Raw genomic sequence first — 114,056 nt, forward strand, 5'->3', positions numbered from 1 at the left:
GCGTGCAGGAGCTCAAGGCCCAGGAAGCGGACATGACGCCAGACTTTCTGAATCCGCACCAATACCATGGTCATTTTCACTATGCCGAGAAAAAAGGCTATTCCGGCGTTGGCGTGTATAGCAAAAAAGAACCAGATGCCGTCGTCATCGGTTTTGGTAGCCCGGAGTTCGATGCTGAAGGCCGCTATGTGCGCTGTGATTTTGGCAAGCTGTCGGTGATATCCCTGTATTGCCCCTCCGGCTCATCCTCGCCTGAACGGCAGGAAGCCAAGTTCCGTTTCATGGAATTATTTTACCCTCACCTGGAGCAACTGATTGCCGAAGGCAGGGAAATCGTCATCTGTGGTGACTGGAACATCGCCCACAAAGAGATCGATTTAAAAAACTGGAAGAGCAATCAAAAAAATTCCGGCTTCTTGCCTGAGGAACGTGCCTGGATGACGCGGCTGTTTGAAGAGCAGGGCTGGCTCGACGTTTACCGTCACCTGCATCCAGAGACAACGGCTGAAGCTTATACCTGGTGGAGTAACCGCGGCCAGGCCTGGGCAAACAATGTGGGTTGGCGCATTGATTACCATGTCGCCACCAGTGGTATAGGTAAAAAGGCGCACAAGGCGTCAATTTACAAGGAAGCACGTTTCTCTGATCACGCGCCGCTGATCATAGAATACAAATAAGCGCTGAGCCCATCATGAGAAATGCCCGTCAATTCACTTGACGGGCATTTTTTACTTCTGGAATATCGATAGCTTAACCAGGCAAACGCTTGACGCGGTCACGCTTGACCTCATTCAATTTGCTGCCCTGCTCCCGCACATAAGACTCAAAAGCTTCGAGGTCGCGGCCTATCAGCTCTTTGTCTTTGGCTTGCTTGAGAACGGCAAAACCATCACCACCATCGGCCATGAAGCTGTTGACCACCACGCTGTATTGCTGGTTCAGGTCCAGCGGTTTGCCCTTGATCCTGACATCTTTGACGCGCTCACTGATCCCGGCACGCGGGTCGTAGCTGTAACTCAAGGTGTGCGATACAAACAGTTTTTTTGGATCATTGACTTCCCGGCCCGACCATTGCTGCTGTAGTAGCGTCAGGATTTGTGCGCCTGTCAGCTTTATGCGTACCAGGTTATTGCCAAATGGCTGTACCGCATATAAGTCACCATACGACACCGCCACCGGACCGGTCGCCTTGCCAGAAGGCAGATCACTGCGTATGCCACCGGCATTCATGAAAGCGGCATCGGCACCACCCGCATGTTGCCCATGATGAAGCTGGGAATCAGCAATGATATTGCCCAGGCTGCTGTCAAAAAATCCAGCCTCGCTATTGCGTGACAAGGGTGCACTCAGATTGACAATGGGACGCTGACGCAGGCGCGCAGTTTGGGTCGCCACCTGATCGACCAGTTGCTTTGCGACGGGGTCAGCCTGCAAGACTTGCTGGTCAATCAGGTGATTGACAGCGACCGCATTGATGACCTGATTGGTCTTGCTGTCTATCGTCAGGGTTGATTCTGTCAGGAAGGAGCCATAGCTGCGCCCTTGTACCACCAGCTTGCCATCGATCTTGCAGGTATAACCCTGATGTGAATGGCCTGAGACCACCAGGCTGATGGCCTTGTCGAGTTTTTTACTGATCTCGATGATCGGGCCTTGCAAGCCTTCACAGCGATAGCTGGGATCATTCTCTGACCCCTTGTAAGTTGCGCCTTCATGTATCAGCACCACGATGGCAGCGACGCCCTGCTTTTGCAGTTCTGGCACATAACGGTTAATCGCCGTTGCTTCATCTTCAAAACTCAAATGCTTCACCGCATCGCCAGCTACCAGGTTGGGTACATCCGCTGTTACCGCACCGATAAAGCCAACCTTGAAGTCACCAACCTGGCGTATCACATACGGCGTCAGCCATGGCTTGTTATTACCAAGTTCATGGATATTGGCTCCGAGGTAGGAAAAGCGGGCCCCCTTGAAGTCAGCATAAGCACAACCTGTAGCCGGGCATTCACCTTTGATTTTGCGCATCAGGTCAGCGGTGCCATTATCAAATTCATGGTTGCCAACGGCTGTCACTGACAAATCCAGACGGTTCAGGGCTTCGATGACGGGCTCATCTTTCATCAGCGCGGAACCCATGGGTGAAGCACCGATCAGGTCACCGGCACCAACAAAGATACTGCTGCCAACGGCCTGGCGGCGTTCTTTGAGCTTGGTAGTCAGATAGGCATAACCGCCTGCAGGCACCGAGATTTTTTCGGCGGGGCGTGCCGGGTCAGTTTTAGTGGCGACATAGGGCACAGGCTGGTCAGCCTGCAAATTGCCATGGAAATCATTGATACTGAAGATCGTGATATCCGTCGTTGCTGCCTGGTTCGCCGTAAGCATTTTGTCAGTGCTGGCACAGGAGGCCAGCATTGCGGCAGCGATGGCTATGCTGATTAATTTCAACTTTTGCATAAGAAGTGTTCTTGAATTAAAAAACAAGGCCTGCAACAAGTGTTCTTGTTGCAGGCCTGTATCAAGTCTGTGTGGTGAGATTTTGCTTCACCACCTCATCCCTCCAGATTAGAAATCTGCCTGGAAAGTGACCGAACTAAAGCGTGGTGCACCCAGGTAGTAGAACACACCTTTTGCAGCGGCGCCTGGATAGGCAACTGCATTGGTGATGTTGAAGCTGGATGGGTTACGATATTTTTCGTTGGTCAGGTTGCTGATGCTCAGACGGATAGTTGGTTTTTTGAACCAGCTGGTATTCGGGAACTGATAACCTGCATCAAAGCCCAGCAGTGTGTAACCAGGTACGAATTCATCATTCGTCATGGTGGCAAACTGACCGCCTGTGTATTTCATTTTCAGACGTGTGTACCAGACTGCTGTTTCATACTGCGCGCTCAGACCGGCTTTCCATTCAGGCGTCAAAGTCATCGCCTTGCCAGCTGTTGGAATATAAACGCCTTTGGCTACTTGCAGATCGTCCTGGATTTCGCTCTTCGCGTAACCTACGGAACCATAGAAAGACCAGCCATTGACTGGTGTATTACCCAGTTCAACTTCGAAGCCCTTGGTTTTTACTTTACCAACGTTGACGACAGAGCTCAACGCTGTGATCGGGTCATAGGCAGTCGCCTGACGATCAGTAAAGTTGACAGTGTAGACGGTTGCCTGCGCTGTCAGCTTGTCGCTTTGCAGACGATAGCCCAAATCGAAGTTGTAAGATGTTTCTGGTGGTACTTCTGCAAATATCAGGGAACCGTCTGCATTCACTTTGACGTTGTTCGTCGCAGAGTAAACAAAATTCGGAGGTACTTTCATGTTGCGTGCCAGGCTGGCGAAGATCTGATTATTGTTATCGATCTGGTAGCGGGCACCCAATTGTGGCAATGCCTTGGTATAGGTGCGCTCTATCTTGTAGGTAGTACCGGAATTCGAGCCCTCATTTGCAAAGTTTGTGAAGTCACGCTTCATGGTTGGTACACGCAAACCCAGATTGATCGACAGTTTGTCATTCAACAGACTGATCGTATCTTGCAAAGAGAACTGGTAAGCAGTACTGATAGTCCTCCAGTCACGGCTTTGGAAAGGCGTGCCGTCCGGACGGGAAATACGGCCTTCTTTCAACCAGATGTCAGCAGCATTGCCGTTAGCATCAACTGCAACCATAGGGCCGAACTGTTCATGCGTTGCGCGCTCATACCAGACACCAGCTAGGATTTGGTGGTTGTCGATAGTGTGAACGACAGAAGCAGTTACACCAGGACGGTTGGTACGTGTCACACTACTGTTGGCAACAATCACTTTATCCAGCGTATCGCCGTCACCGTTCAGATCAACAGCGGCAGTTGTTTTGCCTGTCGTTGGATTCAAGAATGCGGATTCAGTTTGCAGACGTTGTTGTACGCCGCCTGTACCGTAACCATACCAGTAGTAAGGCACAACTTTGACATCAGTATTTTCATTGATACGGAATTTGCCAGTGACAGAGAAAATCGCGTTTTCAAATGGATTTTTTGTCAATTGGTAAAAAGTGTCAGCGTTCGCTACGCTAGGATCATTGTCAGCCTTGCCCTTGGTCGGTGTGACGTGACCAACGAACTTGGTTGCATAATCATAGTAGTAACCATTTTTTGCCAGATCAGCCAGATTGAATGTGCTGATGTTCTGGTTGATGGCGCGGTTATACAACAATACCGCATTAATGGAATTGAACTTGTCGAAGTCGATGCGGTAACCAGCATCTACGTGGTTACGGTCTGCGCCGCCTTCGCCTTTCCATTTGTCAGCTTGCGCATGAGAAGCGGAGATGAAGAAACGGGAACGGCCATCAGCCCACAAGCCAGTGTCGTAACGCAGGAAAGTCTTGGACAGCTTCAGGCCACCCAGAGTCTGCATGACGCGGAAACGTTTTTCCTTGGTTGGATCGCAAGTTGTAATACCGAAGTTACCACCAGTTGCACCAATCTGTGGGGAATCAACGTCAGTCGAACCTTGAGTCACAAACTGTGTGCAGGTATTTTCCTGATCCACGAATTCTTGCGGGAACACAGAGAAGCTACCAGAGTCATTGACTGGTACGCCATTGATGGTCGCACCGATCTGGTCACTGTTAAAGCCACGCAATGTCAGACCACCACCAAACAAACCGGTTGCATCGTAGTTGTAGCTGTTAACTGCTGGCATCAGTTCCAGCGCTTCATAGGCATTGCCTGTAGGACGCTGTTTGGCCAGTTCTTCCGCAGTAATAGTACTACGTGCTTTTGGCGCATTCTCTTGTACCATCAAGCCCATACCGACTTTTTTGCCGGTGATGGTGACGCGGTTTGCATCAGGCTGCTCATTGGATTCTGTCTGCTGCGCATAGGCAGAGGACATGCTCAGGCATACCAGTTGGCATGCGACTGCAACCATCGACAAACGCGATGGAAATGCGGACGATTTGTTTGATTGTTTCATTGAAGCTCCCGAATCATTTTACAAATGGAAATAAAAATTAGTGCAAAACCCCGTTTATCATCTCAAGCCACCGCAACTGCCTGATGACATCCCCTTCACCGCTCGTTTTTTCGCCAAATTTTTTGGCTTTTTTTTGTAACTGGTTGTAATTCCACAACAAACACCTGCGATGACATGTCACATTAGAAATACTTCCGGCTATCCATGCCGCGCAAACGATTGCTTTTTTTGAAAACTGAAAATTTTCAACTGCGCAAACGATTGCTATTTCTAAACAAAAAACAGACGGACCTTTTTACAGTGCGTCTATCTCCTAGTGACATCTTTAAACTTGAGCAATTTGCCGGGGCAAATGTCTGTCGATCAGATATTTTGATATGTGAAAATAGTCTATCACATAAAATTTTGAACTTGCAGAGTGTCCCATCCAATTATGAAAGGATGATGACAAAGTGGTCTTAGGGGCAAGATTTTGTCACAATTGCGCGACAAATTACTTTTTTGACACTATTTTTTATTTGAAAAGCACTTAATTCCCCGAATATACAACGGGAGCAATGCCTTTGACATTGGTTTGATAAGGCGGCAAGGCACTGATACTGACACCTTTGGCGCGCGCATACAAGGGCATGACTTCAGGGAAGTGGTTGCGGATTTCTGCAATACGGGTAGTACCGGCGGGGTGGGTAGATAGCCATTGTGGCGGCGCGCCCTTGCTGACCATACCCATTTTTTGCCAGAGTGCGACACCGGCACGTGGGTCATAACCGGCCCTGGCAGCAATATCGAGGCCGACGATGTCGGCTTCAGTCTCGTCACCACGCGAAAATGCCAGCATGCTGAACTTGGCCACACCACCAGCTACGCCACCCGCGATATTGGGGTCGTAACCCTTGGCACCAGCCCACAGTTCAGCCAGTTTGATACCCACATTCGCAACGGTTGCCTTGCCTGCACGTTCAGCGCCATGTTCGCGCAAGGCATGGGCAATTTCATGACCCATGACTATCGCGACTTCATCATCAGTCAGTTTCAGGGTATCGAGGATGCCGGAGTAAAAAGCAATCTTGCCGCCTGGCATGCAGTACGCATTAACCTGTTTGGAGCCTATCAGATTGACTTCCCATTTCCATTGCTTCGCCCTTTCATTCCATTTCAGCGCATGCGGTATCAATTTATCGGCAATTGCCCGCAGACGGATAACCTGGGGATGGTTGGCCGGCCCCAAAGCACGCTTTTGCTCTGCCACCTGCATGGTCTGTGCATACTGCGCCGCAGCCTGGCTTTCCAACGCACCGGTCGGAGCCAGTTTACGCAAGACCGACATTTCACCGACCTTGACGCCATCCTGCTGCCCGCTATTTTGCGCATGAGCGGCAGCGCCCAAGGCAAACAGGCTGGAAAATATGAGTGCAGCGTGGTTCAGTTTCATGGCGAATACAGGGCAAGAAGATACGCAGAATGATAAGCGCAAATGGGAGCCATCTGGCTTTTTTTAAAGACCCTGCCGCTTTAAAAATTAAATACTGATCACCTCGTAGCATCTGCTCATCTTGCCCCCAGAAGCTCAAGAGGCATTGCCGGGCCTCTCCAGATCACTCACGCAAATAGCCTGATTACATTTTTATGACAAAAAAATAAATATTTCCGGAACATAATAGTTTCATATATGTCTATTTCTTATCTGTTCGCCCTCTAGGTTGCTTTCAGGGCACAGGAAGTATATTGCAAATAATATAAGAAACTTTATGAACACCCCTCCCATCAAGCGCTCAAGCGGGCGCTATCAATATATTGATTTCCTGCGCGGTTTTGCAGCCCTGCTCGTGATTTACCAGCATACGATAGATTTCGGGACGATGGCTCAGCCAGATATCAGCCTGAATGCCGTAGAAGTCGCCATCGCTCATTTCTTTTCCAAACAGATAGGCATAGGTGAGATAGGTGTCTGCATTTTTCTCATGGTAAGCGGCTTTGTCGTGCCTTTCAGCTTGTCCACTTATCCTGTAGAACCGATAAAAACGTTTGTGATACACCGCTTCTTCCGGCTGTATCCGGTCTACTGGCTATCAGTTGTCCTTGGTCTGGTGTTTGTATGGTGGCGTTTTGGTGTCAACCAGGGCGGCAATAACATAGACTGGCTCATGTTCATCGCGAACCTGACCATGTTCCAGGCTTTTGTCGGTATTGACAACATCATCGGCTCTTACTGGACCCTGGCACTGGAACTCTTGTTTTATTTTTTCTGCATCTATCTGTTTTCGCGCAGAAAAATGACGTCTTTAAAAAGTATAGTGCTCTTGATGCTGGCAGTCTTGCTGCTACCTAAATTGTTCCATCGCGTGATGAATGTATCGGCCTATTCCGCCAATGTCCTGTTTTACCTGCGCTACATAGGCTATATGTTCTTCGGGCTTTTATACCGCGACTGGTTACTGAACAAGAACAACGCGTCTGGAAAGAAAGCCTTGTTTGTCCTCGTATGGACATTTTTAATCTTTACTGGCCGGGACATCCTGCATTTCTGGACTCTGGATACCGCTCAATTAAGATCCCCGGCTGCGCAACTGATTGCGATCACTATTTTCATTTTGACGACAACGGTATTCAAGGTACAGGGAAAGCTGGGTAGTTTTTTAGGAAAAATCAGTTATTCCATGTACTTGTACCATCCCGTGATCTTTTATCCTTTATATACCTACGTCTGGAGAAACTTGCCGACTGACTGGCAATCGCACCCTAACCTGTTCTTTGTGATGTCTGCCTTGTTGACGATTGCCTTTTCGTACTGCACCTACCGCTGGCTGGAAGAACCCTCCATCGCCCTGGGTAAAAAGCTCACCCGGCAACGACAGGCAAGTTTGCTACCAACTATAAGCAATATGAAGGTTCACGTGTGATGTTTAAGAACAGCTGATGGAAAGGCAGCCTATTTTTTCCGCAAACGGAAAACCGCCAGGCTGCCACGCAAATTGGGCAGCCAGGTCACGGGCCGTCCCTCATGCAGAGCGACACATTCCATCACCTCCAGGCCAACTTCTGCTGCCAGGTCAGAAAAATCGAGTATGGTTGCGCAGCGCACATTGGGTGTGTCATACCATTCATACGGCAGGGATTTTGATACCGGCATCTTGCCGCGCAATAAGGCGGTACGGTGTGGCCAGTAACCAAAATTGGGGAAAGAGACAATGGCCTCGCGCCCTACCCTGGCGATGTCACGCAACAGTGGCTCTACATGTTTCATCATCTGCAGTGAAGACAGGCACATGACGGTATCAAAGGTATTGTCTTCAAACATGCCCAGGCCATTTTCCATATCCTGCTGTATGACATTCACACCGCGCGTCGCGCAGGCAAGCACCTTGTCATCAGCGATTTCTATGCCATAGCCATTGCATCGCTTGTCGCTTTGCAGATAATCGAGCATGACGCCATCGCCGCAACCGACGTCGAGCACTTGCGCCTGCGGTTTGATCCAGTGAGCGATGAAAGCCAGGTCAGGTCGCAGGACATTCAATTCTGAAAAATTCATGCTGCTACTCCCAACAGGTCGGTTTTTGGTTCAGCTTGTAATTCAGCTCGCAATTCTGCATCTATACGCTGGTAATACGCAGCAATCAGGTTCAGGTAACGCGGGTCGTCGAGCAGGAAGGCGTCATGCCCATGCGGTGCATCGATTTCTGCATAACTGACGGTGCGCTTGTTGCTGACCAGGGCCTTGACGATTTCGCGGCTGCGCTCAGGTGAAAACCGCCAGTCAGTGGTAAACGAAGCGAGCAGGAACTTGGCCCTGGTCTGCGCCAGTGCCTTGGCGAGATCGCCGCCGGTATGACGGGCGGGATCAAAATAATCGAGCGCCTTGGTGATCAGCAGATAGGTATTCGCATCGAAATAATCCGAGAATTTGTCGCCCTGATAGCGCAGGTAAGATTCAATTTCAAAGTCCACGCCATAGCCAAACTGGTAGTCGCCGCCTTTGAGGTCGCGACCAAATTTCTCGGCCATATCGTCATCGGACAGATAGGTGATATGACCTATCATGCGCGCCACCCGCAGACCACGGCGTGGCACAACATTGTGGGCATAGAAATCACCGCCATGGAAATCCGGGTCGGTCAGAATTGCCTGGCGCGCCACATCATTGAAGGCAATATTCTGGGCTGAGAGTTTTGGAGTAGAAGCCACAACTACGCAATGACGCAGGCGGTCCGGGTACAGAATACTCCAGGCCAGGGCCTGCATGCCACCGAGTGAACCACCCATGACGGCAGCGAATTGCGCGATACCCATGCGCTCTGCCAGCCTTGCCTGCGCATTGACCCAGTCTTCGACGGTCACCACCGGGAAATCTGCACCATACGGTTTGCCTGTCGCAGGATTGGTATGCATGGGGCCGGTAGAACCAAAGCAGGAACCCAGGTTATTGACGCCGATGACAAAAAACTTGTTGGTATCGACTGGTTTGCCGGGTCCGACCATATTGTCCCACCAGCCTACATTCTTGGGCTGGTCTGCATACACGCCAGCCACATGATGCGAAGCATTCAGGGCATGGCAGATCAGGACTGCATTGGATTTGTCAGCATTGAGCTGACCATAGGTTTCCACCATCAGGGTATAGCCTGCAATCGAGGTGCCATTTTGCAGGGCCAAAGCTTCGTCGAACTGAAACGCTTGTGGCGTGACGATTCCAACTGATCCAGGTGAGGATGACATACACTCTTCCATCGGGACTTAACCCGTTATCAAAAAACTCAGGAAGGCTAAAAGGTGGGCTGAATGTGGGAAGGGGAAAGCTGCATTCAAGCTCGCTTTAGCCGTATTTATCATTCGGGATGTTTTCCGAACCGCGCCCGCAAGCTGATTTTCAAATCGGCGCAATAGGTGAAGGATAAACCAAATCTGGCACCTGGGTCAAACCCCGGTGCCAGTGCCATGACAATTTCTATGCAAGTCTTTAATGCAAAGTCGGCAATTGTGCGCCCATAGCCGCCAGGGTTTCCCTGATGGTTGCCGAATCATAGCTGCGCAGGATTTTTTTGACATGGCCCTGCAGGGCATCGAGCCGGGTATTCAGGATCTCTTGCTTGATCTCTGGCAGCAATGCTGCCGGCATCGACAATTCACGGAAACCCATGCCTGCCAGCAAGCGTGTCAGGCGGATATCGCCCGCCATGCCACCGCAGATGGAGACCGGGATACCTGCCCTTTCACCCGCTGTGATAATCATTTGCAAGAGTTGCAAAATAGCCGGGTGCAAATCATCATACAAGTGGGCAACCTCATGATCTGCCCTGTCTATCGCCAGCGTGTACTGGATCAGGTCATTGGTACCGACTGACAGGAAATCGAGTTTCTTGACAAACATGGGCAGCGACAGAGCCGCCGCCGGGATTTCTATCATGGCACCGATGGCGATCTCTGCATCAAAATCCTTGCCCTCCTTGCGCAGTTCAGTCTTGGCCTGTTCTATCATGGCCAGGGTCTGGTCTATCTCAAAGCCATGCGCCATCATCGGTATCAGTATCTTGACCTTGCCAAAAGCCGAGGCACGCAAGATGGCACGCAATTGCGTCAAAAATAATTGTGGCTCTGCCAGGCAATAACGTATGGCCCGCAAACCCAGGGCAGGATTGAGGATATTGTGCTCAGTAGTATCCAGTGGCTTGTCCGCCCCGACGTCAAGTGTGCGTATCGTCACCGGCCTGCCTTTCATGGCTTGCACTGCCGTGCGGTAGGCTTCGAATTGCTCTTCCTCCGTTGGCAGCTTGTGTTGCTGGCCACTGCTTTCCATGAACAGGAATTCTGAACGGAACAGGCCTACTCCACTGGCACCAGCTTCCAGTGCATGGGCAGCATCCTGCGGCAGTTCTATATTTGCCAGCAAGGTAATCTCGACACCATCCTGGGTAATCGCTGGCGTCTTTTTGAGTTTATGCAGTTTTTTCCTGGCCTTGGCCAGTACTGCCTGGCGTTCGCGGTATTGTTCCAGCACCAGGGAACTTGGTGCAACGATGACGACACCGGCATCGCTGTCGATGATGAGCCAGTCATCCTGTTCTATCAGGCGAGATGCATTGCCCATGCCGACTACGGCGGGTATGCCAAGGCTGCGCGAGACAATGGCAGTATGGGAATTATGCCCGCCTTCATCCGTGACAAAACCGGTGAAAGCAACATCGCGGAACTGCATCATGTCAGCCGGTGAAATATCTCTGGCAACGACGATCATATTGGCACTGCGCTCATCAATGCCATCGGAGCGTATGGCGCTGCCAGCAGTGCCGGTCAATACCTTGAGTACCCGCTCTGCGACTTGCTGGATATCGGCCTTGCGTTCGCGCAGGTAATCATCTTCGATTTCATCGAACTGGGCAGATAATTCATCAATCTGGCTGACCAGTGCCCATTCGGCATTGTAGTGGCGGGTGCGGATGATATCGAGCGGCGCTTCCGAGATCATGGGGTCGGACAGAATCAGGACATGTACGTCGATGAAAGCACCAAGTTCAGTGGGTGCATCTACTGGCAAGTCTGACCAGATGGCCTGTAATTCCTTGTGTACCTGGGCGATAGCCAATTGCAGCCTTTGCACTTCTGCTTCGACCTGTTCCTGTCCTACCAGATAATGTTGTACATCCAGTGCTGCCGGACGCAACAAATGCGCGCGCCCGATTGCTATACCGCGTGAAACGGGGATGCCTTGCAGTGTAAAAGATGCCATGCTGTGTCCCCCAAAATACTTAATCTCCGGGCCTTGTGATCTTGCCGCCCTGTCTTATTTCCAGCGTAACGATCCAGTGTACCGATGCAGCGTTAAACCTAAGACCATCAGCAAACCTGATGCCGGTTTTTGCTGATTCAATCAAAGAAGGACAAGGTAAACGAATAGAGTCAAAACAACAATGAGAAAGATGTTGCGATATGTTGCCAATTGTATTATCAGTTGTTTTACGCAAAAATTCCGCTTACAAAATCAGCATCCTTCATCGCGGACAATGCCTGCTCATACCTGATAATTCTCATTGATCCTTGTTTGTTTTCTGTTTATTCGCCTTCACCAAACTTGTCATTAATCAGCGCGTGGATAGCGTCAAAACAGGCTTGTTCATCTGCACCATCAGTCTCCAATAAAACTTTACTGCCCTTGCCCGCTGCCAGCATCATGACACCCATGATGGACTTGCCATTGACGCGGCGGCTGTTGCGGGTCAGCCATACTTCCGCCTTGAATTTGCTGGCAGTCTGGGTAAATTTTGCCGATGCGCGCGCATGCAAACCCAGCTTGTTGATGATCTCGATTTCCTGTTGAATCATGCTTTACTTTCTCTCTCAATTAGTTCGGTGACAAACGCACACGATTGTCCAGTCTGATCGCGCCATTCTGGCCACCAGCCAGCGCCATTTCCACTACGACATCGAGTACATCACTACGATAAGTTATCGCCCGCAACAACATGGGCAGGCTGATACCGGCGATGATCGCCACCCGGTCAGGATCACCTAATTGCCTGCAGCAATTCGAGGGTGTCCCCCCATGACATCGGTGATGACCAGCACGCCAGAACCATCATCAAGACGCTGCACGGCTTCACGTGCGAGGCGGTTGACTTCATCAATATTCTGGTCGGCAATCACGTCTATCGCTTCAAAGCGCTCTGGCATGCCACGGAATACATGGGCCGCAGCCTGCATGAAGGCCGTACCCAGGGGCGCATGCGTCATTAAAAGTATGCCAACCATCGTTCTTTAACTCTCTTGTGACAACCGGTTTGGGCCAGCGTCTTCCATTTATGTAAACTACAAATTCAAGCTGCAACTGCCGTTTCAAGGGCATCAATGAACATGCCAGCAACATTAAAGCCTTTTTGCTGGGTAATTTCCTGGAAACAGGTGGGGCTGGTGACATTAACCTCAGTCAAATTAGCACCAATTACATCTAATCCTACCAGCAACAGGCCTCTTTGATAAAGTTCGGGTGCCAAAGTCTGCGCAATCTCAAGATCACGGGCAGACAATTCCTGTGCCACACCCAGGCCGCCTGCCGCCAGGTTACCCCTGACTTCACCATTTTGTGGAATACGCGCGAGGGCAAACGGCACGACCTTGCCACCGATCAGCAATATCCTTTTGTCACCATGGACAATCTCTGGAATATAGCGCTGCACCATGATGGTAGAGCTGCCATTCACCGTCAACGTCTCAATGACAGAACCAAGGTTCATGCCATCTTCACGGATACGGAAGATACCGGTGCCACCCATGCCATCGAGTGGTTTGAGGATGATGTCCTGATGCTCTTTGTGGAAAGCTCGGATACGTTGCTCATCGCGCGTCACCAGCGTAGGTGCAGTGAACTGGCTGAACTGGGCAATACTGAGCTTTTCATTATGATTGCGGATCGCTGCCGGTTTATTGAATACACGCGCGCCCTGTTGCTCTGCCAGCTCCAGCAAATAAGTCGCGTAGATATATTCCATATCAAATGGCGGGTCTTTGCGCTGCAGGACGGCATCAAAAGCACTCAGGGGTAGTGACTCAGGCTCAGACAGGCGGAACCAGTCCTTGCTATCGCCGGTCAGGGTGATACGGCTGATATTCGCGATGACCTTGCCACTTTCCAGCGCCATATCTTCCGGGCCAAAGGCATAGATGGCATAACCACGTTTGTCCGCCTCTACCATCATGGCGTAGGTGGAATCCTTATACGTCTTGAAGTGAGACAGCGGGTCGGTCAGGAAAGCGATTTTCATGAATGTGCTCAATATTCTTGGCTGGATAATAATCAGATTGGTGATTTAATAATCAATAAACCTCTGGATTTGGATCAGTCTTTTCCAGCTCCAGTGACGCCGCCAGCAAAGCCAGGCGCGCTACGACACCATACATGTAAAATCGATTTGGTGCTGCCGTGCCCGGTTTTGCCTTCATGTCCGGTACTGCGTGTTGCTGGGCAAAGGCCAGCGGTACGAAGTGCATGCCGGGCGCATTGAGGTTTTCATCAACGCCCCGGTCTTCATGCACGCGGTAAAAGCCGCCAACGACATAGCGGTCTATCATATACACCACAGGCTCAGCCACGGATTCATTGATTTGCTCAAAGGTATACACGCCTTCCTGGACGATGACATCGCGCACTTCCATGCCATCCTTGACGACCGACATCTTGTTACGCTGTTTGCGGTTCAGGTCGCGCACTTCGCTGGAATCATGCACGGTCATGATGCCCATGCCATAGGTACCCGCATCGGCCTTGACGATGACGAAGGGTTTTTCCTTGATGCCGTATTCCTTGTATTTCTTGCGTATCTTGGCAAGTATGGTATCGACAGCGGCCACCAGCGTATCTTCACCGCTGCGGTCGTGGAAATTCACATCCTTGCATTTGATAAAAAACGGGTTCAGCATCCACGGGTCGATATCCACCATCTTGGCGAATTTCTTGACGACTTCATCATAGGCATGGAAGTGATTGCTCTTACGGCGCAAGGCCCAGCCTGCATGCAGTGGCGGCAGCAGGGTCTGTTCATTGAGTTCTTCGAGTATCGCCGGTATGCCTGCCGACAAATCATTGTTCAGCAGGATCGTGCAGGGGTCAAAATTCTTCAGGCCCAGGCGGCGGCCATTGGCGGAGCGCTCCAGCGGCTCCAGTATCAACTGGCTGCCATCTGGCAAGTCTATGGGCGTTGGTTCGGTGATATCGGCCGACAAGGAACCCAGACGCACATTCAAACCAGTCTGACGGAAAATCTGCATCATGCGGGCAATGTTTTGCAGATAAAACACATTGCGGGTATGGCTCTCAGGGATGACCAGGAGATTTTTGGCATCCGGGCAATATTTCTCTATCGCCGCCATCGCCGCCTGCACGGCCAGTGGCAACATTTCTGATGCCAGGTTATTAAAACCACCGGGGAACAAATTGGTATCGACAGGTGCCAGCTTGAAACCTGCATTGCGCAGATCGACAGAGCAATAAAATGGCGGGGTGTGTTCCTGCCATTCAAGGCGGAACCAGCGTTCTATCGCTGGTGTCGCTTCTAATATCTTTTTTTCAAGATCGAGCAGGGGGCCGTTGAGAGCGGTGACGAGATGCGGAACCATAATGACCTTTTGGAGAGCAAGCTGTTGCCAAAAATGAACGCCGACCTCAGCGCCACAGGCAAATCATGACTTGATAAGCTTGGGATGAAATCCCGGTAATCAAGTCGGAATTATCCCAGGCTACGCAAAAAAATCACTCAGACTTGGCTAAAAGATCAAAATGTTCGACCACAGGGGCGCTGGCAAAATAAGGGCCGACAATCGCTCGCCATTCTGCAAATGCTGCAGACTCACGAAAATCAACGGTATGGTTTTCCAGCGTTGCCCAATAAATCATGAGCAGGTATCGTTCTGGCGACTCTATCCCTTTTTGCACCTTGAAACCCAAAAACCCCTGGGCATGACGTATCACTTCATCAAGACCGCGCTGTATGGCGACATCAAACTCGGCTTGCTTGCCAGCTTGTATGCGTATATCTGCTAACTCCAGTATCATTTTTAAGCCTTTTATGTTGAAAAATTCACTACTGTGTTTCATTAAACCAGGCCGCGGTCACTCAGCTCTTTCTTGATATAAGCATAAAACACCGGGGCCGCAACCACACCTGGAACACCAAACAGGGTTTCCATGACAAGAATAGCGGTCAGCAATTCCCAGGCCCGGGCATTCACCTGTGCCCCGATGATGCGTGCATTCAAAAAGTATTCTGCCTTATGAATGACGATCATGAATACCAGCGATGCTATCGCCACATTCAGGGATTGTGACAAAGCCACAATTACGATGACGGTATTGGAAATGATATTGCCTGCAACCGGTATCAAACCCGCCAGGAAGGTAATGGCAATCATGGTCTTGGTCAGAGGCAAATGCACGCCTGCCATAGGCAGGATGGCAGCCAGGTAAATTGCGGTAAATACGGTGTTGATCAGGGAAATCTGCACCTGGGCAAACACGATTTTGTGGAAAATCTGGCCGAGATTGTTGATTCTGCTCAGCATGGCAGCGGCGAAAGGTTTGTGGTTGCTGTCGCCTGTGACATCACGCAGGGCAACCATGCTGCCTATGATCATGCCCAGCAACAGGTGGACGATCAGGTGACCGGCTTCAGGCACGATCTGCTTGGCTTCGCCGGCATGCTCACGCAGCCAGTGGGTCATCATCTCCCTTAAGGCTTCGACATCTTCCGGCAAGTTAGTGCTCACCCACTCTGGCAATTGATGGCGTGAAGTCTCGATAATATCTGCCAGCCTTTGCAACAGGTTTTGCAGGTTACCGGCATCACTGCGTAAAAAAGCATGGATGGCCCAACCTGCGAGTATCAGGCCCGTAATCAGGACGAAGGATAAAAATACCACAGCAATCATGCGCGGCTGCTTGTGCCTGAAACGCAGGGCAATCGCAGGTGCCAGCACATGAATAATCGAAAACACCAGTAAGCCAGAAAACAGGGCGACCAACAAGCCTGCCTTTAATACCAGCAGCAGAGCGATACCCATCAATATGTACGAGGCATACACGGATGGCGACAATGGGGGAACGCTCAAACTGGCCGGACGGGCCGAACGTGGAAGAGTTTTATCTTTCATTTCAGCACTCCAATCAAACCAGCCACCGTACCCAGGGACAGGGCAACCGCAGCCAGGCTAGAAATCAGGAAACCCATGGAACGCTTGCCAGCCTCTTGCAAATAAGCCAGTGCGTACATGATGCGCCCAAGCAACCACACCAGGCCAAGAGATGCTGCCAGTATGTCACTAGCCCACATCGCACACAGCCACAATGCCGGGAAGAAAAAAACCATCTGCTCTACTGTATTGGTCTGCACCCTTACTGCGCGCAGGAATTCTGGCGGACCATCCATGGAGGGTGCCTTGACCCCCAACTTCATGCGCAGCCGCCCTACGGTCATCACATTCCAGACATACATGCAGAGTACCGCAAGGCTTAACCAGGATGTCCATTGCAAGTGCATAAATTCTCCAGTAGAGGGTATAGATGGTGTGAATGCGAGCGGCATAGATGAGGCCAATGGTGTAAAGTACAAGAATACAATACCAAAAGTACATTGAAACAGACACTTACATTTTCATGTCTTCTAATTTCATGGTCAGGGCGTTATATACACACTAGCAAGAGACTATCACAGGACATATACAGAATTACCAGAACCCAGCTGCCCGTTTTTGCCAGTTTGACAAATTCAGAGGCCAAGGCAATGTTGATCACATGATCCAAATCGAAAGAGGTAAAAAAATGACATTCACAAAATTCTCCATGGCTGCATCCGTACTGGCATTTTCTGCCAGCGCCCTGGTTCCTGCTGCACAGGCTGCCGACTTTGATGATTATGCCCGCGTCGTTAGCGTCACTCCACAAGTGGAGCAAGTCAATGTGCCGCGTCAGGAATGCCGTACCGAATATGAAACCAGCCAGCGCAACTATCCTCGTCAGCAACAGGCAGAGCGCAGCAATGGCGGCGCCATCATAGGCGGCCTGGCCGGTGGTTTGCTGGGTAGCCAGGTTGGCGGCGGCAATGGCCGTATTGCTGCGGCTGCCGTCGGTGCCGTAACCGGTGCCATCGTTGGTGACCGTGTGGATAATAATGGCAATAACGGCAACAATTACAATAACCAGCCTGTTTATGAAAGCCGCCCTGTACGCCAGTGCCGCAATATTGATAGCTGGGAAACCCGTACCAATGGCTATGCCGTGACCTATGAGTACCATAACCGCACTTATACTTCTGTTATGCCTTATGACCCGGGTTCACGCCTGCGTATCCATGTGTCTTTGACGCCACGTCCTTGATCCTGCTTAATAGCCCTTAGCCTCACAAATGCCGCTGACAGCGGCATTTTTTATTTTCCCCCTCAAAAACAGCCTGCATTTCTCTCAAAATCCTGCCACTCTCCTTCTACTCCGTCCAAACCCGGCTCACATATCAGCCTTTTGCATCCTGACGTGGCCTAAACCCGCTCAAGACTGTGAATTGCTGCCAAATTGGGCGGAATTTGCATAGGTTTATAGTATTATCTTGCGGCAAACCTCACGCTCATGCTCCGTCTATCATTCATGCAAAAAATGTTAAAAAAATACGGTCTGCTGGTCTGGCTATCCCTGATCCTGATTGCAGGTTTTGTTTCCACGACCGTAGCATCTTTTGTTGTTTCCCGCGATGCCATACAACAAGGCATCTCCGAGCAAACCCTGCCCATCACTGGTGACAATGTTTATTCTGAAATCCAGAAAGATATCTTGCGCCCGGTATTTGTCTCCTCGCAAATGGCGCATGACACTTTCTTGCGGGACTGGATCATCAATGGTGAAGAAGACAAGGACCAGATCGTCAAATACCTGAAAGAAATCAAGCAAAAGAACCATGCGATTTCCAGCTTCCTGGTATCAGACCAGAGCCACAATTACTATCATCCCGACGGTGTACTGAAGACCATCAGCGATACCGAGCCGCGTGACCAATGGTTTTTCCGGGTCCGAGGCCTGAAAAGCGATTATGAAACCAATGTCGACGCCGACATGGCAAATCGCGACACCATGACCATTTTCATCAATTACCGCATCCTCGATTATTCCGGCAAATTCATCGGTGCCACCGGTATAGGCATGACACTGGACACCATGAAAACCCTGATAGACAGCTATCAGACCCGTTTCCGCAGGAATATTTTCTTTGTCGATCAGAAGGGTAATATCGCCCTGGCTGGCAATAATATGAAAAAGGTGCGCAATAACCTCAGCAATATGCCCGGCCTGGGCAGTTTGGCACCGCAAATCCTGGCGAATCGCAAGAGTGAATCGCAACACCTTGAATACAAGAACGAGAATGAAACCATACTCGTCAACGCACGCTTCATCCCTGAGCTGGGCTGGCATTTGCTGGTAGAACAGGAAATGGGGGCAGAAATCAAACCCCTGCAAAATGTCTTCCTGATCAACATCGCCATCAGCGCTGGCATCACTCTGGTGATATTGGTGATCTTGCTGCTGACAGTCAGGCGTTATCAAAAGCGTCTGGAAAAATCTGCATCGACCGACACCCTGACCAATTTGCTGAACCGCCAGGCCTTTGATTTCGTCTTCCAGCAAGCCTTGCTCGATAGCGAACGCTCGCGCCAGCCCATGTGCGTGGTCTTGCTGGATATTGATTTCTTCAAGAAAGTGAATGACAAGCAGGGCCATCTGGTAGGTGACCATGTGCTCAAGGAAATCGCGCTGATCTCCAAGCGCTCGCTACGCGAAAGCGACATCATCTGTCGTTGGGGTGGTGAAGAATTTTTGATCTTGCTGAAAAACTGCACGCTGGAAAAAGCCACTTCAATCGCCGAGAACCTGCGCAATACCATTGCCAATAACGATTTCTCGCGCACCACGGACCTGACCCGCACCCGTTTGTCGATTACCGTCAGCATGGGTGTTGCCGAATGCAAGGACAAGGAGAGCGAAACCAGCGTATTTGAAAGGGCAGACCTGGCACTGTACCAAGCCAAGGAAAATGGCCGTAACAGCGTTTATTTTTCTGAGTGAGGATTGCGTGCAGCCGCCAAATCCATGGTCGGCTGCGTGAACGCCTGATACAAATCCCCAGCTTGCTGATCCCAATCGCTGAGCCTGCTTTGCTGTAGAGTGACAGTCTGCATATCACCCCGCGCAATAGGGCCAGTCAGTGCCGCCCTGGTGCCCATGGCGAATACATTTTCCAGTGTCTGCCTTGCCAGCGGTGCCGCCATCTTTTGCGCGATATCTGCCGGTATGCCTGCGGCCTGATACGTGCGCAAGGCGACTTCCATCAGGGTCACCAGATAATTGCTGGCAAATACAGAACCGGCGTGATAGAGCAATTTATTGTCGGCCTTGATGATGACGGTTTCTGCGCCTATGGCTTGCAAGGCAGGCGCCAATACAGCCAGCGCAGCCTCATCACCCTCCAGACTGCATATCGTGCCGGCAAATTGTTCAGCCAACAGATCGACATTGGCAAAACTGCGCACAGGATGCACACTGGCAACAGCCACACCTGCCTGTTGTGCCAACTGCAACTCTGTCGATGCCTTGGCACCACTGCAATGGAAAATAACACTACCTGCCTTCAACAAACCGGCATCCACCAGTTGCTGGCAGACACTGGCAATCTGGTCATCACTGACACTTAACATGGTGACATCGGCTGGCTGCAATTGCGAGATACTATCGACTGCCCGCCCTACCCCCAGCCAGGCCACAGCATCGCTGGCACTTGCCAGTGAACGGTTCAAGACTTGTTGTGTGACAAACACCTGCTGACGCTGGAAATTCCTGGCGAGTACCTTGCCGACCTTACCGGCACCGATGATATTCAGGGACTTCATGCCTTATTCTTCCGGGAAACGGCGCAGGCCTTCAAGATTGAGAATGGTGATGCCACCATAATCCACGCTCAGCAGGTTTTTCTTTTCCAGCAATTGCAAGGCCTGGTTCGCACGCTGGCGCGAAACACTGGAGATATAGCCTATCTCTTCCTGCGATATCTGGATTTGCATGCTGCTGCCATCCCTCAAACCAGGGTTCAGGTAAGGGTGGAACATCGCGGCCAGGCAACGGGCGACACGGGTATCAGGATCAAGCATGCGGTCGTATTCAACCAGCGAGATAAAAAACCCCAGACGCTCGTTCAACTGATGCAGGAGAAAGCGGTTAAACGGAATGCTGTTATCCAGCAAATAAGTGAAAGTAGCACGTGGCATATGTGCGACACGGGTATCACGCAAGGCCACCACATCATAGCGACGCAGTTCAGTCTTCAGTAGCGAACCCTCACCAAACCAGCCACCTGCCAGCATGCAACTGAAAGTCACGGTCTTGCCGTCAGGCGAGATACTGCTCATTTTCAGGAAGCCATCAATGACACCCATCCAGTGCTCTACCGGATCGCCTTTGCGGCAAACATAAGCACCGGCAGGAATAAAGCGCTCGACGACTTCGTCTTCCACTTTTTGCATGTGTTCTGGCGACAGCATGCTGGCCCACAGGGACTTGGCAAACCGCTCTTTAGGGTCGCTGATTTTTTTTGTCATATTTGTGCAACGCACCACAGATAATTGCTTCAATTTTTCAGATTGTCAGTCGAATGACAACCACCGGCCCTTGAAGGGACTACTATCACTTCAACAAAAAGAATTACGGAGACATTGTAAGCGACTTGACCATTGCAGCGAAGACTGCGGGCGATCGCAAGGGCAATTCACTACATCTTGCCACTACAATACCTACCGTAAAAGTCCCTCTGCACATAAGAAATCAATAAATAGTAAGCGAGCAGTAAGGGCACATCAGGACACTCACAAGTAGCAGGCCCTAAAAAATAGGCTGGTGGAGACATGAAACAAAAAGAAGCAGCGAATTCGACTTTCCCGCGGCTGTTATTGCAGCATGGGAAAACACGGCCGCAACATCCGGCCTTCCGGGAAAAAGACCTGGGCATCTGGCAAACCTGGAACTGGCAACAGGTCAATGCTGAAGTTCGTGCCCTCGCCTGCGGCCTGGCGGCACAGGGTTTCAAACGCGGCATGAACCTCGCCATCATCGGTGACAATCGCCCCCGCCTGTATTGGGCCATGGCTGCGGCACAATGCCTGGGCGGCATCCCTGTTCCCCTGTATCAGGATGCCCCGGCTGCCGACATGGCCTATGTGCTGGAAAATGCCGAAATTGTCTTTGCGGTTGTCGAAGACCAGGAACAGGTTGATAAGCTGCTAGAAATCAAACAGCAGTATGCAGGCATACAACACATTGCTTTTGATGATGACCGCGGCATGCGTCATTATCACCAGCCTGAGCTGACTTCCTATGCTGCCTTGCAGGAACTGGGGCGTGCTTACGATATCACCCATCCTGACTTTTTCATCAAAGAAGTGGAAATGGGCCAGCCTGATGATACAGCTGTCATGCTGTATACCTCGGGCACGACAGGTAAGCCCAAGGGTGTCTGTCAGTCACACCGTTCTTTCATGACTGCGGCAATGGGAGGCATGGAATTTGACGAACTCACAGCAGACGAAGATATCCTGTCTTATCTGCCGATGGCATGGGTAGGTGACCATCTGTTTTCTTTCGCCCAGGCCATGGCTGCTGGCTTTACCGTGAACTGCCCTGAGTCCAGCGAAACTGTACTGACGGATTTGCGTGAAGTCGGCCCCACTTATTATTTCGCCCCGCCGCGCGTGTTTGAAAACATGCTGACCACGGTCATGATACGCATGGAAGATGCAGGCACAATCAAGCGCAAGCTATTTGCCCATTTCATGGACCTGGCACGCCGCGTTGGTTCTGACATACTCGACGGCAAAGCTGTCAGCGGCATGGACCGCCTGCAATATGCACTCGGCAATCTGCTCATTTATGGTCCGCTGAAAAACGTGCTCGGTCTGTCACGCGTGCGCGTGGCCTATACCGCCGGTGCCGCTATTGGCCCTGACCTGTTCCGCTTTTATCGTTCCATCGGTGTCAATCTCAAGCAGTTATATGGCTCCACTGAAACCTGCGCCTATGTCTGCCTGCAACCTGACGGCAAGATCAAGTTCGACAGCGTGGGAGCAGCAGCACCTGGTGTCGAGGTCAAACTCGCAGCAAACGGTGAAGTGCTGGTCAGGTCAGATGCAATGCTGACGGGCTACTACAAGCGCCCCGATGCCACGGCAGAAGTCATGGATGAGCAAGGTTATTTCCACACCGGTGATGCCGGTATCTTTGACCAGGATGGTCATCTGAAAATCATAGACCGTGCAGCCGATGTAGGTAAAATGAACCAGGGTGACATCTTCGCGCCCAACTACATAGAAAACAAACTCAAGTTCTTCCCCTTCATCAAGGAAGCCGTGGCCTTTGGTCATGAGCGCGACATGGTCTGTGCCTTTATCAATATTGACATGGAAGCCGTCGGTAACTGGTCAGAAAGACGCGGCATTGCCTATTCAGGTTATACCGATCTGGCGGCCAAGGCCGAGACATATCAACTGATCTTGTCTTGCGTAGAAAAAGTGAACGCTGATCTCGCCAGCGAAGACTTGATGGCGGGCACACAGATACACCGCTTCCTGGTGCTGCACAAGGAACTCGACCCCGACGATGATGAACTGACACGCACCCGTAAAGTCAGGCGCAAATTCATTGCCGAAAAATATGCCGTGCTGATAGAAGCACTGTACTCAGGTAAACGCTCGCAATTCATAGAAACCCTGGTCAAGTTCGAGGATGGCCGCCAGGGCAAGGTCAGTGCCGATTTGCATATCAGCGATGTCAAAACATTTTCTGCCCAAAAGCTGGCTGCATAAGGAATATATACATGGCAGACAACAGAAAAATCGGTGAAGTCATCCTGGACTTGCAAGGCATCTCCCTGGCCTTTGGCGGCGTCAAGGCTTTGACGAATATTTCCTTCAACGTCAGGGAACATGAAATACGCGCCATCATAGGCCCGAATGGTGCAGGCAAAAGCTCCATGCTGAATGTCATCAATGGTGTATACCGTCCGCAGCAAGGTGACATCACCTACCGCGGCCAGCACCGCAAGGACATGAATACGTATTCTGCGGCAAAGAGTGGCATCGCCAGGACTTTCCAGAACATCGCCCTGTTCAAGGGCATGAGCGTGCTCGACAACATCATGACGGGCCGCAACCTGAAAATGAAAAGCAATTTCCTCATGCAGGCCTTGTACTGGGGCCCTGCCCAAAAAGAAGAAATTGCCCACCGTGAAAAAGTCGAAGAAATTATCGACTTCCTGGAAATCCAGCACATACGCAAGATACCGGTAGGCCGTCTTTCTTACGGTTTGCAAAAACGCGTGGAACTGGGTAGGGCACTGGCAGCCGAGCCTGAGATTTTATTGCTCGATGAACCCATGGCAGGCATGAACGTAGAAGAAAAACAGGACATGAGCCGTTTCATTCTTGATGTCAATGACCAGTTGGGCACCACCATCGTTTTGATTGAACATGATATGGGCGTGGTCATGGATATCTCGGACCGCGTGGTCGTACTCGATTACGGCAAGAAAATCGGTGATGGGACACCTGCGGAAGTACTGGCTAATCAAGAGGTAATTAATGCTTACCTTGGTGTGGCGCATTAATGGAAAACCTTAAGACCATTAACCACAGAGACACGGAGACACAGAGGAGAAACATGAGAAAAGCTTCTCAAATTCAGTCTTTGATTTTCTCAGTGCTTTCCTCTGTGTCTCTGTGCCTCTGTGTTGAGAGGTCTTCTTTGATCACCCCAGTCATTCGCGCAAGTTGATGTGAACAAGAGGTTGAAATGAATATCAGTTTTTTCTTTGAAGTATTTATCGGTGGCTTGTTGTCCGGTGTCATGTATGCACTGGTGGCGCTGGGTTTTGTGTTGATTTACAAAGCCTCAGGCGTCTTCAATTTTGCCCAGGGGGCGATGGTATTTTTTGCGGCCCTGACCTGCGTGGGCCTGACCGAGAAATTTGAATTATCGCTGTGGCTGGCGATACCGCTGACCATGCTGGTGATGGTAGCGCTCGGTCTGGCCATTGAGAGGGTAGTATTGCGCCCGCTGGTCAATCAGCCTGAGATTACCCTGTTCATGGCCACCATAGGCCTGACCTTTTTCATCGAAGGCCTGGCACAATTGTTATGGGGTTCTCAGCCACACAAGCTGACATTGCCTATTGAAGACGTACCCATAGAATATTTCATGGAGAAATTCAATATCTTGGTATCGCAATTCGATGTGATTGCCGCTTTGATCTGTGCTCTGCTGGTAACTGGTCTGGCCCTGCTGTTTTCAAAAACCAAGATAGGCCGCGCCTTGCGGGCGGTGGCAGATGATCACCAGGCAGCGCTGGCAGTTGGTATTCCACTGCAACAAATCTGGGGCATAGTCTGGGCGGTTGCCGGTTTTGTCGCCCTGGTTGCAGGCTTGTTGTGGGGTGCACGTAATGGTGTGCAGTTTGCATTGACCTTTGTCGCCTTGAAAGCCTTGCCGGTATTGATTTTGGGCGGCTTTACTTCCGTCCCCGGTGCGATTGTTGGTGGCCTCATCATTGGTGCATCTGAAAAACTCGCCGAAGTATATATAGGCCCATTGGTCGGTGGTGGCATAGAGGGCTGGTTCCCGTATGTGCTGGCATTATTGTTCCTGCTGGTAAGGCCCGAAGGTTTGTTTGGTGAAAAAATCATACGCAGGATTTAATGTCTTGCAGTTCAACATAATCAAGCATCATTAGCAGCGTAGAGGAACAACATGTTCTACCGTGAAGCAGGTCAGTTTAAAACAAGCTATCAGGCAGATAACCAGATATTCCCGATACGGCAAGACCGTATCGGTATTGCCGTCGTCCTTATTGCAGCATTTGTTGCCGTACCCGGGCTGGCAACCGATTATGCATTTTCAGCGATCTTCATCCCCTTCCTGATTTTCTCGCTGGCAGCACTGGGCTTGAATATCCTGACTGGTTATGCAGGTCAATTGTCGCTGGGTTCGGCAGCCTTCATGGCGGTGGGTGCTTTTGCCTCTTATAACTTTGTCTTGCGCATACCCGGCATCCCGGTCTTGCTGGCTTTTGTGCTGGGTGGTTTGTCGGCAGCCATGGTGGGTATTGCCTTTGGTTTGCCCTCATTGCGCATACGCGGTTTTTACCTGGCAGCGGCGACGCTGGCAACACAATTCTTTGTGGTCTGGTGTCTGACCAAGATACAGTGGTTTACCAATTACAGCTCTTCTGGCGTCATCACGGCGCAAGAGATGGTGATACTCGGCATGGCCATCAATACACCGGTTAAAAAGTATTTGCTTACGCTGACCGTCGTCTGTGTCATGGCCATGCTGGCCAAGAATATGGTGAGATCGAACGTGGGCCGCTCATGGATGGCAGTGCGTGACATGGACGTGGCGGCAGAAGTCATCGGTTTCCGCCTCATGCGTACCAAATTGCTGGCCTTTGCGGTGTCTTCATTTTACTGTGGCATTGCCGGTGCCCTGTATGCCTATGCTTATCTCGGTACGGTGGAACCTGAGGCCTATAACCTTGACCTGTCTTTCCGTATCCTGTTCATGATCATCATCGGTGGTGTTGGTTCCATACTCGGTTCTTTCCTGGGTTCTGCTTTTATCATCCTGCTGCCCATCGTGCTGAACCTGATTGCCCATGGTCTGTCTTTGCCGACCAATGTGGCATCGAACCTGGAACTGATGGTATTTGGCGCATTGATTATTTTCTTCCTGATTGTAGAACCACATGGTCTGGCGAGGTTGTGGCAAATCACCAAAGAAAAATTGCGACTCTGGCCTTTCCCACATTGAGTGCCAGCAACAAGATTAGTACCAACAGTAAAAGAGAGTTCATAATAAAGATGCTTCGCCTTTGCAATAAGAGGTAGAAAAGCATCAGGCAATATCCATCCAAAACCATAAGGAGACAATATGAAACTGCTTAAATCCCTGCTGATGGCCTCGGCAATCCTGGGTGCTGTCAATGCGGCCCAGGCGAATGATCAATTCATTCCCATCCTGTCATATCGTGTAGGCCCGTATGCGGCTGGCGGCTCAGGCTTTTACGGCGGTGCCATTGATTATTTCAATCTGGTCAATGCCAAGGGTGGCTTGAATGGCGTCAAAATTTCCTGGGAAGAATGCGAGACTGAATACAATGCCTCGCGCGGTGTCGAATGCTATGAGCGTTTGAAAAAAACCCAGGGCGGTGCCTCACTGGTAGAACCACTGTCTACCGGTATTGCCTACGGTATTCTTGACCGTGTTGCGGAAGATAAAATTCCTTTGACGACACTGGGTTATGGCCGTTCAGATGCTGCCAATGGCAAAGTCTTCCCTTATGTATTCCCACTCATCACCAGTTACTGGAACCAGGCTGCGGCCATGACCAAATACCTCGGCGATAAATCTGGTGGCATGGACAAACTCAAGGGCAAGAAAATCGTCCATCTCTACCATGATTCTGCCTTTGGTAAAGAGCCTATCCCGGTACTGGATGCACAGGCCAAACAATATGGTTTCGAGCTCATCAAGATCCCGGTTGCCCATCCCGGTAATGAACAGCAATCGCAATGGCTGCAAATCCGTCAGGCCAATCCTGATTATGTGATCCTGTGGGGCTGGGGAGTCATGAATGCAGTGGCGATCAAGACCGCACAACGCAATGGTTATTCACGCGAAAAAATGCTGGGTGTCTGGTGGGCAGGTTCAGAAGAAGATGCAATTCCAGCTGGCGATGCAGCAAAAGGCTATACCGCGATGACTTTCAATACACCGGGTAATTATCCTGTGCTCGATGAAATCCGCAGCAAGGTGTATGCGGCTGGCAAAGGTAACCTCGGTGACAAGACCCGTGTCGGTTCTGTGTATCACATGCGTGGTGTAACGGCCGCTATTCTGTGGACTGAAGCCATTTTGAAAGCGCAGGAAAAATTCGGCAAGGGCAAGCTCATGACTTCCGAGCAAATCCGCTGGGGCTTTGAAAACCTGAACGTCGATGAAGCACGTCAAAAAGCGCTGGGTGCAATGGGCATGTTCCCGCCTGTGAAAACTTCTTGCGAAGATCATGAAGGTTCCGGCGCTGTCAAAGTACAGCAATGGACAGGTGATAAATGGAAGGCCATCACACCTAACTGGGTTACTGGTGACAAGGCTTTGACACGCGCCATGCTGGAAGAGTCTTCCAACAAATATGCGGCTGAGAAAAAAATCACGCCTGCCTGTTTGAAGTAAGCGGTAAGCAGTAACCAGCGGAGGCCAGACTGTGCCTCCGCCCCCTTTGTACAAATCATTGCAGATCACGATCATGAGCGTTCATAGCATCACGGCAGAAGCGGCAACGGCGGCAACGGCAGCAGCGACCGACATCGCCTATCTCAGCGTCAACAATATCGAAGTCATCTACGATCATGTGATCCTGGTGTTGAAAGGTATTTCCCTGCAAGTACCACAAGGGAAAATTGTAGCCTTGCTGGGTGCCAATGGCGCAGGTAAATCAACCACGCTGAAAGCGATATCAACGCTGCTGCGTAACGAGCGCGGCGATATCACCAAGGGCGATATTACTTTCCGCGGGCAGCGGGTTGATCACCTGACGCCGAATGAACTGGTCAAGCGTGGCCTGTCACAGGTCATGGAAGGCCGCCACTGCTTTGGGCATTTGACGGTGGAAGAAAACCTGCTGACTGGTGCCTACACGCGCAGCCTGTCACGCAGCGAACTCAAGGCGGAACTGGAAAAGGTGTATCACTACTTCCCGCGTCTGCGCGAGCGCCGTAATTCGCAAGCTGGTTATACCTCGGGTGGTGAACAGCAGATGTGCGCGATAGGCCGGGCCTTGATGGCCAAGCCGTCGATGATCTTGCTTGATGAACCATCGATGGGTATAGCACCGCAACTGGTCGAAGAAATTTTTGAGATTGTCAAAAGTCTCAACGTGCAGGAAAAAGTGTCTTTCCTGCTGGCCGAACAAAATACCAATGTCGCCCTGCGTTATGCCGACTTTGGCTACATCCTGGAAAACGGCAGGGTCGTTATGGAAGGGGATGCCAAGGATCTCAGCAGCAATGAAGACGTCAAGGAATTTTATCTTGGTGTCTCAGGCGCAGGCCGCAAGAGTTTCAAGGATATGAAATTTTATCGCAGGCGCAAGCGCTGGCTGGCATAAGCCTTATGTACAGAGCCAACTATCCGATACCAAAGCAATACAAAATCTTGAAGAAGCAATCAACCCACTATAGAGCATGCTCATGAGTGACTATCTGGACGCCCTGGAAACCCGCAATCCACAAAGCCGCGAACAAGCGCTGATGAACAAGCTGCCGCAACTGATTGCCCACGCCCAGACCGCGGAAGGCTGGGGCAGGATATTGCAGGGAGTGGATGCGCATGACATCAAGAGCCGCAGCGCGCTGGCGCAATTGCCAGTGACACGCAAATCCGATCTCAAGGATTTGCAAAAAGCCTTGCCACCCTTTGGTGGCCTGAATACCACGCCTGCACGCCAGATGGGGCATATCTTCATGTCACCCGGCCCCATCTTTGACCCGGAAGGCCGTGGTCAGGACTGGTGGCGCTTTGCCCGCCCCATGCATGCCATAGGTTTGCGGGCAGGTCATCTCTTGCAAAACTGTTTTTCCTATCATTTCACGCCTGCCGCCTTCATGGTGGAAAGCGCTGCTGCCCGCATAGGTTGCGCCGTAATCCCGGCTGGCATAGGGCAGACGGAAATGCAAGTACAGGCCATGGCAGAACTGCGGCCTGACGCCTATATAGGCACGCCAAGTTTTTTGAAAATCATCCTGGAAAAAGCCCTGGACATGGGTGCCGATATTTCCAGCGTACAGCGCGCCATTGTCGGTGCCGAAGCCCTGCCACCTTCCCTGCGCAAATGGTTGCAGGAACATGGTGTGGCCCAGGTATTGCAAATCTATGCCTCTGCCGACATAGGTAATATTGCCTATGAAAGCGTGACCGGTGGCCAGGTCAATCCCGGCATGATACTGGATGAAGATTTGATACTCGAAATCGTCCGTCCCGGTACGGGCGACCTGGTGGCGGAAGGTGAAGTCGGCGAAGTGCTCATCACGTCCTTCAACCCCGATTACCCGCTGATACGTTTTGGTACTGGAGATATGTCAGCGATACTGCCGGGCATCTCGCCCTGTGGCCGCACCAACCAGCGCATCAAGGGCTGGATGGGGCGGGCAGACCAGACTACCAAGGTCAAGGGCATGTTTGTCCATCCTTCGCAAGTTGCAGAAGTGGTCAAACGCCATCCTGAAATCAGCAAGGCCAGGCTGGTCGTCACCGGTGAAATGGCGAACGATGTCATGAGTCTGCATTGTGAAACTGTAGTGGCCAACCCTGTGTTGCAAGCCGCGATTGTCGATAGTCTGCGCGATGTCACAAAATTGCGCGGTGATGTGCAGTTTGTTGCGCCCGGCAGCCTGGCGAATGATGGCAAGGTAATAGACGACGCCCGCAAATACGAATAAAGCCAGACACCTCTGATGCTGGAGCAACAAAAAACCACGGAAAAGACAGCTTTTTCGTGGTTTTTGTTCGTCTTGCACCCAAACGCCAAAAATATTCTATAGTAGTTAAGTAAACCAAATATGGGTGAGCCTGCCAACCAGACTTGCCCACTCTGTTTTCCCCGTTTTTTTCCTGTTCTGCCCTGCAACCAACTCACCAGATGGAGATTCGTTCCATGACTGCACTGAATATCAATAGCAAAGAACACCAGGTAGATGCCGATCCTTCCACGCCCGTGCTATGGGCGCTACGTGATTCCCTGGGCCTGACCGGCACCAAGTTTGGCTGCGGTGCAGCATTGTGTGGTGCCTGCACCGTGCATTTGAACGGCCAGGCGATACGCTCTTGCGTGACACCCATCTCTGCCGTTGCGGGCCAAAAAATCACCACCATCGAAGCCATGAGCCAGGACAAGGTCGGCAAGGCAGTGCAAGCCGCCTGGGTCAAGCATGACGTGGCCCAGTGCGGTTACTGCCAGAGCGGCCAGATCATGAGTGCCACTGCCCTGCTCAAAACCAACAGGAAACCCAGCGATGCCGACATCGACAGTGCCATGGCAGGCAATATCTGCCGATGTGGTACCTATGTGCGCATCCGCGCTGCCATCCATGATGCTGCATCCACTCTGGCCTGAGGAGAATAGCCATGCATTTTGAAGCCCGCCTCGATGAGATGCCACGCCATTTGCAAGCTCTATTGCAATCCACACCAGAAACAACCTCTACTGGCCTGAGCCGCCGCAGTTTCTTGAAGATGGCAACAGCCAGCGGCTTTGCCCTGGGTTGCTATCCCATGCTGGCAACAGCACAGGATACTGCTAAAGCACCCGCAGGCCTGAAGCCCACCGAACAACCTGGCGCATTCGTACAGATCGCCAAGGATGGCACAGTCACCGTCACCTTCAACCGCCTGGAATTTGGCCAGGGTGTGCAAACCAGCCTGCCGCTGATACTGGCAGAAGAACTCGATGCCGACTGGTCCAAGGTCAAAAGCGCGAATGGCAATAACCACCCAGCCTATGTCGACCCGGCATTTGGCATGCATTTGACGGGGGGCTCGAATTCCATCGCTCATTCCTATACCCAGTACCGCGAACTGGGTGCCCGCACCCGTGCCATGCTGGTACAGGCTGCAGCCAACCAGTGGCAAGTTGATCCTAGTAGCCTGCGTACCGAGAATGGCAATGTCATTGGCCCCGGTGGCAAAAAGCTGGGTTATGGCGAGCTGGCTGATGCCGCGATGAAATTGCCAGTGCCAGAAAAAGTTACGCTGAAAGATCCGAAAAATTTCCGCCTGATAGGCAAACCCACCGGCCGCCTCGATGCCAAAGCCAAATCCACAGGCACCCAGGATTTTGGTATTGATACCCATTTGCCCGGCATGCTGACTGCGGTAGTCGCACGGCCACCAGTATTCGGTGCCAAGGTCAAAACTATTGATGACACAGCGGCAAAAACCATCAAGGGTGTCAAAGCAGTGCTGCGCGTGCCGACAGACCGTGGTGGAGAGGGCGTGGCGATTATTGCGACCGGTTATTGGCCAGCCAAACAGGCCCGCGATGTACTGAAGCTGGAATGGGATACTGACGGCGTTGAAAAAGTCGATTCCACCAAAATGCTGGCGACCTATAAGGAACTGGCCAAGAAGCCGGGTGCGCTGAAGTTCAATGATGATGTTTCCAAGATAGCGGCAGCAGCGCATAAGCTGAATGCCGAATTTGCCTTCCCCTACCTTGCGCACACGCCTATGGAACCGCTGAACTGCACGGTTGCCATCAAAGGTGACAAGGCAGAATTATGGATGGGCACGCAAATGCCTGGCCTCGATGGTTTTGCAGCCGCCAAGACCCTGGGCCTGAAGCCGGAAAATATCGCCGTGCATACCCAGTATGCAGGCGGCGGCTTTGGCCGCCGGGCAATTGCCACCAGTGACTATGTGGTGGAAGCCTGCAATGTCGCCAAGGCAGCGCAAACAGCAGGACTGGATGCCCCGGTACGCACGCTGTGGAGCCGTGAGGATGATGTCAAAGGTGGTTACTACCGCCCCATGCATTTGCACAAGGCCGAAATCGGTTTTGATGCCCAGGGCAATATCCTGGGCTGGGACCATGTCATCGTCGGCCAGTCCATCGTTGGTGGCACACCGTTTGAATCCATGATGGTCAAGGATGGCGTGGATATCACCGCAGTCGAGGGCATGAAAGAACCGTATGAAATGCCTATGCGCCTGTCTGTTCATCATCCCAAGATCAATGTGCCGGTCTTATGGTGGCGCAGTGTGGGTTCCACCCACACCGCCTTTGTCATGGAAACCCTGATCGATGAAATTGCCCAGACTACCAAGCAAGACCCGGTGGCTTACCGCCTGAAACTGATGGGTGACAAACATCCACGACATAAAGCGGCATTGCAACTGGCGGTAGAAAAGTCTGGTTATGGCAAAAAGAAACTGCCAGCAGGCCGTTCCTATGGTGTGGCTGTGCATGAGTCATTCTCGTCTGTCGTTGCTTACGTGGTTGAAGCATCCATGAAGAATGGTCAGCCCAAACTGCACAAGGTCACTGCCGGTGTGCATTGCAATCTGGCGGTCAATCCCAAAAGCGTGGAAGCACAGGTACAGGGTGCGGCACTGATGGGCTTGTCGATGTGCCTGCCAGGTGCGGCGATCACACTCAAGGATGGTGTGGTCGAGCAAAGCAATTTTGGTGATTTTGTCGTGCCGCGCATTACCGACATGCCACAGGTTGCCGTGCACATCGTGCCCAGTGCGGATGCACCTACCGGTATGGGTGAGCCTGGCTTACCTGCGCTGGCACCCGCTTTTGCGAATGCCATCGCCAGGGTCAGTGGCAAGCGCTGGCGTGAGCTGCCTTATAAACCAGCATAAGCAAAGCTAATTATTGTTACTTGAGTGCAAGATAAGTAGTAATGAAGCACAGATAGTTGTATGTTGAGGGATATCAGATTCCTGGAGTTTGATGAACTACCGGAATTTGGTATCCCACAATAAAGGAGACTTATCATGCGTAGTTTCATTAAATTCCTGACACTGGCTTTGTTCAGTATTTTTGTCAGCCAAAGCGTCATGGCAGCAGACCACGGCACAGCGCAAGAAGCTGAAGCCATGGTCAAAAAAGCTATTGCCTATATCAAGGCCAAGGGAGCAGACGCAGCCTACCCTGAATTTAATAATCCTAAAGGCAGCTTCAGCGACCGCGACCTGTATATTTTTGTACTCGACCTGAGTGGCAAAACCCTGGCACATGGCGCAAACCCCAAGCTACTTGGAAAAAATATCAGTACCTTAAAAGATGTTGATAACAAGGCCTTCATAGAAGAAATGCTGGCAGCGGCGAAGAGCAAGGGCAAGGGCTGGATAGACTACAAATGGCCGAACCCGACCACCAAGGCAATAGAACTGAAATCCACTTATTTTGAGAAATCGGACGATGTTGTGGTTGGTTGTGGTATCTACAAGTAAATGCTGTTCAAGCTCACTTGATTGATGTAAAGCAGTATCTGAAAAGGTACTGCTTTTTAATTTTTTGTTTGCGATGAACCCGACATCCACTGGCTATTCAGATACACCACTGACGAAGAAACTGGGCATACAGGCTGGTAGCCATGTCTGTGCCAGACATGCACCGGATAATTATCATGATCTGCTGACAGCCTTGCCAGATGGCGTGGTGTTTGACAAAAAGCCTGCGTCAGCAACTGATATCGTCCATCTGTTCACCGACAAAAAAGCTGTCCTCGTCAAAGAATTACTGGCATACAAAAGCAGTTTAAGAAGCGATGCCGCGATATGGGTGTCCTGGCCCAAGAAAGCCTCGAAAGTGCCTACCGATATCACGGAAGACACGATAAGAGAAGTGGCGCTACCTATGGGCTATGTCGATATCAAAGTCTGTGCTGTCAGCGACATCTGGTCAGGTTTGAAACTGGTGGTGCGCAAAGAATTGAGGCCGGACTGGCCGGCCTCATAGAAACACCGCAGGCAATGCTTGTTGCTTAATTCGATTCCTTGATCAAACGACCAGAGTTCTTTTGTATGGGCCGTGCATTCATGGGATACAGGCGGCTGAATATGATCAACTGGTCAGGTGAAATTTCTACCGGCTCTTTCATGACCAGCCATAACACGCCCTCGCTGCAGGGTGGTGTCGTCAGCGAGCCCATATAGGTATAGTAGTCACGCTTGACGGGCAGGATGTCATTCATGTCCATGGTCGTCAACGCCTGCACGGGATCATTTTTTTCCAGCGGCAGGTTATTCCATACCTGCTGCACCAGGCTATGTGATTTGCCCCGCTCTATCAGCACGGCGACCACGGCCAGTTTGCCATCAGCATCCTTGTGCACCAGATGGGCAACCATTTCAAAGCTCTTGCCATTGACGCGCTCTTCAGACGGTTTATGGAAATGGAATTGCACCAGCTCATAATTGTGGCCCAGCACATTGATATAGTTACCTGCACCTATATTAACCTGTATGGTATGACCATTATCAAGCACAGAAAAACGGCTGGGTTTGTAATCAAAGGCGATAGGGTCAAGATTCACCTTGATGCCATCACGTATATCGATAGGGGATTGCCTGTCACCGCTGTCGCATTTGGCATTGGCAGTATTGAGCTTGCCCCAGTTCAAGGGGCCGCCCTCGCCCTGATAACTCCAGTGTATATCGGCATGGCTGGCGGCCAGCGCTCCTGCTGCTGCAGCGCTATTGGTGCCATGATCTGTTTTAGCCCTGGCGCTCTCTGGCCTGCGCACGGGTGGCGCGTAGGCTGGCCTTACGACCGGCCTTGGCTGGCTGCGCGCTGCGGCCTCATCCTTGTCTTTGCGAATAACACTCAGGCGCTCGGCTATGCGTGCCGCCAGTTCATCGGCAGCCAGGGCTTCCTTGGCACGGGCGGCAGCCTCTTTGGCAGACTCCTTGCTTTCTTTGCCTTCTTTGGAAGATGACTTGCGCTCTTCCTTGGCGGAAGCTGAGGCAGATGCTGAAGCCGAACTGGATGCTTCTTCTTTTGCTGAGGCCGGCTTGATGGGTTTGGATGGCGGCGGGTCGTTCGCCTGGGCAGACAGGGCCAACAACATGGGGAATAGCAAGGCGAGGGAGCGGCGCATAATGGGTAGCATTCAGGATTCGGTTTGCACAGAGATACCCTAGTTACGGCAAGTCTCTTTGCAAACTTGAATCCTGTGGGCAATTTGTGGTTTTTATGCCAAACCCGCTGCCACTCTCCCGGCTTATATGCCTTCAACGATGAACAGACGTCCTATGGAATTGGCATGGCGGATTTCCATGGCTTTCGCATATTCAACCGAGTCATACCAGAGTTGCGCCTGTTGCAGACTGGGGAATTCAACCAGTACCGAGCGCCAGCCTTCATTATGGGCATCGTCCCTGCCCTCTTTTTGCACCCGTGTACCACCGCGTACCAGGAATTGCCCGCCATACTGGGCTACGCTGGCAGTTGCCAGTGGCCGGTATTCGGCATAGGCATCGGCATTGGTGACCTGGATTTCTGCAACGACATAAGCTTTACTCATGATATTCCTGATAATTAATTGATCATAAAGATAATACGCGCGCTTTCGCCGCCGCATATTCCGATTTCAGACGTGCCACCACTTCTGCCACGGTCAGCACTTCATCCATCAAACCCACACCCTGACCAGCACCCCAGATGTCACGCCAGGCCTTGGCCTTGCTGCCGCCACCAGAACCAAAGTTCATCTGGCTCTTGTCCGCCACGGGCAGATTGTCCGGGTCCAAGCCGGCAGCGACGATGGATTTCTTGAGGTAATTGCCATGCACGCCAGTGAACAGATTGGTATAGACGATATCCGCCGCTGCTGAATCGAGAATGGCCTGGCGATAAGCTTCATCAACATTGGATTCCACAGTCGCCAGCCAGCGCGAGCCTATGTAGGCAAAGTCGGCCCCCATGGCCTGTGCTGCCAATACGGCATCACCTGTTGCAATAGAACCTGACAGTGCAATCGGGCCGTCGAAGAAACGCCTGACTTCACCGACCAGGGCAAATGGCGACAGCCCACCCGCATGACCACCCGCACCGGCTGCCACCAGTATCAAACCATCAACCCCGGCTTCCAGCGCTTTTTGCGCATGGCGTATCGAAATCACATCATGCATGACGATGCCACCATAGCTGTGTATCGCATCCAGCATCTCTGGCGGCGGTGCACGTAGCGATGAAATAATGATGGGTATCTGATGCTTGACGCAGACTTCAACATCATGCGCGAGCCTGTCATTGGATTGATGGACGATCTGGTTCACCGCAATCGGGCCTATCACCGCATCTGGATGGGCTTCCTGGTGTGCTGCCAGCTCGGCCTGCAATTCTGTCAGCCAGACATCGAGTAACTCTGCCGGTCTGGCATTCAGAGCCGGGAAAGAACCTACTATGCCTGCCTTGCATTGCGCCGCGACGAGCTTGGGGCCACTGGCAATGAACAGGGGGGAACCTATGACGGGCAGGCTCAGGTGCTGCAAAACGGAAGGTAAGCGTGAAGCGGGTGAATCATGAGTCATAGTCGATATCCTCTAAGCTGAAGCACAGACAACAGATATGTTGCATATATCCAGTATGATTTTACCGTGCAAATAAAAATTCTGTGGAGACACCATGACTTATCAATGTTTTGACTTCAGTATCAGCAACAAGATCGCCCACCTGCGCCTGAACCGCCCGGCCACGCTGAACACCATGCAGCCCGTGTTTTTCCGTGAACTGACAGAGATTTTGCAAAACCTGCAAAACCAGGCGAATGCCCGCGTACTCATCATTTCTTCTACCGGCAAACACTTTACCGCTGGCATGGCACTGGATGTCTTCGCCGGTGGTGGTATCACACTCGACGATGCCAGCGCCGTTGGCCGCGCCAATATCGCCCTGGCACTGAAAGACATGCATCATGCCTTCAATCTTATCGAATCCCTGCGCATGCCTGTCATCACCGCCATCCACGGTGGCTGCATAGGCGGCGGCGTCGATATGATCTGTGCCAGCGACATACGCCTGGCCAGCAGCGATGCTTTTTTCTGCATACAGGAAATCAACATAGGCATGACCGCCGACCTCGGCACTTTGCAACGCCTGCCCAAGCTCATTCCTGAAGGCATAGTCCACGAGATGGCCTACACCGGCCGCCGCCTGCCCGCACAACGCGCCCTCGCCGTCGGCCTGCTCAATGAGGTATTCGACACCCAGGAAGCCATGCTGGCAGCCGCCCAGCAAATGGCCACAGAAATCGCCGAAAAACCTCCGGTCGCCATCTGGGGCAGCAAACAAGCCATCCACTACGCCCGCGACCACAGCACCCACGACGCCCTCCAACAAATGGGCTGGTTGCAATCAGGTATCTGGCAAAGCAGTAACCTCATGGAGGCTTTCATGGCGAAGCAGCAAGGCAGGACTACGGAGTATGCGGATCTGGCTCCGGTGAGTTCGTTTTCTGAGGCGGATTATCGTTTGAAGTAGGTGGTAGCCATCTCAATCTTAACGTCGATTAAACCAATACCAAATACATGAGTGGCGGTCGTGTTGACGTTGTTTTTGAAGTTGCTGTTGCTGTTGCTTTTGAATTTTGCAGTTCCCATGTGTAGCCGCCGTTTGTGCAGTACAGAAAATGGAATAAGAAGAGCCGCTGTCTGAGCGAAGCGAGTTTCGGATCTTCCCATTTTTTGTACTGCATAAACGGGAACCCCTTTAGGGGCGGCTACGCCTGGGTCGCCTTCTTTTGCTTCCTTTTCTTGGCGACGACAAGAAATGGGAGTAGCTGCCGGGCTACCCCCGGCCTGCAGCCTTAAATTGCGTGCGCAGGTATTTGAAAATCTGATTCGTAAAATTTCACATCCCTAAAATTATTAGCCTTCAAGGGAATGCAACGAACGCCACTGGATTCCAGCTAAAAGCTTGCTGGAATGACGTAGCGAGGATAGTCCGTAAATCAAAGAATCGTTGGCTCGGCTGCGTGTCGCCGACAAGCCAGCAAGTCCTCACCCTACCCTGATCTCCCGTATCCCCTTCCCCAACCTCCGCCTCAACAAAGTCCGCAAAGTCACCCCATCCGCATACCCCACCAGCCCCGCAATCTGCTCCACACTTTGATTGGACGTCTTCAACAAATGCACCGCTTTTTCTATACGCAAATCCTGCACATATGACACTGGCGTCTTGCCCAATACTTCATGAATACGCCGCGCCAGCGTGCGCTTGCTGGTTGCCAGTGCATAGGCTGCCTCGTCCAGGTTAAAGCCCTGGTCAAGATGACTGCGCGCCCAGCGGTCGAAGCGTTCCACCATGGGGTCAGCGTGCGCGAGGTGATCAGAAATGATGTAGGCCGTTTGTGAAGGCCGGCTATCAACTACCAGATAACTTGCGACCAGATTTGCCAGCTCTGGATTGCTCTGGCGTATCAGCCACAGCATCATGTCCATGTGACTGAAGGCTGCACCCGCAGTCAGGAACTGGCCGGACTGGACTATCATGTGACTGGTGTTCAGGCGCACCGTTGGATAACGCTGGCGGAACAGGGGATTGAGCCACCAGGTAGTCGTCGCATCCCGTTCGTCAAGCACACCGCTTTCTGCCAGTACGAAGGTGCCTATGCAGGCAGCGGCGATACGCACACCATCATCGGCCCAGTCGCGCAAAGCCACACTCGCGTCTTGCACGTCAGGGCGTGCCAGTGCCTGCATCAGGGTATCCGGCATTTTGTAGCCCAGCGCAGGGACGATGACAAGATCAGGTGTAGGCACTTCATCCGCCCGCGCCACGGTCACACTCATACCTTGTGCAGTTTGCACACGCCGCCGCGTGCCGACCAAAGATACTTTAAAGGGTGGCGCCGGGTTGGCCTGCAAAGGCGATAATTCATTCGCCGTCGTCAGCGCATCAAGGACGATGGACAGGCCGGTATCGAAAACGCCATCAAGGGCGAGGATGTTGATGTTCATAGAAGGCTCATGGCAATATTCATACCAAAGATGTCAATCGCGCCAGTATCACGCAAGTCCTTTGATCTGTAAAGTCTCACTTCATCGCAATCCTGCGATGCAAACATAGATACAAGCACAAGGAGAAAAATCATGATCAAGCACGCCCTGTTCGCCCGCTTTGAAGCCAAACCTGGCAAAGCTGCCGATGTCGCCGCCTTTCTGGAAATGGGCCTGGCTCTGGCCAATCAGGAAAGCACGACGCCCATCTGGTTTGCCCTGCAATTGTCTGACAATGTTTTCGGTGTCTTTGATGCGTTTGAGACGGAAGCTGGTCGCCAGGTCCATCTGCAAGGGCCGATTGCGCAAGCCTTGATGGCAAAGGCTGAAGAATTATTTACCGGCCCGCCCAGTATAGAAAAAATCGAAGTATTGGGATTGAAAAATCAGGCACTATAATCAATCAACACCAGGCATGGCCGGGCAGGCCGCAGGTTTATTTTTATTCCTTGCCACCCTGTCCGGCTCCAGATGAGGAGAGAGAAATGAGCATACGCATAGTCCAGTTGGGAACTGCCCGCGCCGCCGGTGAAGGTTTGCGCATAGGTACGGTGAGACGACCACCACGCGGCGTGCCCAAGGCTGAATTTGCCAGCCGCGATTACTATGATGTCTGGTTTCCCAATCTGTCACCGAGTGCAGACTTGATGGCACAGGGAAAAGCTGCCAGTACATCAGTTGAATGGAAAAAATTTGAACGCAGCTTCAGGGCAGAAATGCAGGAAGCCGATGCCAGCAAGGTACTGGATTTGCTGGCGGCGATGTCGAAGACCACGAATTTTTCTGTGGGTTGCTATTGTGAAAATGAGAGCCACTGCCACAGATCCGTACTCAGGCAGTTACTGGATGAGCGTGGGGCAGATATTATTTAAGCGTTTTTAAATGCTTGCACAACACTCGATTTTCATGTGCCTCGCCATCCATCAGAAAACTTGTGCTGCCTATATCTACATAATTCTGCTTCGCATAAAACTGTAAGGCTCTGGCATTGTGTACCGTGGGCGTCATGCTCTATTCGGTGACCTTGGTCACAGCCTCTATGTGATGACCATCCGGGTCAATCAAAAACGCAGCGTAATAATACTCGCCATAATCAGGGCGCAAACCCGGTGCGCCATGATCATTGCCAGCGATGGCCAGTGCTGCCGCATGAAAATGATCAACTGCCTTGCGCGTGCTGGCAGTAAACGCCAGATGAAAACCCGGGCCCGGCGGGCTTGCATCCGGCCTCAATTTCAGGCACAGGATATCTTTATCGTCGTACAGGCCATAGCCTATTGCGGTGTCGTCTTCAAACACGCGACGATAACCGAGGGCAGCGAGGGCGGCATCGTAAAATGCGCCAGCCAGCGCCAGATCGCGGACACCCAGGGAGATGTGATGCAACATGGTATTTCCAGTTTGGATTTAATTGAATGGACAATAGACTATCGTGTGCTGATCAGCATATCGCCTTCCAGCCTTGCGGCCCCTGCCCTGACCAGTTCATCAGCCATTTGCGGTATCAGCGCATGCGGCTCTATGCCCAGCAGGCTGGCAGAAGAAGTGATGGTACGTGTGCCGCCGAGTTGTGTGATGGCGGTAGCGAGACTCATTTGCTGTGACTCCAGCAAGATGAAAGCCAGCATGACCTTGACGGCATTGCGGGCATTGCGGCGCGGGTCGGTACGCAGATAGTCGAGCCGTGATTCTGCCCTTTGCAAGGCTGCCGTCACATCGTCAAACGCCCGGCCATGGCCGGGGATGACGATGCGTGGATTGAGCTCACGTATGACTTGCAATATCGCCGCCTGTTCGGCAAAACCGGATTCACCTTCAAGCTCAGGGAAGATCACGCCAAAGCCGTTTTCCCACAGGGCGTCGGCAGAAATCAGTATGCCTTCCTGCGCGCAGTACAGGATCATGGAATGCGGGTTATGGCCAGGTGCAGACAGTACTTGCCAGTCCATACCGCCTAGTTGCAATTCATCGCCATGCTGTATCGCTGCATCAAAACTGAAGCGCTCGCAGCGCTGGCCTGTCGCAACATAAGTCAGTGCCGCTTCATCCCAGGCTGCCACTGCAGGCGTATCGGCAACCGGAATCAGGGTGCGGCAACCATATTGGCGCTGCAGGCTGGCATTACCACCGCAATGGTCGGAATGCAAATGGGTGTTGACCAGCAAATCCAGCTTGCGGCCATTCAGGGCATGTTGTATCAGTTCCAGAGTCTGTGCAACATGGCTGAAGTAGCCGCTATCGACGAGGGCAGTCTGCTGTTCATCAATGAACAGGATATTATTCGAGGACAACCAGCCCCGTTCAAACACTTGCATGCAGTCAGGCAGTTGCATCATGTTTTGCCTGCTATCTTGCGTTGCTGACCATAAGGCATGCTTTGCGCAGCTGCCAGTTCTGCCGATGTGAAGAAGGCGTCGCCTTGCAGATAAGCTTGCAACATGTCTGTACCATCAAGCCCCCAAAACAGCGTCCATCAACAACAGCAGTCGGCACGCCAAACACGCGGGCAGCAATGGCAAGTTCACCATTGCGTTTTAATGCCTCCTTGACGGCGGCATCATCGAGCATGGCTGGCGTCACTTGCAATTCATCCAGCAGAGCTTGCCAGTGTTCTGTCTGCGCCGGTATATGACCGTCGCGCCAGACAAAGCGGAATAGCCGCTGCACCACAGCTTGCGTGCTGCCCAGAGCCAGACACAGGCGCAATAAAGGCAGGGGGTTAAAGGGATGCTCAGGCAGCATGCGCAAAGGGATACCATGTTTGTGTGCCAGCCAGACGCAATGCTCAAAGGTCCACTGGCGTTTGGGTGCGATTTCTGCCGGGCCCTTGTTATCCCAGTGATTGAGCAGACCAGCAAATAAAACCGGGCGGTAAGTGATCTGCGACACGCCTTGCAGTTGATGCAGCATTTCACTCTGCAAATAAGCGAAAGGAGAAATAAAATCGAAATACCAGTCCAGTTGTTTCACTCATTATCCTTTCGTGATGGCATGTGCGCTACTTGGGCAATAACTTGAGGAATATTCAGGGCAGCATTCTTTGCTGCACCAGATCCCAGATTTCCAGCTTCTTGTGATTGTCTGCCTTGCTCCAGCAAATGATTTCATCGATGTTGCGATAGCAGCCTGTGCACAAGCCTGTCTTCTCATCCATGCGGCAGATATTCACGCAGGGTGAAGGCACGGTCGCACCTGGCTTCATGACAAACTGGGCCGGGTCAAATTCATACAGGATATTCATGCGCGTAAAGCCACATCAGCGACCGGTGCGCCTGTCATGTTTTTCAATTGCTCAGGTGTCAGTCTGAAGACGGCATGTGGGTGACCGGCAGCAGCCCAGACATGCGGGTATTGCAGCAAGTCTTCATCGATGAGCATGACGGTTTTTTCTACATGGCCGATAGGGCAGACGCCGCCTATGGCGTAGCCGATTTTTTCCTTGACGAAGCGGGCATCAGCCTTGCCCAGCGGGCCGACAATGGCTGCGACCTTGTGTTCATCGACGCGGTTAATGCCACTGGCAACGACCATGACAGCAGCGTCATCGGCCAGACGACGAAAGACGATGGATTTGGCGATTTCGGCAACCTGGCAACCCAGGCCTGCTGCGGCCTCCGCAGAAGTCTTGCCGGTTTCTGGCAACATGACCACAGTCTGGTCATGCCCGAGACTATGCAGTAATTGGGCAACGCGCTGGGCGGTTTCGGGTAAAACAGTATCTTTGGACATGATGCGCAGGCAAATAAATCAAAGCCTGTTTATATCATAAGCAAAGTTAGTCTGCTCATCATGCGGGTATGTCCTGGCCCTGGTCAAGTCTCAATCAGGACTCAATCAAGCCTCAGCCATGCCAGTGGGCCAGCAGGGCGGTATGCTGTTCAGGCACTTCAAAATATTTCATGGCGGCGCGATATTCATTGCCGCTCAAGATGGAATAAATGCAGGTGGCCTTGCACACCACCTGGGTGCGTTGCGAAGCGTCACCCGGCTTGGGGACTTCCATCATCATCTGGTATGTCTGCTTTTCTTTGAGGGCAGCACTGCACTGCATTTGTATGCTGGCAGAAGTAAAGCTGACTATCTTTGCTGGCACGATCTTGCCAGGAACTACCTGTATAGCACCGCGCCACGTAACGTTGGCGCGCGCAGCGTTATGGGAATCACTCATACGGACAAATACCTGAAATGCAAATTCATGAATAGAATCAAATGATGCAGCGCGGAAACTATTATTGTACCGATTTCTGCGCTTGCCAGCAGAAACTATTTCAGGTTATCAAGATCGTTTTCCAGCCAGTTGGCTGCGCCTGTTGCGGCTCGTCTGGCTGTCGCGAAACAGGCTGTCAGCAGGTAACCGCCGGTGGGTGCTTCCCAGTCCAGCATTTCACCGGCAAAAAACAGGCCGGGATGCTGTAGCGCCATGAGGTTTTCATCGAGGGCTTCAAAGCGCAGGCCACCGGCGCTGCTGATGGCTTCATCGATGGGGCGGGCAGCCTTGAGCACAACCGGTAAGGCCTTGATGGCCTGTGCCAATCGCTGTGCCTGGCTGAACGCTGTTTTATCCAGGCACTCATGCAGCAAGGCCATTTTTAATGCATCCAGACCCAGACGGCTTTTCAAATGACTGGAAAGCGAACGTGAACCACGCGGATGCTCAAGCTCAGTCAGCACTTTTTCCAGCGGCGTGTCTGGCAATAAATCCAGCTCCAGCACTACCTGACCCTGGCTGTACAATTGTTGACGCAGCGCAGCAGAAAGCGCATAAATCAGGCTACCCTCTACACCTGTAGAGGTGATGACGAATTGTCCCTTGCGCATGGGCTGAGTACTGTGTTTTACCCTGGCTGCTACTGTCAACAAAGGCTGACCAGCAAACTTGTCCTTGAAAAATGTGGTCCAGTCCAGATCAAAGCCACAGTTGGCGGGCTTCAAATCTGCGACATCCAAGCCACGCTGCCTGAGCAGGCTTACCCAGGCACCGTCCGACCCCAGCCTGGCCCAGCTGCCACCGCCGAGTGCAAATACTTGCGCCCTGGCAGGCAGACAGGTTTCACCATCCGGAGTCGCAAAGCGTAACTGGCCTTGCTCATCCCAGCCCAGCCAGCGATGCCGCATGTGAAAGCGCACACCTTGCTGGCGTAGCCGGTGCAGCCAGGTACGCAACAGGGGAGCCGCCTTCATATCAACCGGGAACACCCGGCCAGAACTGCCTACATAGGTTTCTATGCCCAGGTCCTTGACCCAGGCACGCAAGGCTGTTGCATCAAACTGGCTGATCATGGGGGCAAGCCGGGTTTCACGCTCGGCATACCGTGTCATGAAAGAGACAGAATTTTCAGAATGTGTGAGGTTCATGCCCCCTTTGCCTGCCATTAAAAACTTACGTCCAGCCGAAGGCATGGCATCATAGACATCGACAGCCAAGCCCCGCAGGGCCAGGGTTTCGGCGGCCATCAGGCCTGCTGGCCCGGCACCGATAACGGCAACGCTGCTGGCTTGTGGAGGATGATAATTACTCGCTTTTGTTTGCATAAGTTTGCGTCATAATATGGTTTTGCAGGTACTGCTTCCCGGCACCAGTCCCTGTAAGCAAAGCTGATGTGTATCTGCCTGAATTCACCAGAAGTTACAACCAGGTACCCCTATGGTCAATCTGGATCGTGCTACGCTAGATTTAGTGGTTGCTTGTATCAGCGTGATTTCCATGCTGGTCATGCTGGCGGTTTGGCATATCAACCGCGACATACCTGGCACCGGCGTCTGGGCGGCAGCGGCATCGATGGTCGCACCGGCCTTTTTACTGATACGCCTGATCCCCATCATCGACATCCCCATGTCTTTGATCGTCGCTTTCAACAACTCCCTGACCCTGACCACCACCCTGCTGATGCTGGAAGGCACCCTGCGTTTTCGCGGCTATCCATCCCAGATACGCTGGCGCTGGGGCCTGGTACTGATCCCGGCGTTCATCCTGCTGGCTTTCCTCAACCGGGACGATATGATACGCCGTTATCTGTTCCATGATGTCATCGCAGCCAGTCTGATGCTGAGTACGGCTTTTATCCTGATCTGGAAAACCCGTGACCTCGACTTGCTGGCAGCCTGCATAGGCGCGATTTCCCTGAGCATCATGGCGATAGGTTTTATCATGCGCTGGCATCTGGCTTTCATTTCCAACAACAATGCTGAACTGGCCAAACATCCCTTATTGAATTTTATCTATCTTATCGTGGTGCTGTGCCTGCTGGGCTGGACTTATGGCGTCAGCGTCTGCTGCAACCTGCGGGCCCAGAAAAGCATACTGGAAATGGCCAGGGAAGATGTACTCACCGGTTTGCCTAACCGCCGTCATGTCGATGAAATGCTGGACAAGGCGATTGCCCAGAGCGGGCGCAACCAGCAGGGCTTTGGTTTTATCCTGATAGACCTGAATCATTTCAAGTCAGTCAATGACCGCTTTGGCCATCAGGCCGGTGACCTGCTGCTCAAGGAAGTGGCCAAACGCCTCAAAAGCTTTTGCCGCCACGCCGACTTTGTCGGCCGCATAGGCGGCGATGAATTCGTCGCCCTGACCTTTGGTGTCAACCAGGAATCCCAGCTAGACAGCACCCTGCTGCGCCTGAAGAAAATACTCGAAGGCCCCTGCACCATACAGGGACACACCATAGAAATCGAAGCCGCCCTCGGCAGCGCCTTGTTCCCGACAGATGGCCGCAGCGCCGACAAACTCATGCAAACCGCCGACCAACGCATGTACATCGACAAGTCAGTCCCAGAAAACATCCTCGCAGCAGTAACCCAGCGCGCATAAAAAAAAACAAAAGCCGGAAATCAAACCGGCTTTTTCATCTTCAAAAACAACTACAGCAGAAATGCTGAGTAAGCGTTGCGAGCGACGCTAGTTTGGGTTAAGAAGCGCAGTCGTACTAAAGTACGACGAGCATCGCAGGCCCAAAATCGCGCCGCGCAGTAGCTTAATCAGCATTTCTATTTGGACCAGAACTTTTGATAGTGCGTCCGAAAGTCGTTTGCTGGCTCAAACATATTCTTTTGCCCGCCGTCATACGCAATATTCTGCGCCGTCACCAAATGCAGGGCACTTACATAATTACTATGCTCGGCATTCGAAAAAGCACGGTTCAGTTCATCGACGATTTGCCAGGCATGCATGCTTAAGGGTTCAGGCACGGTTGCAGTTTGCAGGCTGTTGGCACGTATGCGCTTGTAGGCAGTTGGCGAGCCATCACCGGCAGCGACAGCGACCAGTTTATTGCTGGCAATCAGGCTGGCTGTTGTTGGCACTTCCAGCAGATCAAAATAGAAATCATTGACGCCGATGACGTGGGTCCACTTCGCGCCAAAGCGTTTGACCAGGCTTTCAACGACACCCTTCATCTTGATATGCGACTCTGCCAGAGGCACGTCTTCCAGGCTCAGTAATTTGCAACCCTCGCACTGGCGTATGGTTTCTACGATGGCCGTGGACTTGGCCAGCAGGAAAGGATTGCTGGAGTCCGTGAAGACCACGATACCAGCCTTGTTATTCGAATCGACCACGGTATATAGGGCAGCCAGTTGTCCAACCTCTTTGGGATTGGTAGCGACATTGGTGAACAGGCCGTCAGTCGGACCGCTCTTGACCGAGGCATGCCAGCCAACCACGGGGATCTTGGCCTTGACTGCCGCTGCCATTCCCTTGCTCTGGCTGGTGACATCTACCCCTGCCAGGATGATGCCATCGGCTTTCATGTCCAGCGCCTGGCTGATGATGGATGCGCCCTGGTTGCAACGGCCACGGCAGTTGATAGGCAAGACTTCCCAACCTGCGGCGGTGCTGGCTTCGCGCACGCCGTTAAACACGCTGCTGACACCCGCATCACCCAGGTCTGCTGCGATGAAAACGATTTTCTTTTTCTTGTGCAATGCTGGACCATCAACCGGGCCTTCCCAGCGATTTTTTAAAGACGCGGCTCTGGCTACTTTGGCATTGGCACGGCTTAGAAACTGCATGGGATTTTCTTGCGCGGCAGCAGCACTGATAAAGCTGAACACAACAAATAACGCGGTAAGGCACTTACTTTTGGTAGCAGTCATGATTCTTGGCAGGTCAGGTTGGTCAGAAAAATCTGCATGCGCAAGCAAGACGCACACAAACTTTAATTTTTTCGATTGAAACAAATACTTACAACTGCGCAATGATTATTGCAGAAAAAAGCGTCAAGTAAATAGAGTTTCAGTACCAGGGACTCAGCGTCGAATATTAAGCATAAAAATGATTGATATAAAGAATAAAATTTTCTACAAGTAAAAATTTCCTGTAGAAAATTTCATTCTTTTTAACAACACCTACTAAGACGAACCAATTAACAACAGTTCAAGCTGCACCAATTTGGGTTTATCCTGTATTAAAACACCTGATTATCATGTGATTGTCATGCGATAAGCTGCTTACTCCCAATGTACATCTGCAGAACCATGGCGCTCTACATTGCGTTTTGCCGGGTTGCCAGACACATGCACATCGCCACTGCCAGTGACTTTGAGCTTGATTTCCTGACTGGCAAATACCTTGCTGCTGGATGAGCCCATGGAGTTCAGGTTGACCACGGCACTCTTGAGTGCAGATGCTTTCAAATCGCCGGAACCCGACAATCTGGCAGTGAAGCTTTTGACCTGGCCTTTGAGGATGCTGTCACCAGAGCCGTTGGAAGTGAGTTCCAGCAACTCACTATTACCCAGGCCCAGGTTCAGGTCGCCGCTGCCATTCAGGCTTGCAAATACTTGCTGGTAGTCGCCATCAAGATTGATATTACCTGAGCCTTGCAGGCTTACTTCGAGTTTATTGCCCTTGAATCCTTTGATGACGGCGTCACCGCTACCAGAAGTCTGCAGTTTTTCCAGGCCGGGCAAACTCAGTTCTATCCTGGTTTGCTCAGTCTTGCCGACGGAGATATAGATACCACGGGTACCGACAAACAAGGTATTGCCCTCCAGCCTGGTGGTTACCCGCGACACCAGCTTGGCATCGCCCTTGACCAGCAACTCTGGCGTTGCCGCCTGTTTCAGTGCCAGGTCTATAGGGCCGCTGAGCACGATATTGACAATGGATGCCGTCACGGGACGGACTTCACTGGCCGCCGAACCGCTACTGACGACATTGCTGGCATGCGCCCTCATGAAAACCACGGTTGACGCGGTCAACACTACGGCCAGGCCCAACATGCCTATGCCTGTGCGTATGATATTTTTCATTTTTTCCTCCTGAAGCTAAATGAAACTACAAAACCAAGTAAAACTAAAAATCGAAAACTGCGAACTCATCAGGCTGCATGACCCAGCTGTAATTGCGACAGGTTCCAGCGCAAATAATGCTTGAAGCCGATGAAAGTGTATTTGGTCATGAACATGCTCAACATCATCAGGGCAATCGAAGCCAGCAGCAAACCCAGGCCTGAGAATAACTTGGTGCCGGAAAAGTGATTACCAAGCTCTATATGCAGTTTTTCTGTCTGGCTTTCTGTGCTGACAGTCCGGGTAACCGCAGTTGCCGAGGCGGCTGAGGCTGTTGCTGAAGTAACTGAAGTAGCTGATGTAGCCGAAGCCGCAGATGCCGTTACCGGTGCGGCAGGTAATGAAGCTGCCGCCTGGCCATGCTCATCCTGTTTTTCACCATCAATGAGTATGCCTGTTTCTGTCACATCCACCCTGACATTGTGATTGCGGATACGATGGCTATCGTTGTGATTGTGCACATTGTGCCTGCCAACAGGTATATCGACGCTAAACTGCTCTACACCAGAGATGCTGGCAGCAGTGATACCTATGCCAGCCACATACATCACCATGGCCACTATATAGGCTGAGCACAGCAGGCTGAAGTAGGCCACAGCCGGGATCAGCATGAACAGGTTGAAAATCATCAGGCCTATCAGGGCAACCAGCAAACCTGCCACATTGCCTATGCTGAAATTTGTTTTTAATGCCTGATAACGTATGCTGGTTTTCTTTTGTGCCGCCAGCAGTTCAGGCTTGGGCAGGCCCGCAGCGATTTCTTCTTCAGACTTGCCAGCCACCAAGGCATCAATGAACTTGCGCTCATATTCCCACATGGTGTCTTCAATGACGCTGGCCGGCAAGCCATCCAGGGCCTGGCGCAACGCGTTCATATATGCAGTCTTGTTCATGGCCATCTCCCGTTTTTGATTTGGTATGATCAGAATAAGCAAAGCCGGGAAAGCTAGCCACAGACTTGCGACAGTGCGCAAATTTCTGGGGATAAACTGCGAAACTCGGGGATAGTCAGCAGCCGTATGCTGAACCAGAAAACGAGGATGATAGTAGTTTGCCATGACATCTGCATGTCAGGCTGAATGTCAGGCTGATGTAGGCTAGAAAGCCGGTAACTGGATTGGCGCAACGTGGAGGTCCAGCCATTCCTGCAAATGGATAGTGTCTTCACCCAGCAAATGCAGGCCCAGTCGGCTGCGGCGCCAGAGTATGTCATCAACCGTGCGTGCCCATTCATGCCTGACCAGATAGGCCGCTTCAGCCACATACAGACCCGGCACCAGCATTTCACCCATGTCAGCCAGTGAGTATTTATCTTTAAGCAAGACGTGGATGCGGCTGCCATAGGCGTGGGCATAGCGTTCTGCCAGGTGCGGTGGCAGCCAGGCATATTGTTGCTGGCATTGTTGTATGAATAAGTGAAATTCACTGACGGCGCGGTTTTCTGGCGATTCGCCATAAATATCACCGCCGGGCAGGCAGGCATGTTCTGTCCAGGCAGAGTTGGCGTTGTTCAGCAAGGGTGCCAGCATGGACAAGGCCTCTTCGGCCAGTTTGCGGTAAGTGGTGATCTTGCCGCCAAATACATTCAGCACCGGTGCACCGGCGGTATCAAGCTCCAGCCGGTAATCGCGGGTCAGTGCCGCAGCTTTTTCCTTGCCTGTTCCCGCGGTTTCTTCCACCAGCGGGCGCACACCGGAGTATGACCACAACACATCGGCAGGACTGATGGCCTGGGTAAAGTAATGGCTGGCCAGCTCACACAGGTAGGCAATCTCCGTCTCGCTGATTGCCACTTCATCAAGCGAGCCCTGGTAATCCAGGTCGGTCGTGCCGATCAGGGTAAAGTCTTGTTCAAAGGGTATGGCGAACACGATACGGCCGTCAGGATGCTGGAAGATATACGCATAAGGGTGATGGAACAGGCGCTGCACGACGATATGGCTACCCTTGATAAGCCGCAAATGCTGGGCTGCCCCCTGATGCAAGACCTGCTGCAAGGTGTTGATGGCCCAGGGGCCGCTGGCATTCACGAGGCTGCGGCTTTGGACCATCATCATGCTGCCATCGGCCTTTTGTAATTGCACCAGCCAGTGTTCCGCCTGCCTTCTGGCCGACACGCAGCGGGTGCGCGTCATGATGGTTGCCCCTTTTTCTGCCGCCTGCATGGCGTTCAAGACAACCAGACGGGCATCATTGACCCAGCCATCGGAATAGGCAAAACCACGGCGAAAGTCTGCCAGCAGGGGTTGTCCGGCTATATGTTTCTGTAAATTGATGGATTCTGCACCGGGCAATAGTTCGCGTTTCGCCAGATGGTCGTACAGGAACAAGCCCGCCCGTATCATCCAGGCCGGACGCTGCCCTTTATCGTGCGGCATGACAAAGCGCAAAGGGCTGATGATATGCGGCGCTGAGCGCATGAGCACTTCACGTTCCTGCAAGGCCTTGCGCACCAGGCCAAATTCATAATATTCAAGATAACGCAAACCACCATGAATGAGCTTGGTCGATGCTGATGAAGTATGCGAGGCCAGGTCATCTTTTTCGCATAACAGCACACTCAGGCCACGCCCTGCTGCATCGCGGGCGATGCCAGCACCATTGATGCCGCCACCGATGACGAGTACATCGACCTCAGGGATGGCGGGCATGCTTTTCATTTCTTGACCAGGTGATTCGGTAACCAGCCTATGCCATGCGCATGCAGGCTCTGGATATACAGACGGTCTTCGGTCTCGGTGACACCTGTGGTTTCTGGATAATGCCCGGTCGGGTCTTGCAAGTCAGCGACGATTTTGCCAGACTCATTAAAGGCCAGCACATGACCATAAGCTGGTGGCACTGGCCACAATATGTGCGGCAAGCGCAGGGTAATACTGCGCAACCAGGGTTTCTCTGCCATATTATCAATCGCCGCACCGCGTGGCTTGGCCAGCCCCAGCCAGATACGGCCATCGCGGCCACGCATGAGATTGTCAGGGTAACCAGGCAAATCACGGAGCAAGATGCTGGCCAGTTTTTTATCTGGTTTGTTTTTGATATGCAAGGCATCGGCAGTCACCGCTATTTTCCAGATACGGTATTCACCGGTTTCAGCAACGATGAGGCTTTGCTCATCAGCGCTAAGTGCGAGGCCATTGGCAAAACACAGGCCATCTGCGATCAGGCGGGTCTGTTTGGTCGCAGGGTCATATTCCAATACCCGCCCGGTCGCTGAATGTTCGAGGATGTCGAGTACGCTGGCATGGAAGGTGCCGCCAGATTCCTTGGCACCAAAGCGCTGGCTGGCATCCGTGAAATAAATCTTGCCGGATTTGGCAACGACAACGGCATCGGCATACAGGATGGGGCTGTCGCCTATCTTGTCAGTGAGGACAGTGATTTGCTTGTCAGGTGAAATCGAGAGTATGCCGCGAAAGGCATCTGCCGCAATCATATTGCCTGCAGCATCAAACATAAAGCCCAGCACCCTGCCCTCAGTATTGACCCAGACTTCACGCTGGCTGCCATCTGGCTGCATGCGCAAGATCGCACCGGAGGTGACGGCGGCATATAGTTTGCCGTCCGGGCCCATGGCGATATGCTCGGGGCCGGTTTCTTCGCCTATGTCTATGGTCTTCAGCGCTGCCAGTTTTTCATTGCGTGCGTGTGGTGGCGAGTAACCGGCAAAAGGCGTGGCCTGCCAGGCAACCGGATTGATAGGCACAGGTGCCAGCAAGAGATAGGCGGCCAGGATCACTATCAGGGCAATGACCAGCAATAACAGGCGTATGATCCATTTTTTCAACACTCATCTCCTCACATTTCCAGACCCTGCAAACGGATTTCCCGCAGGCAAATTCAGGCAAGCCTGTATTTTGCACTGCCTGAATATAATTTTGATATTTATTTTAAGAGATGTTGCGAGAAGACAAACAGCGTCCGTGCAAGTCTGTCAACCGTGACAACGCACGGCATCATAGGTACGCAACCAGGTCATCTGCAAAATCCGCGCATCATTGCTGGCCCGGTGGCGCGAAATATTCAAGTCTTCCTGTACCTGGTCCTTGGTGGCATGCCACAGGCTTTCCTGCTGTGGACTGATGATTTCGCGCAAATCGGCCAGGCGAAAATTCGGCACCCTGTCGGCAGCATCATATAAGAGCGCCATCCAGACATAATCCTGGGTCCAGCCATCGGTATATACCGTCATGCCAGCCAGTTCGGTATTCAGTTGCTCGGTCACCAGACTGGCTGACTTGCCTCTCTCCACGAGGATTTCGCGCGGAATGCGGTGTATGCGGGCTGCATGGATGTCCCAGTGATGCCAGTCAGACTCAGGCCTGATGAGGGTGCACCAGCCTTCGCCATGGCGGCGCGAGTAACCTACCTCGATAGGGTAGCTACCTTTGCCAAAGCCTGAGGCTTCGAAATCAATCACGATGGGCACGGTCATCATTGCAGATGCTCCATAGTCTGGGCTAAAACGGGCAAGGGACGATTGATGCCGGGCTGACATCTCTCCCGTCACTCCGGTCTGGGACGGAAGTACGGTTTCATTTTTCTACGAATACCAACGCCATGCAAGTTTTTGCACAAGATTTTGGCAGTTTGTCCGGCTATTTAAAGATATTTCATGAATATGTCGCAATTTATAGGCTGTCTTTAACAATACTCCTCCAATAACCTTGAACAATTCCGCCAGCCGCCTGTCCAACAGCTGAGTTCAACCGCGAATGTGCTGAGACGCTGCCAAATTACCAAAATACTGGTAAGCTCAGCGCCTTCTTTTGCTACCCGATTTTGCTACCTGATTAAAGGAACCCATGCGCTTCTTACGCTTATTACTTGTCACCCTGGGCTTTGTCTCTGCAACAGCGCTCGCCTCTCCAGCCGCCCCAAAAGAAGGTAGCGATTTCATTACCCTGAAAAACCCGCAAGCCACCCAGGCCACGGGCAAGAAAATTGAAATCATAGAATTTTTCATGTATCACTGCCCGGCCTGTAATGCGCTGGAACCAACCATCAATGCGTGGGTAAAAAAGCAGGGCGACAATATCGTTTTCCGCCGTATCCATTTGCCGCTGACTGGTGCCAAAGACCCGGAAGCACATCTGTTCCTGACACTGGAAGCCATGAACCTGGAAGCCAGCCTGCATGCCAAGGTACTGGCAAGCTGGCATGTGGAAAGAAACCGCCTGTCCAGCGACGATGACAATATTGCATGGGCTGTCAAGAATGGCATAGACAAGGCCAAGTTCGTGAGTTTTTATAATTCTTTCTCTGTCCTTGGCAAACTGCAAAGCCTGGGCAAGCTGGTTTCCAGCTACCAAGTCGATAGCACGCCGACCTTTGTAGTCGACGGCCGTTTCCTGACCAATCCTTCAATGGTAGGTGGCGCGAATAGCAATATTTCACGCGACCAGCTGGGCGCAGCGACCATGCAGGTACTCGAAGGCCTGATGGCGAAAAGCAAGAAATAAACCGCTACACCAAAACAAAAAAGCTCAGGACTAAAAATCCTGAGCTTTTTTGTTTTTTTGTTCTGGCTTTATTTATCCACGACCGTCTTGCCTATAGGCGCGATGGCAATTGCTGCCAGCTTCAGGTGTTGTATGCCAAACGGTATGCCTATGATGGTGACAAAGCAAAACAGGGCAGACATCAGATGGGCCAGGGCCAGCCAGATACCGGCAAAGATGAACCAGATGATATTGCCTATCATGCCCAGTGCCCCGGTACCTATATCCTCCTGCCCGCTGACATCGGCACGGTTGACGACTTCTTTACCAAAAGGCATGAAGCTCAACTGGCCTATGACAAAACAGGCCCTGCCCCAGGGTATGCCTATGATGCTGATAAACGCAATCAGGCCTGCAAACCACCATGCCAGGCCAGTAACAAAGCCACCCAGTATCAACCACAAAATATTGCCTAGTAAACTCATCGCTCGTTACTCCCTATTTTTTATCATTTGTTAGTCGTCAACATGTATCACTCATAGCGCAGGCAATCAACGGGTAATAGACGTGAAGCGCGCCGTGCCGGATAGAATCCAAAGAAGATGCCAACAAAGCTGGAAAAGCCGCAAGCCACTACCATGGCTTGCAAACCGATGACGACTTCGAGTTTGCCGGTAGAAGTAATCGCCGCCGCCCCCGCCATCGCCAGCAAAATGCCTATGATGCCGCCGACCAGACAAATCACCACAGCCTCGGTCAGGAACTGCAACAACACATCACGCGGCTTGGCACCTATCGCCATGCGTATGCCTATTTCGCGGGTACGTTCCGTTACTGACACCAGCATGATATTCATGATGCCTATGCCGCCCACGATGAGTGAGATAGCACCAATGGCACCCAGCATCGCAGCCAGCCCGGCACTGATCTTGGCACCAGTCTCGGCTATCGAGGCCAGGTTATCGATGCGGAAATCATCTTCCTGCCCAGACTTGATATGGTGGCGGTCACGCAACATGTCCTTGATGTCTTCTTCTGCGTCTTTCAACTGCTTGTCGCTCTTGCCCTGCACCACGACATAATGCACATTGCGCGGGAAAGGGCTGCGCATCAGCGTGGCTCGGGCAGAAGTAATCGGGATCAGCACCATCTCACCAAGATCACCCCCATCAAACATGCGCCCCTCCCCCTGCAAGACGCCAACCACTTGGAAGGGCACATTGTCTATGCGCACGAACTGGCCTATGGGGTTGTCCTTGTAAAAAAATTGATCAGCCAGCTTCTTGCCTATGATGACCATGCGTGCCGCACCACGGATGTCAGAATCACTGAATTCATTGCCCTGATCGACTTTCCAGTTACGCACCTTGAACATTTCTGGCGTGACACCGAGCACGGCATTATTGGAATTATCATTCCCCACCGTCAGTTGGAAAAAACCTTGCAAGGCAGGCGCGGCACCATTCAGGCTGCTTAAGTCATTCAGGGCCAATGCGTCTTCTACCGACAGCGAAGGCGCAGTACCGGTACGGGCGCGTACACCCTGGGTACGGTTCGCGCCTGGTGAAATAATCATCAGATTGCTGCCCAGTACTTCCAGCTCCTTGGCGATGAATTTTTTCGCGCTTTCGCCAACGGCCAGCATCATGACGACCGAGGTAATACCAATGATAATGCCCAGCATGGTCAAGGCCGTGCGCAAGCGGTTGGCATTCATGGAGCGGAATGCCTCTATAAAAACCTGGAGGAAATTCATTTGCTACCTCCCTGTGCTTCTGAGTATTCGGCATGCGAGGCTGCCAGTTGGCGTAAGCCTTCTGCTGCCGGACCATCGTATAAAACATGACCATCCTTGAGCCGTACCAGGCGTTTGCTATAGGCTGCAATATCCGGCTCATGCGTGACCAGCAAGATTGTGATACCACGGTCGGCATTCAATTGCTGTAGTGAACGCATGATGTCTTCACTGGTCTGGGTATCCAGGTTGCCGGTAGGTTCATCTGCCAGTATCAATGGCGGATCAGCGACCAGGGCGCGGGCAATCGCCACGCGCTGTTGCTGGCCGCCAGACAATTGATTCGGCAGGCGTTTGGCATACTCCTTGAGCCCCACTCTTTCGAGTTCCACCAGCGCCTTCTTGTGTGCCTTGTCACGCCCGACTCCAGCATAGATCAAAGGCAGGGCGACATTTTCTGCCACGCTCATGCGCTTGATGAGGTTGAAACTCTGGAATACAAAACCGATAGTGCGGTTGCGTATGGTTGCCAGTTCAGCACGCGACAGGCTCAGGGTATCAACCCCATTGAGCAGATAAGAACCGCTACTGGCCTGGTCAAGACAACCAAGTATATTCATCAGCGTGGATTTGCCGGAGCCGGACTGGCCCATGACGGCCAGAAAATCGCCGCGCGGCACCTGCACATCTATGCCATGCAAGACCTTGGTTTCTACGCCGCCAGAGAAATAACTCTTGGTCACCTGGCGTATCGCTATCAGGGTATCGCTCATCAGCGTGCCCCGGCTTTATCCAGTGCGCGGGTAATGACTTTGTCACCAGGTTTCAAATCACCGGAAATGACTTCGGTATATTTAAAATTCGACAAACCGATTTTGACATCGACAGTTTTGGCCTGATTCTTGTCATCGAGTTTGTAGAGTTTGAAGGTGCGGGTCAGGTCTTTTTTGGTACGGAAAGCCACGTCATCATCGACATCCGGTGCTGGCAGATTGGCACTGGCGGCAGTTGAGGCAGCAGCTGATCCGCTAGCATTTTTTTCCTTGTCCTTGAGTGCCTTGGCTTCTTTGGCCTGCTCTTCTTCGCTGGGCTTGTAACGCAGCGCAGCGGTAGGTATGCGCACCACGTTTTCACGGCTGCCAACGACCAGGCGCACCTGCGCTGTCATGCCGGGTTTCAGCAATTCATCCTTGTTATCGACATCCAGCACCACGTTATAGGTGACCACATTCTGCTGTACATTCGCCGCGAGGCGGAACTGGCGCAACTTGGCTTCAAATTCACGGTCAGGATAGGCATCAACGACAAAGCGCGCAGGCAGGCCGTCCTTGAGCAAGCCGACATCGGCTTCCGAGACACTGGTATCGATCTGCATCTTGGTCAGGTCACGCGCAATCTGGAACAGGTTGGGCGTCTGGAAAGACGCTGCTACAGTCTGCCCCATATCGATGGTACGCTTGATGATGACACCATCAATGGGCGAACGTATGACGCTGTTATTCAAGTCAGCCTTGACACGGTCAAGCTGGGCACGTGCCAGCTTGATATTGGCATCCGCCACTTCGACTTCGCGTTTGGCCTGGTCCATGGCGGTGCCAGAGATATAGTTTTGTGTGACCAGCTTCTGGTTACGTTCCAGCGTGGCTTGTGCCAGGCGCTTTGATGCCTCGGCAGATGCCAGGCTGGCTTCACTTTGCTTGATCTGGGCATTGAAAATGGTGGGGTCGAGCTTCAGCAAGACCTGACCTTGCTTGACGCGGTCATTGAAGTCGGCCTTCAGTTCCACCACGGTACCAGATACCTGCGAGCCGACATTGATCAACGCCACAGGATTGAGCGTGCCACTGGCCGTGACAGTCTGGGTGATATTGCCCTTGTCAGCGGCAGCAGTTTTGTACTTGGGTTCCTCTTCCTTGGCCTTGCTGTTTTGCTTTTGATAGTACATGGCGACAGCACCGCCAACCAGCAGTACGGCAAGGGCTACAAAAACGCGTTTCTTCGTGAACACAGGCATGGTAAGAGATTTCCCAGGTTGTTAGGTACTCAGCAATGAAGCAAAAAGAAGCCAGAAAGAAGCTAAAAACAGACCAATAATAAACTGATGATAATAGACTGATGATTACAGATTTCGTTCAATACGGCTAAACCAGGCGACACCCAGAGCCAGTGTGGCAACGGCAATAGGTGCAAATACCCAGATACCAAATTGCATGCCGACAAAGACGCAGGCGGCCCAGGAAAAACTGGTGGCAGCCTCAAGCAGATTAGCCATCAATTGCGTCTGCCCGCGCTTGTTGAACTGGGCGCGGCTGGCTGGCTTGGATTGCCACAGGTGGATCAGCGCCGAACTCAGCATTGCTGCCAGGGTACAGGCGATGACGGCCAGGCCCAGCAAATATTGTTGCAACAGCAGCCACAACAGCGCAGGCAAAATGAGCATCAATACCGGCAGGACTGCCGCCAGCAATTTGCTGCTAAGGATGAAACTGCCTTTGACTGGCGCTGCCTGCAACAGGTCAGGCGCATCTTCCGCAGCGATAATGATCCAGATCAGTGAACCGGCCAGCGAGGCTGCCAGGAACACCAGACCGGATGCGGCACCTGGTAATAGCGCTTTGGATTTGAAAATCAAAAAGAACAAGGGAGCGATATACAGTAATTGCAGCAAGACCTGGGAAATCAGGTTAGGGTCACGCGCTATCAGACGCCACTCCTTGAATATGATGGTACTGCGCAGACTGCGGCCAAAGTGGGTGGCATGCCCTGCCTTACCCTGCTCCTGCCCCTGAGGGACGGCTTTGCGGACTTGTCCAACGGCCTGTTGAACGCCTGTGATAAAAAACTTGTGAGTGGACTGTGCTGTCAGCCAGTAAATCAGGGCGCTGAAGAGCAAGAAACCTGCTATGGCACCTGGTGAGCCAAAGAAAGCCCTGGCAGGTATCCACACGATGCTGTCTGCATCCAGCATGCCACCGGGCTGGAACCAGGGCAGGATATGCTTCAGCACACCTTCACGCATGTCCTTGCCGAGGTTGCCGAATAACTGGGTGATAATAAACATGCCTGCACCAGTCAGGGCACCAAGGATTTGTGCTACCGTCTTGGTCTTGCGTACTCCCAGGCTCTTGACCAGCGCCAGAGTCAGCAACATCGACAGAGCTGCAGCCAGTACAGCCATGGCAAACAAGGCAGGATAAATACCCAGCCAGCGCCATTGACCCAAGATCAATCCTGTATTCGCCACTGGTGTCAGCAAGGCAAAGAACCAGATGCCTACAGAAAAGATAATGCCGGTCAGCCTGACCTTGAATATGGTCTTTGATGACAGCGGCGACGACAACAGCAAATCCAGGTCGCCACGCTCGAATAGCGCCCGCACACTGCGTGTCAAACCCAGCGACAGCATGAAACTGAAAATCACCAGCATGGCGAGGCCTGCGCCAATCAGCAAGGGTGCTGGCAGCGCATCTTGCAAGGCTGGCATCTTGCGCATGAGCAGCCAGACACCAAAGTGGGCAGACAGATACATGAAACCCAGGAAGCACATGCTAAATGCAGACATGCCACGCGCCGCCTTGCGGCCAGGCTTGTTTTCGCCCATATCGTAGTAAGCCAGACGACACTCGTGCGCCAGCAACCAGGCGGCACTGCCTGGTTTGAATTGCAAGACACGCGCCATTATGCGGGCTCCGTCAATTGCAAAAAGACTTCTTCCAGTGTGCCCGCAGTCTGGCTGGTCTGGTTGCGCAATTCTTCCAGCGTACCTTCAGCAATGAGCTTGCCGTTTTGTATGATGCCTATGCGCTCTGCCAGGCGTTCTGCCACGTCCAGAATGTGCGTCGTCAGGATAACGGTGCCACCCTGTTTGACATGGTTCAGCAAGACATCCTTGACCTGTCTGGCAGCAGCGGCGTCCAGACCCGTCAAAGGTTCATCGAGAATGATGAGCTCAGGCTGGTGTATCAAAGCACCGGCCAGCGCCAGCTTTTGCTTCATGCCGCGCGAGAAACCTTCGGTCAGTTCATCTGTGTGCTTCAATAAATCCAGCCATTCCAGCAATTCACGCGCCTTGGGTTCGGCGACTTCTGCCGGGACACCCCACAGGCCAGCGACAAATTCCAGGTACTCAAATGGCTTGAGCTTGTTGTACAGCATGGGGTCGTCAGGCAGGTAAGCGAGTTTGCTCTTGGCCAGTGCAGGGTCGGCAGCCAGTTCCTGTCCCAGTATATGGATGCTGCCAAAATCGGGGGAGATCAGCCCTGCCACCATGCGCAATGTCGTGGTCTTGCCCGCACCATTGGGGCCCAGCAAGGCATATAACTCACCACGACGCACGGTGAGGTTCAGGTTCTCTACGGCTGGGCGGCCAAAGTTCTTGCACAGCTTGTGCAACTCAAGGGCATTCACTGTCATGTTCAGCAATGTTGTCTAAAAACCAGTCATTGTATGCCGAATTGGCGCTTATGCAAGCAGGTCGTTTTGGAGGAACAAAGATGCCGCACCCTGGCCGCAAAGGACAAGGTGCGTGCATGAAGAGAACAGCCCTGTAACTACTCCATTAGCTGAATACCGGCACATGCGGATCAACACCGCCGAAGCGGATTTCAGGATGACGATTACTGACGAGTTGCTGGATTTCTGCTATCCGCTTGAAGGGCACATCCACCATCAGCAAGACTTTGCCGCTGTCTATGTCGTCCATAAAAGGCTGGAGACTGGAACTGGGTATGGACTTGGCTGCCTTGCCGGATGCCCAGGAGCCAAATAGCGAACCACCTATTGCAGAGACCAGTACCGCCAGTATGCGCATTTCCATGCCTTCGGGCGGGAAGATGAGCCACAGTCCACCAGCCAGCAAACCAGCGATACCGCCGATGAGCATGCCAACTTCGGCACCATGTATGAGGTCAGTTTTCTGGAAAGAATTGGCTTCCGGCATATCGGCTGGCAGCGTGCCTTCCCTGGCGCAAAAATGCATGTGTCGCTCATCTATGCGTGCAAGTAAAAGTTCATCGAGCATGGCCCTGGCGCTGGCCAGATCAGGCAACATGAAATACAGTCTGCGTCTCATGACTATCTCCATCAAGGTAAGAAAGCACTGAGGCAGTTGCGAGAATATCGCGGTGACCACCATGGTCAGGGGACAAGACAGCAAGCATCGTATGCTCTGCCGGGTCGCTTGCAAGATCTGCCGGGCCTATTGTTCAAGCTTGCCTGACCATCTTGGTTTTACAACAATCTCCAGCAGAAAAAACGACAGGATGTGCAACTGCCTTAATCATTGTTATAGACAATTCCAGGCAAAATACAAATGGCAAATTACTCTCTTTCTGGACACTTATTTGGCAGAAAAAATCAGCCAAAGTGATAAAAATTCGCTTGACCAGCCCGGCCATAGCCTGAATACTGGAATTTCTCTGGGAACATGATTTTTTCCCAGACTTGCAAGCTTGGTAAAGCGACCAAAAAATGGCTGCATCAAGCTATATTGGGCTACATTTGCAGTATGGGACTGAGATGAGAAAATTCATTTTCCTGCTTGCTTTGCTATTCAACCTGCCCAGTCAGGCGCAGCCCGCTGCCGAAGGGCAAATCAAATGGGTCTCTGCAGAATTACCTCCGTATCTGTGGTTACAACATAATGTACCGCAAGGCTACGTCTATGAATTGATTGCGGCGATGTCTGCGCAACTGGGGCGCAAACCCGATCTGAGTATTTATCCCTGGGTCAGGGCAATCAAGATGACCAAGGAAGGTCAGAATTATGGCGTCTTCCCGCTGGACAGGACAGCAGACCGTGAAAGCAGTTTTAAATGGCTGATACATCTGGGCACAGCGCCTAACCGTTTTTTTGGCAAGCGCTCTGGCAGTGTCAATATAGAAAACGCAACGCTGGAACAGTTGCGCGGCTTGCGTGTGGGTATAGTGCGTGGCTCTTCGCTGGAAAAAGATTTGCACGCCCAGAATTTCCGTAATATCCAGTATGAAAAAGACTACCAGAGCCTGCTCAAGTTATTGCAACTGGGTGGCCTGGATGCCGTGTATTCCGGCTATGCCATCATGACATCAGCGATAGAAGAATATGGCTTCCGCCTGGAAGATTTCAGCACAGGTCTGAACATGGGCAGCGCCGAACTGTATATGGCCAGTTCCATGAATGTCAGTGAAGATGAAGAACGGGCCTGGCGCAAAGCCTATGAAGTTTTACATAAAGATGGCACGGTACAAAAGCTGCGCAAGAAATATTTTTCCTGGGAATAGCAGCCCTGCTTTTTAAACAAAAAGAGGGCTGCAATGATGGCAGCAATGGTGAGTCTCACCCTCCCATGGGCGTGCACAATTCCACCAAACTGCCATCCGGGCAACGCAAATAAGATACCACCTGGCCCCAGGGTTTTTCAGCCGGGGCAGACAATTCCTGGGCACCCGCAGCAATTGCCTGCGCATGGGCAGCAGCCACGTCTGTAGTAGTAAATGCGACCTCCATGCCCAGCGGTTTTTCTGAGCTGTGTGCAGCCACATGACCGCAGGAATAATTCATATCGCCCATGGCGTGTGCAGCAAAAGCCAGCGTCGTGGCACCGGTATCGAGTTCGCCATACATGCCTGACTCATGCAGGAAACGGGTGGCAAATCCAAAGGCTTTTTCAAAAAAGGCCAGCGATGCGGCAACGTCAGGGACGTAGATAATGGTGTAAGCGAAGTTCATGACTCATTCCTTATTTTTTCAACAGACTGGAGCCGGACTCATCATGCAGGAGGAGTCCAGCTTAATGACAAGGCAATTATTCTTTAATACCCCATTGCGACAGCATCCAGGCCATATTGAATGCATTTTCACGCAGGGCATCATAACGGCCTGATGCACCACCATGCCCTGCTGCCATATTGGTTTTCAACAGCAGAGGATTTTTATCGGTTTTGAAATCACGCAGTTTGGCCACGTATTTGGCGGGCTCCCAGTACATGACCTGGCTGTCATTCAAGCCCGTGGTCACCAGTATGGCTGGATAAGCCTTGCGCGCGATATTGTCGTAGGGTGAATAGCTGCGCATATAGTCGTAGGCCGGTTTTTCATTCGGGTTACCCCACTCCAGGTATTCACCCGTGGTCAAGGGCAAGCTGGCGTCCATCATGGTGTTCATGACATCAACAAAGGGCACGGCAGCATGCACGGCATGGAACAAGTCAGGACGCATGTTCACGACTGCCCCCATCAGCAAACCACCGGCACTGCCGCCCTGGATGATGAGCCTGTCTGCACTGGTCCATTTCTGTTTGATTAGGTAGTCAGCACTGTCGATGAAATCATAGAAAGTGTTTTTCTTTTTCATCAGCATGCCATCTTCATGCCAGTGCTCACCCATGTCACGGCCACCGCGTATATGCGCCTGCACATAAATAACGCCACGGTCCAGCATGCTCAGACGGCTGGAGGCAAAGGTCGCTTCGGTTGATATGCCATAGCTGCCATAAGAGTACAACAGCAAGGGAGCAGAACCATCCAGTTTCACTCCCTTTTTATACACGGCCCACAGTGGCACCTTGACGCCATCCCTGGCAGTCATCCACAGGCGGCGGCTCTCATATTTGCTGGCATCATAGCCACCCACCACTTCCTGCTGTTTGAGCACATAACGCTGGCCAGTCGCCATGTCCACATCCAGTGTCGTAGGTGGCGTCACGGGAGACTGATACGACATGCGGAAACGGGTGGCAGAAAATTCCGGCGTACCGCCGCCTATCGCAAGATAAACCGGATCATCAAATTTAACCGTTTTCCATTGCTTGCTGTTGAAATCATAGATGCGGGCACGGTTCAGGGCCTGGGTCTTTTCTGTAACGACCATATAATCCTTGAACAGGTCGGCACCAAAGACCAGTACCTCAGGATCATGCTTGACCACTTCCTGCCAGTGCTTGCTGTCCGGTGTCGCCAGCGGCGCACGCACAACGCGGAAGTTCTTGGCATCCTTGTTAGTGACGATATACAAATCGCCATTGCGGTGTTCCAGATGATAGCGGTGGCCTTTATCACGACCCAGTACGCTGTGGAATTTTTCTTGCGGTTTATCTGCCGCCAACAGCATGACTTCACTGGTATCAGTGGCATGGATATTGACAACGATGAACTTCCTGTCGCGGGTGGTACCGACTTGCAGGTCAAACTGCTCGACGGCCTCATGCAGGACTTCTACTGGCGGCTTGCCTATCTCCATGCGGAACAGGCGGTCTGAGCGTTTGGTGGTGGCATCTTCCTGCACATAGAACAGGGTCTTGTTATCTGCAGCCCAGGCCATTGACGTCACACGTGGCTGGCTGTCGCTGAGTATTTCGCCGGTACGCAGATTCTTGATTTGTAACTGGTACTGGCGATAACCCACCGTGTCTGTCGTATAAGCCAGCAATTGCTCATCCGGGCTGATGGAGCTGCCACCAACAGCAAAGAACTTTTGCCCCTTGGCCATTTCATTCTGATCGAGCAGGATTTCTTCTGTGGCCTTGTCGTCATAAGCCATGTCAGAACCTGCACGACGGCGGCAATATAGCTGATATTGCTTGCCCGCCTCGGTACGCGAGTAATAATAGTAATTGCCACGGCGCACAGGTACGGACAAATCCACCTCTTTCATCCTGCCCTTGATTTCTGCATACAGTTTTTCCGACAGGGGCTTGATGTCTGCAGTCAGTGCTTCGGTATAGGCATTTTCCGCATTCAGGTAGGCGATGACCTCAGGATTTTCTTTTTTTTGCAGCCAGCGATAATCGTCAGTGACGACCTCGCCATGCCGGGTTTCCTGCCATTTGACCTTAGCTGCCACGGGCGGCACGGGAGAAGAGCCTGGTGTGGGCTCAGCGGCCAGCACCAGACCGGAAGTTGCCAGACCAAGTACACTGGCTGACATGAGTACAGACATCTTTTTGATAGACACTTCAACTCCTGTATGAAATTAATTAGGGCATTCTAAAGCGATGCCAACAAAACAAGGAAATTTTTCTTTCATTGCTGCAATGCGGGATTGATTGGCCTTCGTTGACCTTGAAACCAGCTGGTCATGAGACTGTTATAAACTAAAAAAGTTTTCATATATGTAATTTGAGCGGTGTCGTATGCCATTTTCATTTTTCGGCTATGCTTGCTCGATATTTTTTGCAAATCTGATTGCAAAGACAACAAAATCCTGAAGGAAGACACCGTGAGCACTCTGTTAAACCGACGCCTGGCACTACTCGATAGTGATGCAAACCGCCCGCTGCTGGCCGGTGGCCTGCGTGGCATAGAAAGAGAAACCCTGCGCGTGAATGCCGATGGCAAGCTGGCCTTGACACCACATTCACCGGCACTGGGTTCTGCCTTGACGAATCCACAGATCACGACGGATTATTCTGAATCCCTGCTGGAGTTCATCACCCCGGCTGAGCCAGACATTGCTACGGCACTGGAAGAACTCGACAATATCCACCGTTTTGCCTATACCGTCATGGGCAATGAAATGCTGTGGCATCAATCCATGCCTTGCAGCCTGCCGGAAGAAAAAGACATCCCTATCGCCTGGTATGGCAATTCGCATATAGGCATGATCAAGCACGTCTATCGCCGCGGCCTGGCCCTGCGTTATGGCAAAAGCATGCAATGCATCGCGGGCATACACTACAACTATTCCTTGTCTGAAGATTTGTGGAAAGTCTTGCAGCAGGCAGAAGGCAGCAAGGGCAGTGCCAAACATGTGCAATCCGAGAGTTACATCGCCCTGATACGCAATTTCCATCGCTATAGCTGGCTGCTGATGTATCTGTTCGGCGCCTCGCCTGCGCTATCGACACCCTTCCTGCGTGGCCGCCCGCATCAACTGGACACTTTATCAGACGATACCCTGTACCTGCCGTATGCGACCAGCCTGCGCATGAGTGATCTGGGTTACCAGAACAATGCCCAGTCCGGCCTGGTACCACCGTATAACACCTTGCTGGAATATATGCGCAGCCTGTCGCTGGCAGTACGCCAACCCTACCCAGCGTATGAAAAAATAGGTACAAGGCAAAACGGTGAATGGGTGCAGATCAATACCAATGTACTGCAAATTGAGAACGAGTTTTATGCCACTATCAGACCCAAACGTGTCATCAAGACTGGTGAACGTCCAGTGGAAGCCCTGTGCGCACGTGGCGTGCAATATATAGAAGTGCGCTGCATGGACGTCAATCCTTTTGACCCGCTGGGCATCAGCCTCGAAACTTCACGTTTCCTCGATGCCTTCCTGCTGTTCTGTGCTTTGGAAGAAAGCCCTTTGACGAATCAGGTTGAAGGCGATGAAAATGTCGAGAATTTTGCGCTGACCGTCAAACAAGGCCGCCGCCCCGGCCTGATGCTGTCGCGCCAAGGCGAAGCCATTTCACTACAGGACTGGGGCAAGGAATTACTGGAACGTATCGCGCCGGTAGCAGCACTGCTCGATGCACAACGTGGTGATGGCAGCCATGCGCAGGCCATGCAGGTGCAGATTGAAAAACTGCACCACCCCGAACTGACGCCTTCAGCCAAAGTGCTTGATGCGATACGCGCCGCAAATAATTCTTTCACTCAGTTCGCCCTGCAGCAAAGCACGCTGCTGGCAGAAGAATTCCGCGCCCGCCCACCCGCACCAGAGCAACTGGCCTTGTATACCAGCATGGCAGAAAAATCATTGGCGGAGCAGGCAGAGATGGAGAGCACGCAAAGCGGCAGCTTTGATGAATTCATCACCCATTACGGCTCACGCACTTCCAGCGAAATATGCTGTGAATCCTTTAATGAGGCGGCCTTGATGCAAAATATGGAAGCACAAGCAACAACAGCAAATTAATCTCTGCTTGATTTCTACTTTGTCAGGAGCTGTTGTGCGGCTGATGTTTGCCTCGCTACCGCCATAAGCTCCTGTCTTATTTCTTCTCTGTACCCTTGGTGCGCAAGTCTTCGCGCTGTTTTTCATATTGCTCGTAGCTAGTCTTGTTTTGCTGCAGGCAAGTCTTGCGTTCGTTCCAGTCCTGCAGTTTTTCACATTGTCGCTGGTTGGAGTCTTGTCCCAAGTCATAGACAACCGCACAGCCTGTCATGGCGAGTTGGCTGGAAAGTATAAAGGACAAGGCGAGTAATTTTTTAAGCATGGCAACCTGGGTAAATTTATTGAATCAAAGTAGTAATACGCTATAAGCTGCAAGATAGACAGGAGTAAGCCGAATTTAGTTCCGATGAAGTGTATTTACTCCACCAAAAACACAAAGCCCGCTTGTACAGAGCACAAACGGGCCAAGTTTCATAAAGAAAGCAGTTTATTCTTTTTCAAACAAATTGCCAAGACCACCAAGTACCGAGCCTTGCTCACCGCCCTGGCTGCCACCAATTTTTGATGCGCCGACGATGCGGTTAGCCAGACGTGCCAGAGGCAGAGATTGCAGCCAGACTTTGCCAGGGCCGCGCAGGTGGGCAAAGAATATGCCTTCACCGCCGAACAAGGCTGTTTTAACGCCGCCAACAAACTTGATGTCGAAATCCACTTCCTGGGTAAACGCCACCACGCAGCCACTATCGACGCGCAGGGTTTGTCCAGGATGCAGGGTCTTTTCTATGATGGCACCACCGGCATGCACAAATGCCAGGCCGTCACCTTCGAGTTTTTGCAGGATAAAGCCTTCGCCGCCAAAGAAACCGGCACCCAGACGTTTTTGAAAGGCGATACCCAGTGACACGCCTTTGGCAGCACAAAGGAAGGCATCTTTCTGGCACAGCAGGGTACCACCGAGCTGATCCAGATGCATGGGGATGATCTTGCCAGGATAAGCCGCACCAAAGGCGACTTTTCGCTTGCCCACGCCACCGTTCATGAAGACCGTGGTGAACAGGGATTCGCCTGTGACCAGGCGCTTGCCGGCACCCAGCAATTTACCAAAGATGCCAGTCTGACCGGCAGAACCATCGCCAAAGATGGTTTCCATCTGTATGTCGTCTTCCATGTAGAACATGGTACCGGCTTCACCTATGGCAGCTTCGCCTGGATCGAGTTCGACTTCGACGAATTGCATATCGTCGCCAAAAATTTCATAATCTATGACATCCATCGCCATGGTAGTTCCCATACAGTAAATTAATCCGCAGACCCATGCGGCAGTGCGGGCATTTTATGAAATTTTTGGGTTTTGGGGTAGGTGGTGGCAGCGGTAATATTCAGCGTAAATTACCGCAGCGCATGTCAGACAGTGTCTTTAGTCCAGCAGGACTGCCGTATTGAGCACAGTCGCATACTCACCCTGCAGATTGCTGAGCGCATTGATGTGCACTTCTTCAGCCGTCTGTGGTTTGCCAAGAAAATCCAGTCTGTCAAAACTGAAGCAGGCATCAGCCACTACCGTGGTGTTGAAACCGAGGTTACCAGCACTGCGGACCGTTGCCTCGACAGACATATTGGTACTGACACCGACGATCACGAGCTCCTTGATACCTCTTACATGCAGCCAGCGCTCCAGACCCGTATTGACGAAGGCATCCGTCACATTTTTCTCGACTACATATTCACTGACCAAAGGCAGTAATTTCTCTTGAAATTCATTGCCTGGCTGGCCTGGCCAGAATACTGAAGCGGGTGAGCGCGACATGTGCCTGACATGCACAACAGGCCTGCCTGCCGCACGCCATGCTGCCAGCAACTGGCGTATATTTTCTTCTGCATCCGGGTTATTCCTGCGTCCAGATTTGGGGTCGGCCATGCCACGTTGCATGTCGATGATGATCAGGGCTGTCTCTTGTTTTTTCATATTTATCCGTTCATGTAGCCACTACTTAAGGCACACACCCAGTCTGCCCGCCCACGCAAGGCCGCAAGTTCTGCCATGTGTTGCCAGGCGTACGGAACATTGATCAGGCTGGCTGTCCAGCCATGCTGCCTCTTTTCCAGGATGGCATAACGCGCATCGGGTGAACCTGACTCTATCTTGTGCGGGTAAGGGTAATCATATTCGTAGGCAGGGTGACCAACACTGCCAGGATTGACGATGAGTTGCGCTACCGCCGTACGTACACTGCGGGCAACATGGCTATGGCCACAGGCGATAACGGCTGCAGTTTGCGGTCCCAGTCTGTCCTGCACTTCTTGCGCAGTGGCATTCCTGTCGGCCACCTGCAGCAAGGTGGTGTTGTCGCTGGCTGGCGTGCCATGACAGAGCAAGACTTCTGCGTTCAGTTGCAGCACTGGTTTCAAACCCGCCATCCATGCTTTTTGTTCTGCTGTGGTTTGCTGGTGTGCATACGCATCGCCAGAGCCTGAGCGCTCATTCAATTCCAGTATCTGGCGTTCATGATTGCCTGCCAGATGTATCCAGCCAGTTTGCGCCATCAAAAAATCTGCCGTCTCTTTTGGCAACAAGGGGCCAGACAGACTGTCACCGAGATTGACGACTTGATCAACAGCACGCAAGCGCAGATCGGCAGTAACTGCTTCCAGAGCGGCCAGATTACCGTGTATATCTGAAATCACTGCGATGCGCATTTGCTTTACTCCGCTTTATCTACTGAATCTGCTTGTGAAAAAAAGTCGTCCCGCAAAATTCGCCATCCGGCATCAGGGCATAATTGGGTACCACGCCCACTTTCTGCCAGCCTGCGCGCTCATACAGGCGTTCGGCATCGCCACCTGTGACGGTATCAAGCACCAGCACAGACTTGCCTGCGGTTTTGGCGGCTTGTTCAACTGCCGCCATGAGGGCTTGTGCAATGCCTTTGCGACGCGCCTTTCTGTGCACCAGCATTTTGGCGACATCGGCACGGTGCGGCTGGTTGTCTGGCATAGCCGTGATCAATTGTACCGTGCCCAGGATATCGCCGCTGTCATCGCGGGCAACCAGCAAGACCCGCTCCTTGCGCGCCACGCCTTCAGCCACGCCCTGCCAGAATTGCAGCGCACGTTCGCGCGGCAAAGGCCACATGAAGCTGACAGATGCACCACCGGCTACACAGTCCGTCAATACCTCGGCCAATGCAGCTACATTTGCCTGCGCTGCTGCGGCATCGAGAATCTGGATGTGGACTTGCTCAGACATGATTTACTCCATGAGTTGAAAACTGAAAGAGACTGCTACTTGCACAGCGCCACCAGATAACGTGCCGCGATTTTTCCAGGATTATGGAAGGTGATAGGTTTATCCAGGCCCATGGAAAGACAATCGCCAGTCTGCAAGTCCCAAACCTGCTCCCCAACGGAGAGACGCATCTGGCCCGCCATTATCCAGACTTGCTGCTGTATATCGACATCACGATGGAAACTGTCGTAGCGCACGGTTTGTCCCGCCGGGAATTCAACTTCGACTAGTTGAAGAGGCGAAGGCAGGCCGGGGGAGAGATTGCGGCGCATATAGCCGGAAGCAGGATCAGTCCAGCACACCTGCTCGGCCAGACGCGAGACTGGCAAAGCCGCGGCAGCAGGCGTGCTGTCCTCAAACAGGGACGCCAGCGTCACCCCCAGTCCCACAGCCAGTTTGTCTAGCGCGGCTGCAGTGGGGCTGCTCTCGCCTCTTTCTATGAGCGAAATATTCGAACGGCTGACGCCGCTGCGCTTGGCCAGCGCATCCAGCGACAGTTTTTGCTGATCGCGCAAGTCACGCACCCTGCGGGCAATAATCGTATTGATATCCATAATTTCCATTATATAGGATATTTAAATCCTGTAAACTGGAAATTATTTCTTTACTTCCTTGCGACTACATCCCGCCGCGATCAGGCTTGCGTCAGTTGTTTGATCGCTGCTACCAGCTTGTCGAGGTCTTCCAGGCTGGTATATAAATGCGGCGTCACCCTGACGATGTCATGCCCATCCAGATCGCGCGTGACGGTAAATATCTTGTGTTCGCGCATGAGGTAATCAACAATCGCATGACCAGAATTGCCTGCGATACCAAAACCGGCAATCGCGCACGAGCGTTGCGGGTCCGTCGGTGTCATGATGCGCACATCGGGCAGGCCACGCACCTGATTGACCCAGTATTGCGTCAGGTAGCGCAGGCGCGCTTCCTTATTGGCCGAACCTATGGATGCATGAAACTGCAGCGCGTCCAGCACCGTCAGGATATTTGCTGGCGGCACCGTACCGACTTGCGTGAATTTGAAAATCTCATTGTCGGCAAATTTGGCATTGCCAAACAGCGGCGCAATATCCGCGACCCGGTTCTTGCGTATATATAGCATGCCCACGCCCAGCGGCACACCCAGCCATTTGTGCAAATTCACCGCAACAAAATCTGCCCCCAACTCGGTCATGCGATAGTTCAGATGAGCAAAGGAATGCGCCGCATCAACCATGACATCAACACCGTGACGTTTCGCCATGGCCGTGATCTTGGCAATCGGCATGATCTGCCCTGTCCTGTGCACGATGTGGGTGACCAGTATCAGTTTGGTTCGGGGTGTAATCGCCTGCTCATACTGGGCCACGATTTCTTCATCACTGGCAGGGTCGAAAGGCAATTGCAAATGCCGCAGTTGTATCTGCTTGCGCTGTTCCAGCATCAGCAGGGTATCGATGACGAGATCGTAATCATGGGTAGCCAGGATGACTTCATCACCCGCCTGCAAGGGATAACCTTGCAACAGAATATTCATGCCCTCAATCAGATTACGGGTCAGCACCAGCTCGCCCTCATCCACCCCACAAAAATCCTTGAGCGCCTGCATGACTTGCACAAACATAGGCGCATAACGCACCCGCAAGAAATACGAAGTCTCGGCATTCACCTGCGCCTGATAACGCTGGAAAGCTTCAAACACAGGCTGTGCCTGCACGCCGAAATAGCCGTTTTCGAGATTGATGAAATCTGGCGAAACGGTGTACTGGTCACGGATATCTGACCAGTAAGCCTCATCATCTGCTGCGATGTGTTGCAAATTATTAGACAAAACAAACTCCTGTTTTAATTCACGCGGATAAAGCATGTGATAATCTGACTTCGAATGACATACCGTCAGCTTTCATAAAGAGATGTGCGTTGAGATGAAAAGTTCCCTAAAACAAATCGAATGATCACATCAATCTTGTTAATGCCGGTCTTTTGGACCAGTGCTTACCCATGCGAAGATTTGAGCCAATAAAAACTCCGGTCCTGTTACGTACCATACATAACAATAGTGCCAACTTAATCGAAGAAGTAAAACAGATAATAGCTCAAGAAACGGGCCCTGATCACATAGCCGAGTGTGAGAAACCAGCACTAAGGGTGTTGTCCTACAATGGTCGCTTTGACGTGGTCAAATTGCTGCTGGATGCTGGCGCCAAAGAATCTGAGCTTAACTGGACAGATGTCATGCAGGAAGTCGCATTCGGAACGACTGCGAGCCTGAAGCAAAAAATCGAAGAAACAGGTGATCTGGAGACGGCAGATTTTTTGTCGCGCACACCATTTTTAATTGCGGCTCTTCTTGGTGACATTGAAAAAGCGCGTCTATTGCTCAAACTTGGCGCAAATAGAGAAGCGGTGGGTTTTGGTGGTAGAAATGCGACTCAATATGCGGTCCAGACAAATCAAATACCTATGTTGACATGGTTGCTTGAGGAGGGATTCAGTATTGAAGCCACTGACAATCATCTTAATACACCCTTAATCCTGGCGGCAGAACTTGGGCTGACTGACTGCGTAAAATTTCTGCTTGAACGAGGTGCTGATATCTCTAAAGGCAATCACATTCCTTATCGAGCAATTCGAGTGGCAAAGAATTTGGATATCGTTGATCTGTTGGTCAAATGTGGCGAAGACATCAACGACATCAGTTCCCAAATGCATGCAAATTTGCTGGGAATAAAACACAATGCTTCACCTGTCGTACCAAAAGATGATTATCTCAATGGAAGATACAGAGAATTCGGTACAGGTAACGCCATAAAAACCAATAAACCCTTTTGGTTGGCGATGATACGCTCCGGCGCTTCTGCATGGCGTGCAAATGAAATGTTTCATGATGAAGGCAGCCACGATGGCAACATCATCTGGTGTTATCAGCGCTTTGGCAGAACAACTACTATCTTGCCCGATGGCCGCATCATAGAAATCGGTGGTGAGCATGAAGATTTTTACGATCCCGATTTTTGCATTTACAACGATGTTTGCGTCTTTGAAAAGAATGGCAACATCAACATCTACAGTTACTCTGCCGAGATATTCCCTCCAACAGATTTTCACACGGCGACACTGGTTGATGAAGACATATACATCATCGGCAGACTAGGCTATCCAGAAACACGGGTTGCAGGATTTACGCCTGTCTATAAACTGGATACGAAATCACTGCAAATCAGTCGGTTTGACACTACGGGCGACAAGCCTGGCTTTATCAGCCATCACAAGGCAAAACTCAAAGATGGCAAAATTTTAGTGTCTGGTGGAAAGCAAATTATCTTGAGCGATGGCAAAGAAGACTATATCGACAATACAGAAAATTTCCAGCTATGCTTGAAAACCGGCGTGTGGTCAGTTGCATAAAGCTGCTTTGAAAAGTTTGTCATCTGTTGGTCATAAATGACCAATTCGCCCCCGAAGCCCCATCCTTCTTGCATTCTGCGTATAGCTCCTCTAGCATGGCGTGGTTAACTTTTAAGCACGCGCCATGTCTGCACTGCCTGAACTGAATGAATTGGAACGCATCATCGCCCTTGGCCGTGGACAGCTGGAGGTCGATGTCTTGTGCGAGGTCGCGGTCAAGAGCAGGCAATTCCCTGTGTATAAACTGGCGCTAGGTAACCCTGATACCAGCCTGCCCGCCATCGGTTTTTTTGGTGGCATACATGGGTTGGAGCGCATAGGCACGCAAGTCTTGCTGACTTTCCTGCGCGGCCTGCTGACACGGCTTTCCTGGGACAAGAGCCTGCAACATATGTTGCAGGATGTGCGCCTGGTGTTCATGCCATTGATCAATCCCGGCGGCATGTGGCAGTCAACGCGTTGCAACCCCAGTGGTGTTGATCTGATGCGCAATGCGCCAGTCGAAGCGCAAGACAAGGTGCCTTTCCTGCTCGGTGGACATCGCTATAGCCCGCGCCTGCCCTGGTATCGCGGTGCTGCCGGCGCAGAGATGGAAGCAGAGAACCTGGCGCTGTGCCGCACCGTGCAACAGGAATTGCTGGCCCGCCCTTTCAGCATGGCGATAGATTGCCACTCGGGATTTGGCTTGCGTGACCGCGTCTGGTTTCCGCATGCGCACAGTGTGCATCCCATCGACCATCTGGCTGACATTCTGGCGCTGGAAGAATTATTCGAGCAGACCCACCCCAATCATTCCTACCTGTTTGAACCACAAAGCCTGCAATACCGCACCCATGGCGATATCTGGGATTACCTCTACCTGCAGGCGCAGCAGGACAGCAGCAAGACCTTTTTGCCACTGACGCTGGAAATGGGATCCTGGCTATGGGTCAAGAAAAACCCGCGTCAGTTATTTTCGCGGCATGGCATGTTCAACCCGGTAGCGCAGCACAGGCTGAGCCGGGTATTGCGCAGGCATAATTCCTGGCTGGATTTTCTGATGCGGGCAACTTGCGGCCATGCGCAATGGCTGGCGCAGGGCCCTACCCGCTTGCGTTTGCAAGAGCGTGCTGTAGCACGCTGGTACCGGCCATGACGACCTGGGTATTATTGCGCGGTCTCATGCGCGAGAGCAGGCACTGGGGAGATTTTCCTGCACACTTCCAGCAAGCTGTTGGGGCGGAGCGTGTGCTGTGCCTGGACTTCCCTGGCAATGGTCAATTACATGCCGAGCATAGCCTGACCACGGTAGCCACAATGGCAGATCATTGCCACCGGCAGTTACAGGTACAAGGGGTAGCAGGACCTGTGCATGTACTGGCAGTTTCGCTGGGTGCCATGGTGGCGCTGGCCTGGGCAGACCGGTACCCGGATGACTTGCAACGCATGGTGCTGATCAATACCAGCGTGGCACCGCATAATCCCTTTTATCACAGGCTGAGACCGGCAAATTATCCGGCATTGATTACGACCATGCTGTTTGGCTCAAGCGAGCAGCGCGAACGCTTGATCTTGCGCATCACCAGCAATCTGCAAACTGCAGAACAGGTCAAAGCAATTATCAAGCGCTGGACTGCATATGCGCAGGAAAAGCCTATTAGCGTGGACAATATCCTGCGGCAATTACTGGCCGCCATGCGTTTTCGTGCGCCGCCATATTCGGATAAAGTTCCGCTACTCTTGCTGGCAGGTGAGCAGGACAAGCTCGTCAATGCAGCTTGCTCACGCAAACTGGCAGGCTTATGGCATTGCCCTCTGCACTTGCATCCCACGGCAGGCCATGACTTGCCACTCGATGATGCGGGCTGGGTCATACAACAAGTTGTGAACTGGCAAGTGGATATTAATTTTGCGCCAGCTCTGCCACCAGAAAATCAATGAACACCCTGACGCGCAAGGGCAGATGACGGTCACGCGGGTAGAGTAATGAAAATGGCCGGGTGCGCCCTTTGAATTCTTGCAGCACTTCGACCATGCGGCCAGCCCGCAAGTCCTCTTCGACCATAAAGCGCGAAGATTGCATCAATCCTGCGCCATTTTTTGCGAGGGTGATGATGCCCAGCAAATCTTCAGAGCAGGTGAGCCCACCTTTGGTCGGCCAATCGACATCCACGCCATCGCGCCTGAATATCCAGACTATATTTTGCCCGGCACTGGGCAAGACAAATTGCAGGCATTCATGCCTGTCCAGGTCTTCCAGCCTGGTCGGCACGCCAAAACGCTGCAGGTATTCTGGCGTGGCACAGACCACGATCTCGGTATCCTCAAGACGGCGCGCAATCATGCCTGAATCCGGCGGGTTACGGCCACGTATGACCAGGTCAAAGCCATCGGCGGTCAGATCAACATTGCGGTTGCTGAGTTGCAAATCCAGTTTGACCAGCGGATACATCTGGCGGAATTTTGCCAGCAGGGGCAGCACCCGGTAATGCCCGTAAGGCGTGGGCATGCTGATGCGTACCAGGCCAGCCGGTTGCATTTGCTGGCCGGACACTTCACGCTCAGCCTCTACCAACTGGTTCAGCGCCTGGCGGCATTGCACAAAATACGCACGCCCAGCCTCGGTCAGCCGCAATTGCCGCGTGGTGCGTACAAACAGGCGTACACCTATGCGTTCTTCCAGTCTGGCGATTGAACGGCTGACAGCAGCTGGCGTCAGGCCTGCCGCATTGGCTGCATCCTTGAAGCTTTCCAGCTCTGCAGCCAGGCAAAACAATTCTATGCTGCCCAGCAACACATCCGCAAAATGTCGATTCACATTACACCATGTAATTTATAAAGTAACTTTCGCCTAGTTTATCAACTATTTCGTTTGGCATAGTATGCCGTCACGCCCTGCCCATCATGGCAGTTCAGCCAGTCAACCTTTATCGAAAGCCAAACCCATGAAACTCTATTTCTCCCCAGGTGCCTGCTCTTTGTCCCCACACATCATCCTGCGTGAAGCTGGCCTGGATTTCACTTTGCAAAAAGTCGATACCTATGTTCATAAAACTGCCGATGGCCTGGACTTCTACAGCATCAATCCCAAAGGCCAGGTGCCCACGGTAGAACTTGATAATGGCGAGATACTGACCGAGGGCTCCATCATTGCCCAGTACATCGTCGAACGCGCAGAAAACCGCGATCTGCTGCCAGCATCCGGCCTCGCACGTTACCGTGTGCTTGAGTGGCAAAACTACATCAGCTCAGAATTGCACAAGTCCTTCGCACCACTGTTTGATGCTGACATGCCTGCCGAAGGTAAAGCGCGTGTCGCAGAACTCTTGCGCAAGAAATTTGCATGGGTTAACAGCCGCCTCGAAGGCCGCACTTACCTGACCGGTGACACCTTCACCGTCGCCGACGCTTATCTGTTCACCGTCAGCGGCTGGAGCAAACACGTGAACCTTGATATCAGTGACTTTACCCACCTGCAAAAATTTCTCGCCAGCGTCAAGTCCAGGCCGCATGTACAAGCGGCACTAAAAGCCGAAGGCCTGCCTTCCTGATATCATCAGCAGTGAAGAGAGCAAGCCATGCCCTATGTACTCATACAGGTCACCCGCGAAAATGTCAGCGCAGCACAAAAAGCCGAACTGATAGCCGGTGCCACCGATTTGCTGGTACGCGTACTCAACAAGGATCCTGCCACGACTTTTGTCGTCATAGAAGAAGTGGATACTGATAACTGGGGAGTAGGCGGCATACCAGTCACGCAATTGCGTCAGTTGCAAGCTTAGCAGCACGAAAAAACAGGGTGGCTGACAGCCACCCTGCTCAAACAAGAAAGGCAAAAATGGAAACTGCATATCCCGACATCATCGCCATGCTGAACCGTTACTTCGACGGCCTGTACCACAGTGACACCAGCATACTCGCCCAGGTATTCCACCCCGAAGCCCATTACTACTGCGCCACCGAAGGGCATTTACTGCACCTGGACATGCAGCAATACTTCCCCGTCGTCGATAAACGCCCCGCCCCCGCCAGCAAAAACGAAACTCGCCGCGACCGCATCCTCTCCCTAGAAATGGCAGGCCCGGTCACCGCCTTCGCCCGCGTCGAATGCGCGATTGCCAACAAGTTTTTTACTGATTTTTTAACGCTGGTAAAACTGGATGGGAGGTGGCAGATTGTGAGTAAGGTGTTTCATTTTGAATTGATGGATGTTTGAGAGGAAAAGTGACTCATATCCTGGCAATATGAAACATGGTCGCGTTGACATTGTTTTTGAATTTGAAGTTGCTTTTGACGTTGCCTTTGATTTTTTGCAGTTCCCATGTGTAGACGCCGTTTGTGTGGTACAGAAAATGGAAAAAGAAGGGCCGCTGTTTGAGCCGCAGGCGAGTTTCGGACCTTCCCATTTTTTGTACTACACAAACGGGAACCCCCTTTAGGGGGCGGCTATGCCTGGGTCGCCTTTTTGGCTTACCTTTTTGGCGAAGCAAAAAGGTAAGTAGCCGCCGGTCTATCACCGGCCTGCAATCTTAAATGACGTGTACATGCATTTGAAAAGTAAAGACTTGAGCAATACGAATCAAGCATTAGACGCTGCAACAGTATGCGACGAACGCCGCTGGATTCCAGCTAACCCCATGCTGGAATGACGCTAATAAGGGTTTCGGTAATCGAAGGCTTACGACTCGGTAAACTTCTTACAAAGTCTGGTTCGAATATCAGTCAAGTAAGCTGCTGTGCAAAACTCAAAGAAATCACGTTATTGAGATTACCCCACTTTGTAGGAAAACCACCCGAAAAAACACCACCTCAAGATTTTTCAAACAATAAGTTGTACACTGTGCCACACCAGAGTCAACAACCAGACTCACAGGCAAGCTCTGCATAAGGCGGGCTGAAAGCAAGGCCGTATTGAGTATCAAGCACAGACCAGGATCACACTGGTCTGCCGATTGAATTTCTTAGCCCCAACATCATGTCCGAATCCACTAGTGTAGCTGACGCTGCCAACAGCGTCGCCAGCGTGCGCAGCACCGCAGCCCACATCATCCGCGAGCTGGAAAACGGCCTGCTCGCCGAAGCCGCCCATACCTCACCCAAGTATTTTTATGATGCGGTAGGCTCGGTCTTGTTTGAAGCGATTTGCGTACTGCCGGAGTATTATCCCACCCGTACTGAAGCAGAAATTTTTACCCAGCACATGGCCGACATGGCGCGTGTCATTGGTATAGGCGGCAGCCTGATAGACCTGGGGGCGGGTAATTGCGCCAAGGCAGCACGGCTGTTCCCAGTGCTGCATCCTGACCAGTATGTGCCCATCGATATTTCAGTCTCTCATTTGCAGGATGCGGTACGGCGCTTGCAGCAGCGCTTCCCGCACATAGAGATGACGGCGCTGGGGCTGGATCTGGCACAGGACTGGAAACTGCCTGCAGAAGTAAGGCGTGACAAACGGCTGTTCTTTTACCCCGGCTCATCGATAGGTAATTTTGAACCGGAAGAGGCACTGGCATTCCTCTGCCATTTACGTGCTGCCTGTGACAATGATGCGGGCATACTGATAGGTGTGGACCTGATCAAGGACAAGGCCTTGCTGGATGCCGCCTATGACGACAAGTTGGGTGTCACCGCTGCCTTTAACCTGAATCTGTTACGCCATATCAATCATTTGCTGCGCGCTGACTTTGATGTCAGCCAATGGCAGCACGAGGCGTTTTTCAATACAGAAAAATCCCGCATAGAAATGCATTTGCGCGCCAGGGAAAATATCCAGGTCAACTGGCCGGGCGGACAAAGAAATTTTATCAAGGGTGAACACATACACACGGAAAACAGCTATAAATACAGCATACAGGGCTTTAATGCCTTGCTGGCCGATGCTGGTTTTTCCCATAGCTGTCACTGGACGGACAAAAATGAATGGTTCGCCGTTATCCATGCCAAAGCTGCTTGATCCCCTCACAGAGCCGGGGCAAAACCTGCAACAAGCGGGCATGATTGAACGCTGGCAAGCAATCCGCTTGCGCTCAGTCGCGATTGCTGCGCCTCTGTCTGCCGAAGATTGCATGGCACAGTCCATGCCAGATGCCAGCCCCATCAAATGGCATCTGGCGCATACGACGTGGTTTTTCGAAACCTTTATTCTTGAACAGTTTGAAACGGATTTTCAGGCTTTTCACACTGATTTCAGAGTACTCTTCAATTCCTATTACAACGGTGTCGGTGACAAGCACCCGCGCCCGCAACGTGGCTTGCTGACACGGCCATCGCTGGACACCGTACTGGCCTACAGACGCAATGTCGATGAACGCATGCTGCAATGCCAGGACAAGCTCAGCGATACCCATTTTGCATCCCTGCTGGAACTGGGCATGCAACATGAACAGCAACATCAGGAGCTGATGCTGACTGACATCAAGCATCTGCTGTCATGTAACCCTTTGTTCCCGGCCCTGTATCCCGCAACAGATATGCGCAAACCCATGCCTGCCTCTGACACCCTGAGCTGGCAAGATTATGATGCCTGCCTGTGTGAAATTGGCCATGAGGGCAAAGGCTTTTCCTTTGATAATGAAGGGCCGCGCCACCGCCAGTTTCTTGAGCCTTTCCAGCTCGCGACGCGTTTGATCTGTAATGCAGAATACCTGGAATTCATAGAAGATGGTGGTTACCAGAATTCCGCCCTGTGGCTATCTGAAGGCTGGGACTGGGTGCAGCAGCAAGACCTGCGTCATCCACTGTACTGGCGCTATGATTTCCAGCAAGGCTGGCAGGAGTTTGGCCTGCATGGCTTGTTGCCGCTAAATCCGCAGCAGGCACTTGGCCATATCTCGTATTTTGAAGCCAGTGCCTTTGCGACCTGGGCAGGGGCGCGCCTGCCGACTGAAGCTGAGTGGGAATATGCAGCACAGCAACATGAGCTTGAAGGCCAACTTAGCCAGTTGTTTGGTCATGGCTGGCAATGGACCAGCAGCAGCTACAGCCCCTACCCTGGCTTTGTCCCGGCAGCAGGTGCAGTGGGTGAATACAATGGCAAATTCATGGTCAATCAATATGTCTTGCGCGGCTCTTCAGCTTTCACCCCTGCTGGACACAGCCGCAACACTTACCGGAATTTTTTCCCGGCAACGGCGCGCTGGCAGTTGACAGGTTTGCGCCTGGCACGATCACTTATTGAGGAATAATTTTTTATGCCCACCGCAAAATGGAAAGATACCATCATCGCCCAGGCCAGTGATGACGAAATTGTGAAGCTCGAAGGCAATATCTATTTCCCTGAAAAAAGCGTCAATCCTGAACACTTGCGCGATAGCGACAAACACACGGTTTGCCCATGGAAGGGCACAGCCAGCTATTACGATATCGTCGTGAATGGCGAAATCAATGCCGGTGCTGCCTGGTATTACCCAGAACCCAAGGATGCGGCTAAAGAAATAAACGGTTTCATTGCCTTCTGGCGCGGGGTAGAAGTCTTGTCCTGAATATCAAGTAACTGCCTCCAAAGACTGTTCCAGTTTCCTGGAAAAAAGAGTCATTTGAGTAAGATCAAGAGCAAGTATTGCGCAGACTATAAGTAATGGAATCAAGACATCAAAGCCCGTTTTTGAGAAAAAAATCGCAAGAAAAATGATCCACAAATAAAGAGGTAGGACAAACACATTCAAACGCACGACAAAACTCTTCTCTGGCACAGAAAAGGAGGCAGACAGACCTGTGAAACCAATAAATCTGCTTAGGTGAATACTCAATTCTTTGTCATGTATTTTTTTCACTTTATTTACACTAGAAATTTTTTTGGCTCGCTCCAGCATTTGCTCGGCTGAGATATCATCAGACAACATCAAGCTACGCTTAAATAAAAGCAAACCGCCCCGCAAGAATTTCGGTGTCCAAAAGAATAAAATAATAAGCGCACAAAGCAAAACAAAAGCGCTCAAAGACACTATTGCTTCAGGTTCCAAATACATCTATTTTTCTCCGGTATTCTCTCTTTCCAATGAAGATAGAAGAATACCAGAACAAGTGCGTTGCTGGCCTCAAGGAAAAGCCGGTATATGTGGCTCGACCCCGCCGTAACGAAAACCGGGATGCCTGCTGGCCATCATCTCTTCTGTCTGTTTTACCTTGCTCAGCGGCACATCAACAATGAGCAGGACTTGCCCATCTTCAATTTCTTTTTCAAAAGCTTTCAGCCGTGAATTGGGAATGGCGGCGGCAGCCATGCCTGATACCCAGGAGCCAAATGCGGCACCGCCAACGGCTGCGACCAGCAAGGCGATGGTACGCATTTCCAGCCCCTCAGGCGGGAAAATCAATAACAAACTACCGGCCAATAAGCCGGTAGCTGCACCGACTACCATGCCCAGTTCCATGCCATGGATGAGATCGGTTTTCTGGAAAAAATTGGCCTCCGGCATATCATTGGGCAGGCTGTCTTTTGCCAGGAAGTGAATATATCTTTCTTCTATACGTGCCAGCAATAATTCATCGAGCATGGCTCTGGCAGCAGGAATAGTGGGAAGCATAAAATAGAGACGACGGCGCATGATGGCCTCCTGTAAAAAATCTCAGGAGGCTGCAATGGGGAAATTATAGATGCAAGGCAAGAACAGGGTGCAAAGCCTCCTGCTTAGTTATAGCAAAGATGAGCGAAAGGTCAAAACATATCGCCCATTTCTCCCACCTCACTCACTCTTCACAGGTCTTAACCCAAACGTTTCGCTGCCAGCGCATTACCAGCACGGCTGACTGCCTTGCGACCCAGATGCGCAGAAATGAATTGCCCTGCATCCACCACGGCATTCAAGTCTATACCGGTTTGTATGCCCAGGCCCTGCATGAGGAAGAGCACATCTTCTGTCGATACATTACCGGTCGCACCTTTGGCATACGGGCAACCACCAAGGCCAGCAACGGAGGAATGGAAGATGGAAATGCCGACTTCCAGACTCGCATAAATATTCGCCAGTGCCTGACCATAGGTGTCGTGGAAATGGCCGGACAAAGCCGCAATAGGAAAGTCCTGCGCCACCTTTTGCATGACGTTTTGCACTTGCCGCGCCGTGCCTACACCTATGGTGTCAGCGATGTCGATTTCATCGCAACCGAGATCACGCAAACGCTGTACCACGTCAGAGACACTATCAACGGCGACTTCACCCTGGTAAGGGCAACCAAAAGCGCAGGAGATACTGCCGCGCAAGCGTATCTTGTTTGCTTTTGCCGCTTCGGCCACTTCGCGGAAGCGTTCTATCGACTCTGCAATCGAGCAATTGATGTTTTTTTGCGCAAAGGCTTCCGAGGCTGAACTAAAAATCACTACTTCATCAGCACCTGCTGCCAGTGCGGCTTCAAAGCCTTTCATATTCGGTGTCAGTACAGAATAAATGACACCAGGCTTGCGCGTAATACCGGCCATGACCTCTGCCGAGGTTGCCATTTGCGGCACCCATTTGGGCGAGACAAAAGAGGCTGCTTCTATATTCACAAAGCCAGCCGCGGTCAGACGGTTGACCAGTTCTATCTTGACGTCGGCGGGTATGCTTTCTTTTTCATTTTGCAAGCCGTCACGCGGACCTACTTCAACGATTTTGGCTTGCTTGGGCAGTGATGCATTCATGTTGTTTTTCCTTTGAAGGCGATTACATCATTTTACCCCCAAGCTGGCTAAAGCCAGTACCTTCCCGTATTTCTACTTGTGCCAAAAGACCAACTCAAATCACATGCAATACCGCAACACCCAATTTATCGAAATAAGGGTCCAGCCTGTCTGCCAGTTGCGGCAGGTTATAGCTGGGCACTTGTGGATACAAATGATGCTCAAGATGATAAGAAAGATTGAACAACAAGGCCGGTATGATCTTGCCTCGCAAGCTCCTGGCTTGTCCCAGTATGCGGCTGTCCGGTTTGAAGTGCGGCAACCAGGCGGTGGTGACTGGATACAGGCAAGAACCTAGGTACATGAATACGCAATAAATCAGCGGCGCAGCAGTCCAGGGCAAAACAAGTATGGCAATCACAATTCCGAGGATGGCAGCGCACAGTTCGGCCAGCATCCAGCGCTTTTGTACAGGTTTTTTGGCAAGCCGGTAAGCATGCAACCAATGACGTGCCAGATAGGTAGGCCCGGCTTTCAGCGCGCCCATCAAGCTCAGGTGTGCAGGGCTACCTTCAAAATCATCATGCTCCAGGCAATGGCTATGGTGATGCAGATGCGCCTGGCGGAAGGCATGGCCACTTTCCAGCAGCAGGATACTCATGGCAAACAAGAGCCATTCTGTACTGCGTGGCTTGAAACCGGCAGCGCCATGCAATACATCGTGGGTGAAGGTCACCGAGACCAGAAAGTGCAACACGAAAACCAGCGGCAGCAACAGGTAATACTGCATGGAGAAAACCATGGCATAGACAGCCAGGGTCAACAATGGCAACACTGGCCAGATCAGGCGTTTCAATTTGCTGGCATTCAACAAGTCCAGGCCCAGACTGCTCAGATTAGGCAAGCCAGCCTGGCGGCGGCTGAGCGGGCTTATGGCAGCTCGTGCGCGCGATGCGACTGCACTACGGCGGGCGACAGGAAAGACCGTATCAGTCAAGGTAACGCTATGGTTCATGTTCTTCCCCTGATCAGGCACGCAGCAAGTTGGCAAAGAAAAAGAACAGGTAGATGCACACGACCAGACTTGCATCCAGGTACTTGATACCCCAGCGTTGAAAAGCAAAGCTCATCGCTCTGTACAAATGCTGTATGAAAGAAACCGGCATCCTCAGCGATGGGTAAAACATGAGCAATGCCAGCCATCTGGCGCCAGGAATGAACAGCAATGGCAAAACAGAAATAGCCTGGGCCATGCGGTAGCCAGTCAACAGAAATTCATTGCGCGGACTTAAGACATGCCAACGAAAACCCATTACATGCATGGAAAACGTAAATTTTTGCCGCTTGACTTTGGGCAAGCCAAACAAGATCAGCGACAAAATCCCATGAGCGAGCAAGAGACCAAAATCCACCAGCAAGGCGTAAACAAGGTTTGCCCTGGCAAAAAATTGCAGCACAGGTGTGATGAGCATGGCCCAGGCCAGGATGCGGTTGAACCTGACCCAGTTGGCTCTGGTCAGTAAAGTGAAATGGGGGAAGCTTGATGTCGTTAGGTTCATGATTTTTCCTACTGCACTTGATTGCGGCTTTTTGGGTGGCAGGTATGAAAACTGCCTGTCTCCTTATTCGCAAACTGCGTGCCAGTCAGAAATACTTCATAAGCCCTTGTTTCTTAAGGAAATTCAATTTATGTCTCAGCAAAACTGTAAGCTTGCTATATAGTTGGCTGAAATTTACTATCAAGATGCTTAACAGCTACCGGCCATGAACGCCTACGGACTTTATTTTTTCTCACTTGCTTTGCAGAGCGTCATCAGCCCCTTGCTGGCTATCTGGCTTTGGGTAAAGGCAAGTCAACAACCAGGCATGAAGGCGCTGGCACTGTTTTGCGTGGGTATAGGCCTGTGGGCAACAGGGCAACTGGCCATCAACCTCGGTGATGCCAGGACTAGTGAACTGGGCAAAATACTGGTCAATACCGGCCCTGTGAATGCCGTGTTTTTCCTACATTTTGTGCTGCGCTTTTTGGGACGCTTGCGACCAGCGAGCATCATCGCCTGGTATGCAGTAGCCCTGCTGGTGGTGCTGGGGATTAATATATTCGATATGGGTAGCCTCTTGCCCTGGCTGGAATTCAAGCGCTACTACATCTTCCCGGTCTGGGGCTGGATACCCGGCATTTTTGTCAGCGGCCTGAGTACCTGGGCTTATCTGCTGTTGCTGATGGCCTGGCCTGCTGCTGCCCCCAAAAAAAGGGGGCAAATTCTGGCCGCTTGCCTGGCTGGTGTCTGGGGTTCGCTCTCAACCCTGATGTTTTTGAATGCCTCGTTCGGCATAGCCATCTTCCCTTATAGCGTGATCCTGCTGCCGTTTTATGCCGTCTTGCTGGTACTCGGCATCCTGCGCTATGACATGATGGTGGTTAACCTGTGGGCCAACCGTTTCCTGGCCTGGCTGGCCCTGAGTGTGCTGACGGTCGCCATTGCGGGTCTGGTACTGAGCCTGGTGGCGCAAACCGGCTTCAGCCCGCTGGCAGCCTTGCCACTGTGGCAGCTATGGTTATTGGGCACTGCCATGTTGCTCATCATGCTGATACTGGAAAGGCCAGTGCGCAGTTTTATGGAAAAACTGGTCTTTCCCGGCGCGCATCTGGAGGCGGCCGTGCTCAGCAACTGGCGCATGCAGTTAGAGTCGGCGACGAACTGGGAGGAACTGGGCGCGGTTGCATCAGCGTTATTGGAAACGCATTTGCGCCAGCCCATGCCTGTCTTGATATTCCACGCAGGAGCACCAGACAGCCACGCTGCCGAGCAAACCTGTGTCATCTGTTACCGGCAGCAGGCACAGTCTGCCCACGCAGAATGGCATTACGAATTGCGACACTGGGAGGGAGCGACCCCCAGTGTGCAAAGAGTGGGGCAGTATTCGGTGCCTTGCTGGCAGCAGCAGCCGGACGCCTTGATCAATTATTGCGTTATGCAGAGCAGGAAAAACAGCGTCTGCAACAGGCACATCTGACGGAACTGGGTGGGCTGGCAGCCACCGTCGCCCATGAATTGCGCAACCCTCTGAATATCATCAGCATGGCTGCCGTTTCTTGCCCTACTGATGTACGCAACGACATACGCGAGCAGATAGAAAGAGCAGATCATCTGATACAGGATTTGCTCAGTTATTCCGGTGAAGTGCGGCTGACTTGCCAGCCTGTCCATATGGCAGAATTGATTGATAACATCATGACGCAACTACGCCCTACTGCCATGGCGAATAGCGTACAAATCAGCAGCGATATCGAAGAAAATTTACATGGATATATAGACCGCATGCGCACTGAACAAATACTCAACAACCTGCTCAATAATGCACTGGCGATGTTGCGCGGCAGACCAGATGCGCGCATCCATATCGAAGCGTGTACAGACAAACAGATGCTGAGACTGCGCATCTGCGACAACGGCCCTGGCATACCGGCAGAACAAAAAGCCGATTTGTTCCAGGCTTTCAAGAGCCGCCGCCCCGGTGGTACGGGCCTGGGCCTGGCGATAGTGCGCAGGCTGGTGGAAGCCCATGGCGGCAGCGTGGCGCTGATCACTTATCCCGGCTGGAATTGCTGTTTTGAATTTTATCTACCCACATCACCATGACACCATGAGCATGCAAACTATTTTACTGGTCGATGATGAGCCAGCCTTTCAACGCCTGTGTGGCAACTGGCTGGCCAGCCTCGGTTATGTCGTCAAGGTCGCGGCCACGGCAGAACAGGTACATGCCTTGCTGGCGGAGAACAGCTTTGATCTGGTCTTGTTGGACCTAGCCTTGCCGCCCAGTTTCACACCCGATGAAGGCCTGGCGCTATTGCCAGCATTCGCACCTGTACCTGTGGTCGTCATGACTGGTCATGCAGACCGTGAACTGGCGCTGCGTGCCATCAGCCTGGGGGCCTGGGATTTTTTACCCAAGCCACTCGATCCAGACATCTTGCGCGTGGTGGTCGACCGCGCCCTCAACAAAAGCCGCCTGGAACGTGAACTCGCAGTATGGCGCGCCCGCGCCCTGCCGGACGACAATAGCATGGGCCTGATAGGCATCAGTGCCGAGCTGGCGGAACTGCGCTCGCTGATACGCCGCATTGCGCCTACCGATGTACCAGTCATGATTACCGGCCCCAGTGGTACAGGCAAGGAGTTGGTGGCACGCGCCCTGCACGCCCAGGGCAAGCGGGCAGGTAAAGCATTTATTGCGGTACATTGCGGTGCCATACCTGCAGAATTATTCGAGAGTGAATTATTTGGTCACTGCAAAGGCAGCTTCACCGGTGCCGACCGTGACCGCAAAGGACTGATCGCTGCGGCTGATGGTGGCACGCTATTCCTCGATGAGGTAGGTGAAATGCCCCTGCCCATGCAAGTCAAGTTGCTGCGCTTCTTGCAGTCTGGCAGCTTCTTTCCCATAGGTGCACGCACTGAGTTGCGTGTCGATGTGCGCATAGTCGCGGCGACGAACCGTGATCTGGCCGTCATGGTCGAAGAAAAAAGTTTCAGGGATGATTTGTATTACCGCCTCAAAGGCATACAGATGCGCACCCTGGCACTGGTAGACAGAGCAGAAGATATCGCCCTGATAGCCCAGGCAATTGCGGCGCGATCAACACCGCCAAAACGCCTGACGGCTGCGGCACAGGAATGGCTGGTATCCCATGCCTGGCCCGGCAATGTCAGGGAGTTACAGCACTGCCTGCAAACGGCAATGGCACTGGCCGGTGAGATGAACGAGATCGTAGTAGATGATCTGGCACTGGCTTGCGGTGAAGTTGCAAGCGATGCGCCTGCGGTGGATACCGGTTTATTGGAGGAACAGGTGGCTGCACTGGAAAAACGTCTCATCGTCGGCGCGCTGAATGACAACCAGCACAACCATACGCATGCAGCAAAACAACTGGGTATATCCCGCGTCGGTTTGTTGAACAAGATGCGCAGATATGGTTTGCGTGGTTAAGCAACGCATGCTTACTCAGCGCTAATGCGCGGCAGAAAAAAGGCGGCTCAAATCCAGCACAGGTATGCTTTGCCCCTGCTGCTCAAAACAGGAAATCGCCATATCTTCCCAGCCGGCCTCATCGAGGCTGCTGGCCTGCTTATCATCAACCAGCACACGTACCGGCGGTGCCGCGAGGTGTATCGCACCCAGGCCTGCGGTATTACTGACAGCATCATGAAATGCTACCAGAGCGAGAATATTGCCCGTGCAGGCACGTCCCCCAGGCGCACGGGGAGTTGCATGACGGGTACGGCACGTTTTTGCCAAAAGATGATCTCCCGCATATGCGCGGGCGCGAGCGGCACCTCAAAGCTGTCTTGCGCATCCATGATTTGTATGAGCTCACGCTGGCCGATGGCGACTTGCCTCCCATCGCCTACGTCCAGTAACCAGGCATTTGCACTAGACATATTTGCGCTCCATTAATGAGTAGCAGTGATTTGTGCGAAAGCACCATACTGCATTAAATGCCGGGCATCGCTGAGACAGGCCAGGCCGTTTTCAAATGGCATGACAGCCTGCACTGGCGTGTAGCCAGCACGCATGGCAACAGGCAAGGCATAGTCGCTGCCGGATTGCTGATTGAGTACCCTGACATCATCACACAGCAAACCCAGAAAACCCTTGCCGGTAGCCAGCATGACACAGGCGCGGCGTGCTGCAGGTATCTTGTCCAGGGTCTGCAATTCACCATTCAGGCTCAATACCGGCCAGCTTTGTCCCAGGTAAGCGATGCGCCCTATGGCAGGCGCAACTGCATCCTGGCTGACCAGATCAACAACAGATTCCACTGCACAGACATCGCCCTGCGGCAGCATGAGCTGCATATTATCAATACGCAGCAACAGACGGTTGCGTATTTCTGTACTCATCCCCGGCACCATCGCTCCCATGATCAGGCTCCTGTCAGGCGGTTAATATGCTGCAGCAAGGCATCTTCACTGAAGGGTTTGACGAGGTAGGCATCCACCCCGGCGGCATCGCCCTGCTGCCTGTGTTTTTGGGTAGAGCGTGAAGTGATCATGATGATGGGAATGCGCTTGTCGAGCTTGCGGGCGCGTACATGACTGGTCAGCTCCAGGCCATTCATGCGCGGCATTTCCATATCGACCAGGATCACGTCGGGCAGCACTTCGTCGAGTATGGCAACCGCATCCAGGCCATCAATGGCAGTGCGTACTTCGTAACCGGCATCGCGCATGATCTGCGCAGTAGCACGGCGGGCTGACAATGAATCATCGACCACCAGCGCAGTACGCACATGGGCTGCCCGTGAACCTGCCTGTGCTGGCAAGCCAGCGTGGGCATTATCCACATTGACATACTGCTGGGTAGATGCACGCAATAATTCTGGCAAATCAATAACCGGCGCGACGCTACCGTCACCGAGGATGACCGCACCTATCGTGCCCTGGATTCTTGGTACATAGCGGCCAAACTTCTTGACCACGACTTCACGGCCATCGACCAGTTCCTGCACTTGTATTGCGCAGGTCGCGCCGGTATCGGTGCTGACCAGCAAGACCGGGTAGCCATAGCTGCGCGCTTCCTTGCGATGGTCTTGCATGCCCAGCAAGCTATCGAGCTTCAGCAATTTATGCACTGCATCGCCAACACGATAGACAGGCTGGTCAGCCAGCGTATCAATTTGTGCATCAGTGATGTAATGGATGTCAATAATACGACGGCTGGAAATCGCCATCATGTGACCAGCCACGCGCGCCATCAGGGTATGTTCGGACAAGAGGCTGGCAGGCAGGCGCAACTCAACCACCAGGCCCTGGCCTGCGACTGAGCGTAAATTCAACGAGCCTTTCATTTCCAGTATGCGTGCATGCACCATGTCCATGCCTATGCCACGGCCAGAAGTCTGGGTGCTGCTGTCGCGGGTGGAAAAGCCTGGCACGAGTATCAACCGAGCCAACTCTTCTTCAGACAAGATACGCTCGGCACTGATCATCTTTCGCTTCAAGGCAGTACGACGTATCGCCGCATAATCCAGACCGGCACCATCATCCTTGCAACGGACGACAATGGAATTACCTTCGCGGGCAAAGCTCAGTTCTATCAGGCCATCTGCCGGTTTATTCGCAGCCAGCCTGCTGGCAAGTGTCTCTATGCCATGATCGACCGCATTGCGCAGGATATGCATCAGCGGGTCTGTCAGGTCATTGAGCATATTGCTATCGATGTTGGTATTCGCACCCAGGATGTTCAGATTGACCTGTTTATCAAGCAGGCGACAAGTCTGGCGCACACTGCGTTGCAGGCGCGAGACTATGGTCGTGACCGGCACCAGCCGCGTGCGTATCACGGCATGCTGGTTTTCCATTTGCAGGCGGCGCTGTACTTCCAGCAATTCAGCCAGGCCGTGCAATTGTTCGTCGATATGGCTGGACATTTCGAAAGCATCGGTGCGTGCCTCTACCAGTTGTGCGGTAATGGTATGCAGCTCGCTATAGCGTTCAAATTCCAGTGGATCAAAATCACCGTCGGTAGTGCTGATGCTGGCTTTTTTCTGCGGGCTGCTCATGCCACGTACATCAACCAGGGTTTCGAGGTCAGCAATCAGTTTCTGGAACAGGATATCGTGTTTTTGTATGGCTTTTGATTGTTTTTGCGTTTGCTTCAATTGTTCCTGGATTTGCGCATTTGAGATAACATTTTCACCTGCGAGGCGCAGCAGTTCATCCACCACTTTCGCAGGTACACGCAACATCGGTTCAGCCGCATGAGAACCAGGTTCGACCAGGTCTAGTACAGCGCCAGAAGATTGCGGGACCGGGGTATTTGCAACAGGCGCAGCGACTGCTACAGCTTCGCTGTGGACAACAAATTCGCCACTGCGCATATAGCTGACATAATCGCAAATCTGTTGCAGCAGCTGTTGCGACTGTGCCGGTGCTGTACCGCCATCGACCACGGCCTCACCCATGGCTTCGAGACAATCGCCAGCCTCGGTCAGCAATTCTGCCAGTGCATTGTCGGGCAGGCTTTGTTTATCAGTGAGGGCAATCAGTAAATCTTCCAGGTGATGGGTCAGGTTGGCGATACCGGCTATGCCTACGGTGTTGGCAGCGCCCTTCAGGGTATGCGCGGCACGCTTGGCTTGCTCTATGTCCTGCATGCTGCCAGCACCATTTGAAAATTTTTCTATGGCGCTGGTGAAATTACCTACCTGTACAGGCAGTTCCTGCAAGAGACCATCGAATAATTCGGTATTCAAATCATCTGGCAGTTGTATGGACACATCGCCTGCAGTGATGGCAATGACAGCGGCTGCTTCATCTTGATGGTCTGCTATCAGATTGATATTGATGAGTTCTGTGAATAGAGATTCATTGCCGTCCATGACTGCCGTCTGTGACCAGCAAGAATCCATCAACAGGGATAATAATTCCAGTGCCGCGATTTCTTCTTTGGGTGCCAACAGGTAGGCATTCAACTTCGCTGGCAATTCGCCCAGCAAGCTGACTTGCTGCGCATCCAGCGCCTGTGTTTGGGTTGCGACCATGCCTGCCAGCAGGGACAAAAATTGATGCAAGGCAGTCAGGCCTATGGATTCTGAAGTAGCGGCGATACGCAACAAGGCTTCGACATAATTCTGCAATGCCAGACTGCGCTGTTCATCATCACCAGATGCCACGACTGCTGCCAGGTCTTCTGCCAGCATATTACCCATGAGACCGAACTCTTTGGCGAATAGTGCCAGCATATCGCTACTGACTTCCTGTGCGGTGGCGCTGGTCGTTGGCACATCACCCGCATCTACAGCATCTTCTGCCCCCTCCTCTGTGCCTTCATGGTCCACGTCATCCCTGTTGTCGCTCTGTTGCAACTCCGTGTAGGTAGCACCGCTTACTGCTTCTTGCCTGTTCCATGCCGGGTCATACACAAGATCGAGCAGACTGGCTGCGACTTCTGGATTTTCAGCATCAGCAATAGCATCCATGAGCATCAGCGGGAAGCGTTGCAGCAAACCCAGTTCGGTTTCATTGACAGGGTCTGCATGTACGGACCTCATGATGACAACATCGGCAAAAGCCTGGCAGGCATCTGCCACTACGTGCAGGTTCAACTGACTTGCACAACTTGAAAAACCCAGCAACTGCGCCGCATAAGCTTGCAAGGTCGCAGCATCATTGGCGCCGCCCTGGGCAAAGTGCTCATCGGCTGCCAGGCTCATGATGAGGGCGTCCAGCGCTTCATGTAATGCTGAAGTTGATGTATCTGATGTATCTGCGACTATCGAGGATGTTGCTGGCTCAGTGATTTCTGCATCTTCAGCTTGTGCAGCTAGTGCATTGTGTGCATCTGCCTGATTCAATAAAGCGATCTCTGCCGTGGCTGGCGCAGGTACCAGGAACAAAGGGGGAGGCTCTTCCACTTCAGCCAATGGTGTCAGTGGATCACTATTCAGCAATTGCCTGAGCTCACAGGAATCACCAAGGCTCAAAGGAATGGGCCAGCTGGCTGTCGAAAGATGGTCTATCAGGGTTTCTATGTTCTTGTCGCCATGATTCAGGGCATGGCTGGCCAGCAGATCTGGCCATTCGCTGAGCAGGTGATATTCTTCATCCGTGAGACGGCGATTCTGGTTATACAGGCTGATGAGGTTACGTTCTATCAGCGCGCATACCCAGTGCAGACCGGGCATGTCAGCAGCACTGGCTGCCGCGCGTATGCGGCGCAATTGCTCGATATAACAAGCCAGGGCACGCGTGACTACTGCAACATCGGTCGAATGCGTGGCATCGGTTTCCAGCGCATTGAATACCTCATCGAGGGCACCGAGGACAATATGGCTGAAATCTGTAGCCTGGTTTTCTAGCTGTTCCATACTGCCTCAGACGGGTTAGTTGGAAAGAGAGAAACCTGCGCAAATGCATGCGCAGGTTTGAGTGGTGGTATCAGGCTGCCAGTTTGAAAACGCGCACGGTGGACAATAACATCCTTGCATATTCCACCAGGTTGGTGGTTTGTGCCGACTGTTCATCAAGTTGCAAACTGGTTTGCTGATTGGTTTTCTTGATCTGTATCGCTCTGTCCAGCAATTCCTGGCTAGCCTTGGCCTGACCATGGGATTTGATGGCAATCTGCTGTACTGATTCCACCAGCTCAGTGGTCGCATTTTGCGTCGCCTGCATTTGCAGACCGGCTTGTTCTGCCAGACGGCTGCCTTCTACCACCTGGGCAATTGCCGAGTTCATGGTATTGACCGTATCTGAGGTTTCCAGCTGTATGTTATTGACCAGGCCAGAAATTTGCAGCGTCGCTTGCCGCGCATTTTCTGCCAGCCTTTGCACCTCATCCGCAACCACCGCAAAACCACGACCAGCTTCACCGGCAGAGGCCGCATGCATACTCGCATTCAAAGCCAGGATGTGGGTACGTTCTGCAATTGCGTTAATCAGACCGACCACGCCGGAAATTTCTTGCGAACGTTCACCCAGGCGTTTAATCCGTTTTTCTGTTTCACGTATGATGTCGCGGGTACTATTAATACCACCGACCGTGCTGGTTACCGTATCCATCGCCAGTCGTGTTGAGCGTATCGCATTATCAGCAGCGCGGTTGCAGGTTTGGGCCAGATCAGCAATATTGCGCATTTCTTCAGAAGCGGTCGATAATGAAACGGTAGTATGCTCCACTTCCAGCCTTTCTTCTGCTGCCGCGGCCATCACGTTGTCGGACTGGGCTTTCACTTTCAACGTGGCCTCGGTCACGTCGGCAGAAATATTACTGACATCACGCAGCACTTTGGCAGTTTCGCTGGTCAGCATGTTCAAGGCATCAGATACTGCACCTGTCACATCGGCAGATACCGGTACTTTGACAGTCAAATCTCTGCTCGCCAGTTGCGCCACCGCCTGCAACAAGACCAGCACGGATTCATTGAGTTTTTCATTTTCATCTTCGATGGATTTGCGGCTGGCTTCACGTTCATCCACCATCCTGTCAAACTGGCGTGAGAGTTTGCCGATTTCGTCCGGTTGCGTGCTGCGTGCCCTGACGCTGGCATCGCCCTGTGTCAGTTTCTGCATAACGCCGATCAGATGCGATACCGGTTTGGTGATACTGCGCGTCATCCAGTAAGCAACACCCGCTGCCAGCAAGATGGAAAAAGCTGCCACCAGGGCCAGAATGTTTTTCGCACTCAGGTAAGTGCTGTCGGCTGCGGCACCATCCTTGTTCACCAATTTTGTTTGGTAGTCGATCAAGGCATCCATGGAAGAAAACCATTTCTCCTGATCGGCTTGCAGGTTGCCAAGCAGCCAGGCTGTGGCTTCAGTCTTTTTACCTTCAGTCGCCAGGCGCATGAATTCCCTTTGCGAAGTACCATATTTAGTACGTGCTTCAGTCGCTGTCTGGAAGATGCCTTTTTCTTCATCGCTGGCAATCAATTTTTCAAAACCGGCGATGTTTTCTTCCTGGTTCTGTCTGCGTGACAAAATCAGTTGCTGTTCTTTTTCCACTGCCGATTGATCGTTCAGGAGCAGCATATTACGCATGGAACGCGCATTGGCATTAACGTTACCAAGCATCTTGTAGGCCAGCACAACTTTAGGATAGCTACCATCCACAATGCGGTGGGTACCATCATTGATGCTCTTCAGGTTGGACAGGGCCAGCCAGGCCGTTACCGCCAGCAGCAAGAGCACCGCTGTAAATCCCAGACTGAGCCGGATACCAATATTCGGAGTACGTAATTTCATTTTGCTCTCCACAAGAAAAACATCAACAAAGACTGCTTTGTCAGATCAACAGAAGGGAATCAGCCAGGTATTGCGTCAGGTATCCGTACTACGGCTGAGTTTTTCGAAAAAACTTTCATGATTGAAGTCCAGCCAGACCTTGTCATCCTTGACGAAAGCGGCTGGCACATAAGCCTCCAGCGTGGCTGGCAATTGCGGCATCTGGGTAATGGTGCGCAATTCGGTCAGCGGTTGCGGATAACTGTCTATCAGCATGCCAACGGCGTTTTCTGCCTTGTCCAGTATCAGGAACAATTTTGTCGGCGTGACTTCTGACCTGCGGCCACTGAGTACCAGTCCCAGATCAAAAATGGGTACCAGATTGCCGCGCAGGTTGATCAGCCCCAGCAGGAATGCCGGGGCCCCAGGCAGGGGAGCGACTGCCTGGGGTCGTATGACTTCACTGCCTGTTTCGGCCCTGATCAGCAGGTTCAGCGAAGCAACACGATAACCATAGCGCTTTCTTTCCATGAGCGGTGCTACATCGCTCCACAGCAAATCACCCGGAGGAGTAAAGCGTTCCAGCGCAACGCTGGGCGGCAGCCATTCTTTGGATTGCGCTGTATTGCCGGATGTAATCAGACTCATGGCAGCTCCCTGCGTGAGTTGGCAGCGATCGGAAATCAGGTGTCAGGCAGCGATCTTGAGCTGCTCTATGATCTGATCAGCGGTATAAGGCTTGGCGACATAGCCTTTGGCACCTTGCAACTGACCCCAGATCTTGTCGGCCTTTTGCGATTTGCTGCTGACAAAGACGATGGGTATGCCCTTGGTGGCAGGGTCCTGGGTCAGGCTGCGACAGGCTTCATAACCATCCATCTCAGGCATGACGATGTCGAGGAAAATGATGGATGGTTTTTCTGCCTTGGCTTTTTCCAGGGAATCCTTGCCACTGGAAGCCGTGACCACCATATAGCCAGCATCCGTCAGGATGGCTTTGATATTGGCCAGTTCAGTAGCGGAATCGTCAACAACGAGGGCTTTTTTCATGCTCATGATGTACTCCATGTATAGATCAATCAAGCGCCCTGCTCCCCAGGGCATAGGTAAGGATGCTGATGCAGACTGGCTTCAGGTTCCCATGGCCAGTCCGTGGCTCTTGTCCAGACCTGTGCTCTCATCCACAGTGCTCAGGGTCTTTTCTACAACTGCACGAAATTTCAGATGCTCAACCGGCTTGGTCAGATAACTATTGCAACCCGAGATGGAGCCACGTATACGGTCAAAGGGGGAGGACTTGCTGGTCAGCATGACCACAGGTGTACGCTTGGTTTGCGGATGGCGGCGTATGATCTTGCAGATTTCATAGCCATCCGCACCGGGCATGACAATGTCGAGGAAGATGATGTCGTAGTTTTTCTTTTCCAGCATCTGCAGGGCTTGCTCGCCTGTCTCAGCGCAGTCAGAGGCGATTTTCATGGAGCGCAATTCAAGGTCTATCTTGATTCTGGCAGTGGGGCTGTCATCCACGATCAGGGCACGGTGACCACCCTGCAAGACCGAGGCTGAGGGGCTTTTTTGCAGCAGGGGCTGCACATTAGCTGCTTTGTCCATTTCTGCTTTCTGGGCAACTGCTGCACTGACAGGAGATGTTGCAGGCAACACCTTTTCCAGTTCATCTGCTACCTGGTCCAGCAAGGCCAACATCTTGGTAGGAACCAGAGGATGCAATAAATGATATTTGCCAGGCTGTGCCTTGCCTGCATTGGAAATGAATACCGTTGCAGGTTCGGGGATACTGCGTGTTTCTATAAGCTCCTGTAAAGCTGCCCTGGCCTGGCTATTATCCGGATCGAGTATGACAATATCCGGGTCACCAGCCTGGCTGGCATCGAACAAGGCATAGGAATGCCTGCGTCCGCTCGCCATGGTCAGGCTAAGCACGCTGCGCACCAAACGCAATTCATACTCAGACAAACCGAATACACTAATCAGAATTTTTTTAGAAGCGCAGGGGAGCGCCGTAGAGATGCTGTTCATGAGCACATGCCTCTTAACGAAAAACCGCCAATGCGGAATACGGTACCTGGCTGCCCTGCCGTGTTTAGCGAGGGCCCTGTAGTTTTGCGTCCCACGCTTTCGGGTGGTTTGCCTTTAAACAACGCTCACATTCTCACTATGGATTATCTCTTGTACATAGTGAAGAACATCAGCCACAGTGCTTCGTGTGAAGCACCGTTACCCCAATGTAGTTCAAGAATTTGCAGGCTTCAAGGAAAAAGTTAACATTTTTTTGCTTTTCTTTTTTCTTGCAAAAGGTACAAATTTCAGCCGCGCTGGCAAATTTTTGCATACTTTGTCAGCACCTCAACCATGCCCTGCTCCAGGCATTCGACGATGACTGCATGGCCTATGGATACTTCGAGTATGCCGGGTATGGTCAGGAACCTGGCCAGGTTGTCCAGGTTCAGATCATGCCCGGCATTGACGCCCAGACCTGCATCCTGGGCACGTTTGGCGGCAGCGGCAAAGCCTTGCAATATCTGTTCACCTTTTGCTGTGCCAAAGTGCTCTGCATAGGGCTCTGTATATAACTCGACACGGTCGGCACCGAGTTCTTTGGCCAGATGCATGTCTTGGTTGTCGTAATCAATAAACAGGCTGCTGCGTATGCCCAGCGCCCTGAGTTCAGCCAGCACGGGGCGCAAGAATTCAGCATCCTTGCGCAAGTCCCAGCCATGGTCAGAAGTCAGCTGATCCGGAGCATCCGGCACCAGCGTGCATTGCGCAGGCTTGTTGCGCTTCACGACGTCGAGGAATTCTGGTGCCGGATAACCCTCTACATTCAATTCCACGCCACGCGCCTGACACAGCACACCCAGAGTTTCCACATCGCTATACCGCGCATGCCTTTGATCCTGACGCGGATGCAGGGTAATGCCATGTGCACCGAGGTCCAGGCAGCGCGCAGCAAAGGCTTGCACATCAGGATAATTACGGCCACGTGAATTACGCAGCAAGGCGATTTTGTTGATGTTGATGGAGAGTGCGGTCATGGTGATTCCAAAGTCTGGGCAAGGTAATGAAAAAATGCTGGAACAATTTTCTGTTCAGGTATTCATCATGGACTTGCTTGCGTGTTTGTACAAGTAACACAGCAGGGTGATTTACTGGTGCATCTGTTTTTTTGCTAATCTATAAAAAAGCCAGCACATCGGTGCTGGCTTTACAGTCTAAAACTTAGCAGTTGTGAGTGATCACTGCTGGAAAGCCAGCAACTGCGCCCCTTCAGTCACCTGATCACCAATCGCATACAAGACTTCATCAATGACACCATCATGCGGTGCAGAGATCGTGTGCTCCATCTTCATCGCTTCCATGATCAGCAGGGCATCGCCCTTCTTCACTTCCTGTGCCTTGTTGACGAGCACGGCAACGATCTTGCCTGGCATGGGCGCTGTCAGGCGGCCAGCTTCAGCCTCGGCTTCACCGGCATGCGCCAGCGCATCTATGTAATGCAGGTCAGTGTGCTTACCCTGGCTGAAGACATGGAAATGCTCACCATCGCGCACCACGGTGGCAGCCACGGTCTGGTCTGCAATTTTGATGACGATATCATTTTCATGCGCGAGTGCCAGCCTGACTTGTGCTGTTGCCGCACCGGCCTGCACTTGCCAGCCATCAGCCAGATAAGTCACCTGCACATCATGCGTCTGCTCTTCTTCCGTGAATTGCAGGCTTCGTTGCATGAGGCTATTCATGCGCCAGCCGTGGCTGGATTGCCATGGGTCGCTGTTACTACCCTTTGTAGATTTTTCTGAATTCAGCAGTGACACAACCGCCAGCGCCAGCATCGTCAGGTTGGCGGCTACCGGTGCAGGGAACAGCTCTGCCTGATTACGTTCTATCAGGCCAGTATCCAGATCAGGACCAGAAAAAGCCGTACTGGTGACCAGGCGTGACAGGAAAGCGATATTGCTGCTCAGGCCGACGATCTGGTATTGCGTCAGCGCCTGCGCCATGCGGGCCAGCGCTTCTTTCCTGTCCTTGCCCCAGACTATCATCTTGGCGATCATGGGGTCATAGAAAGGTGAAATCGTATCGCCTTCACGCACACCACTATCGATACGGAAAGCTGCCGGATCAGCCGCGCCACCGAGTTCGAAATTCACAGCAACAGGGGTGCGTGCATGACGCAAAGTACCTATCGATGGCAGGAAACCTTTTTCAGGATTTTCTGCATACACGCGTGCTTCAATCGCATGACCATGGATCTGTAATTCACTCTGTTGCAGCGGCAGTTTTTCACCGGCAGCAACACGCAATTGCCATTCCACCAGATCAGTACCGGTGATCATTTCTGTCACCGGATGTTCAACCTGCAGACGGGTATTCATTTCCATGAAATAGAAAGAACCATCCTGGTTGGCGATGAATTCCACCGTGCCGGCACCAACATAGCCAACTGCTTTTGCCGCAGCCACGGCAGCATCGCCCATGGCGGCGCGGCGTTCTGCGGTCATGCCGGGCGCCGGTGCTTCTTCCAAAACTTTTTGATGGCGGCGCTGTACCGAGCAATCGCGTTCAAACAGGTAGACGCAATTGCCGTGGGTATCAGCAAACACCTGTATTTCTATATGACGTGGTCTTTGCAGGTATTTTTCTGCCAGCACTTTGTCATCGCCAAAAGAGTTGATGGCTTCGCGCTTGCAGGATGCCAGTGCATCCTTGAAGTCTGCCGATTTTTCGATAACACGCATGCCCTTGCCACCACCACCTGCACTGGCTTTCAGCAAAACCGGGTAACCGATGCGGTCAGCCTCGGTATGCAAAAAATCAGCATCCTGGTTATCACCATGGTAGCCAGGTACCAGCGGCACATTGGCTTTTTCCATCAGGGATTTTGCCGCAGACTTGCTGCCCATGGCTTCTATCGCCGAGGCTGGCGGGCCTATGAAGGCAATGCCATTCTTGGCACAGGCTTCAGCAAATTCACTGTTTTCTGACAGGAAGCCATAGCCAGGATGTATCGCCTGCGCGCCAGTTGCCAATGCGACTTCTATGATCTTGTCGGCACGCAGATAACTCTCTTTGGCGGCGGCCGGGCCTATCAAGACTGCCTCATCACAAACCGCGACATGCTTGGCATTGGCATCGGCTTCGGAATACACAGCGACAGTCTTGATGCCCATGCGGCGTGCGGTAGCAGCAACACGGCAAGCAATTTCGCCACGGTTGGCGATAAGGATTTTGGTAAACATGTCTCTAACCTTTTGGGTGGATGTATCAGTTGCGATAATTTTTCTTTATTCAATCATCAGAGAAATGCCAAGTAAAAAATGCACTTCTCTGTGTCTCCATTTTCCTCTGTGCACTCTGTGCTGAAGGTTTGCGGTTTAAATCAGGAGCAACTACCCGCTTTAGCCTCAACCTTGCCACGCGTCTTCAAGCCCAGTTTGTCGAGCAGTACACGATCATCCTGCGCTTCAGGATTAGCTGTAGTCAGCAATTTGTCGCCGTAGAAAATCGAATTCGCACCAGCCAAAAAGCACATGGCTTGCACCGCTTCACCCATCTGGCGACGGCCAGCAGAAAGACGCACACGCGCCTTGGGCATGGTGATACGGGCAACGGCTATCGTGCGTACAAATTCCAGCGGATCAAGCGGATCCAGACCATGCAAAGGCGTGCCTTCTACTTGCACCAGATGATTGACAGGTACGGATTCTGGATAGGGATTCAGGTTCGCCAGTTGAGCGATCAGGCCCGCGCGCTGGCGGCGGGACTCACCCATGCCGACGATGCCGCCGCAACAGACTTTGAGACCAGCGCTGCGTACATGACCAAGAGTATCGAGCCTGTCCTGGTAATCGCGAGTGGAAATCACATTGCTGTAAAACTCAGGTGCGGTATCGAGATTGTGATTGTAATAATCAAGACCCGCATCTTTCAAGCGCTGCGCCTGTTCTTCCTTGAGCATGCCCAGAGTAGCGCAGGTTTCCAGACCCATGGCCTTGACTTCGCGCACCATGGTTTCTACTTTTTCCATGTCGCGGTCTTTAGGTGAACGCCAGGCTGCGCCCATGCAAAAACGGGTTGCGCCGTTTTCGCGGGCAGCTTTGGCGGCATCCAGCACTTCGCGCACATCCAGCAATTTTTTGGCTTCTACGCCAGTGTCATAGCGTGCCGCTTGCGGGCAATAGCCACAATCTTCTTCGCAGCCACCGGTCTTGATGGACAAGAGTGTCGCCAGTTCCACATCACCATCGGGGAAGTTGGCGCGGTGTGCAGTTTGCGCCTTGAACATCAAGTCATTGAAGGGCAAATCAAACAGGGCCAGTACTTCATCCACGGGCCAGGTCTCGGCTTCTATCTTCTTGACCGGTGGCTGGAATTGCATGGCTTGCAAAGTCGTATCAGTAGCTTGCATCTTTGTTTCCTTTTACTTCAATTGACTCAAATCCAGATACGAGGCAGCAGTTTTTGCCTTCTCGTGATCAGGAACATTCAAACGGGGAATATGCCCCAGCATGGGTGCTGCTATGCGCTCACGCAGGGCGGCAATATTTTCTTGCGGGTACAGCATGTTGGCATCAACGGTATTGGCAACCCAGCCTGCCAGTCTCAGGCCGCGGGCGGCGATGGCTTCAACAGTGAGCAATGCATGGTTGATGCAACCCAGGCGCATGCCAACCACCAGTATCACGGGCAAATCCAGGGCTTGTGCCATGTCTGCCGTTGTCACTTGCGGATTCAGCGGTACGCAAAAACCGCCTACGCCTTCCACTACCACGGCATCAGCCTGTGCACGCAACTGCTGATAGCTGTTGACGATATGCGGCAGTTCTATAGTCACATTTTCCAGCTTTGCCACGATATGCGGTGCTGCCGGTGTCTGCATCAGATAAGGGCAAACCAGGGCCAGCTCTGCCTTGATACTGGCAGCGGCGACCAGCATATCGACATCATCATTATGCAAGACGCCATCACGCATTTCTGCCCCGGCGGCTATCGGTTTCATGCCCACGCTTCGCAAACCTTGTGCCTGCATTGCATGCAGCAGAGCGGCGCTGACCAGGGTCTTGCCTATCTCTGTATCAGTGCCGGTCACGAAAAAGTCATGCTGCAGTTTTTGCATCAGGCCACCTCGGCAAAACACTGGGCCACATAACTCATCTGGTCGAGGCGGTTAATCGCCTGCACCAGTTGCAGCACCTGGATTTCTGTGTGCGCAGCAGACAAGGTCACGCGCAGGCGTGCGGTACCAACGGGCACGGTAGGTGGGCGTATCGCCCCTACCCACAAACCCTGGTCCATGAGATTGCCAGCAACCCTCAGCATGGCGGCATTGTCACCGATGAGGACGGGTTGTATCGCAGTGTCCGATGGCATGCCTTGCCAGACTTGCAGATGCAGGCCATCACTGAACAGGCCTATCAGTTTTTCCAGATGTGCACGTCTTTGCTGGCCTTCTTCACCTGCAATAATGTCTATGCTGGTCAGCAAGGCATGCGCCAGTGCCGGTGCGGCAGCGGTCGTATAGATATATGCGCGGGCGCGTTGTACCAGCCACTCAATCACGGTTGCATCAGCCGCAACAAAAGCACCACCGACACCAGCGGCCTTGCCCAGCGTACCCATGTAAACCAGATTCGGTGACTTGATATTCAGGTGCTCCAGCACGCCACGGCCATGCTGGCCAAGCACACCAAAGCCATGCGCATCATCGACGATGAGCCAGGCATCATAACGCTCGCAAATTGCAAGCAAAGCACCAAGTTCTGCGATGTTACCATCCATGCTGAAGACGCTGTCAGTGACAACGACCCTGTGCTTGGTCTTGCATTGTTGCAGCATGCGTTCCAGCGCCGTGTAATCGCGGTGCGGGAATACCTGCACGGTGGCACGCGAAAGGCGTGCACCATCAATCAGGGAAGCATGGTTCAGGGCTTCAGAAAATACTGTCGTGTCTTTATTGATGGCCAGCGCGGTGATGACCGCCAGATTGGCCATATAGCCTGTGCAAAAATACAGGGCACGGGCGTTATCGATATGCGGTGAGACAAACTCGGCCAGGCGTTCTTCCAGCACCGCATGGGCACGGCTATGACCACTGATGAGGTGTGATGCACCACTGCCTACGCCGTACAGCGCAGCACCCTCCTGCATGGCCTCCGCCAGTTTTGGATGTGCTGCCAGACCGAGGTAATCATTGCTGCAAAACGCCAGCAAGTCACGGCCATCGACTTTCATGTTTGGTGCTGATGGTGTTTCTACCGTGCGCCTTTGACGCAATAAATGTTTTTGATCCAGCACGGCCAGCTCTTGCTGCAAACCCTGTATCAAGGATTTGCGTTGAGTCGCTATGCGTATGCCTGGATTATTCTTGCTGCCATCTGTCATGCCATTACCTCTTCAAATACCAGTCTGGTTTTATGTGCCAGCAAGCTCATTTCATCCTCCTCAAGGATGTAGGGCGGCATCATATAGACTGTGCGGCCTATGGGCCGCATTAATAATTCCTGCTTCAGCGCCACCGCAAAGAAACGGCGTGAAAATGTTGCTGCGCGTTCTGCATCATCGACCACCGCATCAAAGGCGAGAATCATGCCTTGCTGGCGGAAGTGACGCACGCGCGCATCATTTTTCAAATCTACAAAAGCAGTACTCAAAAATTCTGCCTTGACGCGGTTTTTTTGCAAGACCTTGTCATCTTCAAATATCGCCAGTGTCGCCAGCGCTGCGCGGCATGCCAGCGGGTTGCCTGTATATGAATGCGAATGCAAGAACCCACGTCTTACATCGGCATCATAAAATGCCTGGTAGACAGTATCAGTCGTCATCACCAGCGACAATGGTAAATAACCACCGCTGATACCTTTCGACAGGCATAAAAAATCTGGCCATATGCTTGCAGATTCACAGGCAAAGAAAGTACCGGTACGGCCACAGCCTACGGCAATTTCATCAGCAATCAGATGGACCTGATACTGGTCGCATAATTCGCGCAAGCGCTTGAGATAGACTGGATCATGCATGGCCATGCCAGTTGCACATTGCACCAGTGGTTCTATGATGACGGCAGCAATTTTGCCCGCGCGTTCCTGCAATTTTGCTTCCAGTGCAGCGGCGGCGCGCAAGGCCACATCGGCGGCAGTTTCGCCAACCTCTGCCAGACGTGCGTCCGGTGAAGCAACGACATGGGCACGCTGCAGCATGGGGCCATAAGCTTCACGGAACAGACTGACATCGGTTACTGCCAATGCCCCCACGGTTTCACCATGGTAGCTGCCCTGTATGCAAATAAACTCTTGTTTTTCAGTCTGGCCACCATTGCGCCAGGCATGGAAGCTCATCTTCAGGGCGATCTCGACCGCTGATGCGCCGTCAGACGCATAGAAGCAATGGCCAAGGGCATGATTAGTCAGGGCCGCCAGTTTCTCTGATAATTCGACCACAGGCGCATGGGTAAACCCGGCCAGCATTGCATGCTCAAGCTTGTCGAGCTGGTCTTTCAATTCTGCATTGATGCGTGGATTAGCATGGCCAAACAGATTGACCCACCAGGAACTGATCGCGTCAAGATAACGCTTGCCTTCCATATCAAACAGCCATGCACCGCGGCCATGGCTGACGGGTATCAGCGGCACGGTTTCATGATGCTGCATCTGGGTACACGGATGCCATACATGCTGCAGGCTGCGCGCTACCCAGTCATTTTCTTGATTCAAATTCATTCCAGACAAATTAGCGGTCAAAGTTCATTCCAGTTCCAGATTCAAGCCACGGACTGTGTAGTCTGAATGAGCTTCAAATGATTCTCTATATGCATGACATGGGCCTGGGCAAATTCTGCCTTGCTCAAACTGCCATAAGCAAAATGCGGTTTGATGTCGCCCGCATGGTTTTCAAATTTCTGTAATGCCGCGATCAGCATATCGATGCCGGCATTGACATCGCCACTCTCGGCAATTGCTGGCGCACCTGGTATGGGTTCAGTCAGGTTATGCGTCATCGCACCGGCGACTGAAAAAGCATAAAAGGCTGCACTGCCTGCCGTTTTCTGAAAGGCTGCCGGTTTCATTTCCGGGTAACCCGTCATCGAATACTCTATGCTCTGCGCCAGGTGCACAAAGACTTTATAGGGCTGCCAGCCGGATGAGCTGGCCAACTTGTTCAATCTCAGACTCGCAAGTTTTGCCTGCATCTCTGGTATTGATGTAATGACTACTGTCGATTTGCGGTAAGTCACCGCGCCTGCTGCGGTCAGCAAAGAGACGCCCAGGCCTGTCAATACCAATCTGCGCTTTGTCATCTCTGCCAACTCCTCTCTACTCTGCTTGCTATCCGCTTCATATTCAAACTGGATTCAACTCAGCCAGTCTGGCTTGCGCTTTTCCAGGAAAGAACGCACGCCTTCACGCCCCTCTTCAGACGCGCGTATCTGCGCTATGCCTTCTACTGTTGCTGCTATCAGTGCTGGCGTCACTTCACGGCTGGCAACGTCCTGTACCAGACGCTTGGCCTGCTTTACTGCATTCGGGCTATTGCTGCTCAGCGCCTTGACGATCTCGGCCACCTTGCCATCCAGTGCATCTGCCGTTACCACTTCATGCACAAATCCTGTGCGATGCGCCTCTGCCGCTGTGAAACGCTCGGCAGTGATGAAATAACGGCGCGCCGCACTTTCACCCATGGCCTTGATGACATACGGCGAGATCGTCGCCGGTATCAGGCCCAGCTTGACTTCGCTGAGGCAAAAATTGGCTGTATCCACACTAACCGCAATATCACAGGCAGCTACCAGGCCCATGCCGCCGGCATAGCAATCACCTTGCACCTTGGCAACTACCGGCTTGCTGCAGCTATAGATAGTGCGCAGCATTTCCGCCAGTTGACCGGCATCCGCGAGGTTTTCCTCATGGGTGTAATCGGCCATCTTTTTCATCCAGTTCAGGTCTGCCCCAGCACAAAAAGCAGGACCATTCGCGGCCAGCACAATAGCACGAATGCTGTCATCCTTATCCAAATTGCGAAAAACCTCAGTAATTTCGGCTATGGTGGTTTCATTAAATGCATTGCGAACATCGGGGCGGTTCAATGTGACTGTTGAAACAAAAGACTCATTTTTCAGGACTAGATTACTCATATTTTTTCATCTGAATTACTTCAGTTAGATTCATTACTTATTCAACAATCTCAAGATAAGTAGTTCCAGGCTTATACACCTCAATCACAAGAATCTGACAAAGTGATACGTCAAACATTGGCACAGCCAACTGTCAAATTATCGCCAGCATGTCCTGCTACATATCCAACTATTTTCTGCCGGGATCCTTATTTTCTTTGCCGGTATAGACCACTACACCATTTACAGCATATAAATAGCAGCTCCGTTTGTAATAACTTTCACATGCTTGCAATATTCGCACATGGGGTTCATTTGAAGCTAAAGGATCTTTTGGATTCATACCAGATGTGAAATATCCGCCCCCCGCGTCGGTCACGGCGAAAGCCCTTGGGAAGTTTTGCTGTAGAAACTCTTCGTAGAACTTACGTGCGCCAAATTTATCTAATTTACTGATGTCGCTAATATCTGCATAAGACGTTGGTGCTGGAGCGGGCACAGTAAAAGTATAAGTATTTATCCCCTTTGGATTCTGGAACACGACGTTGCCATCTACAGCATAAAGCGCACAAGCTTGCTTGGATTTTCTTTCGCATTGAATCAGCACACGCACATGTGGTTCTGCCGAATCAGGATTTTTAGCATCAAAACCGGATGCCCAGAACCAATGCCCCTGTGGACCAATGGCAAAAGCGCGCGGAAATGCTTTGTTCAAGAATTCTTCATAACCTTTTCTTGCACCAAACGCATCTAACTTTTTTACGTCACTGATATCGGCATATGAGCTTGGTGCAGGAACGGGCGTTCTCTTCAAATAGACAGGATTATTGGAATCGGTAATTTTTTTCTCTTGATATACAACGATGTCATCCACGGCATACAAAGTGCAATGTCTCTTATGAAATGTTTCGCATTCTGTGACTACTCTTACATGTGGGTCAGCCGTATCTTTAGGCGTCCGGCCATAGGTATGAAACCATCCGCCTCCGTCGGCAATCGCAAATGCGCGTGGCAAAGCTTTTCCGAGAAACTCTTCATATCCTTTTCTGGCTCCAAATTGATCGAGTTTCGCAGCATCTGATATGTCAGCAAATCCTGAAGCCGGTGGTATAGGAGTTCTTGCGGCAGATTGTACTTTGGCTTCCGGCTTGAAATTAGCGCCGCCAGCCATTGAATCTTGTGTAGTTTTATTCTTAAATTTATCCAGTGCAGCAGCACTGCGGGCTGGCAATTCACTTAATAAATTTGCAGGTATAGCCAGATTCAGGTTTTGCCCTTTTAATATACCCGCAGAAGTGATGCCTATTAACTTGCCGTCCTCATCAAACAAGCCACCACCACTTGAGCCCGGTGAAATTGGTGCTGAAATTTGTATATACCAAAGATTTTGATTGTCGTCCTTGCGTAAAGCCGATATCAGCCCATCACTCAAAGTCCTATCCATACCAACAGGATTACCTATCGTATAAATATGCTGACCCACTGTGAGTTTATTACTGTCACCAAGGGCAACCGCAGGCGATTTCATATTTCGTGCTGTAATCTGGCACAAGTCACGTTCGACGTCGATATATTGTAATTTTGCGTCTAATGTAAGGTTTTCCTGCTTGATACTTATTTTTTTTGCTTTTGCGATGACATGACAATTCGTAATCAGGGTTTCTGGTTCGATAACAACCGCACTCCCTTGGGCGAATTCTACCCCAGCGCATCCTGACTAGTTACACGCCAAATACTAGCTGCGGTTTTAGCATAGAATTTATCTGGTGTAATCGACCAAGCTTGGTTAACAAAAAGGCTCAGCAAAAAAATGCCACCTGATAACCTTATAGCTGAAGGAAAATTGAACATATGCTTACTTACCAGGCAACAAATCTACGAAGTCGTCCATGCTTGGCTTGTTGTCTTTTACTACAGCAACAATCCTCTTTGCGGCACTCAAGGGTTCACAGGTTTGGTTTTTAACTTGTCGCCTCAACAAACTTTGTTCGACTTGGGGATTATTTGGATTGCTGATGTCATATACAACAACAGAGCAACCTTGTTCATCAAGTTTTCCGTATAACTGATAAGTATGTCCTGATATGGGTACAAATGTCTCCAGAATTTGACAGGTCTTGTTATTTCCCGCGCCAACAAAACGAGTGGTAACCAAAGCCCCTGTTTTTAACGAAGTCGTCAAATTACTATTTGACCCCTGCCCTACAGCAACAAGTTTTGGATTAGTGCAATTGACGGCATCATCAAAAATACTAATCGAGTAAGCATGACTCTGCAAAGCGTCCGTTTTAATCTGTAATTTGGCCGTTGTCGGCCCGCTTGGCGCAACGTAAGTGGATGTCGTGGTGACGCATGCAGATACTGATATAAATGCAAACAAAAGAGAGCAAGTGCGCAAAAATGCAGCATTTTTTTGCATTATCATGTAAATCATCCTTTAAATTCTTTAAAAACAGTCACTATATCTTGAAGAGTGGGCTATGTTCAATCCAGCTTATGGCAAATCCTGTCCGACATATTAAGTTTTTAGATTTGCCGCTCTTTCAATACTTGTTAGCTGTTTATTTCTTCAAAGGCGCGCACCTGGCACCATTCATAGTCCGGTTAATCAGTGGCACGGGAAGTACATTGTTCACGTCTGTCGCATCGACTATGCGAGTAGTGCAAGCTCTGCGGCCGGTTAGCGTATCCAGAACGTAGATATGATCAGCAATCGGAAAAAAACTGAAATTGACTTTACATGAGCTGATGCCCATCAATTCATCATATCCAAATGTTGTCAACTTGCCCGCTGCCAGCTTGGTCGCCGTAATATTCGTTTTTCCAGCGTCATCGATAATTGTTTTTGCACCAGAACAAGTCTCCGCATCATCATAAATATACAATTTGATGCCCGTGCCTTTTGCCGTTGTAATCCTGACTGCAAGTTCAGCTACAGCTCCACTTTCCGGTGCGACATAAGGTGTGGTGACACAGGCGCTAAGAGCCAAAGCAAGACCACCCACCAACAACGAGGGAATATATGTTTTTTTCATTAATATTGCCCTGACTTACATGCGGAACACACCAAACTTTACGTCCGGTATCGGTGCATTCAAGGCTGCCGACAAGCCCAGGCCCAACACCATGCGCGTATCTGCCGGATCAATCACACCGTCATCCCACAGGCGTGCAGATGCATAGTAAGGATGGCCCTGGTGTTCGTACTGGTCCTTGATAGGTTGCTTGAAAGCCGCTTCTTCTTCGGCTGACCAGCTACCGCCCTTGCCTTCTATGCCATCACGTTTTACGGTCGCCAATACACTGGCAGCCTGTTCACCACCCATGACGCTGATACGGGCATTTGGCCACATCCACATGAAGCGCGGTGAATAGGCGCGGCCACACATGCCGTAGTTGCCGGCACCAAAACTGCCACCGATGATGACGGTGAACTTGGGTACATTCGCCGTTGCCACTGCGGTCACCATCTTGGCACCATTGCGGGCGATGCCTTCGTTTTCATATTTGCGGCCTACCATGAAGCCGGTGATGTTTTGCAGGAATACAAGAGGTATCTTGCGCTGGCAGCACAGTTCTATGAAGTGCGCGCCCTTCAAGGCGGATTCAGAAAACAGGATGCCGTTGTTGGCAATAATGCCGACTGGCATGCCGTGAATATGCGCAAAGCCGCAGACCAGGGTAGTGCCATAGCGCGCCTTGAATTCGTCAAAATGGCTGCCATCGACGATGCGGGCAATCACTTCACGCACATCAAAAGGCTTGCGTGTATCGACAGGTATCACGCCATACAATTCAGAAGCCGGGAACTTTGGTTCTTCGACTTCTTTCATGACCACGGTTTGTGGCTTCTGGCGATTCAGGTGCGAGACGATGGTACGCGCGAGTGACAGCGCATGCGTATCATTTTGTGCCAGATGATCAACCACACCAGACAGGCGGGTATGCACGTCGCCACCACCGAGGTCTTCGGCACTGACGACTTCACCAGTGGCGGCTTTCACCAGCGGTGGGCCACCGAGGAAAATCGTGCCCTGATTCTTGACGATAATCGACTCATCACTCATCGCTGGCACATAGGCACCACCGGCAGTACAGGAACCCATGACAACGGCGATTTGCGGTATGCCCTTGGCTGACATATTGGCCTGGTTGTAAAAGATGCGGCCAAAGTGATCACGGTCAGGAAAGACATCATCCTGGTTAGGCAAGTTCGCGCCGCCGCTATCGACGAGGTAAATGCAAGGCAGATTGTTTTGCTCGGCAATCTCTTGCGCACGCAAATGCTTCTTGACGGTCAGGGGATAATAAGTGCCACCTTTGACTGTCGCGTCATTACAGACAATGATGCATTCCTGCCCGGCCACGCGACCTATGCCAGTGATGACACCGGCAGATGGAGCGGCATCGGCACCGCTCTTTTCTTTGTACATGTCGTAGGCAGCGAGTTGCGAAAACTCCAGGAAAGGCGTGCCTGCATCGAGCACCATTTGTACACGGTCACGCGGCAAGAGTTTGCCACGGGCCAGATGTTTCTTGCGCGCTTCATCGCCACCGCCAAGTGCAATTTTGGCGATCTTTTCTTTAAGGTCATCCACCACGGCTTGCATGGCCGCTGCATTGGCTTTGAATTCTTCAGAGCGGGGATTGAGTTTGGAATCTAAAGTTGTCATTATCTTTTTCACTTTTCTGGAAAACTGCCATCCACGTAAAACCACTTGCCTTCATACCGCACAAAACGGCTGAGTTCATGCAGCCTGTGCGCCTTGCCACCTATCTTGTAACGGGCAACAAATTCCACCGTCGCCGCATCACCATCAGCTTTGAATTTCTTTACTTCCAGCCCCAGCCATTTGGTTGGGTCATCATGCGTAATACGTTCTTTGGGACAGGTACGTTCATCCCAGGTTGCGCGCAGATAGGCCTCATCGTTCAGCGTATAGGCGGTGTAACGTGAACGCATCAGCGCTTCTGCCGTTGGTGCTACCGCTGCGCCACTGATGTACTGGCCACAGCACTGTTCAAGATTTTTATTCGAGCCACAGGGGCATGCTTTGCTGCTCATTATTACTTCTTGCTTTCCTTGATGGTGACTGGTGCACCGGCGGCTTTCCAGGCAGTAAAACCACCGTCGATATGCGCGACATTTTCCAGGCCCATGTCTTGCACAGTCTTGGTAGTCAGTGCACTGCGCCAGCCAGCGGCACAAAACAAAATGAATTCTTTTTTCTCGCCGAAGACAGGTTTGAAATACGGTGAATCAGGATCAACCCAAAACTCTATCATGCCGCGCGGCGCATGATAGGCACCAGGGACGATGCCTTCACGCTCCAGCTCGCGGATATCGCGGACATCAATGAACTGCACATTGGCATCCGATAACTTGGCTTGCGCTTCTGCCACGCTATAGGTTTTGATTTCGGCATTGGCTTCATCGACCAGTTGCTTGTAACCTTTTTTCATGTTGTCTCCGTTTTAAATACAAAGACCCCTCAACACAGAGGCACTGAGACACAGAGAAAATCAGGAGAAAGATAAAGAGATTTTCTCTATGCCATTTAATTTTTAACCTGCTAACGCACGTCCGATCAAAATCTTTTGTATATCGGAAGTGCCTTCATAAATCTGGCAAACCCGCACATCGCGGTAAATGCGTTCTACCGGGAAGTCGCTGACGTAGCCGTAGCCGCCGTGGATTTGTATTGCATCCGAGCAGACTTTTTCTGCCATCTCTGAGGCAAACAGTTTTGCCATTGCCGCTTCTTTCAAGCAAGGCTTGCCTGCATCTTTCATGCTGGCGGCATGCCAGATCAATTGGCGGGCAGCTTCTATCTGGGTCGCCATGTCGGCCAGTTTGAATTGCACTGACTGGTGCTCGAAAATCGGCTTGCCAAAACTGGTCCTGTCCTTGGCATAGGCCAGTGCTGCTTCAAATGCAGCGCGCGCCATGCCTACTGATTGCGAGGCTATACCTATGCGGCCACCTTCAAGTCCAGACAGGGCGATCTTGTAGCCCATGCCTTCTTCACCGATCAGGTTTTCTGCCGGGATACGGCAATTTTCGAACAGGATTTGTGCCGTGTCGGATGAATGCTGACCCATTTTTTGTTCCAGGCTGGCGACGATATAGCCAGGCGTGCTGGTGGGCACCCAGAAGGCGCTGATGCCCTTCTTGCCTGCTTCTTTATCAGTAACTGCCATGACGATGGCCACATCAGCATATTTGCCGCTGGTGATGAATTGTTTGACGCCGTTGATAACGTAATGATCGCCATCGCGTTTTGCGGTCGTGCGCAGTTCAGAGGCATCGCTGCCTGCATGCGGTTCAGTCAGGCAAAAAGCACCGAGCATCTCTCCCTGTGCCAGCGGTGTCAGCCATTGTTTTTTTTGCGCATCATTGGCATACATCATGGCGATGCTGCAAACCGGGCAATTATTGACAGATACCACGGTGGAAGTACCGCCATCACCGGCAGCGATTTCTTCCAGCACCAGGGCCAGCGACAGATAATCCATGCCAGCGCCACCAAACTCTTCTGGCACGGCTACACCGTAGGCACCCATTTGCGCCAGTTCCTTTAATTCTTCCGCGGGGAAATGATGCTCCTTGTCCCAACGGGCGGCGTTTGGCACCAGACGGTCCTGGGCAAAGGCGCGTATGGCGTCGCGTATCATTTCGTGTTCTGGTGTGAGTAGCATGATGGTTCTGTTTTCTATTTGTGATTGCTGTACTTGTGAAGATTTACCAGCCGTGTTCTGCGCCTGTATATTGCAAATATTTGCCATTGTCAGCTGGCTTCAAGGCAGCCAGGGTCTGGCGTATGCCAGCCACGCTGACATCGACGGTGATTTCTGCTGCATCACCACCCATGTCGGTTTTTACCCAGCCCGGGTCCATCGCAACACAGATGGCTTTGCTGGTACTCAGCGAAACGTCTTTCAATACTGAATTCAATGCCGTCTTGCTGGCGCGGTATAACCAGCCCGCCGGATTGCTGCGCTCACCTATCGATGCCATGCTGGATGAAATCACAGCCAGCTTGCCGCTGGCGTTTTCTACCAGCGGCAGCACAATGGGTAATATCCTCATCGCCGACAACAAGTTGGTATGCATGACGGTATCAAACTGTTGCTGGTCCGGTGCTGTCAGGCCTTCGGTTCTGGGGCCGAACACGCCAGCATTGAGGATAGCCACATCAATCTTTTCATCATCAAGACGCCAGCCCAGACCAGCACAGTCATTCAGGTTGGTGACGTCTAGCGGCAACGCTTCACAAGCTGCTGATTGCAAAGCTGCCAGATCTTCTTCCTTGCGTGCAGTGGCGATGACGCGCCAGCCTGCAACTTTGTATTGCATGGCCAGTTCGTGGCCTATACCGCGTGATGCACCGATGATTAAAGCGACTGGCATGGTTTTCCTTCGATTTGCAAAATTGTGACCACTGGTATTCTATAAGGTCGAGTAAGCGTAGCGAGCAGCGCAATATTGAGTTAAGAAGCGCAGTCGTACTTTAGTACGACGAGCATCGCAGGCTCAAGAGTGCGCTGCGCAGTAGCTTAATCGGCCTTATACCATTTCAATTGCCAAAGCCGTACCTTCACCACCGCCAATACAAAGCGAAGCCACACCACGTTTCTTACCCTGCTTCTTCAAGGCACCCATCAGCGTGATGATGATACGCGCACCAGATGCACCAATAGGATGACCCAGCGCACAGGCACCGCCATGTACATTGACCTTGTCATGCGGGATGCCCAGTTCTTTCATGGCTGCCATAGGCACGGTCGCAAAAGCTTCATTGATTTCAAACAGATCAACATCATCCGTTGTCCAGCCCAGTTTTTTGTACAGCTTCTGGATGGCGCCCACCGGTGCTGTGGTGAACCAGCCTGGTTCCTGCGCATTGCTGGCGTGGCCGAGGATTTTTGCGATTGGTGTCAGGCCCAGTTCTTTGGCTTTGGATTCACGCATCAGGACCAGTGCTGCAGCGCCGTCATTGATGGAAGAAGAAGAGGCAGCAGTGATCGTGCCGTCTTTTTTGAAGGCTGGTTTCAACGCAGGGATTTTGTCGAGCTTGGCTTTCAGCGGGCCCTCATCCTTGTCGATGACGACGTCGCCACCACGACCTGATACTGTCACTGGGGCGATTTCCCATGCGAAAGAACCATCGGCAGTTGCCGCCTGCGCACGCTTGACGGAGGCAATCGCAAATGCGTCCTGCTCTTCACGGCTGAAGTTGTATTTGGCTGAACAGTCTTCAGCAAAGGTGCCCATGGAGCGGCCTTTGTCATAGGCATCTTCGAGACCATCAAGCATCATGTGGTCATACATCATGCCGTGGCCGATGCGGTAGCCGCCGCGTGCCTTGGGGATCAGGTAAGGGGCATTGGTCATGGACTCCATGCCGCCGGAGACGATGACTTCATTGCTGCCGGCATTGATGGAATCAAAGGCCATCATGGTCGCCTTCATGGCCGAGCCGCACATCTTGGATAAAGTCACTGCACCCGTGGACACTGGCAAACCCGCAGCCAGCAAAGCCTGGCGTGCCGGGGCCTGGCCCTGGCCTGCCATCAGGC

The 114,056-nt window shown here is 52.0% G+C and carries 112 protein-coding genes, 2 pseudogenes and 1 riboswitch (2 of these 115 only partly in view); of the genes and pseudogenes, 35 read left to right on the forward strand and 79 right to left on the reverse strand.

Annotation, left to right across the window (positions count from 1 at the left end; all coding sequences use genetic code 11):
- On the forward strand, positions 1-677 hold the 3' portion of the coding sequence (locus tag UNDYM_RS26410; RefSeq protein WP_162043808.1) for an exodeoxyribonuclease III. Its footprint begins 97 nt before the window's first position; only the last 677 of its 774 coding nucleotides appear in the window; the start codon falls outside the window, past its left edge; the stop codon is at positions 675-677.
- 73 nt (positions 678-750) lie between these two features.
- Here UNDYM_RS26410 and UNDYM_RS26415 read toward each other — a convergent pair whose 3' ends face one another.
- From UNDYM_RS26415 to UNDYM_RS26425, 3 genes are all read right to left on the reverse strand, one after another.
- Complete coding sequence (locus UNDYM_RS26415) at positions 751-2,457, reverse strand: bifunctional UDP-sugar hydrolase/5'-nucleotidase (protein WP_162043809.1); 1,707 nt, start codon at positions 2,455-2,457, stop codon at positions 751-753.
- Between the two features lie 108 nt (positions 2,458-2,565).
- The gene (locus UNDYM_RS26420; RefSeq protein WP_162043810.1) at positions 2,566-4,950 is read right to left on the reverse strand and encodes a TonB-dependent receptor; all 2,385 of its coding nucleotides are present in this window, start codon (positions 4,948-4,950) and stop codon (positions 2,566-2,568) included.
- A 529-nt stretch (positions 4,951-5,479) separates the two neighbouring features.
- Entirely contained in the window at positions 5,480-6,382 is a 903-nt protein-coding gene (locus tag UNDYM_RS26425) for a M48 family metallopeptidase (RefSeq protein WP_162043811.1), read from the reverse strand.
- A 316-nt stretch (positions 6,383-6,698) separates the two neighbouring features.
- On the opposite strand from UNDYM_RS26425, the gene UNDYM_RS26430 reads away from it, so the two are divergent.
- A complete protein-coding gene (locus UNDYM_RS26430; RefSeq protein ID WP_162043812.1) occupies positions 6,699-7,850 on the forward strand; it encodes an acyltransferase in 1,152 nt (383 codons plus the stop codon).
- 29 nt (positions 7,851-7,879) lie between these two features.
- Here the strand turns inward: UNDYM_RS26430 and metW are convergent, their stop codons facing one another.
- The 10 genes and pseudogenes from metW to UNDYM_RS26480 all read right to left on the reverse strand — a co-directional run bounded on the left by metW (position 7,880) and on the right by UNDYM_RS26480 (position 16,970).
- Complete coding sequence (gene metW, locus UNDYM_RS26435) at positions 7,880-8,482, reverse strand: methionine biosynthesis protein MetW (RefSeq protein ID WP_162043813.1); 603 nt, start codon at positions 8,480-8,482, stop codon at positions 7,880-7,882.
- On the reverse strand, positions 8,479-9,666 hold the full coding sequence (locus UNDYM_RS26440; protein ID WP_232063603.1) for a homoserine O-acetyltransferase: 1,188 nt from the start codon (positions 9,664-9,666) through the stop codon (positions 8,479-8,481). The genes metW and UNDYM_RS26440 overlap by 4 nt, the downstream gene beginning before the upstream one ends.
- Before the next feature lie 241 nt (positions 9,667-9,907).
- Entirely contained in the window at positions 9,908-11,674 is a 1,767-nt protein-coding gene (gene ptsP, locus UNDYM_RS26445) for a phosphoenolpyruvate--protein phosphotransferase (protein WP_162043815.1), read from the reverse strand.
- A 323-nt stretch (positions 11,675-11,997) separates the two neighbouring features.
- Positions 11,998-12,267 (reverse strand): HPr family phosphocarrier protein, encoded by a 270-nt coding sequence (locus tag UNDYM_RS26450; protein WP_162043816.1) that lies wholly within the window; start codon positions 12,265-12,267, stop codon positions 11,998-12,000.
- 19 nt (positions 12,268-12,286) lie between these two features.
- A pseudogene (locus tag UNDYM_RS26455) lies at positions 12,287-12,693 on the reverse strand (PTS sugar transporter subunit IIA).
- 65 nt (positions 12,694-12,758) lie between these two features.
- Positions 12,759-13,703, reverse strand: a complete 945-nt coding sequence (gene gshB / locus UNDYM_RS26460) for a glutathione synthase (protein WP_162043817.1) — start codon at positions 13,701-13,703, stop codon at positions 12,759-12,761.
- A 52-nt stretch (positions 13,704-13,755) separates the two neighbouring features.
- Positions 13,756-15,054, reverse strand: a complete 1,299-nt coding sequence (gene gshA, locus UNDYM_RS26465; protein WP_162043818.1) for a glutamate--cysteine ligase — start codon at positions 15,052-15,054, stop codon at positions 13,756-13,758.
- A 133-nt stretch (positions 15,055-15,187) separates the two neighbouring features.
- A complete protein-coding gene (locus UNDYM_RS26470; RefSeq protein WP_162043819.1) occupies positions 15,188-15,490 on the reverse strand; it encodes an antibiotic biosynthesis monooxygenase in 303 nt (100 codons plus the stop codon).
- A gap of 41 nt (positions 15,491-15,531) precedes the next feature.
- Complete coding sequence (locus tag UNDYM_RS26475) at positions 15,532-16,584, reverse strand: AI-2E family transporter (RefSeq protein WP_162043820.1); 1,053 nt, start codon at positions 16,582-16,584, stop codon at positions 15,532-15,534.
- Positions 16,581-16,970, reverse strand: a complete 390-nt coding sequence (locus UNDYM_RS26480; RefSeq protein ID WP_162043821.1) for an MAPEG family protein — start codon at positions 16,968-16,970, stop codon at positions 16,581-16,583. The genes UNDYM_RS26475 and UNDYM_RS26480 overlap by 4 nt, the downstream gene beginning before the upstream one ends.
- Positions 16,971-17,251: 281 nt before the next feature.
- On the opposite strand from UNDYM_RS26480, the gene UNDYM_RS26485 reads away from it, so the two are divergent.
- Positions 17,252-17,806, forward strand: a complete 555-nt coding sequence (locus UNDYM_RS26485) for a glycine zipper 2TM domain-containing protein (protein WP_232063604.1) — start codon at positions 17,252-17,254, stop codon at positions 17,804-17,806.
- Positions 17,807-18,079: 273 nt separating this feature from the next.
- Positions 18,080-19,540: a sensor domain-containing diguanylate cyclase gene (locus UNDYM_RS26490; RefSeq protein ID WP_232063605.1), complete on the forward strand. Its 1,461-nt coding sequence runs from the start codon at positions 18,080-18,082 to the stop codon at positions 19,538-19,540.
- Here UNDYM_RS26490 and UNDYM_RS26495 read toward each other — a convergent pair.
- Both UNDYM_RS26495 and UNDYM_RS26500 read right to left on the reverse strand, forming a co-directional pair.
- Positions 19,525-20,361, reverse strand: coding sequence for a Rossmann-like and DUF2520 domain-containing protein (locus UNDYM_RS26495; protein ID WP_162043823.1), 837 nt, complete (start codon positions 20,359-20,361; stop codon positions 19,525-19,527). The genes UNDYM_RS26490 and UNDYM_RS26495 overlap by 16 nt on opposite strands.
- A gap of 3 nt (positions 20,362-20,364) precedes the next feature.
- Positions 20,365-21,066 carry a Crp/Fnr family transcriptional regulator gene (locus UNDYM_RS26500; RefSeq protein WP_162043824.1) on the reverse strand — a complete coding sequence of 234 codons (702 nt, stop codon included), beginning with the start codon at positions 21,064-21,066 and terminating at the stop codon, positions 20,365-20,367.
- A 303-nt stretch (positions 21,067-21,369) separates the two neighbouring features.
- On the opposite strand from UNDYM_RS26500, the gene UNDYM_RS26505 reads away from it, so the two are divergent.
- The 11 genes from UNDYM_RS26505 (at position 21,370) to UNDYM_RS26555 (ending at position 34,034) form a co-directional block, all read left to right on the forward strand.
- Positions 21,370-23,322 (forward strand): long-chain fatty acid--CoA ligase, encoded by a 1,953-nt coding sequence (locus tag UNDYM_RS26505; protein ID WP_162043825.1) that lies wholly within the window; start codon positions 21,370-21,372, stop codon positions 23,320-23,322.
- Positions 23,323-23,333: 11 nt separating this feature from the next.
- Entirely contained in the window at positions 23,334-24,122 is a 789-nt protein-coding gene (locus UNDYM_RS26510; protein ID WP_162043826.1) for an ABC transporter ATP-binding protein, read from the forward strand.
- A 191-nt stretch (positions 24,123-24,313) separates the two neighbouring features.
- Positions 24,314-25,210: a branched-chain amino acid ABC transporter permease gene (locus UNDYM_RS26515; RefSeq protein WP_174245003.1), complete on the forward strand. Its 897-nt coding sequence runs from the start codon at positions 24,314-24,316 to the stop codon at positions 25,208-25,210.
- A 51-nt stretch (positions 25,211-25,261) separates the two neighbouring features.
- The gene (locus UNDYM_RS26520; protein ID WP_162043828.1) at positions 25,262-26,320 is read left to right on the forward strand and encodes a branched-chain amino acid ABC transporter permease; all 1,059 of its coding nucleotides are present in this window, start codon (positions 25,262-25,264) and stop codon (positions 26,318-26,320) included.
- A 120-nt stretch (positions 26,321-26,440) separates the two neighbouring features.
- Positions 26,441-27,742, forward strand: coding sequence for an ABC transporter substrate-binding protein (locus UNDYM_RS26525; protein WP_162043829.1), 1,302 nt, complete (start codon positions 26,441-26,443; stop codon positions 27,740-27,742).
- Between the two features lie 73 nt (positions 27,743-27,815).
- Positions 27,816-28,676, forward strand: a complete 861-nt coding sequence (locus tag UNDYM_RS26530) for an ABC transporter ATP-binding protein (RefSeq protein WP_162043830.1) — start codon at positions 27,816-27,818, stop codon at positions 28,674-28,676.
- Between the two features lie 82 nt (positions 28,677-28,758).
- Positions 28,759-30,006, forward strand: a complete 1,248-nt coding sequence (locus UNDYM_RS26535) for a phenylacetate--CoA ligase family protein (protein ID WP_162043831.1) — start codon at positions 28,759-28,761, stop codon at positions 30,004-30,006.
- Positions 30,007-30,221: 215 nt separating this feature from the next.
- Positions 30,222-30,680, forward strand: a complete 459-nt coding sequence (locus tag UNDYM_RS26540; protein WP_162043832.1) for a (2Fe-2S)-binding protein — start codon at positions 30,222-30,224, stop codon at positions 30,678-30,680.
- A gap of 11 nt (positions 30,681-30,691) precedes the next feature.
- Positions 30,692-32,932: a xanthine dehydrogenase family protein molybdopterin-binding subunit gene (locus UNDYM_RS26545; RefSeq protein WP_162043833.1), complete on the forward strand. Its 2,241-nt coding sequence runs from the start codon at positions 30,692-30,694 to the stop codon at positions 32,930-32,932.
- 135 nt (positions 32,933-33,067) lie between these two features.
- Complete coding sequence (locus UNDYM_RS26550; RefSeq protein WP_162043834.1) at positions 33,068-33,526, forward strand: cache domain-containing protein; 459 nt, start codon at positions 33,068-33,070, stop codon at positions 33,524-33,526.
- 73 nt (positions 33,527-33,599) lie between these two features.
- On the forward strand, positions 33,600-34,034 hold the full coding sequence (locus tag UNDYM_RS26555) for a DUF3052 family protein (RefSeq protein WP_162043835.1): 435 nt from the start codon (positions 33,600-33,602) through the stop codon (positions 34,032-34,034).
- Between the two features lie 25 nt (positions 34,035-34,059).
- Here UNDYM_RS26555 and UNDYM_RS26560 read toward each other — a convergent pair whose 3' ends face one another.
- The 3 genes from UNDYM_RS26560 to UNDYM_RS26570 all read right to left on the reverse strand — a co-directional run bounded on the left by UNDYM_RS26560 (position 34,060) and on the right by UNDYM_RS26570 (position 36,610).
- Positions 34,060-35,175 carry a carbonic anhydrase gene (locus UNDYM_RS26560; RefSeq protein ID WP_162044798.1) on the reverse strand — a complete coding sequence of 372 codons (1,116 nt, stop codon included), beginning with the start codon at positions 35,173-35,175 and terminating at the stop codon, positions 34,060-34,062.
- A gap of 123 nt (positions 35,176-35,298) precedes the next feature.
- Positions 35,299-35,601, reverse strand: a complete 303-nt coding sequence (locus UNDYM_RS26565; protein WP_162043836.1) for a DUF1330 domain-containing protein — start codon at positions 35,599-35,601, stop codon at positions 35,299-35,301.
- Positions 35,602-35,623: 22 nt separating this feature from the next.
- A complete protein-coding gene (locus UNDYM_RS26570; RefSeq protein WP_162043837.1) occupies positions 35,624-36,610 on the reverse strand; it encodes a nitronate monooxygenase family protein in 987 nt (328 codons plus the stop codon).
- A 94-nt stretch (positions 36,611-36,704) separates the two neighbouring features.
- Between UNDYM_RS26570 and UNDYM_RS26575 the strand changes: the two genes are divergently transcribed.
- Entirely contained in the window at positions 36,705-37,559 is an 855-nt protein-coding gene (locus UNDYM_RS26575) for an enoyl-CoA hydratase-related protein (protein ID WP_162043838.1), read from the forward strand.
- Between the two features lie 518 nt (positions 37,560-38,077).
- Here the strand turns inward: UNDYM_RS26575 and UNDYM_RS26580 are convergent.
- Positions 38,078-39,037 carry a GlxA family transcriptional regulator gene (locus UNDYM_RS26580; protein WP_162043839.1) on the reverse strand — a complete coding sequence of 320 codons (960 nt, stop codon included), beginning with the start codon at positions 39,035-39,037 and terminating at the stop codon, positions 38,078-38,080.
- A 132-nt stretch (positions 39,038-39,169) separates the two neighbouring features.
- On the opposite strand from UNDYM_RS26580, the gene UNDYM_RS26585 reads away from it, so the two are divergent.
- Positions 39,170-39,475, forward strand: coding sequence for a putative quinol monooxygenase (locus UNDYM_RS26585; RefSeq protein ID WP_162043840.1), 306 nt, complete (start codon positions 39,170-39,172; stop codon positions 39,473-39,475).
- A gap of 86 nt (positions 39,476-39,561) precedes the next feature.
- Positions 39,562-39,948, forward strand: a complete 387-nt coding sequence (locus UNDYM_RS26590; RefSeq protein WP_162043841.1) for a DUF488 domain-containing protein — start codon at positions 39,562-39,564, stop codon at positions 39,946-39,948.
- 139 nt (positions 39,949-40,087) lie between these two features.
- Here the strand turns inward: UNDYM_RS26590 and UNDYM_RS26595 are convergent, their stop codons facing one another.
- From UNDYM_RS26595 to UNDYM_RS26625, 7 genes are all read right to left on the reverse strand, one after another.
- Entirely contained in the window at positions 40,088-40,465 is a 378-nt protein-coding gene (locus UNDYM_RS26595; RefSeq protein WP_162043842.1) for a VOC family protein, read from the reverse strand.
- Between the two features lie 38 nt (positions 40,466-40,503).
- Positions 40,504-41,412, reverse strand: coding sequence for an MBL fold metallo-hydrolase (locus UNDYM_RS26600; protein ID WP_162043843.1), 909 nt, complete (start codon positions 41,410-41,412; stop codon positions 40,504-40,506).
- A gap of 10 nt (positions 41,413-41,422) precedes the next feature.
- Positions 41,423-42,046 (reverse strand): 2-hydroxychromene-2-carboxylate isomerase, encoded by a 624-nt coding sequence (locus tag UNDYM_RS26605; RefSeq protein WP_232063606.1) that lies wholly within the window; start codon positions 42,044-42,046, stop codon positions 41,423-41,425.
- 55 nt (positions 42,047-42,101) lie between these two features.
- On the reverse strand, positions 42,102-42,317 hold the full coding sequence (locus tag UNDYM_RS26610) for a DUF1289 domain-containing protein (protein WP_232063134.1): 216 nt from the start codon (positions 42,315-42,317) through the stop codon (positions 42,102-42,104).
- On the reverse strand, positions 42,314-42,805 hold the full coding sequence (locus UNDYM_RS26615; RefSeq protein WP_162043844.1) for a YbaK/EbsC family protein: 492 nt from the start codon (positions 42,803-42,805) through the stop codon (positions 42,314-42,316). Before UNDYM_RS26615 ends, UNDYM_RS26610 begins: the two co-directional genes overlap by 4 nt.
- A gap of 112 nt (positions 42,806-42,917) precedes the next feature.
- The gene (locus tag UNDYM_RS26620; RefSeq protein WP_162043845.1) at positions 42,918-43,244 is read right to left on the reverse strand and encodes a hypothetical protein; all 327 of its coding nucleotides are present in this window, start codon (positions 43,242-43,244) and stop codon (positions 42,918-42,920) included.
- A 95-nt stretch (positions 43,245-43,339) separates the two neighbouring features.
- Entirely contained in the window at positions 43,340-44,608 is a 1,269-nt protein-coding gene (locus tag UNDYM_RS26625; protein ID WP_162043846.1) for a TIGR03862 family flavoprotein, read from the reverse strand.
- A gap of 112 nt (positions 44,609-44,720) precedes the next feature.
- Between UNDYM_RS26625 and UNDYM_RS26630 the strand changes: the two genes are divergently transcribed.
- Positions 44,721-45,887 (forward strand): diguanylate cyclase, encoded by a 1,167-nt coding sequence (locus UNDYM_RS26630; RefSeq protein ID WP_162043847.1) that lies wholly within the window; start codon positions 44,721-44,723, stop codon positions 45,885-45,887.
- A 176-nt stretch (positions 45,888-46,063) separates the two neighbouring features.
- On the opposite strand, the gene UNDYM_RS26635 is transcribed toward UNDYM_RS26630, so the two are convergent.
- The 6 genes from UNDYM_RS26635 to UNDYM_RS26660 all read right to left on the reverse strand — a co-directional run bounded on the left by UNDYM_RS26635 (position 46,064) and on the right by UNDYM_RS26660 (position 52,805).
- A complete protein-coding gene (locus UNDYM_RS26635; RefSeq protein ID WP_162043848.1) occupies positions 46,064-47,086 on the reverse strand; it encodes a substrate-binding domain-containing protein in 1,023 nt (340 codons plus the stop codon).
- A gap of 438 nt (positions 47,087-47,524) precedes the next feature.
- Positions 47,525-48,328, reverse strand: a complete 804-nt coding sequence (locus UNDYM_RS26640) for a head GIN domain-containing protein (protein WP_162043849.1) — start codon at positions 48,326-48,328, stop codon at positions 47,525-47,527.
- Between the two features lie 68 nt (positions 48,329-48,396).
- Positions 48,397-49,260, reverse strand: coding sequence for a DUF1700 domain-containing protein (locus UNDYM_RS26645; RefSeq protein WP_162043850.1), 864 nt, complete (start codon positions 49,258-49,260; stop codon positions 48,397-48,399).
- A 204-nt stretch (positions 49,261-49,464) separates the two neighbouring features.
- Complete coding sequence (gene glpD / locus UNDYM_RS26650) at positions 49,465-51,027, reverse strand: glycerol-3-phosphate dehydrogenase (RefSeq protein WP_162043851.1); 1,563 nt, start codon at positions 51,025-51,027, stop codon at positions 49,465-49,467.
- Positions 51,024-52,157 (reverse strand): SMP-30/gluconolactonase/LRE family protein, encoded by a 1,134-nt coding sequence (locus tag UNDYM_RS26655; RefSeq protein WP_232063607.1) that lies wholly within the window; start codon positions 52,155-52,157, stop codon positions 51,024-51,026. The genes glpD and UNDYM_RS26655 overlap by 4 nt, the downstream gene beginning before the upstream one ends.
- Before the next feature lie 144 nt (positions 52,158-52,301).
- Positions 52,302-52,805, reverse strand: coding sequence for a hypothetical protein (locus UNDYM_RS26660; protein ID WP_232063608.1), 504 nt, complete (start codon positions 52,803-52,805; stop codon positions 52,302-52,304).
- A gap of 367 nt (positions 52,806-53,172) precedes the next feature.
- On the opposite strand from UNDYM_RS26660, the gene UNDYM_RS26665 reads away from it, so the two are divergent.
- Complete coding sequence (locus UNDYM_RS26665) at positions 53,173-53,829, forward strand: thiol:disulfide interchange protein DsbA/DsbL (RefSeq protein ID WP_162043852.1); 657 nt, start codon at positions 53,173-53,175, stop codon at positions 53,827-53,829.
- A gap of 68 nt (positions 53,830-53,897) precedes the next feature.
- On the opposite strand, the gene UNDYM_RS26670 is transcribed toward UNDYM_RS26665, so the two are convergent.
- The 7 genes from UNDYM_RS26670 to UNDYM_RS26700 form a co-directional block, all read right to left on the reverse strand.
- Positions 53,898-54,293, reverse strand: a complete 396-nt coding sequence (locus UNDYM_RS26670) for a YccF domain-containing protein (protein WP_162043853.1) — start codon at positions 54,291-54,293, stop codon at positions 53,898-53,900.
- Between the two features lie 47 nt (positions 54,294-54,340).
- Positions 54,341-55,564 (reverse strand): ABC transporter permease, encoded by a 1,224-nt coding sequence (locus UNDYM_RS26675; RefSeq protein WP_232063609.1) that lies wholly within the window; start codon positions 55,562-55,564, stop codon positions 54,341-54,343.
- Positions 55,561-56,316: an ABC transporter ATP-binding protein gene (locus tag UNDYM_RS26680; protein ID WP_162043854.1), complete on the reverse strand. Its 756-nt coding sequence runs from the start codon at positions 56,314-56,316 to the stop codon at positions 55,561-55,563. The genes UNDYM_RS26675 and UNDYM_RS26680 overlap by 4 nt, the downstream gene beginning before the upstream one ends.
- Complete coding sequence (locus UNDYM_RS26685; protein WP_162043855.1) at positions 56,316-57,557, reverse strand: efflux RND transporter periplasmic adaptor subunit; 1,242 nt, start codon at positions 57,555-57,557, stop codon at positions 56,316-56,318. Before UNDYM_RS26685 ends, UNDYM_RS26680 begins: the two co-directional genes overlap by 1 nt.
- A gap of 105 nt (positions 57,558-57,662) precedes the next feature.
- A complete protein-coding gene (locus UNDYM_RS26690; RefSeq protein WP_162043856.1) occupies positions 57,663-59,222 on the reverse strand; it encodes a hypothetical protein in 1,560 nt (519 codons plus the stop codon).
- Positions 59,222-59,956, reverse strand: coding sequence for an ABC transporter ATP-binding protein (locus tag UNDYM_RS26695; protein ID WP_162043857.1), 735 nt, complete (start codon positions 59,954-59,956; stop codon positions 59,222-59,224). Before UNDYM_RS26695 ends, UNDYM_RS26690 begins: the two co-directional genes overlap by 1 nt.
- Positions 59,957-60,101: 145 nt before the next feature.
- Complete coding sequence (locus tag UNDYM_RS26700; protein ID WP_232063610.1) at positions 60,102-60,614, reverse strand: DUF1269 domain-containing protein; 513 nt, start codon at positions 60,612-60,614, stop codon at positions 60,102-60,104.
- 446 nt (positions 60,615-61,060) lie between these two features.
- Between UNDYM_RS26700 and UNDYM_RS26705 the strand changes: the two genes are divergently transcribed.
- Positions 61,061-61,804: an ABC transporter substrate-binding protein gene (locus tag UNDYM_RS26705; protein WP_162043858.1), complete on the forward strand. Its 744-nt coding sequence runs from the start codon at positions 61,061-61,063 to the stop codon at positions 61,802-61,804.
- A 55-nt stretch (positions 61,805-61,859) separates the two neighbouring features.
- Here the strand turns inward: UNDYM_RS26705 and UNDYM_RS26710 are convergent, their stop codons facing one another.
- Together UNDYM_RS26710 and UNDYM_RS26715 are read right to left on the reverse strand one after the other, a co-directional pair.
- Positions 61,860-62,252 carry a VOC family protein gene (locus UNDYM_RS26710; protein WP_162043859.1) on the reverse strand — a complete coding sequence of 131 codons (393 nt, stop codon included), beginning with the start codon at positions 62,250-62,252 and terminating at the stop codon, positions 61,860-61,862.
- Positions 62,253-62,328: 76 nt separating this feature from the next.
- Positions 62,329-64,476 (reverse strand): S9 family peptidase, encoded by a 2,148-nt coding sequence (locus tag UNDYM_RS26715; protein ID WP_232063611.1) that lies wholly within the window; start codon positions 64,474-64,476, stop codon positions 62,329-62,331.
- A 264-nt stretch (positions 64,477-64,740) separates the two neighbouring features.
- Between UNDYM_RS26715 and gshA (UNDYM_RS26720) the strand changes: the two genes are divergently transcribed.
- Positions 64,741-66,387, forward strand: coding sequence for a glutamate--cysteine ligase (gene gshA, locus UNDYM_RS26720; protein ID WP_162043860.1), 1,647 nt, complete (start codon positions 64,741-64,743; stop codon positions 66,385-66,387).
- A gap of 76 nt (positions 66,388-66,463) precedes the next feature.
- On the opposite strand, the gene UNDYM_RS26725 is transcribed toward gshA (UNDYM_RS26720), so the two are convergent.
- The 7 genes from UNDYM_RS26725 to UNDYM_RS26755 all read right to left on the reverse strand — a co-directional run bounded on the left by UNDYM_RS26725 (position 66,464) and on the right by UNDYM_RS26755 (position 71,462).
- Positions 66,464-66,688 carry a hypothetical protein gene (locus UNDYM_RS26725; protein ID WP_162043861.1) on the reverse strand — a complete coding sequence of 75 codons (225 nt, stop codon included), beginning with the start codon at positions 66,686-66,688 and terminating at the stop codon, positions 66,464-66,466.
- A 165-nt stretch (positions 66,689-66,853) separates the two neighbouring features.
- Positions 66,854-67,645 (reverse strand): TIGR00266 family protein, encoded by a 792-nt coding sequence (locus UNDYM_RS26730; protein WP_162043862.1) that lies wholly within the window; start codon positions 67,643-67,645, stop codon positions 66,854-66,856.
- 138 nt (positions 67,646-67,783) lie between these two features.
- The gene (locus UNDYM_RS26735) at positions 67,784-68,332 is read right to left on the reverse strand and encodes a cysteine hydrolase family protein (RefSeq protein WP_162043863.1); all 549 of its coding nucleotides are present in this window, start codon (positions 68,330-68,332) and stop codon (positions 67,784-67,786) included.
- Between the two features lie 2 nt (positions 68,333-68,334).
- A complete protein-coding gene (locus UNDYM_RS26740) occupies positions 68,335-69,063 on the reverse strand; it encodes a metallophosphoesterase (protein WP_162043864.1) in 729 nt (242 codons plus the stop codon).
- Between the two features lie 19 nt (positions 69,064-69,082).
- Positions 69,083-69,613: an N-acetyltransferase gene (locus UNDYM_RS26745; RefSeq protein ID WP_162043865.1), complete on the reverse strand. Its 531-nt coding sequence runs from the start codon at positions 69,611-69,613 to the stop codon at positions 69,083-69,085.
- Positions 69,614-69,648: 35 nt separating this feature from the next.
- A complete protein-coding gene (locus tag UNDYM_RS26750; protein WP_162043866.1) occupies positions 69,649-70,206 on the reverse strand; it encodes a helix-turn-helix domain-containing protein in 558 nt (185 codons plus the stop codon).
- Between the two features lie 80 nt (positions 70,207-70,286).
- A complete protein-coding gene (locus UNDYM_RS26755; RefSeq protein WP_162043867.1) occupies positions 70,287-71,462 on the reverse strand; it encodes an aminotransferase class V-fold PLP-dependent enzyme in 1,176 nt (391 codons plus the stop codon).
- Between the two features lie 170 nt (positions 71,463-71,632).
- Between UNDYM_RS26755 and UNDYM_RS26760 the strand changes: the two genes are divergently transcribed.
- The 3 genes from UNDYM_RS26760 to UNDYM_RS26770 all read left to right on the forward strand — a co-directional run bounded on the left by UNDYM_RS26760 (position 71,633) and on the right by UNDYM_RS26770 (position 74,959).
- Positions 71,633-73,039, forward strand: a complete 1,407-nt coding sequence (locus tag UNDYM_RS26760; RefSeq protein WP_162043868.1) for an ankyrin repeat domain-containing protein — start codon at positions 71,633-71,635, stop codon at positions 73,037-73,039.
- Positions 73,040-73,163: 124 nt separating this feature from the next.
- Complete coding sequence (locus UNDYM_RS26765) at positions 73,164-74,174, forward strand: M14 family zinc carboxypeptidase (protein WP_162043869.1); 1,011 nt, start codon at positions 73,164-73,166, stop codon at positions 74,172-74,174.
- Positions 74,171-74,959, forward strand: coding sequence for an alpha/beta fold hydrolase (locus UNDYM_RS26770; protein ID WP_162043870.1), 789 nt, complete (start codon positions 74,171-74,173; stop codon positions 74,957-74,959). Before UNDYM_RS26765 ends, UNDYM_RS26770 begins: the two co-directional genes overlap by 4 nt.
- Here UNDYM_RS26770 and UNDYM_RS26775 read toward each other — a convergent pair.
- A complete protein-coding gene (locus UNDYM_RS26775; protein ID WP_162043871.1) occupies positions 74,922-75,836 on the reverse strand; it encodes a LysR family transcriptional regulator in 915 nt (304 codons plus the stop codon). The genes UNDYM_RS26770 and UNDYM_RS26775 overlap by 38 nt on opposite strands.
- Positions 75,837-75,963: 127 nt before the next feature.
- Between UNDYM_RS26775 and gstA the strand changes: the two genes are divergently transcribed.
- From gstA to UNDYM_RS26810, 7 genes are all read left to right on the forward strand, one after another.
- A complete protein-coding gene (gstA, locus tag UNDYM_RS26780) occupies positions 75,964-76,569 on the forward strand; it encodes a glutathione transferase GstA (protein ID WP_162043872.1) in 606 nt (201 codons plus the stop codon).
- Positions 76,570-76,596: 27 nt separating this feature from the next.
- Positions 76,597-76,800 (forward strand): 4-oxalocrotonate tautomerase family protein, encoded by a 204-nt coding sequence (locus UNDYM_RS26785; RefSeq protein ID WP_162043873.1) that lies wholly within the window; start codon positions 76,597-76,599, stop codon positions 76,798-76,800.
- Positions 76,801-76,856: 56 nt separating this feature from the next.
- Entirely contained in the window at positions 76,857-77,234 is a 378-nt protein-coding gene (locus UNDYM_RS26790; protein WP_162043874.1) for a nuclear transport factor 2 family protein, read from the forward strand.
- A 28-nt stretch (positions 77,235-77,262) separates the two neighbouring features.
- Positions 77,263-77,457, forward strand: coding sequence for a hypothetical protein (locus UNDYM_RS26795; protein ID WP_162043875.1), 195 nt, complete (start codon positions 77,263-77,265; stop codon positions 77,455-77,457).
- Between the two features lie 536 nt (positions 77,458-77,993).
- Positions 77,994-78,971, forward strand: a complete 978-nt coding sequence (gene egtD / locus UNDYM_RS26800) for an L-histidine N(alpha)-methyltransferase (RefSeq protein ID WP_162043876.1) — start codon at positions 77,994-77,996, stop codon at positions 78,969-78,971.
- Positions 78,934-80,202, forward strand: coding sequence for an ergothioneine biosynthesis protein EgtB (gene egtB / locus UNDYM_RS26805; protein WP_370529413.1), 1,269 nt, complete (start codon positions 78,934-78,936; stop codon positions 80,200-80,202). Before egtD ends, egtB begins: the two co-directional genes overlap by 38 nt.
- Positions 80,203-80,208: 6 nt before the next feature.
- Positions 80,209-80,499: a DUF427 domain-containing protein gene (locus UNDYM_RS26810; RefSeq protein ID WP_162043877.1), complete on the forward strand. Its 291-nt coding sequence runs from the start codon at positions 80,209-80,211 to the stop codon at positions 80,497-80,499.
- A gap of 3 nt (positions 80,500-80,502) precedes the next feature.
- Here UNDYM_RS26810 and UNDYM_RS26815 read toward each other — a convergent pair whose 3' ends face one another.
- From UNDYM_RS26815 to UNDYM_RS26835, 5 genes are all read right to left on the reverse strand, one after another.
- Positions 80,503-80,985: a hypothetical protein gene (locus UNDYM_RS26815; protein WP_162043878.1), complete on the reverse strand. Its 483-nt coding sequence runs from the start codon at positions 80,983-80,985 to the stop codon at positions 80,503-80,505.
- Between the two features lie 69 nt (positions 80,986-81,054).
- Positions 81,055-81,564 carry a DUF1269 domain-containing protein gene (locus tag UNDYM_RS26820; RefSeq protein ID WP_232063612.1) on the reverse strand — a complete coding sequence of 170 codons (510 nt, stop codon included), beginning with the start codon at positions 81,562-81,564 and terminating at the stop codon, positions 81,055-81,057.
- A 158-nt stretch (positions 81,565-81,722) separates the two neighbouring features.
- Positions 81,723-82,637 carry a hydroxymethylglutaryl-CoA lyase gene (locus UNDYM_RS26825; protein WP_162043879.1) on the reverse strand — a complete coding sequence of 305 codons (915 nt, stop codon included), beginning with the start codon at positions 82,635-82,637 and terminating at the stop codon, positions 81,723-81,725.
- Between the two features lie 94 nt (positions 82,638-82,731).
- Positions 82,732-83,631, reverse strand: a complete 900-nt coding sequence (locus UNDYM_RS26830) for a fatty acid desaturase (RefSeq protein ID WP_162043880.1) — start codon at positions 83,629-83,631, stop codon at positions 82,732-82,734.
- Positions 83,632-83,644: 13 nt separating this feature from the next.
- Complete coding sequence (locus tag UNDYM_RS26835; RefSeq protein ID WP_162043881.1) at positions 83,645-84,175, reverse strand: hypothetical protein; 531 nt, start codon at positions 84,173-84,175, stop codon at positions 83,645-83,647.
- Positions 84,176-84,380: 205 nt separating this feature from the next.
- Between UNDYM_RS26835 and UNDYM_RS26840 the strand changes: the two genes are divergently transcribed.
- Genes UNDYM_RS26840 through UNDYM_RS26850 form a run of 3 tightly spaced genes read left to right on the forward strand, consistent with a single transcriptional unit; the run spans position 84,381 to position 87,611 of the window.
- Positions 84,381-85,634 carry a histidine kinase N-terminal 7TM domain-containing protein gene (locus tag UNDYM_RS26840; protein WP_162043882.1) on the forward strand — a complete coding sequence of 418 codons (1,254 nt, stop codon included), beginning with the start codon at positions 84,381-84,383 and terminating at the stop codon, positions 85,632-85,634.
- The gene (locus UNDYM_RS26845; RefSeq protein ID WP_162043883.1) at positions 85,550-86,260 is read left to right on the forward strand and encodes a sensor histidine kinase KdpD; all 711 of its coding nucleotides are present in this window, start codon (positions 85,550-85,552) and stop codon (positions 86,258-86,260) included. Before UNDYM_RS26840 ends, UNDYM_RS26845 begins: the two co-directional genes overlap by 85 nt.
- A gap of 4 nt (positions 86,261-86,264) precedes the next feature.
- Positions 86,265-87,611 carry a sigma-54 dependent transcriptional regulator gene (locus UNDYM_RS26850; protein WP_162043884.1) on the forward strand — a complete coding sequence of 449 codons (1,347 nt, stop codon included), beginning with the start codon at positions 86,265-86,267 and terminating at the stop codon, positions 87,609-87,611.
- Between the two features lie 21 nt (positions 87,612-87,632).
- On the opposite strand, the gene UNDYM_RS26855 is transcribed toward UNDYM_RS26850, so the two are convergent.
- The 25 genes and pseudogenes from UNDYM_RS26855 to UNDYM_RS26975 form a co-directional block, all read right to left on the reverse strand.
- Complete coding sequence (locus UNDYM_RS26855) at positions 87,633-87,920, reverse strand: hypothetical protein (RefSeq protein WP_162043885.1); 288 nt, start codon at positions 87,918-87,920, stop codon at positions 87,633-87,635.
- On the reverse strand, positions 87,836-88,063 hold the full coding sequence (locus UNDYM_RS26860) for a hypothetical protein (protein WP_162043886.1): 228 nt from the start codon (positions 88,061-88,063) through the stop codon (positions 87,836-87,838). Before UNDYM_RS26860 ends, UNDYM_RS26855 begins: the two co-directional genes overlap by 85 nt.
- A 12-nt stretch (positions 88,064-88,075) precedes the next feature.
- On the reverse strand, positions 88,076-88,546 hold the full coding sequence (locus tag UNDYM_RS26865; protein WP_162043887.1) for a hypothetical protein: 471 nt from the start codon (positions 88,544-88,546) through the stop codon (positions 88,076-88,078).
- Positions 88,547-88,548: 2 nt separating this feature from the next.
- A complete protein-coding gene (locus tag UNDYM_RS26870) occupies positions 88,549-92,493 on the reverse strand; it encodes a response regulator (protein ID WP_162043888.1) in 3,945 nt (1,314 codons plus the stop codon).
- Positions 92,494-92,563: 70 nt separating this feature from the next.
- A complete protein-coding gene (locus UNDYM_RS26875; protein ID WP_162043889.1) occupies positions 92,564-94,369 on the reverse strand; it encodes a methyl-accepting chemotaxis protein in 1,806 nt (601 codons plus the stop codon).
- A 75-nt stretch (positions 94,370-94,444) separates the two neighbouring features.
- Entirely contained in the window at positions 94,445-94,996 is a 552-nt protein-coding gene (locus UNDYM_RS26880; RefSeq protein WP_162043890.1) for a chemotaxis protein CheW, read from the reverse strand.
- Positions 94,997-95,038: 42 nt separating this feature from the next.
- Positions 95,039-95,404 carry a PleD family two-component system response regulator gene (locus UNDYM_RS26885; protein ID WP_162043891.1) on the reverse strand — a complete coding sequence of 122 codons (366 nt, stop codon included), beginning with the start codon at positions 95,402-95,404 and terminating at the stop codon, positions 95,039-95,041.
- Positions 95,405-95,479: 75 nt separating this feature from the next.
- Positions 95,480-96,388 (reverse strand): response regulator, encoded by a 909-nt coding sequence (locus UNDYM_RS26890; protein ID WP_162043892.1) that lies wholly within the window; start codon positions 96,386-96,388, stop codon positions 95,480-95,482.
- Positions 96,389-96,426: 38 nt separating this feature from the next.
- Positions 96,427-96,511: riboswitch (cyclic di-GMP riboswitch) on the reverse strand.
- Positions 96,512-96,675: 164 nt separating this feature from the next.
- Complete coding sequence (locus tag UNDYM_RS26895) at positions 96,676-97,404, reverse strand: pyridoxine 5'-phosphate synthase (protein ID WP_162043893.1); 729 nt, start codon at positions 97,402-97,404, stop codon at positions 96,676-96,678.
- A 201-nt stretch (positions 97,405-97,605) separates the two neighbouring features.
- Positions 97,606-99,609 (reverse strand): acetyl/propionyl/methylcrotonyl-CoA carboxylase subunit alpha, encoded by a 2,004-nt coding sequence (locus tag UNDYM_RS26900; protein WP_162043894.1) that lies wholly within the window; start codon positions 99,607-99,609, stop codon positions 97,606-97,608.
- Between the two features lie 140 nt (positions 99,610-99,749).
- A complete protein-coding gene (gene bioB, locus UNDYM_RS26905; protein WP_370529414.1) occupies positions 99,750-100,778 on the reverse strand; it encodes a biotin synthase BioB in 1,029 nt (342 codons plus the stop codon).
- Between the two features lie 12 nt (positions 100,779-100,790).
- Positions 100,791-101,486, reverse strand: coding sequence for a dethiobiotin synthase (bioD, locus tag UNDYM_RS26910; protein WP_162043895.1), 696 nt, complete (start codon positions 101,484-101,486; stop codon positions 100,791-100,793).
- Entirely contained in the window at positions 101,486-102,751 is a 1,266-nt protein-coding gene (gene bioF / locus UNDYM_RS26915; RefSeq protein ID WP_162043896.1) for an 8-amino-7-oxononanoate synthase, read from the reverse strand. Before bioF ends, bioD begins: the two co-directional genes overlap by 1 nt.
- Positions 102,748-104,085, reverse strand: coding sequence for an adenosylmethionine--8-amino-7-oxononanoate transaminase (bioA, locus tag UNDYM_RS26920; protein ID WP_162043897.1), 1,338 nt, complete (start codon positions 104,083-104,085; stop codon positions 102,748-102,750). The genes bioF and bioA overlap by 4 nt, the downstream gene beginning before the upstream one ends.
- Positions 104,086-104,126: 41 nt before the next feature.
- Entirely contained in the window at positions 104,127-104,663 is a 537-nt protein-coding gene (locus tag UNDYM_RS26925; protein ID WP_162043898.1) for a DUF1569 domain-containing protein, read from the reverse strand.
- 54 nt (positions 104,664-104,717) lie between these two features.
- Positions 104,718-105,497, reverse strand: coding sequence for an enoyl-CoA hydratase/isomerase family protein (locus UNDYM_RS26930; RefSeq protein ID WP_162043899.1), 780 nt, complete (start codon positions 105,495-105,497; stop codon positions 104,718-104,720).
- 169 nt (positions 105,498-105,666) lie between these two features.
- Positions 105,667-107,151 (reverse strand): annotated as a pseudogene (locus UNDYM_RS26935) (S1C family serine protease); the annotation flags it as partial.
- Positions 107,152-107,331: 180 nt separating this feature from the next.
- Positions 107,332-107,901 (reverse strand): hypothetical protein, encoded by a 570-nt coding sequence (locus UNDYM_RS26940; protein ID WP_162043900.1) that lies wholly within the window; start codon positions 107,899-107,901, stop codon positions 107,332-107,334.
- Between the two features lie 136 nt (positions 107,902-108,037).
- Positions 108,038-108,511 (reverse strand): hypothetical protein, encoded by a 474-nt coding sequence (locus tag UNDYM_RS26945; RefSeq protein ID WP_162043901.1) that lies wholly within the window; start codon positions 108,509-108,511, stop codon positions 108,038-108,040.
- A gap of 15 nt (positions 108,512-108,526) precedes the next feature.
- Entirely contained in the window at positions 108,527-110,149 is a 1,623-nt protein-coding gene (locus UNDYM_RS26950) for a carboxyl transferase domain-containing protein (RefSeq protein WP_162043902.1), read from the reverse strand.
- An 8-nt stretch (positions 110,150-110,157) separates the two neighbouring features.
- Complete coding sequence (locus tag UNDYM_RS26955; RefSeq protein ID WP_162043903.1) at positions 110,158-110,541, reverse strand: YchJ family protein; 384 nt, start codon at positions 110,539-110,541, stop codon at positions 110,158-110,160.
- 2 nt (positions 110,542-110,543) lie between these two features.
- Complete coding sequence (locus tag UNDYM_RS26960) at positions 110,544-110,939, reverse strand: rhodanese-like domain-containing protein (protein WP_162043904.1); 396 nt, start codon at positions 110,937-110,939, stop codon at positions 110,544-110,546.
- A 102-nt stretch (positions 110,940-111,041) separates the two neighbouring features.
- On the reverse strand, positions 111,042-112,175 hold the full coding sequence (locus UNDYM_RS26965) for an acyl-CoA dehydrogenase family protein (protein WP_162043905.1): 1,134 nt from the start codon (positions 112,173-112,175) through the stop codon (positions 111,042-111,044).
- 43 nt (positions 112,176-112,218) lie between these two features.
- Positions 112,219-112,887, reverse strand: coding sequence for an SDR family oxidoreductase (locus tag UNDYM_RS26970; RefSeq protein ID WP_162043906.1), 669 nt, complete (start codon positions 112,885-112,887; stop codon positions 112,219-112,221).
- Between the two features lie 156 nt (positions 112,888-113,043).
- Positions 113,044-114,056: the 3' portion of an acetyl-CoA C-acetyltransferase gene (locus UNDYM_RS26975; protein ID WP_162043907.1), read on the reverse strand. It continues 169 nt past the right edge of the window; only the last 1,013 of its 1,182 coding nucleotides appear in the window; the start codon falls outside the window, past its right edge; the stop codon is at positions 113,044-113,046.

Origin of the sequence: Undibacterium sp. YM2, assembly GCF_009937975.1 — a bacterium.
In the GTDB taxonomy this organism is placed as follows: Bacteria; Pseudomonadota; Gammaproteobacteria; order Burkholderiales; family Burkholderiaceae_D; genus Undibacterium.

What these genes read in the sequence shown, in the direction of transcription:
- UNDYM_RS26415 (WP_162043809.1), bottom strand. Translation starts at nt 2,457, where the DNA reads ATGCAAAAGTTGAAATTAATCAGCATAGCCATCGCTGCCGCAATGCTG.
- UNDYM_RS26420 (WP_162043810.1), bottom strand. Translation starts at nt 4,950, where the DNA reads ATGAAACAATCAAACAAATCGTCCGCATTTCCATCGCGTTTGTCGATG.
- UNDYM_RS26425 (WP_162043811.1), bottom strand. Translation starts at nt 6,382, where the DNA reads ATGAAACTGAACCACGCTGCACTCATATTTTCCAGCCTGTTTGCCTTG.
- UNDYM_RS26430 (WP_162043812.1), top strand. Translation starts at nt 6,699, where the DNA reads ATGAACACCCCTCCCATCAAGCGCTCAAGCGGGCGCTATCAATATATT.
- metW (WP_162043813.1), bottom strand. Translation starts at nt 8,482, where the DNA reads ATGAATTTTTCAGAATTGAATGTCCTGCGACCTGACCTGGCTTTCATC.
- UNDYM_RS26440 (WP_232063603.1), bottom strand. Translation starts at nt 9,666, where the DNA reads ATGTCATCCTCACCTGGATCAGTTGGAATCGTCACGCCACAAGCGTTT.
- ptsP (WP_162043815.1), bottom strand. Translation starts at nt 11,674, where the DNA reads ATGGCATCTTTTACACTGCAAGGCATCCCCGTTTCACGCGGTATAGCA.
- UNDYM_RS26450 (WP_162043816.1), bottom strand. Translation starts at nt 12,267, where the DNA reads ATGATTCAACAGGAAATCGAGATCATCAACAAGCTGGGTTTGCATGCG.
- gshB (WP_162043817.1), bottom strand. Translation starts at nt 13,703, where the DNA reads ATGAAAATCGCTTTCCTGACCGACCCGCTGTCTCACTTCAAGACGTAT.
- gshA (WP_162043818.1), bottom strand. Translation starts at nt 15,054, where the DNA reads ATGGTTCCGCATCTCGTCACCGCTCTCAACGGCCCCCTGCTCGATCTT.
- UNDYM_RS26470 (WP_162043819.1), bottom strand. Translation starts at nt 15,490, where the DNA reads ATGATACTGGAGTTAGCAGATATACGCATACAAGCTGGCAAGCAAGCC.
- UNDYM_RS26475 (WP_162043820.1), bottom strand. Translation starts at nt 16,584, where the DNA reads ATGAAAGATAAAACTCTTCCACGTTCGGCCCGTCCGGCCAGTTTGAGC.
- UNDYM_RS26480 (WP_162043821.1), bottom strand. Translation starts at nt 16,970, where the DNA reads ATGCACTTGCAATGGACATCCTGGTTAAGCCTTGCGGTACTCTGCATG.
- UNDYM_RS26485 (WP_232063604.1), top strand. Translation starts at nt 17,252, where the DNA reads ATGACATTCACAAAATTCTCCATGGCTGCATCCGTACTGGCATTTTCT.
- UNDYM_RS26490 (WP_232063605.1), top strand. Translation starts at nt 18,080, where the DNA reads ATGTTAAAAAAATACGGTCTGCTGGTCTGGCTATCCCTGATCCTGATT.
- UNDYM_RS26495 (WP_162043823.1), bottom strand. Translation starts at nt 20,361, where the DNA reads ATGAAGTCCCTGAATATCATCGGTGCCGGTAAGGTCGGCAAGGTACTC.
- UNDYM_RS26500 (WP_162043824.1), bottom strand. Translation starts at nt 21,066, where the DNA reads ATGACAAAAAAAATCAGCGACCCTAAAGAGCGGTTTGCCAAGTCCCTG.
- UNDYM_RS26505 (WP_162043825.1), top strand. Translation starts at nt 21,370, where the DNA reads ATGAAACAAAAAGAAGCAGCGAATTCGACTTTCCCGCGGCTGTTATTG.
- UNDYM_RS26510 (WP_162043826.1), top strand. Translation starts at nt 23,334, where the DNA reads ATGGCAGACAACAGAAAAATCGGTGAAGTCATCCTGGACTTGCAAGGC.
- UNDYM_RS26520 (WP_162043828.1), top strand. Translation starts at nt 25,262, where the DNA reads ATGTTCTACCGTGAAGCAGGTCAGTTTAAAACAAGCTATCAGGCAGAT.
- UNDYM_RS26525 (WP_162043829.1), top strand. Translation starts at nt 26,441, where the DNA reads ATGAAACTGCTTAAATCCCTGCTGATGGCCTCGGCAATCCTGGGTGCT.
- UNDYM_RS26530 (WP_162043830.1), top strand. Translation starts at nt 27,816, where the DNA reads ATGAGCGTTCATAGCATCACGGCAGAAGCGGCAACGGCGGCAACGGCA.
- UNDYM_RS26535 (WP_162043831.1), top strand. Translation starts at nt 28,759, where the DNA reads ATGAGTGACTATCTGGACGCCCTGGAAACCCGCAATCCACAAAGCCGC.
- UNDYM_RS26540 (WP_162043832.1), top strand. Translation starts at nt 30,222, where the DNA reads ATGACTGCACTGAATATCAATAGCAAAGAACACCAGGTAGATGCCGAT.
- UNDYM_RS26545 (WP_162043833.1), top strand. Translation starts at nt 30,692, where the DNA reads ATGCATTTTGAAGCCCGCCTCGATGAGATGCCACGCCATTTGCAAGCT.
- UNDYM_RS26550 (WP_162043834.1), top strand. Translation starts at nt 33,068, where the DNA reads ATGCGTAGTTTCATTAAATTCCTGACACTGGCTTTGTTCAGTATTTTT.
- UNDYM_RS26555 (WP_162043835.1), top strand. Translation starts at nt 33,600, where the DNA reads ATGAACCCGACATCCACTGGCTATTCAGATACACCACTGACGAAGAAA.
- UNDYM_RS26560 (WP_162044798.1), bottom strand. Translation starts at nt 35,175, where the DNA reads ATGCGCCGCTCCCTCGCCTTGCTATTCCCCATGTTGTTGGCCCTGTCT.
- UNDYM_RS26565 (WP_162043836.1), bottom strand. Translation starts at nt 35,601, where the DNA reads ATGAGTAAAGCTTATGTCGTTGCAGAAATCCAGGTCACCAATGCCGAT.
- UNDYM_RS26570 (WP_162043837.1), bottom strand. Translation starts at nt 36,610, where the DNA reads ATGACTCATGATTCACCCGCTTCACGCTTACCTTCCGTTTTGCAGCAC.
- UNDYM_RS26575 (WP_162043838.1), top strand. Translation starts at nt 36,705, where the DNA reads ATGACTTATCAATGTTTTGACTTCAGTATCAGCAACAAGATCGCCCAC.
- UNDYM_RS26580 (WP_162043839.1), bottom strand. Translation starts at nt 39,037, where the DNA reads ATGAACATCAACATCCTCGCCCTTGATGGCGTTTTCGATACCGGCCTG.
- UNDYM_RS26585 (WP_162043840.1), top strand. Translation starts at nt 39,170, where the DNA reads ATGATCAAGCACGCCCTGTTCGCCCGCTTTGAAGCCAAACCTGGCAAA.
- UNDYM_RS26590 (WP_162043841.1), top strand. Translation starts at nt 39,562, where the DNA reads ATGAGCATACGCATAGTCCAGTTGGGAACTGCCCGCGCCGCCGGTGAA.
- UNDYM_RS26595 (WP_162043842.1), bottom strand. Translation starts at nt 40,465, where the DNA reads ATGTTGCATCACATCTCCCTGGGTGTCCGCGATCTGGCGCTGGCTGGC.
- UNDYM_RS26600 (WP_162043843.1), bottom strand. Translation starts at nt 41,412, where the DNA reads ATGATGCAACTGCCTGACTGCATGCAAGTGTTTGAACGGGGCTGGTTG.
- UNDYM_RS26610 (WP_232063134.1), bottom strand. Translation starts at nt 42,317, where the DNA reads ATGAATATCCTGTATGAATTTGACCCGGCCCAGTTTGTCATGAAGCCA.
- UNDYM_RS26615 (WP_162043844.1), bottom strand. Translation starts at nt 42,805, where the DNA reads ATGTCCAAAGATACTGTTTTACCCGAAACCGCCCAGCGCGTTGCCCAA.
- UNDYM_RS26620 (WP_162043845.1), bottom strand. Translation starts at nt 43,244, where the DNA reads ATGAGTGATTCCCATAACGCTGCGCGCGCCAACGTTACGTGGCGCGGT.
- UNDYM_RS26625 (WP_162043846.1), bottom strand. Translation starts at nt 44,608, where the DNA reads ATGCAAACAAAAGCGAGTAATTATCATCCTCCACAAGCCAGCAGCGTT.
- UNDYM_RS26630 (WP_162043847.1), top strand. Translation starts at nt 44,721, where the DNA reads ATGGTCAATCTGGATCGTGCTACGCTAGATTTAGTGGTTGCTTGTATC.
- UNDYM_RS26635 (WP_162043848.1), bottom strand. Translation starts at nt 47,086, where the DNA reads ATGCAGTTTCTAAGCCGTGCCAATGCCAAAGTAGCCAGAGCCGCGTCT.
- UNDYM_RS26640 (WP_162043849.1), bottom strand. Translation starts at nt 48,328, where the DNA reads ATGAAAAATATCATACGCACAGGCATAGGCATGTTGGGCCTGGCCGTA.
- UNDYM_RS26645 (WP_162043850.1), bottom strand. Translation starts at nt 49,260, where the DNA reads ATGAACAAGACTGCATATATGAACGCGTTGCGCCAGGCCCTGGATGGC.
- glpD (WP_162043851.1), bottom strand. Translation starts at nt 51,027, where the DNA reads ATGAAAAGCATGCCCGCCATCCCTGAGGTCGATGTACTCGTCATCGGT.
- UNDYM_RS26660 (WP_232063608.1), bottom strand. Translation starts at nt 52,805, where the DNA reads ATGATGACCGTGCCCATCGTGATTGATTTCGAAGCCTCAGGCTTTGGC.
- UNDYM_RS26665 (WP_162043852.1), top strand. Translation starts at nt 53,173, where the DNA reads ATGCGCTTCTTACGCTTATTACTTGTCACCCTGGGCTTTGTCTCTGCA.
- UNDYM_RS26670 (WP_162043853.1), bottom strand. Translation starts at nt 54,293, where the DNA reads ATGAGTTTACTAGGCAATATTTTGTGGTTGATACTGGGTGGCTTTGTT.
- UNDYM_RS26675 (WP_232063609.1), bottom strand. Translation starts at nt 55,564, where the DNA reads ATGAATTTCCTCCAGGTTTTTATAGAGGCATTCCGCTCCATGAATGCC.
- UNDYM_RS26680 (WP_162043854.1), bottom strand. Translation starts at nt 56,316, where the DNA reads ATGAGCGATACCCTGATAGCGATACGCCAGGTGACCAAGAGTTATTTC.
- UNDYM_RS26685 (WP_162043855.1), bottom strand. Translation starts at nt 57,557, where the DNA reads ATGCCTGTGTTCACGAAGAAACGCGTTTTTGTAGCCCTTGCCGTACTG.
- UNDYM_RS26690 (WP_162043856.1), bottom strand. Translation starts at nt 59,222, where the DNA reads ATGGCGCGTGTCTTGCAATTCAAACCAGGCAGTGCCGCCTGGTTGCTG.
- UNDYM_RS26695 (WP_162043857.1), bottom strand. Translation starts at nt 59,956, where the DNA reads ATGACAGTGAATGCCCTTGAGTTGCACAAGCTGTGCAAGAACTTTGGC.
- UNDYM_RS26700 (WP_232063610.1), bottom strand. Translation starts at nt 60,614, where the DNA reads ATGAGACGCAGACTGTATTTCATGTTGCCTGATCTGGCCAGCGCCAGG.
- UNDYM_RS26705 (WP_162043858.1), top strand. Translation starts at nt 61,061, where the DNA reads ATGAGAAAATTCATTTTCCTGCTTGCTTTGCTATTCAACCTGCCCAGT.
- UNDYM_RS26710 (WP_162043859.1), bottom strand. Translation starts at nt 62,252, where the DNA reads ATGAACTTCGCTTACACCATTATCTACGTCCCTGACGTTGCCGCATCG.
- UNDYM_RS26725 (WP_162043861.1), bottom strand. Translation starts at nt 66,688, where the DNA reads ATGCTTAAAAAATTACTCGCCTTGTCCTTTATACTTTCCAGCCAACTC.
- UNDYM_RS26730 (WP_162043862.1), bottom strand. Translation starts at nt 67,645, where the DNA reads ATGGCGATGGATGTCATAGATTATGAAATTTTTGGCGACGATATGCAA.
- UNDYM_RS26735 (WP_162043863.1), bottom strand. Translation starts at nt 68,332, where the DNA reads ATGAAAAAACAAGAGACAGCCCTGATCATCATCGACATGCAACGTGGC.
- UNDYM_RS26740 (WP_162043864.1), bottom strand. Translation starts at nt 69,063, where the DNA reads ATGCGCATCGCAGTGATTTCAGATATACACGGTAATCTGGCCGCTCTG.
- UNDYM_RS26745 (WP_162043865.1), bottom strand. Translation starts at nt 69,613, where the DNA reads ATGTCTGAGCAAGTCCACATCCAGATTCTCGATGCCGCAGCAGCGCAG.
- UNDYM_RS26750 (WP_162043866.1), bottom strand. Translation starts at nt 70,206, where the DNA reads ATGGATATCAATACGATTATTGCCCGCAGGGTGCGTGACTTGCGCGAT.
- UNDYM_RS26760 (WP_162043868.1), top strand. Translation starts at nt 71,633, where the DNA reads ATGCGAAGATTTGAGCCAATAAAAACTCCGGTCCTGTTACGTACCATA.
- UNDYM_RS26765 (WP_162043869.1), top strand. Translation starts at nt 73,164, where the DNA reads ATGTCTGCACTGCCTGAACTGAATGAATTGGAACGCATCATCGCCCTT.
- UNDYM_RS26770 (WP_162043870.1), top strand. Translation starts at nt 74,171, where the DNA reads ATGACGACCTGGGTATTATTGCGCGGTCTCATGCGCGAGAGCAGGCAC.
- gstA (WP_162043872.1), top strand. Translation starts at nt 75,964, where the DNA reads ATGAAACTCTATTTCTCCCCAGGTGCCTGCTCTTTGTCCCCACACATC.
- UNDYM_RS26785 (WP_162043873.1), top strand. Translation starts at nt 76,597, where the DNA reads ATGCCCTATGTACTCATACAGGTCACCCGCGAAAATGTCAGCGCAGCA.
- UNDYM_RS26790 (WP_162043874.1), top strand. Translation starts at nt 76,857, where the DNA reads ATGGAAACTGCATATCCCGACATCATCGCCATGCTGAACCGTTACTTC.
- UNDYM_RS26795 (WP_162043875.1), top strand. Translation starts at nt 77,263, where the DNA reads ATGAAACATGGTCGCGTTGACATTGTTTTTGAATTTGAAGTTGCTTTT.
- egtD (WP_162043876.1), top strand. Translation starts at nt 77,994, where the DNA reads ATGTCCGAATCCACTAGTGTAGCTGACGCTGCCAACAGCGTCGCCAGC.
- egtB (WP_370529413.1), top strand. Translation starts at nt 78,934, where the DNA reads ATGAATGGTTCGCCGTTATCCATGCCAAAGCTGCTTGATCCCCTCACA.
- UNDYM_RS26810 (WP_162043877.1), top strand. Translation starts at nt 80,209, where the DNA reads ATGCCCACCGCAAAATGGAAAGATACCATCATCGCCCAGGCCAGTGAT.
- UNDYM_RS26815 (WP_162043878.1), bottom strand. Translation starts at nt 80,985, where the DNA reads ATGTATTTGGAACCTGAAGCAATAGTGTCTTTGAGCGCTTTTGTTTTG.
- UNDYM_RS26820 (WP_232063612.1), bottom strand. Translation starts at nt 81,564, where the DNA reads ATGCGCCGTCGTCTCTATTTTATGCTTCCCACTATTCCTGCTGCCAGA.
- UNDYM_RS26825 (WP_162043879.1), bottom strand. Translation starts at nt 82,637, where the DNA reads ATGAATGCATCACTGCCCAAGCAAGCCAAAATCGTTGAAGTAGGTCCG.
- UNDYM_RS26830 (WP_162043880.1), bottom strand. Translation starts at nt 83,631, where the DNA reads ATGAACCATAGCGTTACCTTGACTGATACGGTCTTTCCTGTCGCCCGC.
- UNDYM_RS26835 (WP_162043881.1), bottom strand. Translation starts at nt 84,175, where the DNA reads ATGAACCTAACGACATCAAGCTTCCCCCATTTCACTTTACTGACCAGA.
- UNDYM_RS26840 (WP_162043882.1), top strand. Translation starts at nt 84,381, where the DNA reads ATGAACGCCTACGGACTTTATTTTTTCTCACTTGCTTTGCAGAGCGTC.
- UNDYM_RS26850 (WP_162043884.1), top strand. Translation starts at nt 86,265, where the DNA reads ATGAGCATGCAAACTATTTTACTGGTCGATGATGAGCCAGCCTTTCAA.
- UNDYM_RS26860 (WP_162043886.1), bottom strand. Translation starts at nt 88,063, where the DNA reads ATGTCTAGTGCAAATGCCTGGTTACTGGACGTAGGCGATGGGAGGCAA.
- UNDYM_RS26865 (WP_162043887.1), bottom strand. Translation starts at nt 88,546, where the DNA reads ATGGGAGCGATGGTGCCGGGGATGAGTACAGAAATACGCAACCGTCTG.
- UNDYM_RS26870 (WP_162043888.1), bottom strand. Translation starts at nt 92,493, where the DNA reads ATGGAACAGCTAGAAAACCAGGCTACAGATTTCAGCCATATTGTCCTC.
- UNDYM_RS26875 (WP_162043889.1), bottom strand. Translation starts at nt 94,369, where the DNA reads ATGAAATTACGTACTCCGAATATTGGTATCCGGCTCAGTCTGGGATTT.
- UNDYM_RS26880 (WP_162043890.1), bottom strand. Translation starts at nt 94,996, where the DNA reads ATGAGTCTGATTACATCCGGCAATACAGCGCAATCCAAAGAATGGCTG.
- UNDYM_RS26885 (WP_162043891.1), bottom strand. Translation starts at nt 95,404, where the DNA reads ATGAGCATGAAAAAAGCCCTCGTTGTTGACGATTCCGCTACTGAACTG.
- UNDYM_RS26890 (WP_162043892.1), bottom strand. Translation starts at nt 96,388, where the DNA reads ATGAACAGCATCTCTACGGCGCTCCCCTGCGCTTCTAAAAAAATTCTG.
- UNDYM_RS26895 (WP_162043893.1), bottom strand. Translation starts at nt 97,404, where the DNA reads ATGACCGCACTCTCCATCAACATCAACAAAATCGCCTTGCTGCGTAAT.
- UNDYM_RS26900 (WP_162043894.1), bottom strand. Translation starts at nt 99,609, where the DNA reads ATGTTTACCAAAATCCTTATCGCCAACCGTGGCGAAATTGCTTGCCGT.
- bioB (WP_370529414.1), bottom strand. Translation starts at nt 100,778, where the DNA reads ATGCAAGCTACTGATACGACTTTGCAAGCCATGCAATTCCAGCCACCG.
- bioD (WP_162043895.1), bottom strand. Translation starts at nt 101,486, where the DNA reads ATGCAAAAACTGCAGCATGACTTTTTCGTGACCGGCACTGATACAGAG.
- bioF (WP_162043896.1), bottom strand. Translation starts at nt 102,751, where the DNA reads ATGACAGATGGCAGCAAGAATAATCCAGGCATACGCATAGCGACTCAA.
- bioA (WP_162043897.1), bottom strand. Translation starts at nt 104,085, where the DNA reads ATGAATTTGAATCAAGAAAATGACTGGGTAGCGCGCAGCCTGCAGCAT.
- UNDYM_RS26925 (WP_162043898.1), bottom strand. Translation starts at nt 104,663, where the DNA reads ATGACAAAGCGCAGATTGGTATTGACAGGCCTGGGCGTCTCTTTGCTG.
- UNDYM_RS26930 (WP_162043899.1), bottom strand. Translation starts at nt 105,497, where the DNA reads ATGAGTAATCTAGTCCTGAAAAATGAGTCTTTTGTTTCAACAGTCACA.
- UNDYM_RS26940 (WP_162043900.1), bottom strand. Translation starts at nt 107,901, where the DNA reads ATGATAATGCAAAAAAATGCTGCATTTTTGCGCACTTGCTCTCTTTTG.
- UNDYM_RS26945 (WP_162043901.1), bottom strand. Translation starts at nt 108,511, where the DNA reads ATGAAAAAAACATATATTCCCTCGTTGTTGGTGGGTGGTCTTGCTTTG.
- UNDYM_RS26950 (WP_162043902.1), bottom strand. Translation starts at nt 110,149, where the DNA reads ATGACAACTTTAGATTCCAAACTCAATCCCCGCTCTGAAGAATTCAAA.
- UNDYM_RS26955 (WP_162043903.1), bottom strand. Translation starts at nt 110,541, where the DNA reads ATGAGCAGCAAAGCATGCCCCTGTGGCTCGAATAAAAATCTTGAACAG.
- UNDYM_RS26960 (WP_162043904.1), bottom strand. Translation starts at nt 110,939, where the DNA reads ATGAAAAAAGGTTACAAGCAACTGGTCGATGAAGCCAATGCCGAAATC.
- UNDYM_RS26965 (WP_162043905.1), bottom strand. Translation starts at nt 112,175, where the DNA reads ATGCTACTCACACCAGAACACGAAATGATACGCGACGCCATACGCGCC.
- UNDYM_RS26970 (WP_162043906.1), bottom strand. Translation starts at nt 112,887, where the DNA reads ATGCCAGTCGCTTTAATCATCGGTGCATCACGCGGTATAGGCCACGAA.